The sequence below is a fragment of the Alteromonas sp. 4NH20-0056 genome (genome assembly GCF_057539655.1).
This window is the reverse complement of the sequence record NZ_BAAJLS010000002.1, coordinates 288,358-403,700: the sequence shown is the minus strand read 5'-3', so window position 1 is coordinate 403,700 and position 115,343 is coordinate 288,358. Positions and strand designations below refer to the sequence as shown.

Genomic DNA, 115,343 nt, shown 5'->3' with positions numbered 1-115,343 from the left:
GGTAATGCCTTGCGTGACGCCGCACTTCAAGGCATTGGATTGGTGCAGTTACCCGAGTTTTATGTTCAGAAAAATATAGCCAGTGGAGAATTACTTGAAGTGCTGAGTGAATCAAGAGACGAGCGAGAAGGCGTGTGGGCGCTGTTTCCTGCAAGTAAAAATATGGCATTGCCTGTACGTTCTTTGGTTGATTATCTTGCATCGCAATTAGCTGAGCGTGACTAAAAGTGGTTTTTTAGGGTAAGAAAACAAATAAACTGGTTTGTTGCCGCACTATATGTTCAGCGTGATGACCAGCCTAAACTACATTATTTTAATTCGTACTGGCAGTGTATCCGCGATATCACCACTAGTTCCTTGTTTTTGCGTCTGTTATTACCATAGTGTCTCTATTTATGCAATGTGAAAGCCTCCATGTTGCAATTTATGCAACACAGTGTGGTGAAAACTGCGGTTGACAGATAGACGTCTATACGGCAAATTGAACGCATGAAAAAGATTTTACTGATTGGCACCACCGGCATGATGATTACCACCTTAAATAGGGCGGTCGCTGGCTAGTGCAAATAGCAAAAGACAACGAAAGCCCGCTCATAACGAAAGCGGGCTTTTTTTTACTTACGTTTTTGCGAGCAAAACGACGACAAAAACGTTGATGTAACCTTAAGGAGCAGCACATGAAAGTCTTAAAGTTTGGGGGCTCATCACTTGCCGACGCACCGCGTTATTTGCGCGTAACCGACATTAGCACGGCCACCCACCAAACCGACGGCGCTGCGGTCGTTCTCTCAGCGCCCAAAGGGGTAACCAATGCGTTATCGTTGCTCTGTGAACAAGCCGCTGCGGGTGAAGATTTTGCGCCGTTATTCGACAAATTAACCACCACGGTGACGGGGATAGCGAACGCGCTCAACGAAGCGCTTGATAACTTTCAACATGCTCACGTTATCGATTTTATTGAGTCTCATTTATCGTTACTGAATAAGCATTTAGATGGCATCAAGCTACTTGGTGTGGCACCAGATAACATTGCTGCCGGCATTTTAAGTATCGGTGAATATATTTCTGTGACGTTATTCAGCGCAATCTTGTCGTCTAAAGGGATAAAAAACAGAGTTATCGACCCTGTTGACTATATTCTTGCCGACGGTGAATGCTTAGACAGCATTGCAGATGTTGCCCTTTCTAAAGCGCGATTTACCGACGTTCCTTGCGATGGAAGCGAGCTGCTTATCATGCCGGGTTTTGTTGCTGCAAACGAAGCGGGAGAGAAGGTTACGTTAGGGCGGAACGGTTCTGATTATTCTGCTGCCATCCTTGCAGCCTGTATTAGCGCCGACTGTTGCGAAATTTGGACTGACGTGGATGGTGTTTACAATGCCGATCCTAACCAGGTTGAGGGTGCGGTTTTACTCGATAAACTCACCTATCAAGAGGCGATGGAGCTGTCGTATTTTGGGGCGAAAGTGTTACACCCTAAAACAATAGGCCCGATTGCTCAGCACCATATTCCGTGCTTGATCAGAAATACGCTAAACCCTGCCGCGCCTGGTACGCTCATTAGCAATGAAAAGAGCGAAAAATGGACATCGGTTAAAGGTATCTCCCAGCTTGATAATGTGACGATGTTTAACGTTGCAGGGCCAGGCCTAAAAGGCATGGTAGGCATGGCAAGTCGTGTATTTGAAGTCATGTCTAATGCGAATATTTCGATAAGCCTTATTACACAATCTTCTTCAGAGTATTCCATCAGTTTCTGTATTCAGAACAAAGATGCAAGCCGCGCGCTGAACCTACTTGAAGATGCGTTTGCTCTTGAGTTACAAAATCAATTACTAGATCCCATTGAGGTTAGGCATGAGTTAGCCATAGTGACGTTAGTAGGTGACGGCATGCGTCACACTAAAGGGTTGGCAGCGCGCTTCTTCAATTCCTTAGCCCAGGCTCGTGTTAATAATGTAGCCATTGCACAGGGGTCATCTGAACGCTCCATATCAACGGTGATTGAGAGCAAGCGCGCGAAAAAAGCGGTTAAGGTCATTCACCAGAATTTTTTCTCAAATCGTCACACCATTGATGTTTTTCTGGTTGGGTGTGGCAATGTAGGCACAGAATTACTCAACCAGATAGCAAAACAGCAACCTACACTGCTTCAACGCAACATACAGCTAAGAGTGTACGGTATAGCAAACAGTAAAAAACTGTTGTTGAACAGTCAGGGTATCGATTTAACACAAGAATGGAAGCCGGCCCTAGATGCAGCGGGCGAAGGGTTAACCACCGAGCGACTTCAGCAGTTTGTTAACGACAATAGTCTTGTTAACCCCGTTATTGTCGATTGCACAAGCCACGAAGCAATCGCCAACCAATATGTAGAAATGATGGAAGGCGGCTTTCATGTTGTTACGCCAAACAAAAAAGCCAATACCAGTTCGATGGCCTACTACCACAAACTACGTAAAACGGCGCTATCGACGAATCGCCAGTATCTTTATGAAACCACAGTGGGTGCAGGACTTCCGGTAATCGATAACCTACAGAAACTATTTAGTGCAGGCGATGTATTACATCGGTTTGAAGGCATCTTGTCTGGCAGCTTATCTTACGTTTTTGGTAAGTTAGAAGAAGGTATGACGTTGTCGGTGGCCACCAAAACAGCAAAAGATAACGGGTTTACTGAACCTGACCCTCGCGATGATTTGAGTGGAATGGATGTTGCCAGAAAGCTGCTTATTATGGCTCGAGAAGCGGATTTAGCCTTGGAGTTATCTGACATCGAGATTGAATCAGTACTGCCTGAGGGTTTCGCTGAGGGATGTTCAGTTGATGAATTTATGACAAAGTTGCCGGAGCTTGACGAGGCGTTCTCCAAACGTGTTGATGCCGCAAGAGCTGATGGCAATGTTTTACGCTATATCGGCAGTATTGAGGGCGATAAGTGCAAAGTCACGATTCAAGCGGTACCGGCAAGCAATCCACTATCTCAAGTGAAAGACGGCGAAAATGCGTTGGCAATTAACAGTGATTACTACAATCCTATCCCTTACGTTATCCGTGGGTATGGTGCAGGTGGCACGGTTACCGCAGCGGGCGTATTTGCTGACATTCTTCGTACCATGCCGTGGAAACAAATGGCGCATTAATGAAAGGTGAAGCAATGAAAACACTACGTGCTTATGCACCTGCCTCGATTGGTAATGTGAGTTTAGGATTTGATGTCTTAGGTGCATCACTTGAACCTGTCGATGGCACTCGCCTAGGTGATGAAGTTGATATTACAGGTGCAGAGCAGTTCTCTCTCACTACGGTGGGCAAATTCGCGCATAAACTTCCCGGTGATGCAGACAGTAATATCGTAACTAAATGCTATCACTATTTTTGTAGTGAAATGGAGCGTGTTGGAAAAACAACAACACCTGTTGCCCTTACGTTACATAAAAACTTACCAATAGGTAGTGGGCTAGGTTCCAGTGCTAGCTCGATAGTGGCAGCATTTGTAGCGTTAAATGCATACTTCGATTCCCCCTTCGATGAAGATACCTTGTTGACCATGATGGGGGAGCTTGAAGGGCAAATAAGCGGAAGTATCCATTATGATAACGTTGCGCCGTGCTATCTTGGAGGCATGACGCTGATGACGGGGGCGACCTCACCGGTCACGCTTTCATTACCGCTTAATAATGAATGGTATTACGCCATTTGTTACTCAGGCATTAGTGTATCAACCGCAGCGGCCAGAGATATTCTACCGAAAAACGTTGATATGGCGACGGCGCTCACGTTTGGGCGTCAGCTTGGTGTTTTTGTTCATGCATTGCATGTAGGTAACTTTGCGCTTGCCGCATCGGTAATGAAAGACGTTATTGCAGAGCCCTATAGAAAATCACTGCTTCCAGGGTTCGACGAGGCACGCGCATTTAGCGAGAAAGAGGGAGCACTGGCGTTTGGTATTTCCGGCTCTGGTCCCACGGTTTTCGCAGTATGTAACTCAAAAGCACAAGCAACACGCGTTGCGGCTTATCTTAACGAACACTATATTCAAAACGAAGATGGTTTCAGCCATGTGTGCCAGATACCAACTGCCGGCACAACCGTAACGCAACATGACTAGCGTAAAGTCTTAAACGTTGCTTGGCATATTGAAAAAAGGTAATAACAAGTGGAATTGGTAAATTTAAAAGATTCAACAGATACAGCAAGCTTTGCCGAAGCGGTTAAGCGTGGTTTAGGTAAACACCAAGGTTTATATTTTCCAGAAAACATTCCCACATTGGAAAATATCGATGCGTTACTCGAAAAACCGTTTGTAGAGCGCAGTATTGATGTGCTTGGTGCGCTTATTGGTGACGAACTTGATGCCGGCGAGTTAGAAAGTATTGTAAAAACTGCATTCGCATTTGGTGCTCCGGTAAAGCCCATTACTGATAATGTTTATACCTTAGAACTCTTCCATGGCCCTACGCTTGCTTTCAAAGATTTCGGCGGTCGTTTTATGGCGCAGACGTTGTCACGTATAAGCGAAGGCAAACCCATCACGATTTTAACGGCGACATCGGGTGATACCGGTGCCGCGGTAGCCCATGCATTTTATGGTATAGAAAATATTAACGTGGTGATTTTGTTTCCTAAAGGCAAGATCAGCCCTTTGCAAGAAAAGCTTTTCACTACGCTTGGCGGTAATATTCATACTGTTGCAATTGATAGTGACTTTGATGCGTGCCAATCACTCGTTAAGGCCGCGTTTGACGACGTAGATGTAAGAGAAGGGCTTCACCTAAACTCAGCGAACTCGATAAACATCAGCCGTTTGCTGGCACAGGTTTGTTATTACTTTGAAGCATTCAGTCAGCTACCTAAAGATAAGCGAGATCAGCTTGTGGTGTCTGTGCCAAGTGGTAACTTTGGTAATCTTACTGCCGGTATGATTGCTAAGTCGATGGGCCTGCCCATTAAGCGCTTTATTGCGGCCACTAACCTAAACGATACCGTTCCACGGTTTTTGAAAACGGGGGAGTGGGCACCTAAGTCAACCATTGCCACCATCTCCAACGCGATGGATGTAAGCCAGCCGAACAACTGGCCGAGAATTGAAGCATTAATTGAGCAGGGTTATATCGACAAAGGCTGCTTAAAAGGCGAGATGGTTGACGAAGAATATACGCAGTTAGCCATGCGTCAACTTGCGCAATTAGGCTATACCAGCGAGCCTCATGCGGCATTAGCATACCGTGCGGTAAGTCATGACTTAGAAGAGGGTGAAATAGGCTTGTTCCTTGGCACCGCTCACCCCGCTAAATTCCGCGAAACGGTAGAAAATGTATTGGGTAACCCTATAAGCTTGCCGAAACCGCTTGCTGATGTTGCCGGCGAGGATAGCCTAGCGGTTGATCTCCCTGCTTCTTATGCGTCACTTAAAGCACATATGATGAACTTGCTTAAGTAATGATTACTTGGGATGACGTTATTGCTGAGGAAAAGCGCAAACCGTATTTTACTGCGCTTACTGAGAAAGTAAGCGAGGCTCGGCGCGCTGGTGTAACGGTATTTCCGCCACAGTCAGATACATTCAATGCACTGGCAATGACGGCGCTGCATGACGTGAACGTCGTTATATTGGGGCAAGACCCTTACCATGGTGATAATCAGGCTCACGGGCTGTGTTTTTCAGTTCGCCCTGGGGTTAAGACGCCGCCGTCGTTAGTGAATATTTATAAAACATTGGCTGATGATATTGAAGGCTTTACCGTACCTAGTCATGGCACGCTTAACGCTTGGGCACAACAAGGCGTACTGTTGTTGAATACTGTGTTAACAGTAGAAAAAGGTATGCCGAATAGCCATGCAAAATGGGGCTGGGAAACGTTTACTGACGCCATAATAGACGCGGTAAACACACACTGTGAACACGTAGTGTTTCTCTTGTGGGGCAGCCACGCGCAAAAAAAAGGTAAGCACGTGAATCGCGAAAAACATCTTGTTTTACACGCGCCACATCCTTCACCGCTTTCAGCTTATCGCGGTTTTTTCGAGTGCAAACATTTTAGCAAAGCAAACCATTACCTATCAATAAACGGAAAAACGCCCATTAATTGGCAGGTATAGTTAGGTTGCTCGCCTAAAACGTAAAAAGCCGCCAAGTTATTTAACTTGGCGGCTTTTTTTATCGTTCTAGCGTTTCTAGCTCGTATTCGAACCCACAATCTAATTCAGCGAGTTCTTTTTCTAATCTATTGCGATCCTGCAAGGCTTCGATTTCTCTCCACTTTCGTTTTTTGCTTTTTGTTTTCGCTGGGCTTGCTTCAATATCTAGCATGGCAAATAGGTCTGATTTGTCCATTTGGATCTCCTTCTTCTTACCACTACAACAGTACAGAGCTTTTTATTTCCTTCTGTACGTTTTTTATCACAGCCATCACAAGAATAAAATACTTTCGTTTACTTTTTATTAACAAAATGTGACGTTGTCGTTACAGCTGGGTATTGTGAAGGGGTCAGCGAGACAAATAAAAACGGCCGAAACTATATCGGCCGTTCAAATGTGGTTGCATATTTCAGGTTATTGCACGTGTTGTACAAACCTAAAGTAAGCAACCGGTGTCAGATTGCACCATATGGACAGTATTAAAGCTGGCTACTTTCCTTATTTTGGTGCATTCGCTGCTCTGAAACGGGCAATTAACTGTTGAGTAGACGTATCAAAACTATCGTCTTTCGCCTCACCATTAATGCCAGAAAGCACTTGATTTCCAAGTGCTTTCCCTAATTCTACGCCCCATTGGTCGAATGAATTAAGGTTCCAGATTACACCCTGAACGAATACCTTATGCTCATACATTGCAACCAACGCGCCAAGAGTTTTCGGCGTAAGACTTTCGAACAAAAATGTATTGCTAGGGTTATTACCTGGCATGGTTTTATGCGCGGCCAAACGTTTACGCTCATCTTCTGGTAGCTCGCTATCTGCTAAATCTGCATAACATTCTTCAAATGTCTTACCTTGCATAAGCGCTTGAGTTTGTCCAAAGCAATTACTCGCAAGCATGGCATGATGGGTGTCATCTTGATTTGGAACGCTAAGCGGCAACATAAAGTCAGCAGGAATAACCCCTGAACCTTGGTGGATTAATTGGTGAAAGCTATGTTGACCGTTAGTCCCTTCACTTCCCCAAATAATGGGGCCAGTAGGGTAGTCGACAGCTTCACCCGATTGCGTCACTTCTTTGCCGTTGCTTTCCATATCTAACTGCTGCACGTAAGCGGGTAGCCCACGTAAATAGTGGTAGTAAGGTAATAAAACGTGTGACTGGGCGTCAAAGAAGTTGCGATACCACACGCCTAGCAGGGCCAGTAGCACTGGCATGTTTTCTTCAAGTGGGGCAGTGGTAAAGTGGGTGTCCATATTAAACGCCCCTTCCAGCAACCCTTTAAAGCTTTCAAAGCCTAACGCGAGCGAAATGGGTAAACCAATTGCAGACCAGAGCGAATAACGCCCGCCTACCCAGTCCCACATTGGGAATATATTGTCTTCGCTGATGCCAAACTCGGTAGCGGCTTTCACGTTTGACGACACGGCAACGAAGTGTTTTGCAATATCGCTCTGCGTTGCGCCAGATTTCAAAAACCATGCTTTCGCCGTTAGCGTATTTTGCAGGGTCTCTTGCGTCGAGAATGACTTCGAAGACATAACAACGAGCGTTTCTTCAAAGTCGACGGTTGAGAGCACATCATGAATATGGCACCCATCAACGTTAGCAACAAAATGTACTTTAACGGCATCAACGGTATGCGGCTTTAAGGCCTCAGTCATGATTTTAGGGCCCAAGAATGAGCCACCAATACCAATAGCGACAATGTGTTTAATTGGTTTGCCGGTGTAGCCTTTGTGTTCGCCGCTATGCACGGCATGCGTGAATGTTTCAATTTTAGCTAGGGTGTCGTGCACTTCTGGCATAACGTTTTGGCCATCAACCAGGACGGGTCTGTCTGAAAAATTTCTCAGTGCAGTATGAAGAACGGCGCGCCCTTCAGTACTGTTTATCTGTTCACCAGAAAACATGGCATCACGGACAGACTCTAGGTTGCAGGCTTTGGCCAAATCGAACAGGGCAGTAAGTGCTTCGTCATTTACTCGGTTTTTTGAATAGTCGAGGTATAAACCGCACGCTTCTAGTTGCATTTTTTCAGCGCGTTGCGGATCGCTATTGAACCAGTCTCGCATATGCGTTTGTTTTATCGAACTTGCTAATGTTGATAGCGTGTCCCACTGAGGTAATGAAGTAAGGTTACTCATAAAAATAATTCCTTAAGCACCTAGTTTTTCGCGAAGCATAACTTCTAGTTTATCTTGGTCAGCGGCAAAGTTACGGATACCCTCTGATAACTTTTCAGTCGCCATTGCATCTTGGTTCATGTCCCAGCGGAATTCTGCTTCACTTAGACGTTCGCCCGGCGTTTGTGTCGCACCGGTATCTTTTAATTTAACGCTTAGCTCACCTGGTTCATTGGCGAGTTCTTCTAAAAGTCCTGGGCTTATAGTTAGACGATCACAACCTGCAAGCGCCTGGATTTCACCTATATTTCTAAAGCTCGCGCCCATTACAACGGTTTTGTAGCCATGCGCTTTATAGTAATTGTAGATTTTCGTTACTGACACTACACCTGGATCTTCATCGGCCGCGTACTCAGTTGTGCCTGTTGCTTTTTTGTACCAGTCTAATATACGACCTACAAAAGGAGAAATAAGATATACACCCGCCTCGGCGCAAGCACGAGCTTGTGCAAAACTGAACAGCAACGTCAAATTACATTGAATACCTTGCTTTTCGAGCTCTTCAGCAGCTTGAATGCCTTCCCATGTAGACGCAATTTTTATAAGAATTCGAGACTTATCAATACCAGCATCTTTGTACAGCTGTACAAGGCGTTCTGCTTTTTCCATAGTCGCTTGTTTGTCAAAAGAAAGACGTGCATCAACTTCTGTTGAAATTCGCCCAGGAATGGTGCCTGAGATTTCTTTGCCGATGGCTACCGCCAGTTTATCGGCGGCATCGACCAATTGCTGCTCGCTATCGTTTGATTGCAATTTTGCCCACGCAACGGCATCGTCTATTAAACTTGCATATTGTGGCAAACTTGCTGCTTTTAGTAACAATGACGGGTTCGTCGTTGCATCTACTGGCTGGTATTTTTTTATCGCGTCAATATCACCGGTATCGGCAACAACAGTAGTGATGTCACGTAAAGAAGCTAGCTGATTGCTCATAATTCTCTCTAATTCTAGTTTAACTAATAGGGACACCTTGCTACGACAGCAAAGTGAATAATATGATACGCGTGTGCGTTTGTAGGGCCACAACACTTGTATGAAATAAGCGTTTGTTTGTTATGTTGTAGTTATACCAAACCCGTGTGAAAATTTATAGCGCATAACGCGTAAATAGCTGCTAATCGGATTTGTCTGTTAAGGTGATTTGGCTCTTTCTTATTCCATAACCGTAGATAGTACTTCTGAAGTGGTATACTACTGCCATAGAAAATGTAAGGAGTTCAGATGTTAGTCGTCGTTTCCCCCGCTAAAAACTTAGATTTCGAAACTGGTGTACCAGTAGATAAAAACACTCAGCCACTGTTACTTAATGACACTGAGCGACTAATGGAGGTGTGCCGAACGTTATCGCCATCAGACTTGTCTTCATTGATGAAAATAAGTGATAAATTAGCCACATTAAATGCGAATCGGTTTGCCGAATTTTCCACGCCTTTCACGACAGATAATGCACGACAGGCGATGTACGCATTCAATGGTGATGTGTATACGGGCTTAGATGCATACACGTTAAATGACGACGCTGTAGCATATGCGCAAACACATCTGCGCATTCTTTCAGGGTTATACGGCTTGCTCCGGCCGCTTGATTTAATGCAGCCCTATCGCCTTGAAATGGGAACAAAGTTAAGTAACCCAGACGGCAAAGATTTGTACGCGTTTTGGGACACAAAAATTACCGAGACTTTGAATGAAGCAATGGCTGCACAAGGTGACAATATACTGGTTAATTTAGCGTCTAATGAATACTTCAAAGCCGTGAAAAAGAACACGCTAGATGGCATGATCATTACGCCCACCTTTAAAGACTGCAAGAATGGGCAATATAAGATTATTAGTTTCTTCGCCAAAAAAGCGAGGGGCTTGATGGCCCGTTACATCATTGAAAACGAAGTGGCCGATGTCGCGGGTTTAAAAGCGTTTGATACCGATGGTTATCAATACAGCGAAGAGCAGAGCTCGGCCACAGAGCTTGTATTCTTGCGTAATCAAGAAAGTTAATAGGTAGCCGCGAGCGTGATTGTCATGTCACGCTCGCTGCCTCACAACGCTTCTATCTTTCTACTGCGGTATCCCTCGCACTGTGCACTTTCTGAAACACTTCGTAACAGGGTGAAATAGATTTCATCTAGCACTTTACCCCTAATACGCTTACAGTAATCCGCTTATAAACGCGAAGGCGTTACCTCACTATCATCACATGAAGCATGAACACGTTAATGTTGAGGAAAACGTATTGTCTTTTATTTATAGAGGAGTGCGGGATGTATACATTATACGGTTACCCTAAGACCCGATCGGTTCGGGTTGCGTGGGCATTGGAAGAACTCGGATTACCTTACGACTATGAAATTGTAGATTTAAGAGCTGGCGAGCATTTAAGCGATACATTTAAAGCGTTAACGCCATCAGCAAAGATACCCGTACTGGTCACGCCTGATGGCGCCTTGTCTGAATCCGCCGCAATCGTAACCTTTCTCGCAGAAAAGCATGGGATGCATGAATTCATTCCCGCACCAGCAAGTTTTACGCGCGCAAAATATGAGCAAGTGATGGTCTTTCTTGTGAGTGAACTTGAGCAGCCGCTGTGGAGCATGGCCAAACACACCTTTGCGCTTCCTGAAGCACAGCGTATCCCTCAAATGTTAAACACCGCTCAGTGGGAGTTTGCGAAAGCGTTGAAAGCCTTTTCACTGATGCTCGCTGATAGCGAATTTGTATGCGGCAATACCTTTACTATGGCTGATGTAATTGCAGGACACGTTTTGTCATGGGCGCGAGGCAGTAAACAAGATTTAGCGTATGACAACGTGAAAGCCTATGCTGAGCGCATACTTTCACGTCCAGCTTACGAGAAAGCATGGCGCCGAGAGACGGCATCGTTGGCAAGTAAGTCCTCAGATTAACTATTAAAATAACGACAGCAGGGTATACCTGATGATTAAGGATAAACAATGAAAAAATTAAAAACGTTGTTAGTAAGTACGGCGGTTGCCGTAGCGCTAGGTAGTGCTCCAGCCGCAGTCATGGCACACGGAGACGCTAAATCAGAAAGCGTGTCTAAAGAGGTTATGCAAAATGAACATGAACGCTTATTTGCTATTTTTGCTGCCTCAGACGAACGAGACCTAGCCCTAAACCCTATCATGGGGTTATTTCGTGGTGATATGAGAAATGCCGACAGGTTAGGTGATTTTCTTACCGACGCGCACGCGGTTGCCTCTAAAACTAACACACTCCTAAACCTGTCAGAGCTGAAGCAAATAGATAGAAGCAAGCTAAGCGACACAGATAAACTCGCTTACGATGTCTTCAAGTACAATGAAGAGCGCTCGCTAGCGATGTCTACCGACGAAATTGCAGCGCTTACTGAGGTTCGCCCTGTTAACCACTTTAGTGGTTTCCACACGTTCTATCCAACGTTTGCTAGCGGTAAAGGTGCAGCACCTTTTAAAACGGTAGAAGACTATGACAATAACCTATCACGCCATAATGATTATATTGCTATTTCTGACCGTGCTATTGAGAAGTTCCGTGAGGGTATGGAAAGTGGCGTATTAGAAACTAAACTGACAATCGACCGCGTTATCAAGCAGTTTGATACTCAACTTGAAATCCCTATCAAGAAGTCGCAATACTGGGGGCCTGTTACGCAATTCCCAGACAGATTTAGTGACGAAGAAAAAGCACGGCTAACGGCAGATTACGAATCGGCTACTCAGGCTATCTATGATGCCAACACGCGTATGCGTGATTTTCTTAAGAACGAATACTTACCTGTCGCCCGTGAAACCGTTGGTTTGAGCCAGATGAAAGGTGGTGAAAAGCTGTATCAACTCATGGTGGAAGGGTCTACAACCTTACCCATGACGCCGGATGAGCTGCATACGCTGGGCTTAAAAGAAGTAAAACGCATTAAAAATGATATGCTCGCTATCATGGAAGAGGTTAACTTTGAGGGTTCGTTAAACGAATTCTTTGACTATGTGCGAACCGACCCTCAGTTCAAGCCTGAAAGCCGTGAAGCGCTTACCGAGAGCTATTATAAAATAGGCCGTGAAGTAGATGAAAAGATTGGTGAGTACTTTTCATTGCTTCCTAAATCTGAACTCGAGATTAAGCCTTACGACCCCGCTATCGAACAGTTTAGCGCAGGTGGTTCATATCAGCCCGGTACGCCAGACGGTTCACGCCCAGGAACGTTCTATTTCAATGCTTACGACTTACCGAGTCGTTTGACCACCGGAAACGTTACGCTTTACCTTCATGAAGGGGCGCCGGGTCACCATTTCCAAGTGAGCCTTGCACAAGAAAATGAAGCATTACCATCCTTTATGCGTTTTAGCTTCTTACCCGCTTTTGGAGAGGGATGGGCGCTATACTCAGAGACCCTTGGCTATGAGATGGGCTTTTTTGCTAACCCATGGAATCGCTACGGTACGTTGCAAGATGAACAATTACGTGCGATGCGTTTAGTGGTAGATACAGGCATTCATTCTAAAGGGTGGAGCCGAGAAAAAGCGATTGATTTTATGCTTGATAACTCAGGTATGACCCGTACCGAAGTCGTCGCTGAAGTTGAGCGTTATATCGCTATTCCTTCACAGGCATTATCTTACAAAGTAGGGGCACTGAAAATTCAAGAATTACGCGCTCGTGCAGAAAAAGCGTTAGGTGAGAACTTCGATATTCGAGCGTTTCACGCACAGGTATTAAATACGGGGGGGATTCCTCTCGCTATTTTAGAGCAAAAAATTGACCGCTGGATTGAAAGCCAAAAAGGTTAACGCACAGCATGTATAAAGCATTAGGGTAATAATGCTTGTATCACTGTAAACAAGGCCAAAGAGCACATCTGTTCTTTGGTCTTTTCTGTTCTATGCGGAAACCTGCGATGCTGGCTGAGTGGTAACCAAAGATTGTTCAAGCCACGTAACCAATTCTACTTCGGATTTCTCTATTCTTATTGGCATGTGAAGGGAAATAGGGCGATACGGCGTACCGGCTCGCACAAAGATACTGTTCTCTTGAATGGCCACTGCCACACACCCAGCATTTTGAAATTGTACGTAGCCATTCATCATTTCATCAATAGCATTATGTACAACTCCGGCTGAGTTATCGGGTTTTTGGTAAAGTGCCCATCGGTCTAGGTCTCTCGCCAACACTAAAATGTCATTTATAAGGGCTTTTACACCGGCAAGGTTGAAGCCGTCCGAATAGCGGCAAATAATAAGATCTTGCTGTTTCTCTAATGAATAAGTGCCATGCACAGGTTCAGTATTCATCTCAAATTTCCTATTCAAAAAATGGCAAATGACAGATAAATATTGGGTCAAATATATGCTTCTACGTCTTTAGTATAATTGTAGAGTGATTTTGAAAATATGAGAAATACTAATTGAATTTGTGAGGCTGAGCGAGTTGGATGGCGCAAAGGTAAGCAACGATAAAGCATTATTTTTTCAAACAATACTTTATCGTGGAGGCACATTATTACGTTTAGTTAAGAATAACTTAGGCTTTCAGCGTACCGTGTTATATCGCTGCCGCTAACTCTGCACCTTGGCGTATTGCGCGCTTGGCATCTAATTCAGCCGCGACGTCGGCGCCACCAATTATATGGACTGTCATCCCGGCCTGTTCTAAAGGCGCTTGAAGTGGTTTGAAAGGCTCTTGCCCCGCACACACGATAATATTGTCCACGGCTAGGCATTGAGGTTTATCATTGATAACAACGTGTAGCCCTTCATCGTCAACTTTTTGGTAGGTTACGCCATTAATCATTTGTACGTTATGGTGTTTCAATGACTGTCGGTGTATCCACCCCGTTGTTTTGCCTAGCCCTTTTCCAACTTTTGAGGTTTTACGTTGTAACAAGAATACTTTTCTTTCGGTGGGCTCTATCGCTTTTTCTGTTAGTGCTCCAGCCTGCGCGTAGGTTTTATCAATTCCCCAATGCGCTAACCATTTGTCTTTATCCGTGGCTAAACTCTCGTGTTCTACGAGGTACTCTGCTACGTCAAAGCCGATACCTCCGGCACCGATAACAGCTACGGACTTACCAACACTTTTGTGATCGCGAAGAACGTCTAAGTAACTCATCACTTTTTCGTGATCATGCCCTTCAATGGTCAATGCGCGTGGGTTGATGCCTGTTGCCAATACTACTTCATCAAAGTGTTGAGATTTAAGCGTTTCTACTGTGACTTCTTGACCTAAATGCTGGGTGACACCCACGCGATCAAGCTGATTTTTAAAGAAGCGCAACGTTTCATAAAACTCTTCTTTTCCTGGTACTTGTTTTGCGTAGTTAAACTGCCCGCCAATTTCTGTCGCTTTGTCGAAAAGGTGAATGTCGTGACCTCTGCTTGCGGCGTACATAGAAAACGCCAGTCCGGCAGGGCCTGCGCCCACTACGGCTAGCTTTTTCTTCTGCGTTGCTTCAGTAAAGGTGAGTTCAGTTTCATAACACGCTTGAGGGTTCACCAAACAACTTGCTCGTTTTTGCTCAAATGCGTGGTCTAAACAGGCCTGATTACATGCAATACAGGTATTGATGTACTTTGACTCGTTGCGTTTCGCCTTTTCAACGAAATGTGAATCAGCCAAGAATGGTCGCGCCATAGACACCATATCAGCGTGCCCTTCGGCCAACACAGACTCAGCAACTTCAGGGGTATTGATTCTATTCGTTGTAATTAGCGGTAACGACACCTCTTTTTTCATTCGCTGAGTAATCCAGGTAAACGCGGCTCTTGGCACTGACGTCGATATGGTTGGTACCCTTGCTTCGTGCCAGCCAATCCCTGTATTTATAAGCGTGGCACCGGCTTTTTCGATTTCTTTGGCAAGGTATACCACTTCATCCCATTTTGCTCCGCCCTCGACTAAATCGAGCATAGATAGTCGATAAATAATAATAAAATTATCCCCCGCCTTCTCGCGGATACCTTTCACCACTTCAATAGCGAGACGCGCTCTGTTCTCAAGACTGCCGCCCCATTCGTCATCCCGATGGTTTGTACGTTCACAGAAAAACTGGTTAATTAAATAGCCTTCAGAGCCCATTACCTCTACACCGTCGTATCCCGCTTTTTGCGCAAGACTGGCGCATTTTACGTAATCCTTAATGGTACTCCTAACGGACGAAGATGAAAGCGCTCGAGGCTTAAATGGTGTAATGGGTGACTTAACCGCAGATGCAGACACTGCCAAGGGGTGATAACCATAACGACCAGAATGCAGAATCTGCATACATATTTTGCCGCCTTCTTCATGAACAGCATCGGTAATAACGCGATGTTTCTTAGCATGCCGATTGCTGGTCATTCTGCCTGCAAACGGTGCTACCCAGCCTGAAATGTTGGGGCTAATGCCTCCGGTAACAATAAGGCCTACGCCCCCTTTTGCCCGCTCTGCATAAAACGCAGCGAGTTTATCAAAGCCGCCTTTTTCTTCTTCAAGACCTAGGTGCATTGAGCCCATTAACGTTCGATTTCGTAACGTCGTAAAGCCTAAATCTAACGGTTCAAGTAGGTGAGGGTAGGGTGTTGTCATTGTTATTCTCGATTTTTAATAATTTATCAATTATTTACTAAGAAAGCCGTGCGGTAAAGTATGCCTTTTTTTGCAATAAAAAAGGCGAGTAATTTACTCGCCTTTTGGTTACTCACATTTACTGCACTACTACTCTACGTACATCTTTTGCTTAAACGTGAGTTTTTGTGTGTCATTGCCTTTTTGAACATCAATGGCGAATTGAAACGTTTCTTGATCTCTAAACGGCACGACGGCTAGATAATAAATAGCATCACCATCTTCAACTTTTTTAAACGTGAGGGTTTTGGTATTGCCGAGTAAGTTTCGAGCCGACCCTGAAACCGATACGCGCTGAGCTTTCTTACTTTTGGCATCCAACACCGATATATTGACTAATGCATTGTATTTGCTGCGCACTATGCCATAACGTGAGGCTACCTCTGGGGTGAGGAACGGGGTATTAACTACCATGTAATGCACGTCCCACTCGCCCAGGGTTTTCTTTTGTTCTGCGTTCGCACCCGTACTCATCACCATAATTAGCATGCTGAGCAATATGTAAACTGAAATGAAAACCTTTCTCATCATCGAACTCTTCAAGTTACCTTAATCTACACTCAATACAGACGAAACGCGTCTTGGATCAAAATCTGTAAGAACTGTAGTGCTATGATTGCGACCAAAACTGAAAGGTCTAACCCGCCGAGTGGTGGAAGTACTCGACGAATGGGGGCTAGGAACGGTTCGGTAAGTTGGTGCAGAACGTAATCAATAGGGCTTCTACCTTGCGATACCCAACTTAGTATGGCGCGCAAAAGAAGTACCCAAAACATAAGTGAAAGTGTTTCTTTCACTACACTAATTACTGCCACAATAATCACGCCAATCGGGTTTAACGCGCCGCCCAAAAGCAGTGCAAGTGAGACAATTTTCAAGCCAGCCACGACCACTGCAAGCACAAATGTGGCGGTATCAAACCGTCCAATCGAAGGAATTACTCTGCGTAGTGGGCCCACAATAGGGTGTGTTGCTTTCACTACAAACTGGCTTAGCGGGTTATAAAAATCAGCTTGCACCGCTTGCAGCCATAACCTGAGAATAACTACCATAAGGTAGAGGTTGAAAAGCGTTTCAACGAGAAAAACCGTCGCGTTCATTTTTAGGGTCCTAAATACGTTAGAGTTGCTTAGCCATTTCTTCTGCACGCGATACCGCAGCGCGCATAGATTTGCTAACAATGTCTTTTAAACCTTCGTTAATAAAGGTATTTACTGCCTCTGCAGTGGTTCCGCCTTTAGAAGTAACTTGCGCCCGAAGCTCACTTAATTCAAGGTCTGGATTGTTACATACCATTTCAGCCGCACCTAACATCGCTTGCTGAACCATTAAGCGTGACTGGGCCTTATCGAACCCCATTGCCATGGCTTCTTCTTGCATGTTTTGTAGAAAAAGAAAGAAATATGCTGGGCTACTGCCTGCGGCGGCAATAACACCGTTGATGCCGTCTTCTTCGCTAACCCATACCGTTTCGCCAACGCTATTCATTACATCGTCGACGTAGGTGCGATCTTCCTCTGAAACGGTTTCATCGGCATACATGCCAGACATTCCCTTGCCAAGAAGGCTGGGTGTATTTGGCATAATACGAACCACAGGGTAGTCGCCACCAAGCATTTCTTGCAGGCGAGCAACGGGCAGCCCAGCTGCAATACTCAAAAACAGCTTTCCAGATAAATCGTTATTTTTCTGTAAGTCTGCGCACATGTCGCCCATAATTTGAGGCTTAACAGCAAGCACTATAGCATCCGCGAACTGACATGCTTCATCATTGGATTGTGTTATTTGAATACCAAATTCGTCTTGTAACCCTTTTAATTTAGGCATAGACGGGTTACTGGCGAGAAGACATGATTTGTCGTAACCCGACTGAATCAGACCACTAATAATACTGCGGCTCATATTACCCGCCCCAATGAATGCCAATTTCTTTTGTTGCATAGATATCCTTTAACAATGTTTACTTGAATGTCTCAATACAAAAATCAGTATGTGAGCATGGTTTAGCATAACGCGTAAGTGCCTTACGCGCGCTTTCCAAAAATGGCTGTGCCTATTCTGACCATGGTCGAGCCGCATTGTATCGCTTGTCCCATGTCACTACTCATTCCTACTGATAGGGTATCAAAATTGCTCAATGATGTATGGTATTGGTCGAATAATTCTTTAAGCACCGTTAGCGTAGCTTCTTGTTCTTTAACCGAGGGGTTCGCTTTTGGAATAGCCATAATTCCCCGTAATGTAAGGTTAGGCAGGTCGCCTATAAAAGCAACCAGAGGTGCAAGTTCTGTAGGCGAAACGCCAGACTTGCTGTCCTCGTCGTCAATATTAACCTGAATGCACACGTTTAATGGAGGGAGGCCTTCCGGGCGCTGATCGTTTAATCTACGGGCAATTTTTTCTCTGTCGACGGTTTGTACCCAGTCAAAATGTTCTGCAACCGCTTTTGTTTTATTTGATTGAATTGGGCCAATCATATGCCACTCAATATCCCGCAGGTCAGAAAGTTCTTTAACCTTTTCAACACCTTCTTGTATATAGTTTTCGCCAAAACATCGTTGTCCCGCTTCATACGCTGCCATAATATCGGATACGGGTTTTGTTTTACTTACCGCTAGCAATTTTACCGAATTTGGTGGACGATGGGCATCGGCAGTAGCGTGGGCAACGTGCTCTCGTGCACATTTCAGTCTTTCTGCTATTGTTTGCATTATTCACCTTATTTTGGAGAAGTGGTTGTGGATATTACCGAACTTTTGGCTTTCAGTGTTAAGAATAACGCCTCTGACTTACACCTTTCAGCAGGCCTTCCGCCCATTATCCGTGTCGACGGAGAAATGCGAAAGCTTAACGTTCCGGCCCTCGATCATAAGCAAGTACATGCCCTCGTTTATGAAATCATGAACGACATGCAACGAAAAGAATACGAAGAAAACCTAGAAACCGATTTTTCATTTGAGGTAAGTGGTTTATCTCGTTTTCGTGTTAACGCTTTTGTGCAAAATCGCGGAGCTGCAGCGGTTTTACGTACCATACCCAGTAAAGTATTAACGCTCGATGATTTGGGCGCGCCAGAAATATTCAAAGAAATTATAAACCAACCGACAGGCATTGTATTGGTTACCGGTGCAACAGGTTCAGGGAAAAGTACCACGCTGGCGGCTATGGTTGACCATATTAATACTAACAAGCGAGAGCACATTCTTACTATTGAAGACCCGATAGAATTTGTGCATGAAAACAAACTTAGCTTAATTAACCAACGGGAAGTGCACAGAGATACGCATTCATTTAATAACGCACTTCGTTCTGCATTACGTGAAGACCCCGACGTTATCCTAGTTGGTGAATTGCGTGACTTAGAAACTATTCGATTGGCTATTTCAGCGGCGGAAACCGGGCATTTAGTATTTGGAACACTGCATACTAACTCGGCACCAAAAACCATAGACCGTATTATTGACGTATTTCCAGCGGAAGAAAAATCGATGGTGCGATCAATGCTGTCAGAATCCCTCCGCGCAGTAATTTCACAAACGCTTCTTAAAAAAGTGGGAGGCGGTCGTGTGGCAGCACATGAAATAATGGTGGGTATACCTGCCATTCGTAATCTTATTCGGGAAGATAAGGTGCCGCAGATGTACTCGGTTATTCAGACCGGTCAAGCGCACGGAATGCAAACCATGGATCAGTGCTTACAACGATTAGTCGCCATGGGCGCCATTACGCAACAAGATGCCGCAGCAAAATCAGTAGATAAGAAAGCAATGGGCTCATTTTAGGAAACATTATGCTAAATGAATACCTAGAAAAAATGGTGGAAAATGGCGCGTCTGATTTGTTTATAACGGCGGGCTTTCCGGTCAGTGCCAAAATAAACGGCAAGCTTACGCCCCTTTCTAACACGGTTTCTCACGAAGAAGACGCGCTCAACCTTGTCCACGAGGCGATGAGCGACAAACAAAAAGATGAGTTTCATCATTCCAAAGAATGTAATTTTGCGATTGTTCGTGAAGGTATCGGCCGATTTCGGTGCTCGGCATTTTGGCAACGCGACCAAGCGGGAATGGTGGTACGTCGTATTGTTACCGACATTCCTAAAGCGGAAGATTTAGGCTTACCAGCAGTATTGAAAGATATCATTATGGCCAAGCGTGGTTTGGTGTTATTTGTTGGTGGAACAGGCACCGGTAAGTCAACCTCGCTCGCAGCCTTAATAGGGCATAGAAATGAAAACTCATACGGACATATTCTAACAATTGAAGACCCAATTGAATTTGTTCATGAACATAAAAATTGTGTTGTTACGCAGCGAGAAGTAGGGATTGATACGCAGTCGTTCGACGACGCCCTCAAGAGTTCGCTTCGTCAAGCGCCCGACGTTATTCTTATTGGCGAAATACGTTCTATGGAAACCATGGAATATGCCATGTCGTTTGCAGACACGGGACACCTATGTGTAGCAACCCTTCATGCCAATAATGCCAACCAAGCCATTGAACGAATAATGCACTTAGCGCCCAAAGATCAACACGATAAATTGCGCTTCGATTTAAGCCTGAATATTCGCGCGATTGTTGCACAACAGCTTGTTCCTACGCCTGACGGGAAAGGGCGAGTTGCTGCTATCGAAATTCTCCTTAATTCACCGTTAGTCACTGACCTCATTCAGCGAAATGAAATTGGAAGTTTGAAAGAGGCAATGAAAAAAGGCAAAGAAATGGGCATGCAAAGCTTTGATATGGCCCTTTATGACCTGTATCGCGCGGGGCGTATTGAAATGGACCAAGCACTGCATCATGCTGATTCGCCAAACGATTTACGTTTAATGATAAAACTAGACTCGAGCGATGGCTCAAGTTTAGGCTCGCTTTCGAATGTATCGATAGACATGGATGAATAGGCGATAGTGGCTATGATTTTATTGCAGCGCGTAGAGGCAGTGCGTGATTAAACTGTTTTCAACCGATGACCCTTTCTTATTTCAACGCGTTAAAAGCGAGCTTGATGCTCATAGCATTCCTTATATGGTTAAAAACGAGTTTGTAGGTGGGGCATTGGGTGAAGTGCCATGGCAAGAAGCGCAGCCAGAATTGTGGTTAGTAGATGATGAGTGGGCTGCGCGCGCTATGCAGATAGTTAATGCGTTAGAGGCGACAGACACACAGGCACAAAACCGAGATTGGTATTGCACGTCGTGCAACGAAGAAAACGGCAGTGCTTTTGATTCATGTTGGCATTGTGGTGAGCCACATTGCCAACCTGTGTAGCACGAGAGAGTAGGAGGTTATAGGTAACGTGATTCAATCCAACTGGCGAAAATAACGCACGCTGATACGCTGTCTACCTTGTCTTTCGTTAGCTTTTTATATCCACCTAGTTCAAAAAGCATGGCCTTCGCGTCGGTTGTCGTTAGGCGCTCATCACATACTTCCACGGCGACTTTGAATCGACCATGTAAACGGTTGGCAAACTTTTTGGCGCGTTGCGTCATTTCCTGCTCTGTACCGTCCATATTAAGTGGAAGCCCCACTACTACGACGTCAGGTTGCCATTCTTCATACAGCGTTTCGAGTTTACCCCAGTCAGGAATACCATCTCTGGCCTTTAATGCCGCAAGCGGTGACGCCGTGCCGGTCACTTCCTGACCCACAGCTACACCAATGCTTTTTGTGCCAAAATCAAACGCGAGTACCGTACGCTGTCCTTCATCACGCATGGCCAGCTCCGGGTGCAAGCTGCCACACATCCACGCCCAGTTTGTTCACTGCGGTCTGCCACTTTTTATGGATGGGCGTGTTAAAGAGTATTTCTTCATCGGCTTCAACCGTTAGCCACGCATTATCTTGCATTTCTTGTTCGAGCTGACCGGCGGTCCAACCGGCATAGCCAAGCGTGATAATCGCGTGCTCAGGGCCTTCGTCGTTACCTATAGCAGTGAGGATATCCTTAGATGTTGTTACCATTATTCCAGGCGCTAGCGTTAAACTTGAACTCCACCCATCTTGAGATGTATGAAGGACAAATCCGCGCTCTTGGCTTACCGGCCCTCCGGCCAAAATAATGTCGCCTGCTTTGTCGGCATCGACCTCTAATGCTTTATCCGTTTGCTCCAACAGTTGCTTTAGGTTCATAGTAGAGGGTTGGTTAATCACTAAACCCATTGCACCGTCATCGTTGTGTTCGCATATATACGTCAGTGAACGAGAAAAGTAAGGGTCATCCAACGATGGCATGGCAATCAGAAAATGATTTTGTAAACTCTTTAAATTCGTCATAGTGTCCTAACGTTTATCCGCCAATCAATGGGATTTATGTGTAGATAAGCGCTTTTCGATAGCATCAAAAAGTAGCCCCATTATATTGACATCGAAGTGTGATTCTATTTCTCTCACACAAGTAGGGCTTGTGATATTGATCTCGGTAATTTTAGTACCAATGACATCAAGGCCCACAAAAAGAATATTGTTATCTTTGAGCATAGGAGAGATAGCCTCGGCTAATGCTCTATCGGTTTCTGAAATAGGTTGTGGGCGCCCTGTACCGCCGGCCGCCAAGTTACCTCGGGTTTCCCCTTTAGTCGGCAAACGTGCAAGGCAATAGGGCACGACCTCCCCATCTACGATAAGAACACGCTTGTCACCGTCTTTAATTTCAGGAAGATACTCTTGAACCATCATATAACGCGTACCCAGCTGTGTAAGCGTTTCAATAATGACACCGAGGTTATTGCCGTCTGGCTTAACACGAAAAATTGAGGCACCGCCCATACCGTCTAAAGGCTTACAGATAATATCTTGGTGCTTGGCGTGAAACGCTCTAATTAATGCCTGATTATTAGCCACCAACGTGCTTGGGATATGCTCAGGAAAGTATGAGGTGAAAAGCTTTTCATTGAAGTCACGTAATGCTTGTGGATTGTTTACCACCAATGCACCCTCGTCTTGTGCCAGTGATAGCATTTGAGTAGCGTATAAGAATTCGCTGTCAAAGGGAGGGTCTTTTCGCATCAGTAATACATCGATATCCCCTAATGCGACGGTCTGCTCGCTTTCAACAGAATAAAAGTTTTCCGCTTGATCGCGCACACTTAACGTTTTTGCCAACCCCATAGGTTTACCGTTCTCAAGGTATAAGTCGGCTAATGTAAAATACAATATCGTCGCACCACGACGCTGTGCTTCAAGCATCATCGCAAAACTTGTATCTTTATGCGGCTTTATGTCGGCAATGGGGTCCATAATAACGCCAAGTGTATATTGCATAGATATTCTCACTTAATAAGAGTGCCGAAACGCGCTCAAGGAGCGTGGCTAAAATGTAGCGACGCCGTTGGTAATATTGAATAGTGTTGGGGCATCCCGACATTCTTCAAGTTTTAAAAGTCGTTTTTAGCGGTAACGACTAGAAGTCACCATGCTGCGCTTGCAAAATAGTGATACTGGCAATGGCGGCCGTCTCTGTTCTCAGTATACGAGGCCCTAGACTGACGGAGGTGTAGCCACTTTCATTAGCCTGATGAATTTCGGTGTCAGAAAGCCCACCCTCTGGGCCAATCAACAATCTAAACCCTTGGGAGTTGTAGGGTTGTTTGACTAAGGGGTACTCTGCACCTGGTGCAAGCACGAGCCTACTGCTGTTTGTCGACTCTGATAACCATTGATTAAGCGACACTGGCATATTAAGTGTTGGAAGTATGCTTCTGCCTGTCTGCTCGCACGCTCCAATAATAATTTTTTGCCACTGCAACTGCTTTTTTTCCCATCGAGCCGCGTCTAGTTTTACTGCACAACGTTCTGTTATCACCGGTGTAATTTCGGTCACGCCGAGTTCAACGCTCTTTTGTAGTACGGTATCCATTCTATCGCCTTTTGAAACACCTTGGCCTAGATGCAAAGCAAGAGGTGACTCTTTGGAAATGGACAGACATGCATCTGCTTCCACTACGACTTTTTTTCGTTGTATGCTGATTATCTGGGCACTGTATTCGTTCCCGTCACCGTTAAAGAGAACGATAGGGTGATTAGCCTTAAGACGCAAGACGGTAGCAATGTGATGGCCTGCATCATCGGTAAGCAAAAACTCTTCGTCAAGGGTAATAGAGTGAGGATAGTAAACTCGAGGTATACGCATGTAATGTGTCTAGCAAAAACAGTAATGAAGCTATGATAAGGTGCTAGCTGTACCTGACGCAATGCTGTATTGCTAAGAATATCAGGTTTCTTAAAAAAGCGGACGATAATCCGCTTTTTTGACAAGTGCGATGTTAGGCGGGTGTTCCGTCTTCGGCCGCGCTAATTGGGCTTTGCTGATAATTGTAGTTGTGCTTGTTTATGCTGTAGGGCGATGTATGTATTTGTGCTCGGCGAGCAAACTTGGTGTGTCTACCCTTATCTTTCTTGAGGGAATAAATAAAGAGAACGAAAACAACGGCGAACAGCAATGATAATAGCAACATGTGTTAATCCTTTTTAAACAAAACTTGCTAGTGGGGTAAAGACTGCATCAGACTCTTTGCAGATAAGCGCGGCGATCCATCACCTTTGTTAAGCTCGTAAAGAGTCATCACTAGTAGTTTACCGCTAGCACGAGTAAATTGCATTAACTATTCGTGTGAGATAGGCAATTCACTGGGTCTAAAACATTTGCGATAGGGTTGCACGTAGTTGTGACGACATCATGAGAAATTTATTACTGTTTTATGTCATTGACTTCTCGTAAACGCAAGAAGTTTAAGAAGCCGAGGGTTGTGCGTTCAGGCGAGTACTTAGACTTATGAATAATTTTTTGTCTGTACGTTCGTTAATCGTTGCCACTGCAACAGAAACACTGATAATGTAAAACGCTACTACCCCCACACGTTTACTTAAAAAAAGGATCTTATTATGGAAGAAAACTTAACGCTGATGTCTGCAAGCGACATCGAGCGATACATTAACGACTATGCAATTCCTTGGGGAATCAACATCGCGATGGCTATCGCGATTTATGTGATTGGTCGATTAATTGTCGGTTTGTTGTTATCGGTATTCCGCCGCGTAATGGCAAAGTCGAAATATGATGCGATGTTAGTCGACTTCCTTGAGGCAATTATCAGCGCGCTGTTAATGCTGTTTGTCATAGTTGCGTCACTTGACCAACTTGGTGTTGACACTACGTCGCTAGTGGCGATTTTAGGTGCGGCTGGTTTGGCAATTGGTTTGTCATTACAAGATTCATTAAAGAATTTTGCCGCTGGTGTTATGTTGCTAGTGTTCAAACCATTTAAGTCAGGTGATTTTGTTGAAGCTGCTGGTACATCAGGTACTGTTCAGAAAATTGGTATATTCACCAGTACGATGACGACACCAGATAACAAAGAAATTATCGTGCCTAACGGTGCTATCTACGCTGGAAATATCACTAATTATTCTGCGAAAGAAACGCGTCGTGTAGATATGGTTGTCGGTATTGGCTATGACGCTGACCTGAAAAAAGCAAAAACAATCTTGCGCGAAATGCTTGAAGCCGATGAGCGTGTTTTGGCAGAGCCGGCGCCTACTGTTGCGGTAGCCGAGCTTGCAGACAGCAGCGTGAATTTTGTTGTGCGCCCTTGGGTTAAAGCATCAGATTTTTGGGGCGTTAAGTTTGATTTCACAGAAGCGGTGAAACTTCGCTTCGATGAAGAGGGTATTTCTATTCCGTTCCCACAAATGGATGTGCACCTTCACAAAGAAGAAAGCGAGTAATTACCGTCTACTTATATTGAAAAGTAAAAACGCCACATTATGTGGCGTTTTTTATTCAAGGTTACTTACAAGTCGGGCGGTTACCTGTCGCCTGATAGTCTGCGTAAGCGGGCTGCATGTTTGCCTTCAAGTCTTCAATACGGGTCTGCGGTGCAGGGTGCGTAGAAAGAAATTCCATTTGACGCTGTCCACCGCTTGCGGCATCCATGTTCTGCCATAAATTAACAGATTGACGAGGGTCGAACCCAGATTTAGCCATCAACTGTAAACCAATTAAATCAGCTTCTGATTCATGTGTGCGACTAAAGGGGAGCTGAACGCCTACTTGAACCCCTAGCCCTATCGCTGCCATTATCGGCGCAGACTGCGGTACTTCATTCGCTGCGAGCACTTGCCCTACGGCTTGAGTGCCAACATTAATAAGTGTTGACTGAGACATACGTTCATTACCGTGCTCGGCAATCACGTGGCCAACTTCGTGACCAATAACTGCTGCTAATTGGTGCTGATTTTCTGCTACTTTTAGCAGTCCAGTGTATACGCCAATTTTTCCGCCAGGTAACGCGAACGCATTTACTTGTTCATCATCAAATACAACCACTTCCCATGTGCCGCTAAACACGCTGTCAGGCACCTGAGCGGTGATTGCGTTGGCTACACACTCTACATAACTATTTTGTACAGCCTTGTTTGAAATCTTTAGCTCTTCTTTCATGCCAGCAAACGCTTGCCCGCCCATTTCTGAAAGTTGTGCCTCTGAATAAAGTAGTACTTGGTTTCTTCCTGTAGGCGACGTGGCACAGGCAGTAAGTGATAGCGCGACGGCTGCCGTAATCGCTCCCTTGATGTATTTTTTCATATCCTATCCTTTACGTAAGCCCGTATTAACGACAAACGCTTTTTTTGAAAACATTGTAGTGAGTATTATTAACAGATTGGCCAATAAATGAAAACAAACATTACCGCGCAGGCTTCGGTACTGCTTGCATTGGAAACACATCGTTAATGTTGGCATAACGGCAAAATACTAAGACGTTAATAGAAAAAACCGACATTACGCCGGTTTTTTAAAGAGCCTCAAGGGCTAACTCGCTAAATCGCGAAGCCCACTATAAGGTGTCCAAATCATATGCTCCCTGTTTTGACAGCGCTTCATTGACAGGTTTCACGCGTTCTTGAAAGAGGCTTTCTAGCTGCACTTTATATTGTTGCCACCTTGTCTCTAGGTCTTCTAGCCGCTTTAACGCACCCGCTTGTGCCGGTGCGCCAGTTCTATCAAAGTTATCCATAAGAAAACGCACTTGCCTGTCGAGCATGTTGGGCCAATTTATGTCATCTTCAAACGTTTGATGTTTAGGCTGAATGACCAACGATTCCCAATCGTCAATAGCACTGATGATACGGTCAATAGACGCTGATACTTCACTGGCTAACACGACATTTGATTCAGATACACCTTTCAACGTGTCTCGGACGTTTCTGGCTTTTTGCAAGTGTTCGAACAGCTCGTTAAGCAAGGCTTCACTGGCCTTAATGCTTTGTTCAACAATGTGCAGCTGTGCAGCATCAGTTTCTTCTCTTGGGTCTGGCAATACGGTAAATGCTCTGGTTTGTGACGTGCCACCTATCGAAATGGTGGCTTTGTACTCTCCTGGCATTACTCTGGCACCATTCCATCCACCAAACAGTTTTACGTTATCGATACACTGTAGGGGTGAACGACGTAAATCCCACACAAACTCATTGTATCCCGCCTTTGTTGATGGATGTTTGAACGTCAACGGGTTTCGCACATCTTCATTGCCTTTAGCACACTTTTCGAAGGCATCGCCCGTTGACGATAACGTGCGTACCAGTGTGTCATTAGCATCGAAGATATCGATACGTAGCACTTCACTGTCTTCAAGCTGATCTTTTAAGTAATAACGGAACGTCGCGCCACGGGCAGGATTTTTCGCTTCTGGCTGTCCGCTCATATTGCCACCTGACAGTAAACGTATGCCATCGACAGGACGGTACTGAAATAGCGCTTCATTGTGTAATGACGCACTGACTTCTCGCAAAGGCGTAATGTCATCCAATATCCAAAAACCACGTCCTTGGGTGGCTATGACTAAATCATCCCCTTTAACCTGCATGTCAGTGATGGCGACAGGAGGTAAATTAAGTGATAGGGCTTGCCAATTTTTCCCGTCATCAAAACTAATGAATATACCGCTTTCAGTGCCGGCGAAAAGTATGCCCTCATGGGTTTTATCTTCGCGTATTACTCTTACAAAGGCGTCGTCCGGTAGCCCTTTATCTATTCGAGCCCAGCGTTTTCCATAATTATCGGTTTTATAAATATACGGGCGGTAATCATTAAGTTTATAGCCCGTAACCGCCACGTAGGCTCTACCTTCTGCATGGACACTTAGTTCAATAGCATTTACTTGTGCTTCTGTTTTGTGAGGGGTGATGTCTTTCCAACTCCCGCCTTCATTTTGGGTTAAATGCAATTGACCGTCATCAGCACCTACCCATAATTCGCCCGCGTTTACTGGTGACTCTGCAATATAAAAAACGGTATTGTAGTATTCGGCACCGGCTTGCTCGTTGGTGATTGGGCCACCGTTCAAGCCTTGCTTTTCGGACTCGTTGCGCGTCAAATCTGGGCTAATTTCCTGCCAGTTAACACCTCTATCAGTGGTTTTTAATATCATTTGTGTACCGTAATACACGGTTTTCGGGTCGTGCTGAGACACCAGTACAGGCGCGTTCCAGTTGGTGCGATATTTCTGATCGCGTGCATTACGTCCAAACACATATTCGGGGTAGGGCATGATAGGGCGAACGAGGCCGGTATTCTTGTTGAACTCAGTTAACGTGCCATTGATTGTCGTGGCGTAAATCAGCGTCGGGTTATTTGCATCAAAGGCAATATGTGCACTTTCACCTCCGCCCACTGCGAATTGTTCTGCGATACCAATACCGCCATCCCATGTTGAAGACGGTGTTGCCATGGTGGTGTTGTCTTGCTGTCCGCCGTAAACGTTGTAGGGTTCTAAGTTATCGGTTATTACACGATAAAATTGTGCGGTGGGTTGGTTGTAAATACTTGACCATGATTTGCCCCCATCGAACGTAACCGTCGCGCCACCGTCGTTGGCATTAATCATATTTAAGCTATTGTCAGGGTTAATCCACATGTCGTGGGTGTCACCATGTGGCAAAGACTTTATATCGAATGTTTTGCCGCCGTCGATTGACTTATGTAATTGCACATTCATCACATAAAGCGTGTTTTCGTCGTTCGGGTCGACTTTTATGTGGTTGTAATACCATGCTCTAGCTTTAAGAATGTTGTCGTCATTCATTAGCTGCCATGACGCGCCTGCATCGTCACTGCGATACACGCCACCTTTGTCAGACTCAACAATTGCGTATACGCGCTTTGGGTTAGTAGCTGAGATATCTATGCCAACCTTCCCAATCAGTGTTGGTAGACCTTTTTCAAGCTTTTCCCACGTCTCACCACTGTCGGTTGACTTGTAAATACCGCCACCGTCACCGCCAGATTTTACAAACCATGGGGTTCTTCCATGGTGCCACATGCCCGCATAAAGCACCCTAGGATTGGTAGGGTCAATAACTAAGTCTGCAGCGCCGGTGTCGGGATTGACTTTGAGTACGTGTTTCCAATTCTTGCCGCCATCGACGGTTTTGAAAACACCACGCTCTTCATTGGGGGCCCAAATATTACCTTGCACTGCAACCCATGCAATATCAGGGTTTGTCGGATGAATGCGAATTTTTGGAATTTGCCCTCGGTTATCTAAACCTACTAGCTCCCATGTTTCCCCGGCATCAGTAGATTTATATACCCCTTTACCATGGCTGGTCGTAACGCCTCGAATAGGCCCTTCACCGGTGCCAACATAAATAACATTCTTATCAGAAGGGGCTACAGCAATGGCACCAATACTGCCAACGGAAAAGTCTTTGTCGGATAGTGGCTGCCATGACAAACCCGCGTTTTGCGTTTTCCATACACCACCGCCTGCGGCCCCCATGTAGTAAAGATTAGGATTATCATTAACTCCGGTAACCGCAACCGAGCGACCACCGCGAAAAGGGCCGATGCTGCGATATTCCATGTTTTCAAACAGCGTAGGGTTAACGGTATCTTTTAGTGCAAATGCTGGAAAGGAGAGACTAACCATTGCGCTAATTGACATTATTAAACCCGTTAAGGTGTGCCGTAACTTCATTGTTGAGAGCCTCACTATGGTAAATCGGTTGGAAAATTCGATATTTGTGCAAGGTATAGTGCAACGTAATACGCTATGCGGTAAAGACTTAAATGTTTAATTGCTGAGCAAATAGTGACATGGTGCTCTGTTGACTAAAACGAATCTGCTGCTTTTCATGCTGTTCTAATACGGCTTAATTTATGCTCTTCCCATCCTTACAACATTGGTTATGGGCTTTATACCCATAAGCCCTTTGCAAATTAATATTTGTGTCATACACTGGCTCTAATTTATACAAAGAAGTAGAAATACGTTGTTGCGTCTGGCGTCGCTAATTTAAGTGGTATTAACATGGCATTTTATGGTTTCACTGTTATGCACCTCTTTACACAGCCAAGCCGTGCAGGTAAACGTGTAGTTGAAAAATGATAACGACAAAAAGGAAATCGAATGGCCACGCACAGTAAATTCAAGTATGGCATTTTAGCACTCTTCGTTTCAGCAGCCCTTTCTGGCTGTGGATTAGACGGAGATGATGGTGCACAAGGTGAAACTGGTGCTCAGGGACCTCAAGGCGAAACAGGTGCGCCTGGCGAGAATGGCGCAGACGGTTCGGATGCTTCGCTAGGTGTTACGCTTAGCGTAGTGGCTCGCGCATTTTTAGGTAATCAGACTGCCGCTGAAATCGTTCAGTATCACAGTGATACGCAAACTATTTATGCGACAAATACCACAACGAATACTATCGCGGTTATCCCGACAGCCTCATCAATTCCCACAACGGAAATGGCTGACTCAATAAACACGACTAACTTAACACTGTCTACGGTTTCGTTGCCTGCTGACATCAATGGTACCGCACTGGGTAGTGTGACCAGTATCGCAATAAGCGGTGACTTGATGGCAGTTGCGGTGCCAGCCGCCGTTAAAACTGATAATGGCTTCGTGCTGTTTTACAGTGGTCTTGATAGTTCAGCCCCAAGCTTCCTAGATTCTGTGGAAGTGGGTGCATTGCCAGATATGGTCACGTTTACGCCTGACGGTGGTAAAGCGTTAGTGGCAAACGAAGGTGAGCCTTCAGATGACTATACCATTGACCCTGTAGGTTCGGTTTCCGTTATTAATATTCTTGCCAGTGGCGAACCTGAAGAGTCTGCGACAACAGTAGGTTTTGGTGGCTTAACGGCAACAATGGCAGACCTAATGGCAGAAGGAATGATGTTCCCTAACCCAAGCGGTCGTACTATCAAAGGTACTGCTATTGCAACCACGCTGGCGCAAGATTTAGAGCCAGAATATATTACTGCAACCAACGATGTGGCATATATTTCACTTCAAGAAAATAATGGCTTAGCCGTGTTAGATCTTGAAGAACTAACCATCGATGTTATCGGGTTAGGTACGAAAAACTGGTCAGGTTTGAATATCGATATTCAAGAAGATAGTAGCGTAAGCTTCGGTCAATACGACGGGCTTTATGGCGTATATCAGCCTGATACGCTTGCAAACTTCACGTGGAAAGACGCAACGTTTCTTATTTCAGCAAACGAAGGTGATGCACGTGAATATTTCTTCGACGCTGCTGATGAGGCAACATGCCTAAGTGATGGCGGTCTATCGTTTGACGCCGACGACGGTTGTCTTGCGTACACTGATGAAGTAAAAGTTTCAGATTTAACCGCAGAAGCAAATTCTGAGCTTGCCATGTTGCAAGCAAACGGTGAAGCTGATGACCTTCGCGTTACCTCAGCAATGGGCGACAGCGATGGCAACGGCGAATATGATGCTGCCTACACTTACGGTGCGCGCTCTTTCACTATTTGGGATCAAAACGGTATCATCGTATATGACTCGGGAGATGACTTAGAGCGAATTACGGCATCAGTTCATGGCGCACAGTTTAATAACGGCGACGATGAAAATGCAGGCGACTCTCGCTCTGAAAATAAAGGTCCAGAGCCAGAAGCACTTACCGTAGGCACGATTGGCGATAGAACGTTTGCGTTTATTGGCACAGAGCGTATGGGGGGTATTTTTGTGTATGATGTTACCAACCCTTACGACGTGAAATTCGTCGACTACGTGATAAACCGTAACCTTACTGAAGGGCTAACTGCCAATGATATCATTGGTGACTTAGCACCAGAGAGTCTGGTATTCGTTAGCGCAGAAGACAGCCCTAGCGGTGTGCCACTTCTTGTTGTTGGTAACGAAGTGAGCGGTACAGTAACCGTGTGGCAAGTTCAACCAAACTAATCACGAGTACATTGTTGCAAGAAGCGGCGTTTATACGCCGCTTTTTTTATGCCTATTTCACGGATAAAGATGTCGTACCACATTGAATTCAACGCGTCAGTGATTACATATGCTAGCGATTGAGTTAAGCTACCTGTAAGAGTTGGCGATATAATCCTTACTTAAGTATCGTGCCTTTACCTTTAGTAGAGCACCCCTCACATTTTGTTGCTTTGCCTGGCAGAAAAATGTGTGAACCATGTAAGTTGATTCTCGCCTACAGCACCGCTGTTATGCTTGAGAGTGGTCTTAAGCGCATCGCTGCTGCCGTTATGCATTAATAAAAAGAGTAAAAATATGTCTCAGCAGATCGTTATTAGTGGAGTGGGTGTTTGGCATCCGCAGGAAAGTATTAGTAACCACGAATTGGTTGATAGCTACAATGCATATGTTGATGCATTCAACGACGCTAATAAAGATAAAATTGAGTCCGGTGAGGTGGTTGCCAAACCGTATTCTAGTGCCGAATTTATTGAAAAAGCGTCAGGTATTAAAAGCCGTTACATCTACAAAAAAGAGGGCGCGCTTGATATTACGCGTATGAAGCCAAAAATTACGCCGCGTAGTGATGATGAGTTGTCGCATCAAGCTGAAATCGCTGTTGAGGCCGCCAAGCTTGCTATGCAGAAAGCGAATAAAACCGCGAGTGACATAGATGCGGTGATCGTGTCATGCGCCTATACACAGCGTGCTTACCCAGCCATCGCGATTGAGGTGCAAGAGGCACTCAATATTGAAGGGTTTGGTTTTGATATGTTAGTGGCATGTTCAGCAGCCACTTTCGGTATGCATCGCGCTTATGAGATGCTTGCCGCAGGCAATGCATCGTGTGTTTTGGTGATAAACCCTGAATTAGTGTCTCCGCAAATTAACTATACCGACCGTGACAGCCATTTTATTTTTGGCGATGTGGCAACGGCGAGCATTTTAGAGCATGCCGATACGGCAACGGGCGATCATGTTTATGACATATTAAGCACGAAAGCGGTGACCAAGTATTCAAGCAATATTCGCTCTAATTTTGGTTATATGACGCGTGCAGAAGACGTAGACCCATATGGTCCAGATAAGTTGTTTCATCAAGCTGGGCGCAAAGTATTTAAAGAAGTGTGCCCTATGGCGGCGGCTCACATTGAAGCACATCTGCAACGACACGAGTTAGTGCCTGAAAGTGTGTCGCGCTGGTGGTTGCACCAAGCGAACATCAATATGAACACACTTATTTGCAAGCGTCTGTTAGGGCGAGAAGCCAATCAAAAAGAGGCGCCTATTGTACTCGATGAGTATGCAAATACTGCGTCTGCAGGCTCGGTGATTGCATTTGGCCTGTACCATGAAGACTTAGTGGCCGGTGACGTGGGCGTATTGTGTTCTTTTGGTGCGGGGTATTCAATAGGCTCTTTGATTGTCAAAAAACGCTAATGTCGTGACAAAATATCAATAAAAATAACAATAAGAGATAGAAAAGGATGGTTTCAGATATCGGTTATGGCCTCAACGGCCTAGCTCACCTTGCATTGCTCTTACTCTTGCTGACAGTTCGCAAACCAGGGGTTGCTAAACACCTCTTAGTGCTAGCGACGGTAACGACAGTTGGCTGGTCAGCAAGCATGATGAGCACCTTTTTTGGGATCATCGATTTACAATGGCTTCTCAATGCCGATTTGGTTAAGCAGTTTGTTTGGCTGCTTTTCCTATCGAGTTGCATACAACAGAATTTCACGAACTTTTCTGAGGTTATAAAAAGGCCTGCCACCCTGTTCATCTTGTTGCCAGCGGTGTTGGGCTTTGCTGCGCCTAATCTAGTGTATGTAGATCCAACATGGTCATTCCTGCTCCTCATTCTGCTTTCACTTGAAGTATTAGTGTTGTTAGAGGTGGTGTATCGACAAGCCGGCTCTGAGCAATGGGCCTTTAAGCCTCTCATCATCTATTTGGGCGCAACGAACCTGTTTGAGTTTGTCACCTATGCGAACGCGACGATGGTGAACCAAGTCGAAGTGGGGTATATCGCAGCCCGTGGTTATATTTACTTTCTGTTGATTCCGTTCTTGGTGATCGCAATACGCCGTATTCGCCATTGGGGTATCGATATCTTTATCTCAAGAGATATCGTGCTTCACAGCTCTTTATTACTGGTTGCAGGCGCATACCTATTTATCATGGCTGTGATTGGTTATGCCATTAATTATTTAGGGGGGAACTGGGGCGCCACGGTGCAGATTATTTTAGTGGTAATGTCATTCGCACTGTTAGCCACCGTTTTTCTTTCTAATGCATTTAGAACAAAGTGTAAGGTATTTATTACCAAGCACTTTTTTGCAAATCAATTTGATTACAGGATTGAATGGGTAAAGCTAACAAAGCTATTAACCCGAAGTATTAATACGACAAACAGTGTTTACGAAAGCGCCCTGACCGGCGTGTTAAACGCGGTGCAATACGATACGGGCAAACTTTATAAGGTCAATAACGGTGAGTTTGAGCTGATGGCCGAAGTGGCACCGCTAGAACGAATCGATAATGAGACTGACTTGCTCAATACGCTAGCCGCGTATAGTGGTACGAATAGTTGGGTAATAGACACTGATGAATATGAAGTGAAGCCCTTCAATTACGAAGGGCTACAGCTTGATAGGCGCCAGCTAAAAGCATGGGGATACCAATTGTTTATCCCATTTTTTAAAGACGACGCATTATGGGGCTTTGTACTACTTGCCGCAGGTGATAAGGAAAAAGTCAGTCTGAATTGGGAGGTAAGGGACTACTTAAATGCGGTGACCGAGCAAGTGGGCACGTTTATGCTGCATCATGAGGCATCACAAGTCGTTGCCGAGAATGCACAGTTCGCGGCCTTTAACCGAATGTCTGCGTTTGTGTTGCATGACTTAAAAAACGTGATGGCACAGGTCGACCTTATCCTCGCGAACGCCGAACAGCACAAACATAACCCTGAATTTATTGACGATACGTTTGAAACGCTGACCTACACCAAGGCGCGTATGGACAAAATGCTCAAGCAACTGACCGAAAAAAACGTGTCTGAACAAAGCAAGCAGTCTAATATTCTTTTATCTGACATCGTTAATGATGTCGTGCATTCACGCTGCGCAGCACTTAAGCCCGCACCCACTGTGGCCGTTAACGATGAGTCGCCATTAGTTATTGATAAAGACAAGGTGGCTAACGTGTTGTACCACCTAATTAGTAATGCCCAGCAGGCCACCTTAGACACCGGAAGTGTTGAAGTTGTAATAACGGTAGACAGACATACTCAGCACCTGGTTTTGTTTATTGAGGATACCGGCGAAGGCATGAGTGCAGACTTTATAGAGAATCGCCTATTCAAACCTTTCGATACGACAAAAGGTAATGCAGGAATGGGGATTGGTGCGTATGATGCTAAGTCGTACATGGAATCAATAGGCGGAAAACTGAAGGTACAAAGTGTGCCTAATGAAGGCAGCTGCTTTACCTTATATTTTCCCTTATCATAATAATAAAAATGCATACTTCACTGGAGTTTGCTCCTAGATGGACGTTGTAAAAACAGGATAATAGTGATGACCGATACCATACTGGTAGTAGATGATGATTTAGGTATCCAAAAACAGCTTAAATGGAGCCTTACCGACTTTAACGTGGTATTTGCAGACGATTATACTTCGGCTATTGCTCAGCTACGTCGCTTCGAACCCAAGGTCGTTACGTTAGATTTAGGGCTTCCCCCTGACCCGGCGAATGCCTCTGAGGGTTTGCGGATCCTTCACGACATTATTGCACTTGCACCACGGACTAAAGTCATCGTAGTCACCGGCAATAATGACAAAGAAAACGCTTTGAAAGCCATTGATTTTGGTGCATACGATTTTTACCAAAAGCCTATCGATTCCGATACTATCAAGCTACTGGTCAACCGTGCCTTTAATCTTGCCCAACTTGAACATGAGAACAGTATTCTTGCTCGCACCAGAACGGGAATGAGCCGTATCGTTGGGAACAGCGAAGCTATCCAAGTTGTGGTTAAAAAAGCGGAGAAAATCGCCAGCACGGATATCAGCACCTTACTGCTAGGAGAGAGTGGTACAGGTAAAGAAGTGTTTGCACGCAGTATCCACGAGCATAGTCCTCGTAAAGATAAGCCTTTTGTTGCGATCAACTGTGCGTCAATTCCAGAAAATTTACTCGAAAGTGAGCTTTTTGGTTATGAAAAAGGCGCGTTTACCGGGGCGAATAAAACCACACTAGGTAAAATAGAAACGGCACAAGGTGGAACGCTTTTTCTCGATGAAATTGGCGATATGCCCATTGGTCTGCAGGCAAAGATGCTACGCTTTTTACAAGAGCGAGTTATTGAGCGTGTCGGTGGAAGGACTGAAATTCCTGTCGATATTCGTGTGATTTGTGCCACGCACCGTGATTTAACATTAATGGTTGCTGAAGAACGGTTTCGTGAAGATCTCTTCTACCGCGTAGGGGAAATACCTATTCTTATCCCACCGCTGCGTGACAGAGACCAAGATATTATTTTGTTGGCGCGAACTTTTTTAAATATCTACCGTGAAGAATTTAACGCAAAGGCAAAGAGTTTTTCTGAGTCAACCATAAACGCAATGCTTGCTCACAAGTGGCCGGGCAATATCCGCGAAATGCAAAATAAGTTGAAGTCTGCGGTAATCATGGCAGAGGGAACGGTCATACAGCCAGATGACATGGGGCTTATGCCTGTGGCGGGTGAATCAGACCCTGAAACGCTAAACTTGCGAGAAGTACGGGAAATCGCTGAGAGCAAAGCAATACGTAAAGCGTTTCAACATGCTGATAGAAACATGTCTAAAACCGCTGAGCTCCTAGGAGTAACACGGCCTACGCTTTACTCGCTAATTGACAAATATCACTTAGAAGATTTAAAAAATAGCGATTAAGCCTTCATTATTACAGTGTAGTGTGGCACGACAAATGGTCATTTTTTGCGTTGTGGCCGTAATAGAATGCATTCAGCATAACATACGCGGTTTGCGTTTCTATGAATAGTGGTGCTGCACAGTCATTGCAAAAATATTGCGTGTGATTTTCATTAATAGTGATTCTTCCGAGCATAGACGGCGCGCAGTCTATTGATAGCGCGTCTTTAGTCATAACGTGCGGTAATGGTTGGTTTTCACCGTAAAGTAACGCCCCGGTGTCGTGAATCATGTCATTGTCGCTGTCTATTTCGATGTGAATCGCTCCACATTGGCAAATATGCTTATACATTCTGTTATCCCTCATCGTCATTCGGCCACGTAATGGCTGCGATATTGTTAAAAGAGGTGGCTAGCGTTACGTCAGGAAAGCCAAACTTTTTCCCAAGCGGCGTGCTTTTTTCATCGTGCTTTTTATCGCTGGTTTCAATTAGACCTACCCAGCCGTTACGGCCAGAGAGTTTTGCTGCATACAAACAATAATCGACGACCGAAAACGTGGCTTCCCAACGTTGCTCGAAATATCTTTCATTTGAAGGCGGAAGAAGGGAAAAGCCAATGCTGCACGAGACGGTCAGCAAGGTGTCGTTGCCAATATCAAAAGGGGTTTGTGACACAATTTGACGACAACGCTCTGCTATTTCGGGCAGTTCATATCGTGAAGATCCTCTACAGACCACTAAAAACTCTTCTCCGCCCCAGCGGATAATGAGGTCAGTATGACGAAACACCTGCTGAAGCCGCTGTGCAAATGCTTTTAAAACAGTATCGCCGGCGGCATGTCCGAAGTTGTCATTAATCTTTTTAAAATGGTCGATGTCGATGAGCAAGCACAATAAATCGCTGTTTTGTGCAAACGCCTCTTTTTCATTCTGACTTCGCTTTATCTCTGCAGGTAGCTGAGACTCTAAATAGTGGCGGTTGTATAGGCCGGTTAGGACGTCCCTTAAACTGAATTCTTCTAGGGTTTTATAGGCTTGCTCCAGCTCGCTATTTTTAACTTCCAATGTGGCAGTTTGTTCGCGTACTTCTCGGCGCAGCGCCACCGTCTGTTGACGTTGCTTGTATCGACTCCAGATTAGAAAAAGGGTCAGTAGGCCGGCAAGTAATGTACTCCAAAAAAGTGTGGTACGAAGATTTTTTTGCTCTGCCATGGCCAGTGCGAGGTCGGACGATTTTTCTAGTTTTTGAAGTTCACTTGCCTGGCGAGTTAAGGCTATTTCAGCTTGTAGGACATTAATCGCTTCTTGGTTACGTGAATCGCGCAGTAGTTCGTTTAGCTGCTGAATAACCGATTGAATATCGAGTGCCATCTTAAATTTGCCGAGTGACACATACGCATTTAGCTGCAGGTTTAAAAATGCAATTTGCTCAGCGACATTGTGCCGCTCTCGTGCACTGATAGTGCCTGCTCTCGCGTAAACCAGCGCCTCGTCAAAGCGCTGCGCATTTATCAATGAACGGGTTAATGAGAGTCGCGTATTGTTACGTAAACCAGCTTGTGCGGTAGCGTCAGCATAATCCAACACGTCTAAAAGTCGATTTAGCCCTTCTTCGACGCGCTCGTTAAGGGTTAGCGCTTCTCCTAGCCATGCTTGCGTTTCCAATGCGTCGGCTGAATACAAGACGGAGCCATTGAGTGCATGCGCATTTATAAGCAGTTCTAATGCTTTTTCATTGTTTGCACTATTAAGTTCAATTATCGCAAGTTGCGTGAGAAGCCCGCTTTTAATTTGGTCGTCTTCCTTACCATTAAGTAACAGTAGTGCGTCATTAAACAGAGTTAGAGCGTTGGAGCTTTGCCTTCGCTGGACAAATACTTTACCAATATGCAGCAGTGATTCAGCGGTTTTTGCGTCGTTGTTTTGGTCTTTGAAATCTTGCAGTGCAGTATTGAAAGCGTGTAATGCCTGTTCTAGTTTGTTGTTGTCGCTATGAAGTTTTCCCAGCTCTAGGTGCAAGGAAGCTTCTAACGTACTTTCATCGAGAATATGTGCAATAGACAGTGCACGCTGGAGATGCTGAAGCGCTTCTGGAAACTGGGAAAGGTGACGGTTGCTAATGGCGAGGCGATATAGCGTTTCTGCTGCTGCCGACAAGTTTCCACTCTCGCTAAATAATGGTGATGCGAGGCTAAACGCATCTTTTGCGAGGGAGAAGCGTGACGCGCGCATCAGTACATTGCCAAGCGCGACCATTTCATTTGGGTCGATGTGAGCGCTAAGGTGTGCGTATTCGATAATCCGTAACGCCTCATTTTCAGCACGCTCAAATGCCTCGGTAGCGATAAGATGTTCAACCGATGCGACAGTGGCGAGATGACTATCATCATGACTTGCGTAAACGGCGTGATGCGCAGCCACCCCCCATAATACGGTGAGGAAAAAGAAGCGGAACATATTGCGTAGAGATATCAAGACAGCATTTCCTTCGTCGTCTATTAACTGCTCATTAAATGCAGTAGCGTGTTTATACTGCGAGCAACCCACACTTTCTTGCGCTGCAGTATACGCTCTATTGTGATCGTGGAGGGTATTGAATAATAGACTAAAGTATATAGCTGGTGGTGCGACGGGATTAATCCGCGCACCTTCTTTCATTACGCCGTTTAGGTCGTTGTGTTTGCGTTTTCTTTTATCCATTGTCGGATAAGTGCTGAGCGCGATTGTCCCGTTGCATTTGACAGTGCAGTAAGTGCCTCAACACACTCGTGGCTTAGCGTAAACGTAGCACGTTTCATGGTTTGTTTTTGTGTTTGCCGTGACGGTGTACTCGGCGTACTTGGTTTAATATGTTGTTGGGATGCTTTTACCCGCGTCGCCCCCGCTGCATAATTGATAGCGTCGTTTATAAATGCATCAACGGTTTTCTTACTTGGTTTAGTTAACGGCTTCGACTTTTTGAGGCTGAGTAAACTCATGAGCGTCCTCCTGTTTTGCCGCCAACAATTCTTCGAATATTACTCTGATCTCTCTTGCTGCTTTGCCTTCAGGTTCGCTTTCAATAACCGATTGTCCTGATTCTTCAGAGTCATCATACATATTGCGGCTAAACGTTACGGCATTAAGAACGGGTATACCAAATGAACGGCACACTTCTTTTGCCTCTAAAATTCGACTGGCAAGGCTGGGGAGAGAAGGGCATTGAGTAATAACAAAGGCCGCGTTCATTTTAGGGTTTACCATTTTGCACGTAGATAAAATGTCTTCCATGTGAGGAACCGTTTTTAAATCGCGACGTTTTGGACGTAAAGGAATAAGAATATGGTCAGCTACCGCCATTGATGAACGCAGCGCAAGGTTATCTTGCCCACCGCAATCGATAACCACGTAATCGTAGTATTGCTTTAGGCTTAGTAGCTCGTTACGAATCTTACCGTATAGCTGCACGCAATTTATTTCTGGTAGCCTTGGGTTAGCCTTCCTTTCTTGGATCCAATCTGATGTGGTTCGCTGAGGATCGCAGTCGACCATCAGTACTGATGCCCCTTTTTCAGTGCGTAAATAAACGGCAATATTTTGCGCTAGGCAGCTTTTACCGCTACCCCCTTTTTCACCACCAACAAGAATAATCATGGCGTCAACTCCCACACAGTACAACGAATAAAGAAAAGGATTAAACTAACCACTGTCTCTGTGAAGACAGTGCTTATAGAAACGAAGCATAGTGCGAGCGCACATGTTATTCGGCATAGTTATCGATATTTACGAATGGTCAATAATACGTATCGAAGCTTTATTCCTGTACCTCTGTCAATTGGCGGTGAACTTCACTATGCTAGTAGTCAAGTGTATTTTCATGTTTAAAACTTATTATTGGAGTTACGATGTCAGACAGTCGATTTGTTAATAAAGAAGGTCAAAAAGTACCTTGCGTGTCTTTTCCGGTAAGGGAAGGTGAAGCGTGGGTTACAAAAACATGTAATGAAATTTTTGATGGGCGAACGGTGGTAGTGTTTTCACTTCCAGGTGCGTTTACGCCTACGTGCTCCTCAACCCACTTACCGCGATATAATGCACTTGCGAAAAAGTTTAAACAGCATGGTGTGGACGAAATCGTGTGTGTATCAGTAAACGATACCTTTGTAATGAACGCATGGGCCGCTGACCAAGAAGCAGAAAACATCACGGTTATTCCAGATGGTAACGGCGAATTTACCGATGGAATGGGCATGTTAGTTGATAAGGCCGACTTAGGCTTCGGAAAGCGAAGCTGGCGTTATTCTATGCTGGTGAAAGACGGCGTAGTGGATAAGATGTTTATTGAGCCAGACGTACCAGGCGATCCATTTGAGGTCTCTGACGCAGATACCATGCTTGGTTATATTGCACCTGACGCACAAACCCAAGCTCCGGTTTCGGTTATTTCAAAACCGGGATGCCCTTATTGCGCGAAAGCAAAAGCCTTGTTAACTGAGAAAGGCTATGATTTCGAGGAAATAGTATTAGGCAAAGATGCGTCTCTTACTAGTCTAACGGCTATTAGTGGGCGCGAAACCGTTCCTCAAGTATTTATCGGCGGTAAACACATTGGTGGGTCGGACGATTTAGAAGCGTACTTCGGCTAAACCGTTTTCTTGTAAAAAGAATACGTTAAAAAAAAGGTCATGCTATCATGGCCTTTTTTACTATTTGCGGTTTACCTTTCCACAATTGGATAATAGGTGTTATGGAGAAATCAGTGCAACGACCTTCTTTTTTACGAACTGTCACGTTTCTGTTAGGTGTTATTGCGTCATGTCACGTCGCGGCGATGCCGTCTAACTCGGCATTACAAGAGTTTGCCAGTTTATATAAGAAGGAATGGGGAAGCACAGAGCGCTGCAAAGAAACCTCTCTCAACCGTTTTTCGGTATGCAGTAATGTGCTTAGAAATGAAGGCAATGCGCCTTTTGCACTATATCAAGATAGTGACGCTAAGGGCACAGTGGTGTTGGTTCATGGCCTCAGCGACTCGCCGTTCTTCATGCGAGAACTAGCAAAAATATTATTTGATGAAGGGTATACGGTGCTTGTCCCCTTATTGCCGGGGCACGGGCTACGTGATACTGAAGACGATATGTCTGATTGGGATTTAGCAGAACGTTGGCAGCATCATGTCAGCGACGTGATAGCAATCGCACAAAAGATGGAAGATACGCTATTGGTTGGTGGTTTCTCTACTGGTGGTGCATTGACGGTATCGCACTACCTTAGCGCCGACAGTGGTATAGACGGAATTATGCTGTTCTCTGGTGCACTTGCATTGTCAGACAATGCAGAAAGTATGTCTAGAATCTGGGGCATTAAAGTGCTGGCAAAAATAATCGACGGTAGCTACGTGACACATGGCCCCAACCCGTTTAAGTACCCAAATGTTGCAGGGTTCGCAGGGCTTGAGTTGATGGATGTTATCAACCAAGTAAGAGACGCTTTTGATGAAGGGAAGACCATAACAGTTCCGGTTTTTTCGGCTCATTCTCAAGCCGATGCGACGACACCTATTTCTGGGGTAGAGACGCTTATGTCGCATAGCAGCGGCCCGAATACCTTTTTTGTTATTGATGAATCTTATAGGCTTTGCCATGCTGATTTAGTGGTGAATACCCGTTTACTGCGCGAGATGAAATTTAATGAAAAAATGGTCAATGAACGAGAAGAGTGTGCAGTGCCAAAAGCAAATCCATTGTTTGATAATATGGCGCTAATGCTTAAAAGTTACCTTAATCAATTTTGATAACTTTACTATTATACCGACCATGATTATCATTTGGTGATGACATTGATAACACAGCCCTTTCAACAGAAAACCAACGTAGCCGCAATGCTGCTTGTTTTTCTTATGAGCATGCTTTCTCAAAGCGTGTCGTGGGCTGGCATTGATACTCACTTGGCGAAGCACAGCGCGTATAACGATAGTATTGAAAAAATACACGTTGATAAGCATGGTAACGCGCACTCGAAAAACGAAAGTCATCTACCATGTACGAGTCAGCAAGCGTCTGTGCAGGAGGATGAACGCCATGACTCACATGCTATGAGCATGTCAGAAGCCTCAAGTGTAGACGCCACGGATTGCTGTGGTGATGCATGTCAGTGCCCTGTTAATATGTGTGCAAGTTTTGCTTCTGTTGCTATCCTTGCCAATGCATTGCCTATAGCCATCACCCAATTCAATACTTATCGTGTTGAATCTCGCGTCGACGCGCCTTCGTTAATCAGCCCTCCTCAATTTAAGCCCCCCAAAACACTTATCGCAGGATAGATCCGTCTTTTGAATAGCAGCGGCTATTCGGTTTTGGCAGTCATGCCGTAACGATTCTGTGGTAATTGGTATGTTTTACTTATTGAGAAATGTAATCCCGAGTGTTCCTCGGTCCGTGCTGCGCTTTGGCATGTTATCGCTTATTTGGATACCCTCCCAAGTTTGTAGTGATCCGTTAACGCTACAAGAGGCGCAATCGCTAGCGGTACAACATGACCCGTTATTAACGGGTAGTGAGTGGCGAGAAAAAGCCTTTTTAGCGGAGAAAATAGCGGCAGGTGCATGGGAAAACCCCGTGATGTCGACATCTCTTCAAAACCTTCCTGTAGATGGCTTTTCACTTAGCCAAGAGCCTATGACCCAGTTTAAGGTAGGCATTAAACAACGGCTTCCTCGCGGTGACACAAATGCAATTAAAGGCGCTGTTTTCGATTTAAAAGCGCATCAACAAATACTGTTAAGAGAAGGACGTCGTTGGCAGCTAATACATGAAGTTTCTCAACTTTGGCTAAATTGGTACCACGCTGAGAAACAAAAACAAGTATACAGCGCACAACTCGAGCTACTGAAACCGCTGCTAGAGGTAACCGAGTCGCGTTACAGGCAGGGGATCAGTCAGTCGCAACAACAAGATGTCTTAAACGTTCGTATGGCAATGCTTCGTTTACAAGACAATCTTATCCAGGCTAACCTTGATAGCCGCACAGCAATCGCTGAAATGTCGGCATATTGGAACTTACCGATGCCAAGTGCACCGACATTGCCCGATACGTTTTCTTTCCCGCAACTTCCACAGCTGCTTAAGCTGATGGAGCGTGCTGAACCTTTTGCGCTAATGGCTTATCACCCTAGTGCCCACCAACTTACACTTAACGAAAAGATTGCAAGGAAGGCCCTTGAATTAGCCAACGAAACACGTAAACCACAATGGGCGGTAGAAGCTAGCTATGGACATCGGCAAGATGCGCAAAATGGTGCAAGCCGGGCTGACTTTTTCTCGATAGGGGTTCAAGTCGACCTTCCTTACTTTACCGCGACAAAACGAAACGCAGAGACTGATGCGGCATCAGCTCGCATGCATGCAGCTGCTACTGATTTTCGTTTGCGTGTTAGAGAATTAGCGGCGCGTGCAGTATCACTAAAACAAAGGCTAACGGTGTTACAGAAAAGAAAGGATTTGTATGAGTCTGGCCTTTTGCAGCAATCAGAAGACTTAGTAGACGTAAGCCTTGCAAGCTATACCAGCGACGCTGGCAGTTTTAATGACGTAATTGACGCAAGTATTAATCGTATGAACATTGAGCTTGCATCGCTCAGTATAGAAACAGAAAGAATGCGGGTTATCAGTGAGCTTTCCGCACTTTATTTTCCAGCCGTTGCTCTCGCCAAAAAGCTCAACGTTGAGAACGATAACACCCTAGTCAGTGTTGAAGGCCAAGATGTTGGAGTAGTCACTCATGAAAACTAAGTTACTCGTAATATTCAGCGCTGTGCTCGGCGCGCTGCTGATGTATGTAGGGATGGTAAACCATAAAGATGCTGTTGAGGATGATCAGCCTACGCTGCTCTATTGGGTTGCACCGATGGATGATAGCTACCGGCGAGATGGGCCAGGAAAGTCGCCCATGGGAATGGATTTGGTGCCTGTTTATGACACGGCAAGTTCGACGGATATGCAATCAGCGGGGCGGGTTTTGATCCCCGCAAACGTTCAGCAAAATATGGGCGTAAAAACACAAGTGCTGTCTGTAGGGACGTTGGCCCCGCAAGTAAATGGGTATGGCACGGTTTCTCTTGATGAGTCTACGATTGTCCATGTACACCCTCGTATTGAAGGCTGGATTGAAACGCTATTTGTTGAAGCCGAAGGCGATAAGGTTGAGAAAGGACAGCCACTTTATACGTTATATTCACCACAATTAGTTAGTGCCCAAGAAGAGTATGTGCTTTCACTTAAGCGAGGCGACGTGCGTTTAGCCAAAAGTGCCCGCGAACGATTAGAAGCACTTAAATTATCCGACAATATAATAGACACGCTCACTCGCACACGAGAGGTATCTCAAACGGTCACGTTTTATGCACCGCAGAGCGGTTTTTTGGAAACGTTAAATGTCAGAGAAGGCTTTTTTATCAAGCCGGGCAATACGCTTATGAGTATTGGTACGTTGGGTACGGTATGGGTTGATGTTCATGTGTTAGCCCGCGATATGTCTCGTATTCAACTAGGCGACAGTGTTTTGATAGCGTCTGATGATATACCGCAAATGGTGTGGAAAGGGCGCGTTGATTATATTTATCCCATGCTTGATGCAAAGCAACGTACTTCACCGTTACGGGTAGTTCTTGATAATAAAGAGAGGCTGTTGCGCCCAAATATGTACGTTATGACGACAATCAATATAACAAACAACAAACCTGTACTTCGTGTTCCTCGTCAGTCTGTTATTCAAGTGTCTGGTCAAAGCCGTGTGGTATTAAGCCTAGGGGGAGGGGAATTTAAGTCAGTAAACATTACGACAGGGGAGAATGATGATCGCTATGTAGCGGCAATCGATGGTGTCATGCCTGGTGATACGATTGTAACCTCATCTCATTTTCTCATTGATTCTGAGTCTGCGAAATCTTCCGATTTTATGCGTATGTCTGAGCCTGATAATCAGGCCACGGTAGAGGGAGTCATTACCGATAAGCCTATAAATGATGGAAATGGCATGGCAAGAACATTGACGATCGCAAGAGCGGCAATTCCTAAGTGGGGAAGGGACGCTGATGAGATGACGTTCGATGTGTCTCCCCACATTGATGTCGACGCATTTGACGTCGGTGACGCGATTACCTTTACGTTCGTTGCTGGTGATTTTCTTGTCATTGACATTAAACCTGCCTCTACAACCGATGGAAAACACAACAAGGCGATGCGCCATGAGAACATGAATCACGAGGGCATGAATCATGATTAGCGCTGTCATAAAATGGTCGATAGGCAACAGAATACTGGTGTTACTGGCGACTCTGGTCATCGTCATTGCGGGGTATATTTCTGTTATCAGTACACCTGTTGACGCTATTCCTGACTTATCCGATGTTCAAGTGATTGTTAAGACGACATACGCTGGTCAATCGCCGCAGGTGGTAGAAGATCAGGTTACTTATCCTCTGACAACGGCATTAATGGCGGTACCGGGTGCGAAAACAGTAAGAGGGTTCTCGTTTTTTGGTGACTCGTATATTTATATCATTTTCGATGAGGATACTGATTTATATTGGGCCAGAAGCCGTGTGCTTGAGTATTTGAGTCAGAGCAGTGACCGACTTCCTGATGGTATTCGTCCAGAACTAGGACCCGATGCGACAGGAGTAGGCTGGGTATATATGTACGCGCTGGTTGACGAAAGCGGCGCACTCGATAGCGGTGAGTTAAGAGCATTACAAGACTGGTTCTTATCTTTTGAACTTCGAACGGTGCCCGGTGTTTCTGAGGTAGCCAGTGTTGGAGGTATGGTTAAGCAATTTCTTATTGAAGTTAATCCACAGAAATTGCGGGCCTATAATATACCGCTCTCATTAATTGAAAAGGCAGTTAAGCAAGGTAACCAAGAGACAGGCGCATCGGTAATTGAAATGGCCGAGGCTGAATACATGGTAACCGTATCGGGCTACCTTTCCGATGAGACTTCTATTGCTAACTTGCCACTGGGACTATCTGTAGATGGCGTTCCTCTCAGCATAAAGGATGTTGCTAAAGTCTACGAGGCGCCGCTTATGCGCCGAGGCGTCGCTGAACTAAATGGCGAAGGCGAGGCAGTCGGCGGCATTATTGTCATGCGAGCTAACGAAAATGCTAAAGCGGTAATAGATAGCGTTAAAGCGAGAATAACGCAGTTGCAGCCTAGCCTTCCGGAGGGAGTAAAGATTGTACCCGTTTACGATCGTTCAACATTAATCACCCGTGCTACCGATAATCTGTTTGATAAATTGGTTGAAGAGCTGTTTGTTGTTGGGGCGGTGTGTCTGGTATTCCTTTTTCATGTCCGCTCTTCACTTGTTGCGATAATAAGCCTTCCCGTTGGTATTCTTTTGGCTTTCATTGCTATGAAGATACAAGGAATTAATGCCAATATTATGTCGCTAGGCGGTATTGCCATTGCTATTGGCGCCATGGTCGACGGGGCTATTGTGGTTGTTGAAAACGTGCATAAGCACATTGAGCAAGAACAGAGAAAGGGAAATGTTATTACTCAGTCTATTCGCTGGGAGCTGGTCGTTAAGGCAAGCATAGAAGTAGGGCCAGCTTTATTTTTCTCATTATTGATTATTACCGTTTCCTTTATTCCAGTGTTCGCATTAGAAGCGCAAGAGGGAAGATTATTCTCTCCCTTGGCGTATACCAAAACGTACGCCATGGCAGGCGCAGCAGTACTTGCCATTACCCTAGTCCCTGTCTTGGCGGGGTATTTAGTAAAAGGGCGTATACGCAAAGAGAAAGAGAACCCTATTAACCGCTGGCTTAATAGCGCCTATATACCGTTATTAACGCGCGCATTGAAACACCCATGGAAAGTGATGATCGTAACCGTGGCTATCATGCTTTCGACCCTGTGGCCGCTTTCAAAGTTGGGGAGTGAATTTATGCCCTCACTCGATGAAGGCGACTTAATGTATATGCCCACCACCTACCCCGGTATTGCCATCGGTAAAGCCCGGGAGTTGCTCCAACAGACGAACAAACTGATTCTCACCGTGCCTGAAGTTGAATCGGTGTTTGGTAAAGTGGGGCGGGCTGACACTGCTACAGACCCAGCCCCGTTGACGATGATAGAGACATTTATTCAACTCAAACCTAAATCGCAATGGCGGGAAGGGTTAACCCTTGCCGCTTTGAAAGAAGAGTTAAATGAGAGGGTTAACTTTCCTGGTGTGACTAACGCGTGGGTAATGCCAATCAAAACCCGTATCGATATGTTGGCAACGGGCATTAAAACACCGGTTGGGATAAAAATTGCGGGCGCCGACCTTGATGACATTGAGCGAATAGGGCAGCAAATAGAGCAGCTCTTGCCCAATGTAGAGGGGACGGCGTCTGTTTTTTCTGAGCGAGTGGTGAGCGGTCGATATATCGATATCCATTTAGACAAAGAAAAAGCGGCAAGGTACAACCTGAACGTGAGTGATATTCAACAAATGATATCAAGCGCAGTGGGTGGGCGCGTCATTACGCAAACTATTGAAGGACGAGTGCGCAGCCCCGTAACCTTACGTTATCCGCAATCCTACAGAGACTCACCTGAGTCGCTAGCGGCATTGCCGTTTGTGACAAAGCAAGGGATGCAGTTATCACTTGGCGATATCGCGACAATTGAGGTGAATGTTGGCCCGACAGGTATCAAAAGTGAAAATGGCCGCTTAAATGGTTGGGTATTTGTTGATATTGATGGCGCCGATCTCGGCGGTTATGTCGATAGTGCTAAAGCGTATCTAGCAGACAACTTGTCATTGCCTGTTGGGTACTCACTAACATGGGCTGGACAGTTTGAATACCTAGCACGTGCAAAAGCCAAGCTAAACCTCGTTATTCCGTTCACCATAGCTATTATCTGTCTATTTTTGTTTTTTGCATTTGGTCGTGTGCGTGACGTACTGCTTATAATGCTCTCGTTGCCACTCGCTGTTGTCGGCAGTATTTGGTTAGTTTATCTGTTGTCATTTAATCTCTCAGTTGCCGTTGGTGTGGGGCTTATCGCGCTAGCAGGTGTGGCGGTGGAAGTCGGCGTCATTATGTTGGTGTACTTACATCAGTCAGTAAACGAAGTGAAAAGTACCCGCTCCGGTGAATCTGGGTTAACACGTGATGAACTTAATCGTGCCATTGTTGATGGGGCAATACACCGGCTTAGACCGATAATGATGACGTCGCTGTCTATTATACTTGGCTTGATGCCAGTGTTATTCTCATCTGGAACGGGCGCTGAAATCATGAGGCGTATTGCGGCACCCATGGTAGGCGGAATGGCAAGTGCGTTGTTGCTAACGCTCTTCGTGTTGCCTGTGTTGTACTCGTTGGTCGTTCGTCATCAGTTATCCTCGAATAACTAATTTATAAAGGGAGACGAAGGCCTCCCTTTTTCACCACACTATTATTAATGTTCGCGAGCGTAATCTTCCGCTGTTTGCCATACACGAAGCACGTTACCGCTTAATATTTTTTCAATATCTGCTTTGCTATAGTCCCTGTCCATTAACCCTTGAACAAGGTTTGGGAAGCTTGCGACGTCTTTAAGCCCAATGGGCAACGAGTCACCTACGCCATCATAATCTGACCCAATACCGACGTGCTCAATCCCAATTAATTTTACAACATGGTCGATATGGTCCAGCACTTCATCGAGGGTTGAGTAAGGGTAAGGTACCTTTTTACGATAGCTGTCTTCAAAGTTCTCTAGGTTAGGGCTATCTTCGCCTTCAGCTTCAATTAATGCCTTTCTGGCCTGTGTTAACCCGGTGCGCCATTGACCTGCTTCTTTTGTCACAAAGCTAGAGCCAAAATTGATCATAATGACGCCGCCATTTTTGCCAAGCGCCTTTATCATATCGTCATTCATATTACGTTCGAAACCTGGAGTAAACCGGCGTAATGACGAGTGAGAAGCAATAACTGGTACCTGAGTGAGTTCAATAACTTGATAGAACGCATCGTCAGATACATGGGAAATATCTAGCATAATGCCAATGTTGTTCATCTCTGTGACGAGCGTTTTACCAAAGGGGCTCAATCCCTTCCATTGCCTACGCAAATCGTAAGATGAATCTGAAATATGATTTGATTGGCTGTGGGCCAACGTAATATAACGGATACCACGTTCGTAGAACGCCTTAAGATTGTCTATATCCCCTTGAATCGGCGAGCCATTTTCCATACCCATCGGTAAAGAAATAATGCCTTTAGCAAACTGCGATTTCACATCTGACACACTCTTTGCGATGGCAAACTTATCAGGTGCGCGGGCGACAATAGCTTCTACTGAATCTATCAATAGGTGCGCAAGCTGTGTCGACTCAGGTGAGTTATCTAGGCTAGCGGGGACATAGATAGACATAAATGGCGCGTTTAACCCGCCTTCTATTGCGCGAGGGTAATCGAAGTCACCATCGTCCGTGGCTTTTGTGACATCGACCCATTTATCTTTGACGCGATACGGTACATCAATATGTCCATCGACGATGATGGTGTCTTTGGCAATGGCCTTTGCTTTCTCTGAAGCAGTATAGACGGGTGCTTCAGCAATAACAGATGCTGAAGAGAATAAGGCGGCAAGGGCAATCGCTGTCAACGTAAGAGGTGGCGTCCTCTTCATAATAATCTTCCTTTTTTTAATTTAGTGGGCCGTGAAAAAACGCATTTATACGCAGCTAATGCAGGGTAAAAAATCGTGTTGAATAAAAAAGCGTACTATTTCTCATTCATCATTGATGCGACATTTACTATTACATAGTGTGGGTAATAACGCACGCAGAACGGCAGTTTGCTCAGTATGTGGAACTATCCTCATAGCCCTCTTTTGAAGACTCAGTGGCTACATTCTTTACATTTTTTTCATTGCTTGTGAGGGCAGAGAAGCCAGATCTGGCGAGATTGTATGTTTTTAGAGCATTTGACCTTGTTTACTTTAAGTTTACATTGCAATAAAAATTTAAACCTTGCTATTGTGTCGGTGCGTGACTTCCAAGCGTGAATACGGGATACTCCCTCAAGGCTCGCCGATAGTAGATTAAGACAATTCATGTCGTGCGCGCGAGCAACACATTTTTCGTGATACCCCTGCCTCTCAAATTTTAAAAGGGGTCACACCAGACAAGTATGAGAAATAAATATGGCTATGAATTTTGTACCGCTAGATAAAGAAAAACATAAAGACGTAAAAGTCGCGGTAAGTGCTAAGTTTGAATTTGCAAAGAATACTCACCTTGCAGCAGCAACAATACGCGAGTTCGCGCAACTTGCCGCTACTATGCCGCTAGTATTCATCGAAGACCCTAAGTCAAAGCGCCACCACGTGGTTGCAATGCTTGGTATGGAGCAAAACCAGAACTTGTTCCTAACCGGTGAAACGTGGAAAGGGCCTAATGTACCGATGAACATTCTTCGTTACCCTTTTGACGTTCGCCCTGATGGCGATAAGCTAGGCGTATATATTGATGAAAACAGCGACCTTATCAATGATGAAGGCAAAACGCTTTTCACTGATGAAGGCGAAGCGACAGAATTCTTACAGAACCGTCAACAGTTCTTGGCAGATTTAGCGAACAGCGAAATGATGACGCAACGCTTTGTACAGCAAGTCGTTGAATTAGACCTTCTTGATCCAATTCAAATTCGTCTTACTTACCAAGATGGTGCACAGCGCAACGTTACTGGCATGATGAGCATTAACGAGAAGAAACTTCTTGAGCTATCTGACGAGAAAGTATTAGAGCTTCACAAAGCAGGTTTCTTAGGCGCTATGTACGCTGTGATGATGTCTGTTGGCCAGCTTAACCGTTTGGTTGAGCTATCAAACGATACAGAAAATCCTATCCGCAATATGCAATTATCTGTTGCACCAGCGGACGCTGCCACTGAATAAGTGTTAAGCGAAATAAACTGTGGAAAACCCCGTCTCGAGCGGGGTTTTTTATTATATGGCTAAGCGCCATTCTGCCGTTTCCTTGTAAGCGCATTCCCTTATATTTTTTTGTATCAGTATAATTAAATCCCTACTATTTTTACGCCTTTTTTCTATGCCTTATCAGCGACTTCCTTTTTTACCTGTATGTATAAACAGTTAAAGCCCAATAAATACGGGGGCTTCAGAGTACTTTTTCACTTGACAGTGGGGATCATTGGTACCTAAACTGTCAATCAGTGGGTAAATGTGGCGAATTGTGGATCAAGTCATCATCACTTTGCAGATTAGTACTCAAATAATAAGAAAACCAAGAGCACAAAATAAAAGAAGGCTAGGGGAATGTTCCGCGGCGCTAACGCAATCAATCTGGATACAAAAGGCAGACTGGCTATACCTACGAAGTATCGCCAATCGCTGCTGGATGATTGTAATGGACAGCTAGTCTGCACAGTCGATACACAACAAAGTTGTTTGCTACTTTACCCACTTCCCGAATGGGAAGAAATTGAGCTTAAGTTAATTAAGCTTTCAAGTATGGTACCTGCTGAACGCCGTATGCAGCGTTTGCTATTGGGCCATGCATCTGAAGGGGAAATGGATAAGAGTGGTCGCATTCTTATTCCAACACCACTTCGTCATCACGCTACACTCTCAAAAGAAGTCATGTTAGTGGGTCAACTCAATAAGTTTGAAATTTGGGATGCTGAGGTCTGGGCGTCACAAATTGAAATGGATATCGACACCGAACGCAAGGGTGAATTTGAATTGACTGAACGCTTACAGGATTTTTCGCTATGACGGATAACGCTACCTTTACACACATCTCTGTACTCCTAGAAGAGTGTATAGACGCACTTGCGATAAAACCTGATGGTATTTATATCGATGCAACATTCGGTCGTGGCGGCCATTCTGCGCGCATTTTAGAGGCGTTGGGAACTAGCGGCAAACTCATTGCGTTTGATAGAGATCCCCAAGCCATTAAAGCCGCGGAACGATTTGCCGCTGACGAGCGCTTTCAAATTATTCACTCGCCGTTTGGTGATATGGCTGAAGAAATCGAAAAACGTGGGCTTACCGGTAAAATTGATGGCGTGTTAATGGATTTGGGCGTGTCTTCACCCCAGCTCGATGACGCGGAACGTGGTTTTAGTTTTTTGCGTGACGGACCACTTGATATGCGTATGGATACCTCGAAAGGACAAAGTGCAGCCGATTGGCTTGCAAGTGCAGAAGAACAAGATATCACTCAAGTTATTAAAGAATTTGGTGAGGAAAAGTTTGGAAAGCGCATAGCCCATGCCATTGTTAATACGCGCGAAACAACACCCATAACGCGTACTGCCCAGTTAGCTGACATTATTGATAAAGCGGTACCGGTCAAAGATAAGTTTAAACATCCTGCAACACGTGCATTCCAAGGAATACGCATTTACATAAATGCAGAACTTGAACAGTTACGCGTTGGGCTTAAAGCGGCAACACAGGTACTAGCAAAAGAAGGGCGTCTTGCGGTTATCTCGTTCCATTCATTAGAAGACCGGTTAGTAAAACGTTTTATCAAAGAACAAAGTAAAGGAAAGGTCGTCCCGCACAACCTTCCGGTAACGCAGGCTGAAATCGATGCCGACAAAGTCTTAAAAGCATTAAGTCGGGCCATTAAACCTACTCAACAGGAGATCGCGAACAATGTTCGCTCCCGCAGTTCCGTATTGAGGGTTGCCGAAAAACTATGACGCAACAGACATCGAATGTAGCAGGGACCAACTTTAAGTTACTGCTTATTATTGTTTCAGATTTGACCCGCAACAAGTTGCGGGTTTTGTTGTATTTGATGGTTATTGTTACTGCCATGTCTGTCACCTTAAGTAGCCACCATAATCGCCAACAAGTTATTGCGCTTGAAGACCTCATGCAAGAAAAAGACGCGCTTGACGTGGAATGGCGAAACCTTGTTCTAGAGCAACGTGCGCTGACTGAACACAACCGTATTGAAAGCCTTGTTGAAAAACAATTGGGTATGTATCGACCCACTGCAGACGACGAAGTCGTGGTGAGGCTGAAATGACGAACACCACACCTAAGCGTAAAAGCAGCAAATCGGGCGCTAAACAGAATGTAACGCCAAGTTTAGTGCATTGGCGATTTGTCGTTGTGCTGCTTGTCGTGATTAGCGTGTTTGCTGCGTTGGCAGCACGTGCTGCTTTTATTCAGGTTATTGAGCCTGATGAGCTCATTCAGCAAGGTGACAGCAGAACCCTGCGTACTCGCAATATGCCCACTTATCGCGGGCTTATTACCGACCGAAATGGCGTTGAATTAGCCGTAAGTGTGCCGGTTAGGGCTATTTATGCCGACCCTAAAGTGATTCATGACAACAAAGGCTTTGAGCGGGTGCGCCGCTGGGAAGCGCTTGCAGATGTCTTAGGCCAAGATGTAGCGTCATTGCAAGAAAAGGTGTCTAACCCTAAACGCCGTTTTGTGTATCTTCAGCGCCAAGTGTCACCGGCTATGGCTGAATACGTAGATAAGTTAGATATCCCTGGTATTTACTTACGCAGAGAAAGTCGCCGCTATTACCCTACCGGTGAAGTTGCTGCACAACTTATTGGTGTAACCAATGTTGATGATGCAGGGGTGGATGGTTTAGAGCGTATGTACGATGATTGGCTAACGGGTACACCGGGTTCGCGCAAAATTCGCCGTGACGCCAAAGGTCGTCAAGTTGAGATCCTCGAAACCACATCGGGTGAGGATGCAGGCAATTTACAGTTAACTATCGACCAACGCATTCAGGCATTAGCATACAAAGAAATTAAAGAAGCCATGATTTATTATCAGGCAAGCTCGGTGTCGGCCATGGTAATCGACGTCAAAACCGGCGATGTATTGGCGATGGTGAACGCGCCTTCTTTTAACCCTAACGATCGTAGTGACATTTCGCCGCATAGAATGCGTAACCGCGTTATTACCGATGCATTTGAACCAGGCTCTTCGCTTAAGCCACTGGCGGTGCTGACGGCTCTTGAATTCGGTGATGTTAAGCCGCAAGACACCGTGAATACTTACCCAGGTTGGATGCGGTTAGGCGGAAGCTTGGTCAAAGACAGTCGAAACTATGGCGAGTTATCATTAGAAGAAATCATTCAGCATTCTAGCAATATGGGTACCTCCAAGCTTGCGCTCTCTGTTCCCAAGCAGTTCTTACTCGATACCTATTACAACATGGGGCTGATGAGTGATACCGGACTCAATATGGCTGGTGAAAGCAGCGGAATTTTTCACGAGCGAAGCCGTTGGTCTGAGTTTGAACTTGCGACGTTGTCGTTTGGTTATGGTATATCGGTTACCACTGCCCAGCTGGCAAGGCTTTACACCACGTTGGCAAATGGCGGCGTTAAGCAACCGCTAAATATCATAAAGTCACCTGAGCAAGCATCATGGCAAGGGCAATCTGAACGCGTTATTAGTGAGTCGAACGCAAAAGCGATTGTTGAAATGATGGAAAGTGTGACGCAGCGTGGCGGTACAGCAAGAAAAGCTGCTATCCCTGGGTATCGTGTTGCTGGCAAGACGGGAACGTCAAGAAAAGCCGTGGCCGGGGGCTATGGCGAAGAATATGTAAACATTTTTGCGGGTATTGCACCGGTTTCAGACCCTCGCCTTGTAACGGTTGTTCTTATCAATGAACCGGGTGGTGATTTGTATCATTCCGGTGATACTGCAGCTCCTGTGTTTTCATCAATAATGGGCGGGGCATTGCACTTACTGAATATTGCGCCAGATGATAAACAAGTAACCTCTGGTACCTGGTTGAAAGGAGGCGAAAGTGGTAGTTAGTGCATTTATTCAAAGCGCAAAAGTATTGCTTGCCAAGTTCGGGGTGGATGCCCCTGATATTCGTATAGAAGGTCTTACGCTAGATAGTCGTGAGGTTAATACCCGTTTAGCATTTGTCGCGGTAAAAGGGCACGAGCTCGATGGCCGAGAATTTATCCCTCAAGCAATCAGCCTTGGTGCGCGAGTCATACTGGCGCAAACTGAAGACAGCACGGCTCACGGCGCGATGGAAATGCGCGACCATTCGGTCATTATCAGTCTGTACGATTTGCCGAGTATGTTGTCTGGGTTGGCTGCGGCGTTCTACGATTATCCTGCGCAAAAAATGACAACGGTTGCCGTAACGGGAACAAACGGAAAAACGTCTACAGTTCAACTGGTTACTCAGTTAAAGGACGCTCTGGGGTATCGTAGTGCCAGTGTTGGTACACTGGGAAGTAGCGTTTATGAAGGTGAAAATACGCAGTGGAATGTTACTGCTGCAGCGAACACCACACCTGATGCAATTAGTCTCCAATACTTATTGGCAGACTTTGTGCAAAGCGAAGTGCGTCATTGTGCGTTTGAGGCGAGCTCTCACGCATTGGTGCAAGGGCGTCTAGGACAGGTGAAAACTGACATTGCTGTGTTTACAAACCTTACCCGCGATCACCTTGATTATCATGGCACCATGGAAGAGTACGCAAAAGCGAAGCGCCTTTTGCTTAATCAGCCTGGTTTACGCGCGATAGTGTTGAATGCAGACGACAGCGAAAGTAAGCAATGGGATCGCTACGCGCCATCTGATATTGGGCGAGTATGGGTAGGCACTGAAGAAGCTATACAGAATGAGTATTCACATAATACATCAGCACATCGCCATTGTTTTGCCACATCTATTTCATACCATGATGCAGGCTGCACATTCACATTGAACAGTTCATGGGGAACGGGCCCTGTTACGGTGCCGTTGTTCGGTCAGTTCAATGTTAGCAATGTGCTGTGTGCTATCGCCACCTTATTGGCAGAGAATGAACGTTTTGATGATGTAATGAATGTGGTTAATGCTATTACACCGGTACCTGGCCGCATGGAAGTATTTCCTATTCACGGTGCGGCTAATCTTGTGGTCGATTACGCCCATACGCCAGATGCTCTCGAGAAAGTACTTGATAGTGCTAGGGCGCATGCAGCTGGCAAAGTGTGGTGTGTATTTGGTTGCGGCGGTGACCGAGATAAAGGTAAACGCCCATTAATGGGAAGCGCAGCGCAGCGCGGCGCTGATTGGGCTGTGATTACTACAGACAATAGCCGAAGCGAAGCGCCAGGCGCCATTGCCAATGATATTGTTGCTGGGTTTAACGATACGAAAAACGTATTGATAGAACCGGATAGAGAAGCGGCTATACGGCTGTGTCTCGACAAGGCAGACGCAAATGACATTATCATCGTGGCCGGGAAAGGCCATGAGGACTATCAAATCATAGGTTCACAGAAAACTAATTATAATGAACGTGACGTTGTAGCGCGTCTACAACAGGAGTACAGCAAATGATAGAAACGACACTATCATGGGTCGCAAGCCAAATAAACGGTGTGCTTCATGGGCAGGACTGCAGCATAAATGCAGTCAGCACCGACACCAGAACAATTGAACAAGGCGCCATCTATCTTGCGCTTAAAGGGCCTAATTTCAACGGGCATCAATTTGTAGCTGCGGCTGAAGATGCAGGTGCTAAGGCAATTATTGCAAGCGAAGACGTCAATACGACGCTACCTGTTATTCAGGTTGAAGACACCAAGTTGGCGTTGGGTTTATTAGGGGCAGCAGTAAAGAAAGAGGTTGCCCCACGCACTATCGCTATTACCGGAAGCAGCGGTAAAACAACGGTAAAAGAGATGTGCGCCGCTATTTTGTCTCGTCGCGGTAATGTGTTGGCCACCAATGGCAATTTCAACAATGACATCGGCGTACCGTTAACGTTGCTTCGTCTTGAAAAGCAACATGACTATGCAGTGATGGAGCTAGGCGCTAACCATTTAGGTGAAATCGCCTATACCACTGATCTTGTTAAGCCTGACGTAGCGACCATTGTGAATGCCGCGGCCTCGCACCTAGAAGGGTTTGGTAGCCTATTGGGCGTCGCGAGAGCGAAAAGCGAAATATTCAAAGGGCTTCATGAAAACGGTGTTGCCATCGTTAATGCTGATAGCCAATTTGCCGACTTTTGGTTTGGTAAGCTCAAACGCAACCGTACGTTATCTTTTTCACCTGAGTCGAAAAGCCAAAGTGATTTTACTGCAAGTGATATCACGATTGGGTTAGATGGTTGTGCAGCCTTTCAACTTCACTGCCCAGAGGGCGAAGTGGCTATTCAGCTAACTATTCCTGGTATCCATAATGTAGGAAATGCGCTAGTGGCTGCAGCGCTTACATTACAAGTGGGTGCAAGTTTAGAAAATGTTCGTGATGGTTTGCTTACGATGAAGCAAGTCAGTGGCCGCTTAAATGTAAAAGTGTTAACTGAACAAGTGCGCTTGCTCGATGATACTTACAACGCGAATGTGGCTTCGGTAAATGCTGCTATTGATACGCTCAGTACGTTTTCTGGTATCAATGTGCTGGTATTAGGTGATATGAAAGAGCTTGGCGAAAAGGCCCGCTTTTATCACGAGCAAGTCGGTAATTATGCCAAGAGTAAAGGGATTCATTACCTTTACACCATGGGCGTGTTAAGCCAATCAGCTAGTGACGTATTTGGCACAGACGGCGGCCATTTTAGTGATGTCGACAGTGTAGTGCGTGCCATGGAAAACGACTTATTGTCTCGACAGCAAGATATTTCAATTTTAGTTAAAGGTTCGCGTAGTTCCAAAATGGAGCGCGTGGTAGAGGCAATTGAGGCCTCTGCGCTGGGAAAGCTTGATAGCCGTCGGGAGCGAATAGCATGTTAATGTGGCTGGCCGATTGGCTTACACAATATGATACTGGGTTTAATGTTTTTTCTTATTTAACCCTGCGGGCGATACTGAGCACATTGACTGCGTTGCTGATAGCCATTGTTATCGGGCCTAAAATGATCCGTTATTTACAGCGTATGCAGATTGGTCAAACCGTACGAGATGATGGCCCGCAAAGCCATTTATCGAAGTCGGGAACGCCGACAATGGGCGGGCTGTTAATTTTAGCCGCCATCGTCGTGAGTGGTTTGCTGTGGGCTGATCTGACTAACCGTTACGTGTTGGTCACGCTTACCGTTGTAGTGGCATACGGGATTATTGGGTTTGTTGACGATTACCGTAAGGTAATTAGAAAAGACGCAAAGGGGCTTATCGCACGCTGGAAGTATTTTTGGCAGTCTGTAATTGCATTAGGCGTTGCGTTTTACTTGTATAGCAGCGCCACATTAAGTGCTGAAACCTCACTTTTGGTTCCTTTTTTCAAAGAAGTCTTTCCTCAACTAGGCGTCTTCTTTGTGATCATTACGTACTTTACCATTGTAGGTACCAGCAATGCGGTTAACTTAACGGATGGGCTCGACGGTTTGGCCATTGTACCGACCATCCTCGTGGCCGGAGCATTTGCCATATTTGCGTATGTTACGGGTAACGCTAATTTTGCTGCATACCTAAATATTCCGCATATCCCGCTAACCAGTGAGTTAGTTATTGTATGCACGGCAATGGTGGGGGCAGGGCTTGGCTTTTTATGGTTTAACACCTATCCGGCGCAAGTATTTATGGGCGATGTGGGTTCACTTGCATTAGGCGGTACGCTGGGCGTTTTAGCCGTGCTTGTTCGACAAGAAATCGTACTTATCATTATGGGTGGGGTGTTTGTAATTGAAACACTTTCTGTCATTTTGCAGGTCGGTAGCTACAAACTACGCGGCCAGCGCATCTTCAGAATGGCGCCCATCCATCATCACTATGAATTAAAAGGCTGGCCAGAACCTCGCGTTATCGTAAGGTTTTGGATTATTTCTATCATTTTAGTCCTCGTCGGGCTTGCAACGCTGAAACTGAGATAATGAGTTATAACATTCGCACGCATTCGTATGTCGTAGGTGGCCTTGGCGTCACGGGGCAGGCATGCGTGCGTTTTTTACTTGATAACGGCGCATCGGTTAAGGCCTTCGATACGAGGGGGCTTAACCCTGCACAGCGCAGTGCAATGGCACTGCCTGTTGATATTGCGTCAAGCCCGCTTTCTACCCATTATTTTGATGGTGTTGATACCTTGATATTAAGTCCAGGCTTATCGCCAGACATTCCAGAAGCACAATTAGCTCGCCGTGCTGGTGTTGAGGTTATTGGCGACGTGGAATTGTTTGCACGAATTAACGATAAGCCCTGCGTTGGCATTACCGGGTCAAACGGTAAAACTACCGTTACCTTGTTGCTTACCCATATTTTGAATGCGTGTGGCGTTAAGGCTATCGAAGCCGGCAATGTGGGCCGTCCCGTTCTTGAAACACTCAACGCCAATGCTGATGTTGTAGTGTTAGAACTGTCGAGCTTCCAGTTAGAGACCACCTCGAGCCTTCATCTTCAAGGTGCGACTATCTTGAACCTGTCAGATGATCACTTAGACAGGCACGGTTCAATGGCCAATTATGCGAAAGCAAAACAACGTATTTTTATGCATTGCGATACGTCGGTTGTGTGGCGAGATGGCAATGTTGCGCCCACCAAAACGTTAGCCAGTAGCATAGAGTATGGGTTGACCGAGGCAGATAATGGTTTTGGTCTCACAGGCAGCCAAATAACGTTTAACGCAGATGCAGTTCTCAATACGCATGACATCACATTGGTAGGGACGCACAACATTTTAAATGTAATGGCGGCATTAGGCTTATGTCACGTACTAGGTGTAGATGTAAAGCAAGCAGCGTCAGCAGTAAGCACATTTGTTTCTGCGCCACATCGCTGTATAGAAATCGCGACGTGCAACGGCGTACGTTATATTGATGACTCTAAAGCGACCAATGTTGGTGCCACCATCGCAGCCATTGAGGGGCTGGCTCCAGTTGTAGCGGGCAGCATTATTCTTATTGCTGGTGGTGATGCAAAAGGGGCTGATTTAAGCGCCCTCGCACCGCAATTAGTTCAGCATGTGTCTGCGGTGATTGCGCTAGGAAAAGACCGAGACGCATTTGTACCGCTGCACCCTGCTACGCAACTTGTCTGTACAATGCATGAAGCAGTCAACGCAGCCAGTCGCATAGCGAAAGAGGGCGATGTTGTACTTCTTTCTCCAGCCTGCGCAAGTATTGATATGTTCTCAAACTACATACAGCGGGCTGACGTCTTCGCAAGTGCCGTGATGGAGGTCATTGCAGCATGACTACCGCCACAACTAAATTAAGTGAATTATTTGCTGCACGTTTTGACGGCGCTCAAAAGCAAACGCCTTACGACGTTGGCCTGATTGTTGTTGCTATTGCACTGATGAGTATTGGTATCATTATCGTCACGTCTGCGTCGATGCCGGTTGCTGACCGTCTTCATGACAACCCGTTTTATTTCGCCATCAGACACGGCATCTATATTGTTTGTGCACTTATTGCAGCCATGGTGGTGTTAGAACTGCCTATGCAATTTTGGCGTATGGCTAATCCCTATCTATTACTGGCTGCAATTGGTTTGCTTGTCACTGTGTTACTTATTGGGCGTACGGTCAACGGAAGTACCCGCTGGCTGGCCATTGGGCCTATTACGATTCAGGCTGCCGAGCCTGCCAAGCTTTTTTTCTTTGCCTATTTAGCGGGCTATTTAGTGCGCCGTTATGAAGAGGTGACTGAAAACTTAAAAGGGTTTATCAAACCACTTGGTGTGTTTTTTGTGTTGGCCATGTTGTTGCTGCTTCAACCTGACTTGGGAACGGTGGTTGTCATGTTTGCCACTACAATAGGGTTGTTGTTTTTAGCTGGCGCCAAACTTTGGCAATTCTTTGCATTGGTGTTCGCCGGTTTAATGGCTGTTGTGGCCCTTATTGTTTTCGAGGAATACCGTTTGAAGCGCGTTACCTCATTCCTTGACCCGTGGGCAGATCCATTCGGAGCCGGTTATCAGTTAACCCAATCGCTTATGGCCTATGGAAGAGGGAACTGGTTTGGTCAGGGCTTGGGCAATAGTCTACAAAAATTAGAATTTCTCCCTGAAGCTCACACCGACTTTGTCATGGCAATATTGGCTGAAGAACTTGGCTTTATTGGTGTATTGAGTGTGCTCGGTCTTATTTTGTGGATGGTTATTCGGGCGCTGCGGATTGGCAATAAAGCGCTTGAAAAAGGCAGGGCCTTTGATGGTTACTTGGCCTATAGCATTGGTATTTGGTTTAGCTTTCAAACTGCTGTCAATATTGGTGCCAGTGCGGGTATTTTACCTACCAAAGGGCTTACGCTTCCTCTGGTCAGTTATGGCGGTTCCTCGCTGATCATTATGAGCATCGCCGTAGCGATTTTGCTTCGTATTGATTTTGAACTTCGCGTTGATGGAGTTCAGGCGTTAGGGCGTAAAGATAAGCCGAAAAGCAAACGCCCAGCCATGCCCACAGAACACGTGGATGTCACCGAAAATACCCCAGCCCCTAAGATTGCCAAAGGTGATACTAAGGAAGACGAGGGCAAGGCGGGTATAAAAGCCATTCTCGCTCGCGTAGCGCAGGAGGCTGACAATGAGTAGAACCTGCCTCATTATGGCTGGTGGAACGGGCGGCCATGTTTTCCCTGGTCTTGCGGTTGCCCAAGCGTTGAAAAACGAAGGGTGGGCAATTCACTGGTTAGGTACGGCTGAACGTATGGAAGCGGATGTGGTACCTGCACATGATATCCCCATTCATTTTATACCCGTTAAAGGGATAAGAGGAAAGGGCTTCTCAGCGAAGCTGGCCGGGGTTGTCGCATTGGCCAAAAGCATGTTCTCTGCGCGTCGAATTATTAAACGTATCAACCCAGATATTGTGATTGGATTTGGTGGTTATGCCAGTGGGCCTGGCGGTGTGGCGGCGCGAACTCTGGGAATCCCTTTGATTGTGCATGAACAAAATGCAGCCGCAGGCATGACCAATAGACTGCTAGGGAAGATCGCTCAGCGTATTTTACTTGGTTTCGAAGACGCGAAAACCCAGTTTAGCCGCAATGTAGACAATGTTTACACGGTAGGAAACCCAGTTCGAGAAGCAATTTCGAGTATAAATAGCCCTACATCTAAACGTGGTACGTCTTTACACATGCTTGTTGTAGGCGGAAGTCTAGGTGCGAAGGTGTTAAATGACACCGTCCCATTGCTTTGTAGCGAATTTGACGGCCTATCGATTAAGCATCAATGTGGTAAGGGCAATAGCAAAGACGTAAAAGCCGCATACGCTGATGCGCGAGGCGATGTTGAGGTTAGCGACTTTATTGATGATATGGCGGCCGCTTATGCATGGGCAGACTTTGTTGTCTGTCGCGCTGGCGCATTGACGGTTGCAGAAGTCGCCGCCGCCGGACGTGCGGCGATATTTGTGCCCTTGCCTCACGCTGTTGATGACCACCAGACAAAAAATGCATTGTCATTAGTAAAACACGATGCAGCAATATTGATTGCGCAATCGTCATTAAAAGAGAATTTAGGGCAAGCAGTCAGGCATTGGCTAACCTCGCCAGAAGACTGCTTCAAGATGGGAACGTTGGCACAAAAATATGCCGCTCTCAATGCCACAGAACAAGTAGTACGTCACTGTAAATCAGTGCTAGGAGAAGGGGAGTAATGGTGTTTAAAACCCCATTTGAAAGCCCGCAAATGCGACGGGTAAGTAATATATTTTTTATTGGTATCGGTGGCGCCGGTATGGGCGGTATTGCCGAAGTACTGCTGAACGAAGGCTATCGTATTTCAGGCTCTGACATTCAAGCTGGTGCAATGACTAAGCGTTTAAGTGACTTGGGCGTGAACGTGAAAATAGGGCATAAATCAGAGAACGTCGATGGAATGGACGTCGTGGTAGTGTCCAGCGCTATCAATGAAGCTAACCCCGAAATTATTACCGCAAGAGAGCGCCGAATTCCTATCATTCGGCGAGCAGAAATGCTTGCTGAGCTTATGCGATTTAGGCATGGAATTGCGGTTGCCGGTACGCATGGTAAGACAACCACGACAAGTTTAATTTCTACTATTTTTGCAGAGGCGCAATACGACCCTACGTTTGTTATCGGTGGCTTACTTAATAGTGCGGGTACCAACGCGCGATTGGGCAAAAGTCGCTATCTTATCGCTGAAGCAGATGAAAGCGATGCCTCCTTTCTTCACTTACAGCCCATGGTTTCGGTTGTGACAAATATTGAAGCAGACCATATGACCACCTATGGCGGTGACTTTTCGAAAGTAAAAGACACGTTTGTTGAGTTTTTAACAAACCTGCCTTTTTATGGGCAAGCGATAGTTTGTGGTGATGATGCCAATATTCAAGAAATTCGCCCTCGTATTGGGCGAAATATTGTCACATACGGTTTTGAAGCGCATAACGATGTTCGCGCTGAAAATGTGCGTTTGTCTTACGGGAAGGCGCATTTTACAGCACTTCGTCCTAACAACGCCCCACTAAATATTACACTTAACCTTACCGGTAATCACAACGTGTTAAATGCACTTGCGGCTATCGCGGTAGCAACCGATGAAGGTATTGATGATGAGGCCATTGTCAATGCATTGGCTAACTTTGGCGGAATAGGTCGTCGATTTGAGCTGCTGGGTAACTTTACCACTGAAAAAGGCGATGTGTGTTTAGTCGATGACTATGGTCACCACCCAACCGAGGTGCGCGCGACAATAAGCGCTGCAAGAGCCAACTGGCCAGACAAACGTCTCGTCATGGTTTATCAGCCACATCGGTATTCTCGTACGCGGGATCTTTACGAAGATTTCGTAGAGGTGTTATCCAGTGTAGATACGCTGCTATTACTCGATGTCTATGCTGCAAGTGAACAGCCCATCGAAGGTGCTGATAGTAAATCGCTGTGTCGTTCAATACGACAGCGTGGTGCCATTGAACCCATATACGTTGGTGCAAGCGAGGCGTTGCCTAAGATTTTAGCCAATGTCTTGCAAGACGGCGATGTTGTGATGACGCAAGGGGCAGGTAATATCGGTGCCCTTGCAAAGCAACTAGCAGCAACCGAACTAGACCCCTCTCGTTTACAGCAGGAGGGAGATGCATGATGCACGTAAAACACCATGGCCCTCAAGAGTACGGGAAGGTGGCTGTGTTACTTGGCGGCGATTCTGCAGAACGAGAGGTATCGCTCAACTCAGGTACAGCGGTGCTCAATGCACTGCTTAGGCAAGGTGTAGATGCCATTGCGTTTGATCCCGCGGAGCAACCTCTTACCGAATTGATTGCTTTGAAAGTAGACCGAGTCATTATCATGCTGCACGGCCGTGGTGGCGAAGATGGGTCGATGCAAGGCGCATTACAACTGTTAAAAATTCCGTATACAGGGAGCGAAGTTTTAGGTTCTGCGCTAGCAATGGATAAAATTCATACTAAGCAAATATGGCAAAGTTTAGGTCTGCCTACTGCAAAATATGAAATTGCTGACAAAAGGCACTTTGAAGCTGGTAAGTGCAGCGCTATAATGGAAAAATTGGGTAACGAGGTCATGGTAAAACCGGCCAGAGAAGGGTCGAGCATCGGCATGGCGCGAGTGACAAGCGCGAGTGAACTGAATACTGCCATTCAGGACGCGTTTAATTACGATAACCAAGTTTTGTTAGAGCAGTATATTGATGGTCCAGAATATACTGTTTCCGTGTTACAAGGGCAGGCGCTACCGTCAATTCGAATGTCTACGCCACATACGTTCTACGATTACGCAGCAAAGTACCAAGATAATACGACGGAATATTATTGCCCTAGTGGTTTGTGCGAAGAGCAGGAGTCACAGCTGGCTACTCTCGCATCAAGAGCCTTTGACGCGATTTCGGGCAGTGGGTGGGGGCGCATAGATGTTATGCAGGACAGTAAACGACAGTTTTATTTGCTAGAGGCTAATACGGTTCCTGGTATGACTGAAAAAAGTTTGGTACCAAAAGCGGCCAAAGTCGCCGGTTTGTCATTTGATGAATTAGTGTTAGCCATATTGTCTACCAGCATGAAAAGCGAGCGTGATTAATAGTATGACGCACTCGGTAGAAACAGCGTCGACAAAGAGCAAACGTGCATTATGGGGCGGTATCGCTTTCTTAATCGTTGTGCTTGCGTCGCTTGTCTTTGCTGGGATAAAAGCAAGCCATTACATGCAGGATGAACAGCAAGTCCCGGTTCAAGTCATTGATTTTTCGGGTGACTATCGCTACATCAATGTGGGCAAGTTAGAGCGATTAATCAGGCAAGCTCAGCCAGGCAGTTTTTTTGCATTGGATGTTAACGAAGTGTTTGAGCTTGTTGAAGCGCAGCCTTGGGTATATCGCGCATCGGTAAGAAAGAAGTGGCCGAATACGTTAAAGATTTATCTGGTTGAACAACAACCCGTTGCACGTTGGAATGAAGATTTATTGTTAAATCCTTATGGCGATACCTTTGATGACGAAGGTCAAAACGTATCATTACCAAACTTGTTTGGGCCTGGTGGAAGTGAAAAAACTGCGTTGGAAGGTTACAACGCCATGCATGCGTTGATATCGACCACTGAGATGACAATTGATGAGTTGTCGCTAAGTGAACGATTTGCGTGGCAGGTGCAGCTGACCAATGGGATTAAGTTAAATTTAGGGCGCCAAGAATTTATTGATAGATTGCAACGGTTTATTGATATATACCCGTTGTTGGCGCAACAAGAAAGGTCAGTGAAATATATTGACCTTCGCTATGACACAGGCGTTGCCGTAGGTTGGAAAGACAGCGACGGCAACCCGAAGAATAAAGAGAGTTAAGGAAACCATGTCAAAACCAGCCGAACGCAATTTAATTGTTGGCTTAGATATCGGCACCAGCCAAGTAAAGGCTGTTGTGGGCGAATTATTAGATGATGATCAGATCAGCATTGTTGGCGTGGGCACGCATGCTGCGAAAGGCATGGATAAAGGTGGCGTTAACGATCTGAATTTAGTGGTTAAATCGGTACAACGTGCGGTAAACGAGATGGAGTTAATGGCAGATTGCCGTGTTTCTTCAGTTTTCATGTCTATCTCAGGACGTCATGTGAAGTGCCAAAACGAAAATGGTATGGTGCCCATTAATAACCAAGAAGTGACGCAGGAAGACGTTGATAATGTGATACATGCTGCCCGCAGCGTGCCTATTGCAGCAGAACGAAGACTGCTCCACGTATTGCCACAAGAATTCACCATCGACGTACAAGAGGGGATTAAAAACCCGATTGGAATGTCTGGAGTGCGTATGGAAGCAGACGCGCACATCATCACTTGTGCAGATGATATGGCAAAAAATTTGGTCAAGTGTGTTGAGCGTTGTGAACTAAATGCCGATCAACTTATCTTCTCAGCATTGGCGTCTAGTTATGCCGTGTTGACCGATGATGAAAAAGAATTGGGTGTTTGCGTCGTAGATATCGGCGGCGGCACTATGGATATGGTAATCTACACCGATGGCGCAATTAGACATACTGCGGTTATTCCTGTTGCTGGGAATCAAATAACCAGTGATATTGCTAAAATATTTCGCACGCCAATCAGCAATGCTGAAGAAATTAAGGTCAACTATGCCTGCGCACTGAAAGATATGGTGAGCATGGAAGACAGTATTGAAGTACCCAGTGTGGGGGGGCGACCTGCTCGTATTATGTCGCGCCACACGCTTGCAGAGGTGATTGAACCTCGCTATCAAGAGCTTTTTGAACTGGTTCATGATGAGATTCGTGCCAGTGGTTTGGAAGAGCAAATTGCCGCGGGCCTAGTGCTTACTGGCGGTACGGCCAAAATGGAAGGCGCGGTTGAATTTGCAGAGGAAATCTTTCAAATGCCCGTAAGAGTGGGGAACCCCATTAACGTAAAAGGGTTATCTGAATACGTTGATGATGCTGGGTTTGCTACTGTCGTTGGGCTTTTGCAATACGGTAAAGTGCAATCTGATAATAAGAAGTCCAGTACGCCGAAAAACGGTGAGAGTTTATTTCATCGTGTGCAAAGCTGGTTTAAAGGTGAATTTTAAATTTTAGGGGCGCTGTCGCGACGGCATAACGATGAGCAGGAAGCGACATCGTAGCGTATGACATAGCGACGTGTTGAAGACGTACAACCGGAGAGTAAGTATGTTCGAATTAATGGATAGTCACGGCGAAGAAGCCGTAATAAAAGTCATCGGCGTTGGCGGTGGCGGTGGTAATGCTATTGAGCACATGGTGTCTCACAGTATTGAAGGCGTAGAGTTTATTGCGGTCAACACCGACGCACAGGTACTGCGTAGTTCAAGTGCTGATGTTACCCTTCAAATTGGCTCAAGTGTAACTAAAGGGTTAGGTGCAGGCGCAGATCCAAATATTGGTCGTGAAGCTGCACAGGAAGACCGCGAAACCATCCGTCAGGCACTTGAGGGTGCTGATATGGTGTTTATTACTGCCGGTATGGGCGGTGGTACAGGGACAGGCGCGGCGCCTGAAGTTGCCAAAATTGCACGTGAGATGGGTATTCTTACTGTCGCTGTTGTGACTAAGCCTTTCCCGTTTGAAGGGAAGAAACGCACGTCGTTTGCAGAGCAAGGTACAGTTGAATTGGCAAACAATGTTGATTCACTCATTACTATCCCTAATGAAAAATTACTAAAAGTAATGGGTCCAGGTACGCCATTGTTGCAAGCATTTAGCGCGGCAAATGATGTACTTCGCGGAGCAGTCCAAGGTATTGCCGAACTGATTACACGTCCAGGTCTTATCAACGTGGATTTTGCTGACGTACGAACCGTAATGTCAGAAATGGGTAAAGCAATGATGGGCAGCGGCGCAGCAAGTGGTCCAGACCGCGCTGAAGAAGCATCAGAAGCAGCTATCGCAAGTCCATTGCTTGAAGATATTGATTTGTCAGGTGCTCGTGGAATTCTAGTGAATATCACAGCAGGTCCTGATTTTGCCATTGACGAGTTTGAAACCGTTGGTAACGCAGTGAAAGCGTTTGCGTCTGAGAACGCCACCGTTGTTGTCGGTACGGTTATCGATATGGAAATGACTGATGAGCTTCGCGTTACTGTCGTTGCTACTGGTATCGGTGCAGAGCGCAAGCCCGATATTTCACTGGTTAGCACAGAAGGTTCACGTTTGACGACGCCAGCGAAAGAGTATGGTAGCAGCGTTGCTTCTGAATCACGTGCTTCGGTAGGTGGAACAGAAGGCAATCAAGCACTTAAAGCTGAGGACGATGCTCAGCCCGGAAATGACTTAGAATATTTAGATATTCCAGCGTTTCTGCGCAAACAAGCTGACTAACCATTCAGTCTAGAAATAGATTGAATTTTTAAGGTTTATTGTTGTCTGTAAGTAACGGTAAATTATTAAAAAGAATAGAATACGCAGTGAAAATTGTGTGTTTTTAGATCAGTTTTGCGTTCGAAATTGCGTGTTTTTTGACAAGTAAGTGATAACTCACTATAATACGCGACCGCTTTTTTGATAGGTAAAAGCATAAGCATATGATTAGACAACGTACTATTAAGCAGCCGGTACAAGAAACCGGAATTGGGCTTCATAAAGGGGAAAAGGTCACAATGACTCTCCGGCCTGCGCCTGCAAACACGGGTATCGTGTTTAGGCGTGTTGACCTTGAACCTCATGTTGATATTCCATCGCGCGCAAACGCGGTGGGTAATACCATGCTGTGTACGTGTTTAAATAATGAAGATGGCGTGACCATTCAAACGGTTGAACATCTTGCTTCAGCGCTAGCGGGTTTGGGGATCGATAACATTATTGTCGAAGTGGACAGTAATGAGCTTCCTATCATGGACGGAAGTGCAAGCCCTTTCGTATTCCTATTGCAATCCGCTGGCATTGAAGAACTTAATGCACCAAAGCAATTTATTCGCATCAAGAAACCTGTTCGCGTAGAAGAAGACGATAAGTGGGCCGAATTGGTTCCTTATAACGGTTTCAGAGTAGATTTTCAGATTGACTTCGATCATCCAGTGATTAGTCAAACGCGCCAGCATATGACGATGGATTTTGATTCGTGCTCGTACGTTAACGAAGTTAGTCGTGCGCGTACGTTTGGTTTCATGCGCGACTTAGAATACATGAACGCGAATAATCTTGCTTTAGGCGGTAGCATGGAAAATGCTGTTGCGCTCGATGAGTTTCGCGTACTTAACCCTGAAGGGTTACGTTATGACGATGAGTTCTTAAAGCATAAAATCCTAGACGCAATCGGTGATTTGTACCTAGGTGGGCATAGTCTTATCGGTGAGCTGCGAGCCTACAAAACAGGCCACGGTTTAAATAACAAATTATTAAATGCGTTGTTAGCGCAAAAAGAGTGTTGGGAATTCGTGACTTACGAGTCTCAAGAAGCCGCGCCAATTCGTTATGCTATGCCAGCGCTGGCTTAAAAATTAAAAACCGCCTACTTGGCGGTTTTTTTACAGGTAGCATTTAGTGCTATAAATGATAAAGTAAGCATCAGTAACCTTAATTCATCGCAGATAAACTTCGTTATTACCCCATTATAGGCTAACGATACTCGACCGTTGTGCAGCTTGCGCTGGGTCGGCCATGCGAATGAACAAATTTCTTAGTTGTGGTATGAAATTAACAATAACATTAACAGGCAAGAATAGACGCTATAAACACAGTATAAGCGTGCGCACATTGGTGAGCGCGACTGTGTTATCGTCTATTTTTATGCTGGTTTCAAGTCGTTCGACTGAATCAGTGTCTGAAGATGTGTCACGTGTGCGTCTCGCGCAATCTGAAATTAACGAGACGCAAACCGATGTAAAAGCCCTAAAACATCAAACCACAATTAAATTAAATGCATTGCTTTCCCATATTGCAAGCTTGTCTGCTAAGGCAACACTGCTTGATGAAAAGGGTAAGCAAATAGCGTCTGAACTTGGTATGACTGCGACTGACCTGGACGCATTCGTACCTGTTTCGATTCCGGACAACGTCCACGATGACCCCATACTTAAAGAGATTGCGCAACTTGAAGCGTCTCTTGATATTAAGTCTCAACAACTTTCTATGCTTGAAAGTTTAGTGCGGGGTCACCATATCCACGAACAGAGCCAATTATCTGGTCGTCCGATAGAGTCAGGATGGTTGTCGTCTTATTATGGTATGCGGGCCGATCCGTTTACTGGTGAACCTGCCATGCACAAAGGCTTGGATTTCGCTGGTAAAGCAGGAGAGAACGTTGTCGCTACTGCTGCGGGTATTATTACTTGGGCTGGCGAGCGTTATGGTTATGGCCAGCTGATTGAAATTGAGCATGGAGATGGTTTTGTGACCCGATATGGGCACAATGATAATCTTCTTGTATCCATCGGTGACGTTGTTACGAAAGGACAAGCGGTTGCCAAAATGGGCAACACTGGTCGCTCGACCGGTGCTCATGTTCACTACGAAGTAATAAGAAACGGTAAGCAAATCGATCCTCTACCTTACGTTTATAAAAAATAGCGTTGGTAGCAGCCAGGTAAGTAAACGTGTGTTTACGCAACTAATATCGCTTGGTACGCCTTAAAAAGGCGCGCCTTTTACGTTTTAATATAGCTGTGGCTATCAGCACAGCGCCTCGACAAGTAGTGGAATATACAAGCTAATGTTTTCAAGCATCCTTAGAAAAGTATTCGGTAGCCGAAATGACCGTCTATTAAAAAAATTACAAAAAAATGTAGATGCCATCAATGCACTGGAAGCAGAGTACGAAAAGCTTTCTGATGAGGCGCTAAAAGCTAAAACTGAAGAATTTAAAGCGCGGATTGAAAAAGGGGAAACCCTCGATGATCTGCTTACTGAGGCTTTTGCCACAGTAAGAGAGGCCAGTAAGCGTGTATACGGCATGCGTCATTTTGATGTGCAAATGCTCGGTGGCCAAGTTTTACACCAAGGCAAAATTTCTGAAATGCGCACGGGTGAAGGTAAAACGTTAACTGCCACACTTCCTACGTACCTAAATGCATTGTCGGGTAAGGGCGTGCATGTGGTAACGGTTAACGATTACCTTGCTCGTCGTGACGCCGAGTGGAGTAATCAGCTTTTCTCTTTTCTCGGTATGCGCGTTGGATGTAACGTTCCTGGGTTGTCTTCAGAGCAAAAGCGTGATGCTTATCAGGCTGACGTTACGTATGGCACGAATAACGAATTCGGTTTTGATTATCTACGCGATAACATGGCATTCAGCCCTCAAGATCGCGTTCAACGCGAGCTTAATTACGCGGTTGTGGATGAAGTTGACTCGATTCTTATCGATGAGGCGCGTACACCGCTTATCATCTCTGGGCAAGCTGAAGACAGCTCTGAACTCTACCGCCGCATTAATACCATTATTCCTAAACTTATCCAGCAAGAAAAAGAAGATGAAGAAGGGCAAGAGGGAGATGGTGACTACACTATCGACCTTAAAGCTAAGCAAATTCATCTTACCGAGCGCGGGCAACTTCATGTAGAAGAAATTCTGCAAGAAGCCGGCGTGCTACCTGAGGGTGAGTCGCTATTCGCCGCAGGCAATATCTCGCTCTTGCACCACATTAATGCCGCGTTGCGCGCACATAAATTGTTTGCTCGAGATGTTGATTATATTGTTAAAGAAGATCAGATTGTTATTGTTGATGAACATACTGGTCGTACAATGGAAGGGCGTCGTTGGTCTGAAGGCTTACATCAAGCCGTAGAAGCAAAAGAAGGGGTTCGTATTCAAAACGAAAACCAAACACTTGCCTCTATCACGTTCCAGAATTACTTCCGCTTGTTTAATAAGCTTGCGGGCATGACGGGTACTGCAGATACAGAAGCGTTTGAATTCCAACACATATACGGTCTAGAAACTGTTGTTATTCCTACTAATAGACCGATGCAACGTAAAGATCACGCCGACCTTATCTACTTAACGGCGGAAGAGAAATACGAAGCCATTGTCGACGATATAAAAGCGTGCGTTAAGCGCGGCCAACCGACACTTGTGGGTACGGTATCTATCGAAAACTCTGAGCTTATTTCTCGTATTCTTAAGAAAGAGAAAATCCCTCATAAAGTACTTAATGCGAAATTCCATGAGCATGAAGCCGACATCGTAGCCCAAGCGGGTAAAGCCGGCGCCGTAACTATTGCTACCAACATGGCAGGACGCGGCACGGATATCGTGCTGGGAGGAAACTGGCAGGCTGAACTTGAAAAAATTGAGAATCCTACACAGGCTCAAATCGATAAAGTTAAAGCGCAGTGGAAGGAGAGTCATGACAACGTATTAGCATCAGGCGGCTTGCATATTATTGGTACTGAACGTCACGAATCACGTCGTATTGATAATCAGCTGCGTGGCCGCTCTGGCCGTCAAGGCGACCCGGGTTCAAGCCGTTTCTATCTATCATTAGATGACGCGCTAATGCGCATATTTGCCTCAGAAAAAATGGGCAATATGATGAAACGTTTGGGTATGGAGCGAGGCGAGGCAATTGAACATCCGTGGGTATCACGGGCTATCGAGAACGCTCAGCGTAAGGTAGAAGGGCGTAACTTCGATATTCGTAAACAATTGCTAGAATATGATGACGTTGCAAACGATCAACGTAAAGTAATTTACGAACAGCGTAATGAACTGCTTGATGAGGGTGATATTAGCGAAACCATTGCTGCAATACGTGAAGATGTTGTAAGCAGTGTTGTCGACGAATATATCCCACCTCAATCGCTGGAAGAAATGTGGGACGTGAATGGCCTAGAAGAGCGCTTAAAAGCAGACTTTGCTGTCGCGCTTCCTTTAAAAACTTGGCTTGAAAACGATGATAAGCTTTATGAAGAGAAGCTTAGAGAACGCATTCTTAATGAAATTATTGCGGCCTACAAAGCGAAAGAATCTGTGGTGGGTGAGCAGGTTATCCGTCAGTTCGAGAAAGCAGTAATGCTTCAGAACTTAGACAGCCACTGGAAAGAACATTTGGCTGCGATGGATCACTTACGACAAGGTATTCACCTTCGTGGGTATGCCCAGAAAAACCCTAAGCAAGAATACAAGCGTGAGTCATTCGCGTTGTTTTCACAAATGCTTGAGGCCTTGAAGGTTGAAGTTATTACTATTCTTGCTCGTGTGAAAGTACAGGCTGAAGAGGATGTTGAAAAAGTAGAAGAGCAACGTCGCCAAGCCGATGACGTACCAAAGAACTTTAAGCATGAAGAAACGACCGCAACACCAGAAGCGGCTAGCGATAAGGTACGTTCGGAAGTACGCAATGGCCCGAAGGTAGGTCGTAATGACCCATGCCCGTGTGGTTCTGGTAAGAAATACAAGCAGTGCCACGGTAAGCTTAGCTAATGAAGGTGGTTCACGTAGCGGTGGGTGTTGTCTGCCGTGATGAACGTATCTTTGTCACTCTTCGCCCCGATGATGTTCATCAGGGCGGTTTGTGGGAATTCCCCGGCGGAAAGGTCGAGGCGAATGAAACTGTTCAAGAAGCACTGTCGAGAGAGTTGTTTGAAGAAATAGGGATAGAGGTTCGCGAGAGCACCCCGCTTACGGTTATTACCCATGACTACGGCGATAAGGTGGTAAAACTCGATGTTCACAACGTGACATCGTTTTCCGGCGAGCCGCATGGTAAAGAAGGGCAAGCCCACGAGTGGGTGGAAAAGACCGCTCTAGACCCCGATAGGTTTCCAGTAGCAAATGTCGCGATTATTGACGCGCTACTTGCTTAACATAAGCTACAACGATTAGAACAAAAAACGCGCATAGGCGCGTTTTTTTATTGCGGTACTGCTGAATTTACTACCCTTTACAGGGTAATAAGCGTTGATGTGGCAAAGGCCACGTGAAGTTTATTGTAGGCCGCTTCGTTGATGAAATGCGGGTACGTGGTTTCATCAGCCTGCCATACGATATCTTTCCCATCGAAGGTTCTAAACATAGGTGCACCTGTAACCAGCGGAACAAAATCGCTATCTTGCAGTGCATGATGAATCATGGCGGTACGGTTGCCGTCTTCATCGAGTGGAAAAGAGATATTTTCACCAAGTCTAAACGCTTCGCAAGGTGGCAGGTCACCACATTCTTCGTTATTAAATGCGATACAAAAGTCGAGAAGCACTTCAGCCATTTTTTGCGTCGATAAAAATACGTCTTCTCGTAACACACCTTGGGGCTGTGCGCCCACTTCTATCATTACACCATATTTACCCGTGGTACATAAATAGCCATGCTCCAAATACGCTTTCTCATCTTCAACCAAGATATTTGATTCAGGCATGTGTTGCTTAACGTACCGTGCCATTTGCACATAAAAATCACTGGTATCAAGAATGATTAATGTGGCGCCCATATGACTTGTGGTGTTATGAATATCGATGACTAAATCAGTTGCTGAAGCGCCTTTTGGACCAAGCTGTTGGTTGATGGTTTTAGCGAGTTCATTTTCCTGCGATGACGTCGCCTCTTCAAGAGCAGCGTGGGTAAACTGGCGGTTAAGATCTTCTTCCAAAAAACGGGTGTTAGCTGCAATAGCGGCGGGGTTGGCCGTATAAAGCGTAATATCTAAGAGGTCAAAGCGTGATGGTGTGCCTTGGTTTTCCCAATTTTGGATAAGCTGGATACCGCTCATCTCGTTGCCGTGTGTACCACCAACAAGCGCAATACTTTTAATCATTTTTCTTTCCTTAATGCTTAAAAAAGTCATCAGATTGTTGGCTTAACATGGCCTCTATATCTTCTATATCAATGTCGTTTTGGCTATCACGCTTACTATTTTCCGTTGCAATTTTTCGCTCTTCGGTTGCCCATTCACCTAAATCAATAAGTTGGCATTTTTTGCTACAAAAAGGGCGATACTCACTGTCGCTAGACCATGTTACAGGCGCAGCACACGTTGGGCAGTTTACAACCATAGAAACACTCCGATAAGGGTTAATGGGGCTAGTTTAACAAGCGGCTAGTGCAAATTGAATATCAGAATCAATAGCTGCACTTTGACCTTCAGGTGGCGTGAATTGCATGAAGCGAAGTGCATAGCGATATTTGTTACCGCTGAGTGTTGGGTAATAACCTTGGTCGGTGCGACAGCGAACTCTGATCAGTTCGTTTTTATCTTCTGCGACACCTTGGTAAAAGCCATTATCTGCCGTTACCGTACTAAATTGCCCGCGCTCTCTAATAAACGAGACACTGACCGCAATGGCATCATCAAGCATCGACAGCGAATCAAGCCATTGAGCAATATCCCGTTGTTTTAACTCTGTTGGCTGTTGTAACCAGAAATGAAGGTTGGGTAAGTCAAAGCTACACGCACCGCCAGGAATAGCAAAGCGTTGTCTTATACTACCTAAAAATTTATCTTCTTTTAACGCGCTACCAAAACGTCGTTCGTTCTTTATTTTCGTTTTAAGCGACAGTACGGTTTTAAGCGCTTGCTCAAGTGCGGTACTGTCTATTTTAGGGTGACGAGACCAGTAGACGAGATTTTTTTCATGAGCTTCTAGGTCTTTCCCCATATCAGAACGCAAATCTAAGCGCTCGATGAGGTCAAGAAGCTCGAAAAGTTGTTCAAAAAAAACCAGTTGAATGTGGGGGCTGTCAATTTTAGCCGTTGCCTTTAATTGACCTATGAGCTGTTCTACACGCAAATAATTACGTACTTTTTCCTTTAACGGGAACTCGAAAACAGCGTCGCTCATGGTTATCCTTTAAACACAGTTACTTAGCCGTTAAGCCTAATGCATGTAACGGTTTAAGCCAAGCCGACTTTTAAACAAACGCGTATTTTTATGTATTCTGTGCGAAAAATCGGAGTTTAACGTGTCCGGAGCGCACTTTTTGAAAGATATTGTGCGTGTAACGCGTGTACTTGGGGTAACAAGCTTTCCAGTGTGCCACTGTTATCAATAACGTCATCTGCAGCGCTAAGCCTATCGTCTCGTGATGCTTGCGCCGCCATAATATTTTTTATGGTTTGTGTCGTACTGCCATCGCGCAGGGTCGCTCGCGTTATTTGCAACGCTTCGGGGCAATCAACAACAAGCACGCGGTCACACATTACCGTTAGTTTATTCTCAACCAATAACGGGACAGCCAAAATACAATAATCACTTTGAGATTGCTCAATTAGCTGATGCATTCGCTCACGAATAAGTGGATGTAATAGGGCGTTTAGCCATGCTTGTTCTTCTTTGTTGTAGAACACGCGCTCTCTTAGTACTGGACGGTTTAGAGAGCCGTTCTCGAGTAACATGGATGGACCAAAATGCTTTTCAATTTCTAAGAGCCCAATGCTGCCTTTAGCCACTACTTCTCTGGCAATTTCGTCGGCGTCGATGATATCAATACCAAGCTCAGCGAAGCGATTGCTGACTGCTGATTTACCGCTACCTATTCCACCGGTTAACCCTACGACATACTTATTTTTCATTATGAAAGAACCCAGTTTAAATAGGTGGTTGTAATGGCGTCTTTGTAAAGTAACGTAAGCCAACCGGCTACCGCGAGATAGGGGCCAAATGGAATAGCCAGTGATTTCCCTTTATTTTGTATTACCATGATAGCAATGCCTGCGATTGCCCCCACAAATGAAGAAAGTAATATAATAATAGGTAACCCCTGCCACCCAGTGAATGCCCCAAGTGCTGCTAACAGTTTAAAGTCGCCGTAACCCATTCCTTCCTTACCGGTGGTTAATTTGAACAACCAATACACCGACCATAAACTTAAATAACCAAACGCCGCGCCCAAAATGGCATCGGTTGTATCAACAAAAACGTGCTGAGTGCTAAGGAGTAGCCCAACCCAGAGTAACGGTAAGGTTAGTTGGTCGGGTAATAGCATTTTATCAAGGTCGATAAAAAGTAACGCAATAAGTACGTAAGTAAAGGCAATAGCCCACAGCGCCTGTGTGGAGGGGCCGAAATAATAGGCTGCAGCAGTACACGAAATTGCGGTAAAAAGCTCAACCAGCGGATAGCGCATCGAAATAGATGTTTTACATGAGGCACATTTGCCTTTTAAGAATATGTAGCTAAGTACCGGTATGTTTTCCCAGGCTCTTATTTTGTGGTTGCAGTGTGGGCATGTACTGTCTGGTTTCGACAGATTGAAAGGGGAAACGGGAGTGGTAGGTTCGTTGTTAAAATACGTGTCATATTCTTCTTTCCAGCTGTTTTCCATCATTATTGGAAGGCGATAAATAACAACGTTTAAAAAACTTCCCACCATTAAGCTTACAAGGAAAACCATGATAAAAAAGAACGTAGGGTATTGCTGGCTTAAAAAAATAACCGATTCCATTAAGGCAAACTCTTTATTATGTCGTGTGGGTTATGATGAAAAAAACTTGCTAGTAGCGGCATGTTTGCCGCCAAAAACGAAAGGAATACTACACCACATCACCCATCTGGAATATAGGCAAGTACATCGCAACAATTAAGCCACCAATGACAACACCGAGTACAGCCATGATCATGGGTTCAAGTAAGCTGGTTAAGCCATCAACCATGTCATCAACCTCTGCCTCATAGATGGTGGCAATTTTACTTAGCATTTCATCAACCGCACCGGATTCTTCACCAATGGCAATCATCTGCGTAACCATATCAGGGAACACATTGGTTGCCCTCATCGCCGTATGCATGGGCATACCGCCGGCAACTTCTTTTCGCATAAATAAAATAGCATCACGAAAAACCGCATTACCTGACGCGCCTGCCGCTGATTCTAATGCACCAATTAAAGGAACACCGGCGGCAAAAGTGGTGGCAAGTGTCCTTGTGAAGCGGGCAATACTCGCTTTTTTAAGTATTTCGCCAATCACAGGTATTTTGAGAACATTTTTATCAACATTATCCCTAAGCTTTTGGCTCTTTTTGTGGGCGCGCATAAACATTGCGCCTGCGCCGCCCATCCCAATCGCAATAAAAATACCGTAATCTTGCACAAATCGAGAAATGGCTAAAACAAACTGTGTAAACGCTGGCAATTCTGCACCAAAGCTACTAAAAATTTCCTCAAATTGAGGAACCACGAAAATAAGTAGAATTGTAGTTACAATAAAGGCGACAACCACAACCGCGATAGGGTAAAACATCGCTTTTTTAATTTTCGACTTTAGCGCCTCGGCTTTTTCTTTATAGGTAGCGATTCGGTCGTAAATAAGCTCCAGTGCACCAGATTGTTCACCGGTATACACCAAGTCACAATATAAGTCGTCAAAGTAGTCTGGGTGTTTTCTTAACGCGCCGGAGAGGGGATTACCGCTTTTTACTTCATCGGTTATTTGCGTTAATAGCTTTCGCATAGACGCTTTAGCATGGCCTTGCGCTATCATCTCTAACGACTGTATTAACGTAACACCTGCAGCAAGCATGGTCGCGATTTGGCGAGATACAACAGAAATGTCGGCGGCAACGATTTTTTGACCACCACGGCCAAATAGGGGTTTGCTAAGTTTTTTAACTTTGTTCGCTGAAATACCTTGTCGGCGAAGTAAGTTTTTAGCCTCTGACAGCGATGTTGCTGAAATTTCGCCTTTACGAGACTGCCCTTGCCGGTCTTTGCCTTGCCAGGTAAACATCGTTGCTGCTTTTGCCATTACTTTTACTCAGCTATTAATATGGTTCGCTAGGAATGTAGACAAAAAAGCCCAGTATTCACCGGGCTTTTATTATTGAAAATTATGACTTAATTAGCATAGTGTTGCTGGGTCGCAAGCAGCAGCCCAGATAATGCGATTATTGTCGATGTTAGGCGTCAATGTGTATGAACCAGTACCTGAAAGGCCTAAATCACCGTGCTGAGTCGCTGTAATTACACCATTCGCTGTGCTTACGCCAACAACGTCAACTGTAGCTGCAGCTGCTGACGCAGTAATGTCAGCTGGAATGCCGTTAGTACCGCCGTCACATGCAGTAATGTCATTGGTAGATGCATAGCAAATTTCTACAGAGGTTTTCGCAGCAGCTGTCGCGTTAGTCACTTCAGTGAACTTCGCTTTTTGCGTGTAGTTCTGATAGGCAGGTAATGCGATAGCAGCAAGAATACCGATGATTGCTACAACAATCATTAGTTCGATTAGGGTGAAACCGTTTTGGTTTTTAGTGTTCATGTTTTTCATGGTCTTTCTCCGGGACGTGTATAACACGTAAAGTTAAAATATCTTCAAATTGACGTTTATACCTGAGACGTCCTTTTAAACGACCCCGGTACTTGATGCTCAGTATAGAATTTTATTTGTCTGTGACAAGTATAAGAAACTATACCGATGTCTTCGTTTTACAGTATGACATGTATCAACAGCGCTTTGCATACGTGGCTAGTTAAACTTTCGTATAATAATCCGTAAGTTACCTTAGTTATAGCCTATTATACATGCGGCGTCCACTGCACCGTCGACCAATACCTTTCGCCTGTCGAGAGGTAATGCGCAAACATTTCCTCTTACTTAAACCGCCTCGCGCGAGAGCGCTACTTTGTACCAAGCGCTATACGCAATGACAGGTCTATTGCATTTACATGTTTTGTCAGCGCGCCTGATGAAATGTAATCTACTCCCAAGGTAGCTAACGATGAGAGTCTCTCGTCAGTAATATTTCCTGACACTTCAAGTTTAGCTTGCCCTTGTGTTAGTGCAACTGCATGTTGGATCTGTTCATTAGTGAAGTTGTCTAACATAATAATGTCAGCGCCAGCTGATAACGCGTCCTCTAACTCTTGATGATTTTCAACTTCCACTTCGACTAACTTACCGGGCATCATCGTTTTTGCGCGCTGAACCGCTTGTTCAATACCACCACAAGAAAAAATATGGTTCTCTTTTATCAGAAAGGCGTCAAATAGCCCAATGCGATGGTTCTTACCACCGCCGCAGGCTACGGCATACTTTTGAGCAAGTCGTAAACCGGGTAGCGTTTTTCTTGTATCGAGAATCTTGGTGTTGCTTCCCTCAAGAAGTGCTGCATAGCGGGATGTTGTCGTTGCGGTACCTGATAAGGTTTGAAAAAAGTTTAATGCTGTTCTTTCAGCGGTCAATATTGCGCGTGCCGAACCTGACAAGCTAACCAGTATGGTGTTGGCATCAACCTTATCACCTTCGCTAACGTGCCAGTCTAATGAAACAGTGTCGTCAATAAGTGCAAAGGCTTCATTTACCCACGATACCCCACACACCACGCACGGTTCGCGGGTAATAATGGTCGCATTCGCTGTCACACTTTTATCAATAAGGTTTGCAGTAATATCATTGCTGGCATTAAGTTCGCCGCCAAGGTCTTCTATCAATGCTTGCTTTACTTGTTCACGAATTGCGTGAATGTCAGGAGATGTCATGTTATTTGCACTAGTCAGCTAAAGGGTACGCAATATTAACCAATCTCCGCGCTGAGTAAACTCTAATTGGCGAAGAACGCTCATTCCAAGCAAAATATGGTCATCTTGCATACCAGGGTTTAAATTTGCTTCAACGTCGCGCACTACAATATCGCCAATGCGTAGGGTATTAATACGAGACTCTGCAATGCGCACTGTACCGTTGGCCGTTCGCGCTAAGCCTTGTCTTCCTGCTTCTAGTTGTAATCTTTTCGCCAGGTGAGCGGGTACGGCAACATCTGTCGCGCCAGTATCAACCAGAAAGGTCACTTCTTCACCGTTAATAAACCCTGTAGTGACATAGTGACCTGCTCTATTTTGTTTCAGCCGCACTTCTGTTTGCGAACCCACACGCTGAGACTCCGGTGTCGAGTTTGGATTAACCTGTTTTTCTAACAAATCTGAAAAGACAAAGACGAGTAACCCGAAACCACAAACCCACGCGAGTATGACCATCCACTTTCCGGCAGTACTGTCGCCGTGCTCGCTATTCATATCGCTCATTTAATACCCTTGTTTACCTGTATGCGCTGTTCACTACTACTACTTAGTTAACTTTTGGTTCCGTAGTGGCGGTTTAGTTTGACAGAAATCGTTGTTTTTGTTGTTCTTCCTGTTCTTTACAATGCCATTTCGTGCCAGTGTAGTTAACAGTAATACAGTAAAAGATGAATTAACATGACGTTATACGAAAACGCTACTCAAGTAGATTGCCCACATTACGATGAACGGCCAGCGGGAGCGGAAGTAAGCTTACTGGTTATCCATAATATTTCTTTACCTCCCTCGCAGTTTGGTACGAGCGGTATTCGGCAATTATTCACCGGAACGCTTAACCCGAGTGAACACCCATTTTATAAGGATATTGCAGGGCTGCGAGTCTCCGCGCATTGTGTGATTTATCGTACGGGCAAGGTAGAACAGTTTGTGCCTTTTAATGCACGTGCATGGCATGCGGGTGTCTCCACGTTTCAAGGCGTCTCCCGTTGTAATGACTTTTCAATTGGTATTGAATTAGAGGGAACCGATACGCTCCCTTATACCGACGAGCAATATCAAACACTTAGTGAAGTTTCCAATTTCATCCGTTCTCACTATCCTCGGATCACTTTAGGGCGTATTGTGGGGCATAATGATATTGCTCCGGGAAGAAAAACGGATCCTGGATGCGCGTTTGATTGGGCACGGTTTAGAACCAGTTTATCGTCGTCCTCTTAAGCTACCTCAATAAAAATAAGGGTTTAGCATGATTTTAATGAGTTTGTTGCTGGTATTGAGCGTAGAACGCCTGGTTAATAAACAACCTAATTGGCATATTGAAAAGTATGCCGAGCAATATCGAGAATGGATAGCGGGTAAAGGTTGGCTTACCAACAGTTCATCAGCGTTCACTTTATACTTGAGTTTGTTGCTACCAGCGTTACTTCTAGGTGCAATTGAGCATTGGTTGCTAGGTACCTTCCTCACGTTTATTGAGCAAAGTTTTATATTATTTGTTTGTATAGGTTGTCCTGCATTGCGCGCGACGTATAAGTGCTTCTTAAACGCAGCACACCGCGGTGATGTGCAAGCATGCAGTATGTATACAGACCAGTTAGGTCACTGCACAAGTGAAGTACCGCATTCACACAATGCCCAAGAAGAAGGTCGAAGTTTTGGTCAACATTTAACGTGGCTAAACTACCAACATTATGCTGCTGTCATGCTGTTTTTTATTGCCTTTGGCGCGCCAGGAGCGTTGTTCTATTCCCTTAGCCGAAGCACGACAGAAGTGTTGTGTAATCGGCAACATCCTTTGCGAGACGCGGCATTAAATCTTATGTTTGCGCTTGATTATATTCCGGTAAGGATCACCGCATTCGGAATGTTAATGATGGGGCACTTTTCGCGCGCACTGTCTGAATGGCTTAGTCACGTCTTTTCGCTCAATGTATCAGCGTATATATTGCTTACACATGTATCTTCAAAGGCTGAAATGTTAACGCCAGAAGAACAGGAAGCACAGCAAAACAATGCTGCTATTGAGCCCCAAGTTCTGGTTAAGCTTGCTAAGCGAAATGTTATCTTTTTATTAGTTATTACCTCAGCGTTAACGGTTGTTGGCTCATTGGCTTAGTGTACTGCTAATAAAAACGCATTAATTGTGTCTAGTCTGTTGCCCTTCTCGTTACCAACTGTTGGCTGATTGTAGAAAAATGACATATAAATCAGCCATCTTCTACGTTAAATCTTCTCCATTCTTCCTCATCAGACCAGTTCGGCATTAGTTACTTTTTCTATTATTTTCAATGATAAAGGAAGGCATCGAGCAATACGCCAAGGCTTTGCTATGCTTGAGAGTGTTTACCTAAGAATAGAACTGCCTTAAACTGTATAGGTAAAATGGTATTACCAATATTGATTTATTGTTCATTTATTTTACACTAGCGCCTCGACATAAGTAGAAAATAGGGTAGCCGCATGCGTCAGCAGCGAAAGAAACTTGCAGATGTAATAACTGAGCAACTTGAATCGATGATTCTTGACGGCTCTTTATTGGCAGGCCAAAAACTCCCTCCCGAAAGAGAGCTGGCGTTGCAGTTCGATGTGTCTCGACCTTCACTACGAGAGGCAATCGGTAATTTGCAAGCGCGTGGTTTAGTGGACCGAAAGCAGGGAGGCGGTACGTTTGTTAATCGCAATTTAAACTCAGCAATGACCGACCCACTGATGGCGTTAGTCAGTAAACGTCCAGAAACACAGTTTGATCTTTTGGAGTTCAGACACGCGCTTGAAGGTATGGCTGCATACTATGCTGCACTTCGAGGGCAACCCGAAGACTACGATGCGTTAAAAACCGCATTGAACGAATTGCCAACCCCTGAAGCGGGCGAAAGCAAGCGGCAGCAAGCAGAAGCTCTCGGGCAGTTTTACATTATTATGGCGCGAGCCTCTCATAACATGGTGCTATTGCACGTAATGAGTACGATGCAAAGTATGTTAGTTGAGAATATCGAACGAAATTTAGACATGCTGGCTATGCACACCGATACCGGTAACGACATAGCGAGACAGCGTCGAGAAATTGTTGAAGCAATTGCTGCGCGAGACCCCGAGGCCGCGCGCCAGGCGTGTAATACGCACCTTGCATTCATCGAAAAAACGTTATTAACCATTAACCAGCGTGATAGTCGCGTTCAGCGCGCGTTACGACGGTTAGAAATTTAATTTCTCATGACATGTGAGAATAGAAGTTCGCAGTGATCTGGTCGTTTTGCCAGAATCTCTGCATTAGCAGGTGAGCCATATCGGATCACTGTGAGTACAACGTTGTTTAGTTTGTCTTCTCTTCGGTGCTTTATGTATAAAGCGGAAACCTTAGGGAAGATTGTCTATATAAGAAAAAATAGGATGGCACCATGACTGATATGTTGCACCAAGATGTCGACCCTCAAGAAACGAAAGAGTGGATTGATGCGCTTGAGTCTGTATTAGAAGAAGAAGGCGTAGAACGCGCGCATTACTTGCTCGAGAAGCTGATTGATAAAGCTCGACGTAGCGGCGCACATTTACCATACGACGCGACTACCGCTTACATCAACACCATTCCCTCGGCCCAAGAGCCGAAAATGCCTGGTGATTTAACGATTGAAGCGCGTATTCGTGCTGCCATTCGTTGGAATGCATTGATGATTGTACTGCGTGCATCTAAGAAAGACCTTGAACTTGGTGGTCATATTGGTAGTTTCGCATCATCTGCGATGCTTTATGATGTCGGTTTTAATCACTTCTTCAAAGCACCGAATGAAAACCAAGGTGGCGACTTCATTTTCGCTCAGGGCCATATCTCTCCTGGTATATACGCGCGTTCATACATGGAAGGAAACCTAACTGAAGACCAGTTAAATAATTTCCGTCAAGAATGTGCGGGTGACGGTCTATCGTCTTACCCACATCCACACTTAATGAAAGACTACTGGCAGTTTCCTACGGTATCGATGGGCTTGGGCCCACTTCAAGCTATCTATACTGCTCGTTTCCTTAAGTACCTAACGAACCGCGGTATCAAAGACTGTTCAGGTCAGCGCGTTTACTGCTACATGGGTGACGGTGAGTGTGATGAACCAGAAAGTTTGGGTGCAATCGGTCTTGCGTCTCGCGAAGGCCTCGATAACCTTACGTTTGTCATCAACTGTAATTTACAGCGTCTTGATGGTCCGGTACGTGGTAACGGCAAAATTATTCAAGAGCTTGAAGGCACATTCCGCGGCGCGGGTTGGGAAGTCGTAAAAGTTATCTGGGGTAGCTACTGGGACGAGCTTCTAGCGCGCGATAAATCAGGCAAGCTTATTCAGCTAATGGGTGAAACGGTCGACGGTGAATACCAGAACTGTAAAGCCAAAGGCGGTAAGTACACCCGTGAAAACTTCTTCAACAAATATCCTGAAACAGCGGCACTTGTCGCTAATATGTCAGACGATGATATTTGGCGCTTGAATCGCGGTGGTCACGATCCAGTAAAAGTATTCGCTGCTTACCAAAAAGCCATTGATACAAAAGGCCGCCCAACGGTAATTCTTGCTAAAACAGTTAAAGGTTTTGGTTTAGGTGCATCAGGGGAAGCGCAAAACGTCGCGCACAACGTGAAGAAAATGGATGTGGAATCAATCAAGCTATTCCGCGACCGTTTTAATATTCCAGTAGCAGACGAGAAAATTGCAGATCTTCCTTACTTCAAGTTTGAAGAAGACAGTGAAGAGATGAAGTATCTTCGCGCGCGCCGTGAAGCGTTAGGTGGTTATCTACCGTCGCGTAGAGAACAAGCTGAAGAGCAGTTAGAAGTACCAGAACTGTCGGCATTTGATGCTATTTTGAAAGGGTCTGGCGACCGCCAGGTGTCATCAACGATGACATTTGTACGAGTTCTTAATGCATTGTTAAAAGACAAGAAGATTGGCAAGCGAATAGTACCAATCATTCCTGATGAAGCCCGTACTTTTGGTATGGAAGGATTATTCCGTCAGGTGGGTATTTACGCTAACGAAGGTCAGAAATATGTTCCGCAGGACGCTGACCAAGTGGCGTACTATCGCGAAGATAAAAAAGGCCAGGTACTGCAAGAAGGCATTAACGAGCTAGGTGCAATGGCATCATGGGTCGCGGCGGGTACGTCGTATTCAACGTGTAACGCCACTACGATCCCGTTCTACATATACTACTCAATGTTTGGATTCCAACGCGTTGGCGACCTTGCATGGGCAGCAGGTGATAGCCAAGCACGTGGTTTCCTATTAGGTGCAACAGCGGGTAGAACGACCCTTAACGGCGAAGGTCTACAGCATCAAGATGGTCACTCACATGTTCAGGCGAACCTAATTCCAAACTGTATTACTTACGACCCAACGTATGGTTACGAAGTAGCGGTTATCGTTCAAGACGGTCTTCGTCGTATGTACGGTAACAACGAAAACGTTTTCTATTACCTAACGTTGATGAACGAGAACTATCAGCACCCTGCAATGCCAGAAAGTGATGATATTGCTGAGCAAATCATTAAAGGCATCTACAAGCTAGAACGCGTCGAGAGCGAAAAAGCTAAGCTTAATGTTCAGCTTATGGGCTCGGGTACCATATTGAATGAAGTGCGCAAAGCAGCACAAATTCTTTGTGACGATTACAACGTGTCTTCTGACGTTTATTCGGTAACCTCGTTCAACGAATTAGCCCGTGAAGGGCAAGACGTAGCGCGTTGGAACATGCTTAACCCAGAAGCTGAGCAAAAGGTACCTTACATTGGTCAAGTGATTACGAAAGATGCAGGCCCTGCGATTTCTGCGACTGACTACGTTAAGAATTACTCAGACCAAGTACGTGCGTTCATCGATACTGAATATCGCTGCCTAGGTACAGACGGTTTCGGTCGAAGCGATAGCCGCGAAAACTTGCGTACTCATTTTGAAGTTAATGCGTCATATATTGTGGTTGCATCACTTTACGAATTGGCTCAGCGCGGTGACGTTGAGAAGAAAGTGGTAGCAGAAGCTATTAAGCGTTTTGATATTAACGCTGAAAAACTTAACCCACTATACGCATAAGCCAGATAAGGTATTTTACATATGTCAGATATTCAAAAGATTATCGTACCCGATGTAGGTGGTGACGAAGTTGAAGTTATCGAGCTATGTGTTGCCGTAGGCGACAACATTGAGGCAGATGAAGGCGTTGTTACTGTTGAAAGTGACAAGGCGTCAATGGACATCCCAGCACCATTTGAAGGTGAGATTGTAAGCTTGTCTGTATCAGTAGGCGATAAAATCAAAGAAGGCGATGTGATTGGGGAAATGAAGGCTGCTGGCAGTGATAACGCATCAGAAGAAACGGCTTCTGATGATGCGCAAGATGCGCCTAAGCAAGAAGCTCCTAAAGAAGAAAAACAATCAGACGCAGCACCTACCGCCGCTGGCGGCAGTGAAGTCATTGAAGTCGCAGTGCCGGATATTGGTGCAGATGGCGAGGTTGACGTTATTGACGTTCTGGTTTCGGTGGGGGATACCATCGAAAAAGAAGATGGCCTGATCACGCTTGAAACCGACAAAGCCACCATGGATGTGCCTTCAACACATGCAGGTACCGTGAAGGAAGTATTCATTAGTACTGGCGATAAAGTCAAAGAGGGTACCGTTGTTATTAAGCTTGAAATTGCTGGTGAAGGCGGTTCAAGTGAAAGCAATTCAGCACCCGCTCAACAAGAAGCGCCTGCAAAAGAGGAAAGTGCACCTCAAGCAAGTGCCTCTTCTAGCAGCGAAACGATTGAAGTGGCTGTACCAGATATTGGTGAAGACGGTGAAGTTGACGTTATCGACGTGCTTGTATCAGCTGGCGATACCGTTGAAAAAGAAGACGGCTTAATTACGCTAGAAACTGATAAAGCCACCATGGATGTACCTTCAACTCATGCGGGTACTATCAAAGAAGTCTTTATTAAAACCGGTGATAAAGTTAAGCAAGGTACGCTAGTGGTTAAACTAGAAACCAGTAGCGGACAAGCACCGGCGCAGACTTCTGAAAAACCGGCAGAAAAACCAGCTGAAGCGCCAAAGAACGAAACACCAAAGCAAGAGGCATCTGAGAGTCGTTCTCCTGTGCCAGAAGCACCAGAAGTCAAAAGCACTGGAAAAGCACACGCTTCACCGTCTGTTAGACGCGTTGCGCGTGAGTTCGGTGTAGACCTTACATTGGTGAGCGGCTCAGGCCCTAAAAACCGTATCTTGAAAGAAGACGTTCAAGCCTATGTGAAAGCAGAGTTGGCTAAGCCACGAACTGCAGGGGCATCGGGCAGTGCGCCGGTAGGTGACAATGTACTTCAAATTGTGCCGGTTAAACCTATTGACCACAGCAAGTTTGGTGAAATTGAAGAGCAAAAGCTGTCGCGTATCCAAAAGATTTCCGGACCGTTCTTACACCGTAACTGGGCGACAATTCCTCACGTTACGCAGTTTGATGAAGCCGATATCACTGACGTTGAAGATTTCCGTAAAGAGCAAAACGCTTACCACGCGAAAATTAAGTCTGGTCTTAAGATCACGCCACTTGTGTTCGTAATGAAAGCGGTAGCAAAAGCCCTTGAGAAATACGAAGTGTTCAACTCGTCACTGTCAGACGACGGCGAGAGCTTGATCATTAAGAAGTACATCAACATTGGTATTGCGGTAGAAACACCGGGTGGCCTTGTTGTACCTGTTATTCGTGACGTGAATAAGAAAGGTATTGAAGAACTGTCTCGCGAGCTTATTGAAACGTCTAAGAAAGCCCGCGACGGAAAACTTAAAGCTGCAGACATGCAAGGCGGTACGTTTACCATCTCTAGTCTAGGCGGTATTGGCGGTACGGCATTTACGCCTATTGTAAATGCACCAGAAGTCGCCATATTAGGTGTGTCAAAGTCTGAGATGAAGCCGAAGTGGAACGGCAGTGAGTTTGAACCTCGTTTGATGGTGCCGCTGAGCCTATCTTACGATCACCGTGTAATTGACGGTGCAGTGGGGGCTAGATTCTCTACTGAGGTTGCTGCAAACTTGACTGACTTACGCAGAATCATACTTTAAGTAAAAGGTCGAAAAAGTTTACAATATCAGTGACATTTTCGACGATTTTATAAGCCCATTTGGTGGCATTTAGGTTATGCTATTACACAAAAGCAATAGCATGACCCTAAAAGAACAGGATTGAGGTTCACAATGAGCGAAATTAAAACGCAATTGGTGGTACTGGGCGGCGGCCCTGGCGGTTATTCAGCAGCATTTCGTGCAGCTGATTTAGGTATTGAAACAGTTATCGTAGACTCTCGCGACTCTCTTGGTGGTGTTTGTCTTAACGTTGGTTGTATTCCATCAAAAGCCCTTCTTCATGTAGCGAAAGTGATGAAAGAAGCGAAGCACCTTGCAAGTCACGGTGTCACGTTTGGCGAGCCTACCATCGATTTAGACAAGATCCGCGATTACAAAGACGGCGTTGTTAAGCAATTAACTAACGGTCTTGGCGGTATGTCTAAAATGCGTAAAACCAAGCATGTACAAGGCTTTGGTAAGTTCACAGGCGCAAATACATTAGAAGTGAAAAATGGTGACGATGTTACTACTATCACGTTTGAAAATGCCATTATTGCTGCTGGCTCTGAGCCAGTAAGTCTGCCGTTCATCCCTGAAGATGACCGTGTAATCGACTCAACTGGCGCGCTGGAAATGAAAGATATTCCAGAGAAAATGCTAGTACTAGGCGGTGGTATCATCGGTCTAGAGATGGGGACGGTTTACGAAGCACTTGGCTCAAAAATCGACGTAGTTGAATTTTTAGATCAGCTTATTCCAGCTGCTGATAAAGATATCATGAAAGTATTCATGAAAGACTACAAAGAAAAATTCAATATTATGCTAGAGACCAAGGTAACAGCGGTTGAAGCAAAAGATGATGGCTTGTACGTAACCTTCGAAGGCAAGAACGCGCCATCTGACCAAGTACGCTACGACAAAGTCCTTGTTGCTGTTGGTCGTAAGCCAAACGGTAAGCTAGTGGGCGCAGAAGCTGCTGGTGTTAACGTTGATGAGCGTGGCTTTATCAGTGTTGATAAGCAAATGCGCACCAACGTTGACCATATTTTTGCGATTGGCGACCTTGTTGGTCAGCCTATGCTTGCGCACAAAGCGGTTCACGAAGGGCATGTTGCAGCTGAAGTTATTTCAGGTAAGAAACATTACTTCGACCCACGTGGTATTCCTTCAGTAGCTTATACTGAGCCAGAAGTTGCTTGGGTTGGTGTTACTGAAAAAGAAGCGAAAGAGCAGGGCCTAAGCTACGAAACTGCGGTATTCCCATGGGCTGCCTCAGGCCGCGCAATTGCATCTGATGCAACTAACGGTATGACGAAGATGATCTTCGACAAAGAAAGCGGCCGCGTTATCGGTGGTGCCATGATAGGCACTAACGCTGGTGAAATGCTTGGTGAAATCGGTTTAGCACTAGAAATGGGTGCAGACGCCGAAGACGTTGCATTAACTATCCATGCTCACCCAACGCTAAATGAGTCTATTGGCCTAGCGTCTGAAATCTTTGAAGGTAGTATTACTGATTTGCCTAACCCTAAGGCAAAGAAAAAGAAGTAAATTTTTCTTAGGTTGTTTAGCAAAAACCCGCTTCTTTAGCGGGTTTTTTTATTTTACTTCTTTTTTTATATCGATAAACTCGTTATTGGGATAACGCAAATATACCTTTATGGTCGATTATGACTGAAGCAGAAAACAACATTGCAAAAGTAAAATCTAAACATGGTGAATATGTCATCGAACTACTCGGGAATATTATTCGCGTAGATGGAAAAGGCATCGTCACGAAGCAGATACTTGAGCAATATCATGACGACGTACGCAAGGTTACTCTCTCACTTAACGGTAAGCCTTGGTGTTTTATGGGGTTCGTTCAGGGAACCGGTATTCTTACTCCAGAAGCGGAAAATGCGTTGGTGGCGTCTATCAAGTTGCGTAAGCGCTATGGCATGACAGCGTGCGCATTGGTAACGAAAGACGCGGATATCCCCATGTTGGTAAAAAGCCAATTTGAACGGGTTTATACTCATGCGCAAATAAACTATGCATTTTGTATTGATGAGAGTGAAGCCTTAGCTTACTTAAAAACGCAGGGTGGCTTCACCTCTTTGTCTTAAGCCGTCGCCTTTTCTTCAGCTGCAAGCCCACTGAAGTTGTCGTTACTGTCCGTTTGCGACAAATGCGCTGGAGTAAAAGAGCTGCAGTCCATATTGCGTTGGTCTAAAAAGCGCTTTACGGTTTCTGCACAATACGCTTTTCGGCAACACTGAGAAAGCAGCATTTCATGGCGTTGTACACGCTCACGTATAAATTTCACCACTAACCCTCTAAGCCATTGTAATCCGGCATCCTGATCTTGACGCTTATGCCACATTACTGACAAAGGTGAGCTGACAATTTCAATTGGCGTTTCAAACACCGCTAGCTCACCTGAAAATATCTCTTGTTCCATGACCAGTGAGGGTGCTACGCATATTAAGTTACTTTCCTTGAGCAGTGGCGTTGCGTTGTAAAATTGATTCACTGACATCGCAACACGGCGTTTAAGGCCCATATTTGCCAATACTTGATCGGTGGGACCTGTGACATCACCTGTTACCGACACCAGTAAGTGATCTGCCGCAATAAAGTCTTCTAGCGTAAGCTGTGATTTCGCCAGCGGGTGGTCTGGACGCATCACAACAACCCAACTTGGGTCTAGAACGTGCTCTGCGCGGATCACTGAGCCTGGCTCTTGGTATTTCGAGAATGTCAGTTCAGCCTCGGCGTCTTTGAGTATTTTATCGGTTTCCATGTCGTAATTGGGGATCGCATGAATGTTAATACCGGGCGCTTCATTTTCTATGACTTTCCTAAGGGGCCCCCAGACCATTGAAACAATGCTATCAGTGGCGGCAATTCTGAACGTTCGTTTTGCAGTAGCTGGATTAAAATCGCTTGGGTTAACCGCCACTTCAAGCTCACCAAGCGGGCCTTGAATTTGGCTCCATAAATTTTTTGCGAAGGAAGTGGGCTGTATCCCTCTGCCATCTTTTACAAACAGTTCATCGTTCCATGCTGTGCGCATTCTCGATAAAGCATTTGAGACAGCGGGCTGCGTCATTGACAACCTGTCTGCCGCTCGAGTGATTGCCCCTTCGGTCATAATGGCATCAAAAATCATCAATAAATTTAAATCATGTGGACGCATTTTACTCTCCCGCGTTGGTTTTTTGCTCACCATGGATCTTAAGAGTAAATATATAACATGATGTGATGTGTTGCATATGAAAATATAATTATTTTTATTCTTTAGACTTTAGCATAATGCGCGGCATTGAACCTTTAGTTGAAAATTTTAAGAGAATCATTGCAATGAAAACATTACCACGCCTATTCGCAATAGTGTGTATTACTGCGCTTATGGTTGCATGCACAGACGAGCAGGATACGGGTCAAACGATGCAAGCGAACAATGCGGTGCCGGTCGATGTCGCTACCGTTGTGTCGCAACGTCTGACTGAGTGGGATAATTTTACTGGGCGCTTAGAATCGGTACAAACCGTTGCGTTACGCCCCAGAGTGTCTGGCTATATCGACTTCGTTGCCTTTGAGGAAGGTGAGTATGTCCAACAGGGGCAAACATTATTCCTCATTGATAATCGCACTTTCAAAGCTGAAGTAGCCCGTTTAACGGCGCAACTAGAAGAAGCGAAAAGTCGCTTGGCCTTGGCTGACCATAACTATGAACGAGCAGCGAAGCTGCGAAAAACACAAGCCGTATCAGAAGAGGTATTAGATGCGCGTCTGTCAGAAAAGAATCAAGCGCTAGCCAGCCTAAATCAAACTCAAGCGTTACTCGATATAGCCCGTCTTAATCGTGGCTTTGCCCGCGTCGAAGCGCCAATTTCTGGCCGAATCTCTCGTGCCAATATTACGCAAGGCAATTTCGTTACCGCAGGGCAGAGCGAACTGACGCGCATTGTCTCAACTGAACGTTTATACGCTTATTTTGATATTGATGAACAAACCTACCTGAACTATTTAACAGGCGATAAAAATACGTCTAGCGCAGTGAGTGACCAACCTGTTGCAATGCGCCTAGCGAATGAAACTGAGCATAGTCATTGGGGCAAAATTGACTTCATCGACAATCAGGTGAATAGCAGTACCGGTACTCTGCGTGTCAGGGCGGTGTTTGATAATAAAGACGGTCGTCTTATTCCTGGTTTATTTGCCCACCTTAAGTTGGCAGGTGACACGAATAATGAAGGTATTCTTATTAAAGAGAAAGCCATTGGCACAGATCTAAACAACAAATATGTGTTAGTGGTGAATGCTGAAAATAACGTTGAGTATCGAGCGGTAACCCTTGGAGACAAGGTGGGCAATATGCGTATTATTACGTCGGGCTTAACGGCACGTGATAAAGTGGTGGTTGACGGCTTGCAACGTGTACGCCCCGGTGCGGTGGTAATGCCTAATAATGTAGCGATGGCGGATAACGAGGCGCTTGCAAACCTAACTGCATGGCAGTCTCGTGTAGATAATGAGACACAGTCAACTCATGATATGTCGCAATACGAAGATGTACTGTCTGGTGGCGCATTTTCAACTACGGCCGCGACAGTAGGTCTGAAGTAACATGAACATATCGCAGTTTTTTATTAGCCGCCCCATCTTCGCGGGCGTATTGTCTTTACTTATTTTTATTGGTGGGGCCATTGCAGTATGGCAACTCCCCATCACAGAATACCCCGAAGTGGTGCCGCCTACCGTGGTAGTCACCGCGAACTATCCTGGTGCAAACCCAGAAGTTATCGCTGAAACTGTCGCGACACCGTTAGAGCAAGAGATTAACGGTGTTGAGAATATGCTTTATATGTCATCACAAGCAACAAGTGATGGCCGTATGACATTAACGATTACATTTGCAATCGGTACTGATCCCGATGCCGCCACTACGCTTGTGCAAAATAGAGTCAATCGTGCGACGCCGCGCTTGCCACAAGAAGTGCAGCGTTTAGGTGTGGTTACTGAAAAGTCATCACCTGACCTTACCATGGTGGTGCATTTAACATCGCCAGATAACCGCTACGACATGCTTTATTTGTCAAACTATGCCGATCAATTCGTTAAAGATGAGCTGGCGCGTATTGATGGCGTGGGACAAGTGCGCTTATTCGGCGCCGGTGAATTCAGCATGCGCGTATGGCTAGACCCCAACAAACTTGCTGCACTGCAAATGAATCCCGGTGATGTTGTCGCCGCCATCGCAGATCAAAATCAACAAGCCGCTGCCGGAAGTCTGGGGGCACAACCTACTGGAAGCAGTGAGTTTCAGCTATTAATAAACGTTCGCGGAAGGCTCAAAGACGAAACCGAATTTGAAAATATAATCGTGAAATCGGGGAGTAACGGTGAAATTACTCGCTTAAAAGATGTTGCGCGGATCGAACTAGGGGCCAATAACTACGCTTTGCGTTCGTTACTCAACAATAACCCCGCGGCGGCTATTCCTATATTTCAAGCACCAGGTTCAAACGCTATTCAAATTTCTGACGACGTGCGAGCGAGAATGGCAGCGCTGTCTAGCATGTTTCCTGATGGCTTAGAGTATGACATTGTCTACGACCCTACGGTATTCGTGCGCGGTTCAATTGAAGCGGTAGTCGATACATTATTTGAAGCGGTGCTATTGGTTGTATTGGTCGTGGTCCTGTTTTTACAAACATGGCGCGCTTCTATTATTCCCTTGGTTGCAGTACCTATTTCTTTAGTAGGCACGTTTGCGTTTATGCAGCTGATGGGGTTCTCACTAAACGCGTTGTCGTTGTTTGGTTTAGTGTTAGCAATAGGCATTGTGGTAGATGACGCTATTGTTGTTGTTGAAAACGTTGAACGTAATATAGCACAAGGGAAATCACCGTTTGATGCAACGGTGCAAGCAATGAAAGAGGTGACCGGCCCAATCATTGCAACAACCTTGGTGTTGGCTGCGGTGTTTATTCCAACCGCTTTCATGAGCGGCCTTACGGGTCAGTTTTACAAGCAGTTTGCACTTACTATCACTATATCAACTGTAATATCAGCTATAAATTCATTAACGCTTAGTCCGGCCTTGTCGGCACTGCTTTTAAAACCGCACGGCCAAGCTAACGATTGGCTTACACGTGTAATGAATAAAGCATTCGGTCGCTTTGTGTTTGCGCCCTTTAATCGTTTATTTGAAAGCGGCGCCAAAAAGTACACCCGTGGCGTTAATGGGCTGATTCGTAAAAGTGGTATTGTCTTAGTGCTTTACGCTGGTTTAATAGCCCTTACTTTTAACCAGTTTGCTTCTACGCCAACTGGTTATGTTCCTAGTCAAGACAAACAATACTTGGTTGCGTTTGCACAGCTTCCTAATGCGGCAAGCCTTGATAGAACCGAAGCGATTATCCGTGAAATGTCACGCATTGCTATGGAACATCCCGGCGTGTCTGATGCAGTCGCGTTTCCAGGTTTAAATATTAATGGTTTTACGAACAGCCCCAGTTCGGGCATTCTTTTTACGCCTTTGAAGCCTTTTGACCAGCGTCAATCACCGGAGTTATCGGCAGGTGCAATAGCGGCAACACTTAATCAGCAGTTTGGGTCGATTAAAGGTGCATATGTGGCAATTTTTCCACCTCCGCCAGTGATGGGGCTTGGTACAATTGGTGGGTTTCGCTTACAAGTTGAAGACAAAGGCAACCTCGGTTTTGAGTCCCTTGAAAAGGTAACGCAAGAGGTTATCGCCAAAGCATGGGCGCACCCTGCGCTAACTGGGTCATTTACCAGTTTTACCGTTGCCGTTCCACAGCTTGATGTAGAGGTAGATAGGGAAAAGGCTGTGAGTCAAGGTGTGAACATCGACAGTTTATTTACAACGATGCAAGCTTATCTGGGCTCTCTGTATGTGAATGACTTCAACCTGTTTGGCCGTACTTATCAAGTCAACGTGCAAGCCGACGCAGAATATCGTCAAGAAATTGGGGATATAACGCAGTTCAAAATTCGAAACTCACAAGGCGACATGATTCCTCTAGGGTCATTCTTAAATGTCTCGCACAGCGCCGGCCCAGACCGAGTCATGCATTACAATGGCTACGTGACCGCGGAAATTAACGGTGCGCCTGCGCCAGGATTCTCTTCAGACCAAGCAAAAGCAGCGATTGAAGAGATTTTAGCGGACACCTTGCCCTTAGGCATGAGTTACGAATGGACCGAACTGACCTATCAACAAATACTTGCAGGTAATGCATCTGCGTTTGTATTTCCATTGGTGGTACTACTTGTCTTCTTGGTTTTAGCTGCGCAATACGAAAGCCTGCGCCTCCCACTTTCGATAATTCTTATTGTGCCTATGACCTTATTAAGTGCGCTTATTGGTGTACAAATTTATGGCGGCGACAACAATATATTTACTCAAATCGGATTAATCGTGCTGGTTGGCCTGGCGACTAAGAACGCTATTCTTATTGTGGAGTTCGCCAAAGAGTTGCAAGACGGTGGAATGGATGCACTTTCGGCCATTAAAGAGGCAAGCCGTTTACGCTTGCGTCCTATTCTTATGACTTCTATCGCATTCATCATGGGCGTGCTTCCTATGGTCCTCTCAACAGGCGCAGGTGCAGAAATGCGACAAGCCATGGGGGTGGCGGTATTTTCAGGCATGATAGGCGTGACCGTCTTTGGTCTTATATTAACGCCGGTGTTTTATTACTTACTGAAGCGAAACGGATAGTACTAACGTTAAATGCAATGTCTACCCAAGCGTTGTCTCTGCTTAACGAGACACTTTGGCCGCTCTTTTTGAGCGGCCTTTTTTTTGCCACGTTTCGTCACAAAAGAACACCATGTTGCACTGTCTTTGACGTAGTTGAAAAATACTATTGCTACAGTATGTAAACGGTTTAAAAAAAACTGTTGTGTAACGTAAATGACTACAATGAAGGAAGAGAACATGAAAATAGCCGCGGCAACAGTGCTTGCAATTGGTATGGTGTTGGCACTTTTTATATTAGGTAAGCAGTTGTCTGGCGCGCTTGATGATATGCAGACGTGGGACAGAGTAGTAACCGTAAAAGGCTTGTCTGAAAAAGAGGTGTTGGCAGACCACGTGATATGGCCCATTCAATTTGTAGAAGCAAGTAACGATCTAAAGGCGCTTTACACTAATGTGAAAGCAAACAGTGATAAGGTTTCTGCGTTTTTGCTAACGCAGGGGCTTGATGCACAAGAAATAACCACAGGAAACCCTGAAGTCATCGATAAACTCGCCCAGCAATACGGTAATAATAGCAATGCACCGTTTCGCTTCAACGCCATCCAAACCATTACCGTTTACTCTAAAAACGTAGAGAAAGTCAGAACCGCTATGCAGCAACTGGCCACACTGCTCAATGATGGTGTGGTGCTGTCACAAGCGCGTTATGAAGCGCAACCAGAATATGTCTTCTCTGGCCTGAACGATGTTAAACCCGTTATGATTGAAGAGGCGACATTGAATGCCAGAGAAGTCGCGTTAAAATTTGCGAAAGATTCACAGAGCACATTAGGAAAGATAAAACGAGCGAATCAAGGGCGCTTTTCTATTTCGAGTAGAGATGCACATCACCCCCATATAAAGAAAATAAGGGTTGTTTCTACAATTGATTACACGCTGATTGATTAAACGGGTATTTTCGTAACGCCTAAATGGTGTGATGTTTTCGATTTCAATGGGGGGCGCTAATGTGTGCTATAGTTCGCAAACACAATGATTTACTTGTTGATACTATTTAATGCTAATGTCTAGTTTTCGACGTTGGTAAATTACGATTTAATACTCGCTTAAAGCGTGGTGGCGCTGGCTAAACGATATGGCAGACAACAAACCTGACGCAACGCAACTGGAGTTCTTTGAAATTCCGAGCCCATGTATCGGCGTTTGCCAATCAGGCCCCCGCGGGTTTTGTAAAGGGTGTTATCGAAGTCGTGACGAACGCCTCTATTGGCTTCGTGTAGATGATGCAACACGCAGAAAAATTATGACGGCTTGTTATCGTCGCAAACAAGTGGCAAAACGACGCGCCTCAAGCAAAGCTGCTGTAGACATGCCCACAACTAAGATAAATCAAATTGGTTTATTTGATAGCCCTGAAGATACTGATGAACAATAACCTGCAGCCGATAACAATCTGCTAGCGGAACAAAACTGGAAGCTTTGCATGTCAAAAGACAACTATGTGGCCTACGCTGCTAAGTCATTCACACTACCGGATATCTGTGTAAGATTACGAGCTGTGTTGGACGATCCTCGCTCGGATGCTTCAGAAATTGGCAAACTCATCAGTTTAGATCCGTCTCTTACTGCTAAAGTGTTGAAACTTGCAAACAGTTCTTTATTTCGTTTCCCTTCCCAGATTACATCAATTACTAAAGCGATCAGTGTTGTTGGTGGCGAAGCACTCTACAACCTAGTTGTTGCAGAAACTGCCAATACTGCTTTTAGTCATTTTGATTCGGCATTGATCAACATCGATAAACACTGGTATGCGTCGGTCTATACTGGAATGGTGGCTAAATATCTCGCGAAAACGCTTAACATTCGCGGAAGCGAGCGATTTTTTGTCATGGGTATTTTACAAAACTTGAGTGAGCTGGTGGTGGCCAAAGTCTCCCCTGAACGCTATACCGAGTATCGTAATGCCGACTATGCTGGCTTGCCGTATGATCAACAGAACGCGTTTTTTGGTTTCACATTTTCACAGTGTAGCGGCACTATACTCGATCGTTGGAACATTCCCTTAGCACTGCATTACCCTATTACCTATTTATCTGATGTGAAGAAGCAAACTGGAAAATCAGATATTGCAATTCTCGCTATGGCGATGCGTATTGCTATTGCGCAAGAAGATGAAAAACATGAAAATGAAATTGAACTTTTTCCTTCTGAATTAGCCAATACACTGAATATAGATTTTGATACAATTAACAACGCGGTTGAATATGCAAATAGAGAGACTTCAAAAGTGTCGATGCTTATTCGATAGAAGAAGGGGGGCATAAGCTCGACTTGTTCAGTGACAACAGCCGCGTTTACTCCCATGGAAGGGCATAATAATAGGCTTTTGTTAGCCACGATAAATGCTACTGCTACCTTCAACTATGATTAAATTTATCTCTTTGCTTTCGCTCATAAGCTGCCTAATGACTCACGTTGCCTTTGCAAAAGAGCGCGACCTTATTCAAACGCTTTACCACGCCGATTACGTTCCTGACGCCGATGATGATATTCCACGCTTCTCAATGGACGGCGAATTAGGCGTTCTTGTTAATACCGGTAATACCTCAGCATCAAGCATAAAAACAGCAATAAACGCCGATCACGAGACAGAAAATTGGAGTAGCGTGTACCTTGCCGAGTTACTTTATAAAGAGAGTGATACCGGTGCGGGTAAGCGAGACGTTACCGCGCAACGGTTTTATACCAGCGCTCAGTTTGATTATAAATTAAGGTTACCTGGCCGACGGCTGTTCATGTATGGCGACTATGAGGATGATAGATTCAACGGCTACGAGCACCGGGCTTCGCTTGCAGCAGGCTGGTCGCAACGGCTGTGGCGCAGCGAAGATAGCGAATTTCGTTACAGTATCGGACCGGGTTACAGTTTTGTTGAAGTTGAAGAGGATATTAATAATGCGGTGAATGATGGCATGATTGTTCGTGCATCTGCTGAGTATAAATATCGATGGCCATCGGGTGCTAAATTGCGTCAATTCTTAAGTACTGAAGCGGGCGTCGACAATACAAAGTCTCGCTCTGAAACCTCGTTGTCAGCAAATATATTTGGCAGTTTAGCCATGAAACTTTCTTTTATCCTCAATCATAACTCAGATACGGCAGATAATGTTGACCCGCTGAGCACGGAAACGACAGTTGCATTGGTATATCAATTCTTTTAATTGCTACGTCCTTTTGTAAATAAAGTGAGTTTTGGTGTTTTTTTAACCGCACTGTGTTGACTGATATAATGATAGCTGTACACTGCGTGCCTTACGTAAATACCGTTCAGCGCTGCATACTTAACGTGCGTCCTGCTCGGTAATGGATGACACTATTTTTTATCAGGATTGCTTCATGACTAAACATCTCCTCGCGTCGCTTATCGCGCTTTCATTTTCAACGTCGGTTTTCGCACAAGATGATGTTAAACCGTTTACTATGGAAGGTGAGCTTGGTTTTATCTCGACTACGGGTAATACAGAAACGACATCAATAACCGCAGGTATCAATGCGCACCAAGAACTTGAAATGTGGAGCAACGACTACATTATCGAAGGCCTTTATAAGCGTGAAACGGTTGAAGGTGCAGATGGAGAAGATGTTGAGTTTACGTCAGCACAGAAGTTTTTCGCGTCTGCTCAGGGGAATTATAAACTAGATAACCCAGATTACCGTCTGTTCCTTTTCTCATCTTATGAAGATGACCGTTTGAGCAACTTTGACTACCAAGCGACTGTTGCAGCGGGTTGGAACCAAAAAGTACTTCAAAACAAACGCCATACACTAGAGTATTCAATTGGTCCGGGTTATACGTTTGTTGAAACACAGGAAGGGGTTGAGCAGAACAGCGCAATCGTACGTGCATCAGGTGCGTATTCGTGGAAAATTTCTGATACGGCGAAGTTCACTCAAACCGTTAGTACGGAAGTGGGTTCAGAGAATACAAAATCTCGTGCTGAGAGTGCGTTAACGGCAACCATCAGTGGTAACCTTTCTATGCGTATTTCCTTCAAGATGGACCATAACTCGAATGTATCGAGTGACATTGAGAAGCTAGATACTGAAACATCAGTAAGCTTGGTGTATAACTTCTTCTAAGCTACGATTAAGTAATAAAAAAACGCTGCATTTGCAGCGTTTTTTTTGGCCATTTATCTACAAAAAATTAATGAAGGATACGGGTCTTTATTGTGCCTTCAATTTGTTGTAATTCTGCAAGCGCTTCATAGCCTCGATCTTCTTTTACATCTACGACTACATAGCCTATCTCGGCGTTGGTTTGAAGGTATTGCGCTTCAATGTTAATTCCTTTCTCAGCAAACGCTTTGTTTATTTGTGTAAGGATACCTGGCTTGTTTTTGTGAATATGCAACAAGCGTGAACGGCCAGTATTCTCAGGTAGCGATACATCAGGGAAGTTAACAGCTGACAACGTAGAGCCATTATCTGAGTACTTGGCAAGCTTACCTGCTACCTCAATACCAATGTTCTCTTGCGCTTCTTGCGTGCTACCACCTACATGTGGAGTCAAAATGACGTTATCGAACTTGCGAAGTGGCGAATGAAACTCTTCAGTATTCGACTTTGGCTCGACAGGGAATACATCGATTGCTGCACCGTTTAAGTGGCCTGATTCTAATGCTGCTGCGAGTGCGTCAATATCGACTACCGTACCGCGAGAGGCATTAATAAGAATACTGCCAGGCTTCATTTGAGATAACTCTTTTTGGCCTATCATGTCTTGGGTTTGTGGCGTTTCTGGTACGTGAAGCGACACCACATCCGACGTGTTCAGAAGCTTTTCAAGTGATTTCACTTGCGCTGAATTACCTAGTACAAGCTTATCTTCGATATCGAAGAATTGAACGCGCATGCCCAAGTGCTCGGCCAAAATACTTAGCTGTGTACCAATGTGACCATAACCAATAATACCCAGTGTTTTTCCACGGGCTTCATAAGAGCTAACAGCGGTTTTTTCCCATTCGCCGCGATGTGCTTTGGCATTTTTACTAGGTACCTGACGTAGTAACAGAATGATTTGCCCTAACACGAGCTCAGCGACTGAACGAGTATTTGAAAACGGCGCGTTGAATACAGGAATGCCTCGGCGCTGTGTGGCAGCCAAGTCAACCTGGTTGGTACCAATACAAAAGCAGCCGATAGCAACTAACTTTTTCGCAGCATCAACTACATTTTCTGTTATTTGAGTACGAGAACGGATGCCGACAAAATGTGCATCTTTGATCTTTTCAATGAGTTCGTCTTCAGGCAATGAGGTTTTCAAAAACTCAATATTGGTATAACCGTTGTTTTTCAGTGTTTCTAATGCACTTTGGTGCACACCTTCTAACAACAAAATCCGGATTTTATCCTTCTCAAGTGAAACTTTACTCATGGATTTGCTATCTCTCGCTGTGTTGTGCCCGAGCTTCGAAGGCTGCTAAAAGGCACAGGCTATAACATGGTTAGTTGGGACATCTAGACGTCCAAATGAAAATTAACAGAAAACGACCAAACTTAAAAGTAATAATTTACTCGAATGTATCTACACCCGTATCGGTGGCAGAAAGAACAATGTCTGCACCGCGAAGAGCGAAAATACCGTTGGTAACAACGCCGGGTATGTTATTAATTTTTTGTTCAAGCTCTCTAGGATTAATAATTTCAAGGTTGTGAACGTCTAGAATGACATTGCCATTGTCTGTGATTACGCCTTGACGATATTCAGGGTCGCCACCAAGTTTAACTAGTTCTCTTGCCACAAAAGAGCGGGCCATGGGGATCACTTCAACAGGTAACGGAAATTTGCCAAGTACTGGCACGCGCTTGCTCTCATCAACAATACAAACGAAGGTCTTTGCTGCTCCGGCGACTATTTTTTCGCGGGTGAGTGCTGCGCCGCCCCCTTTAATCATGTGCTTGTATTCGGTAACTTCGTCTGCGCCATCAATATAGACAGAGAGGTTGCTAACTTCATTAAGCTCAAAGACCTCTATACCTAACGCCTTCAGACGCTGTGTAGAGGCTTCAGAGCTAGACACAGCGCCTTCAATTTTGTTCTTTATATCACCAAGGGCATCTATAAAAAAATTGACGGTAGACCCGGTTCCTACGCCTACAATGCTGTCTTGTTCTACATACTTTATTGCAGCGCGGGCAACTGCTTTCTTTTTGTCGTTTTGATCCATGATGAGGCTCCATTGATGATGCAGGTGGCGAATTTTCGCAATGTTGAGCGAAGTGTATCAGATATCTACAAAATAGCGCATCACGGCGGGTAATATTAACAATAGGTGACGTACTTGCGACAAGGGTGCTTTATAGAGGCGTATTTTAATTCTCTACTGCATGAGGGCAGGCGTTGCCGTACTGGTATTAAACAGAAAAGTGATGAAGACGCGTTGGCGTGACGATGGCATTGAGAGGAATGTCCCATGATGCATAAGGAAGGCATTCAACAAGCTGTAAATCATGAGCGACGCCTATTAGCAGGGGCTTTTTAACCGCATGGCGGGTATACGCCAACGTCCTATCGTAATAACCGCCTCCCATGCCTAGTCGATTACCATCGTTATCAAAACCCACAAGTGGCATAAGAATAACGTCTAGTTCGTGCGTAGGCATAATGTGTTGACAGGCTAACTCGGGCTCTAAAATCCCATACTTGTTTTGTATTAAAGGGGTATGTGAAGCGTATTCTAGAAACAGCAAATGCCCCTTACAAACCGGGTGTAAAACAGGAAGTGAAAACGAAAATATCTGCTGAGTACTACCAACAAACAATGATAAATCGACTTCACCATCGTTGGCTAGATACGTTCCCATTTTCAAATGACTGTCGTTTGAAAAATACCGAGACAGCTGGAAGGATACGCCTTCAGCGGCCTGCTTTTGTTGTGAAGCTGATAACTGTCGCCGCGCTGCTCTTAGTTGGGTTCTTAGTGTTTTTCTATGGTGTTGAGCTGGCATTACACTGCTAAGTACTTATTTAATACAAACACCAGTTCTGCACTGTCGACCGGTTTTGTAAGAACATCGATTAGCCCTTGCGAAAGCAGCATTGAGCGCTCGGTAATAACGTCTGCGGTTAACGCCACAACCGGAAGATCTTTCGATATTTCGTTAATTTGTTGTGCGGCTTGCATCCCATTAATGCCAGGAAGGTTTAAATCCATTAATACTAAATCGACTGGGTTCGTTCTAACATACTCCACGCCCTCTTCTCCGGAGCCCACGATAGATATCGCAAATCCAAGTTTTTCAAACACAGTTTTAATTACCACTTGGTTAATATGATGATCTTCAACAACCAAAATTTGCGCCTCTTTATTAACCCGCAGTTGATTAATAAACGAGGGGGTTTGGGCTTCTGCATAATCTTGTGCGCTTATTACGTCAGTGGGAATACTCACACTTACTTGCGTACCTACATTCAGTTTGCTCTTGAGCTTCAAGGTACCATCGAGTAATTCAACAAGGCGTTTTGTAATATTCAGCCCTAAGCCAGTCCCGTCGAATTGATGCGCATTATCCATCCTCTCAAATGCCGTAAATAATTTCTTTTGATCCTCTTCGCTTATCCCGATGCCTTCATCTTTAACGGTAAAGGTAAGCTTTCCGTTTTTAAATTTCGCGGTGGCGTTTACGCTTTTCTCTGCATGCGTATATTTTATAGCATTTGATAGTAAGTTTAGGACTATTTGACCAAACTTTGTATCGTCAAAGCTTAGGCTTTCCGGCATTGAATTGGAAACTGAAGAGTGAAACATAACATTGCCGTCTTCAGCGCGAATGCGGGTTAATGAGAAAAGGTGAGTGAAGAAATCTTGCGTGCTAACTGGGCGTGGCATGACACGCATTTTACCTGCTTCAATTTGCTTTAAATCGAGCACTGAATTAACAATTTCAAGTAAACGGCCACCGCTTTCACTTATAAGCGCTAAGGGCTCCGTAAAGGTATCAGGCAAGGATAAGGCTGCAGCGTCACTTTCAAGTATATGGCTAAATGTATTAATCGCATTTAACGGCGTTCTAATTTCGTGACTGATATAAGACAGGAAGTCGGATTTAAATTGGCTAGTTCGCTCTAACTCTCTGTTTTTGCGTTTTAGTTCTAAATGCGCTACTACGGATTGGCTCAACGTCTGTAGTGCAGAGCGTTGACCGTCGGTCAGTGTTTTAGCCTCGTCACTTATTGCGCATAGAGTGCCTATTGCGTGGCCAGAAGGCGTTACTAAAGGGGCGCCGGCATAAAAGCGAATATCGGGTGCACCCGTTACCAATGGATTATCGTGAAAGCGAGGATCTTTTGTTGCGTCATTTACCTCAAACACCTCTCGTTGCAATATAGCGTGAGAGCAGAAGGCAATATTTCGGGACGTCTCTTGGGCCTCTAATCCCACTCTCGATTTAAACCACTGGCGGTTAGGATCTACTAAACTAATTAATGCAATAGGGGAGTCGCATATTTGCGAGGCGAGTTTGGTGATATCGTCAAAGAGTTGCTCAGCTTCTGTGTCGAGCACATCGTAACTCAGTAGTTCTGTTAAGCGTTTGTCTTCATCATCCGGGATAGGTGCTGATATCATAAGATCACTTTTAAACCACGTTTATGTTGAGCAAAGAACATCAAGTATGCAGCATAACACTAGATTATACTGCATACTTTAGCGTGGTAGCTTCACTAAACTAAAGCGCGTAGGTATCTATAAAGAATTGCTCTAGTTTAGCGTGATCTACCTTAGTTGCCACTTTAATGGTATTTGCGTTGTTCCACAATGGGCTAGGGGTTGTTCCTGCTGGAGCAACAACCGTTTGCCCTCTATCTAACTCGCCAGTGCCCACGCGAACGTGACCTTCGGTTAATTCAAACAAGTCAGGTTGGCGTAGATGTGCTATGGGAAATGCATCATGGAAAAAACAAACACGGTCTTCACGGTTTTGAGAATAAAAGTCCATGTAGAACTGAGCACTTTCCTGAACGAAGCTACCTAGTTTAGGGTTTTTCTCCGCAAGTACATCTACAAATGTCGGCGCGAAAGGCACATCGTTAGTGACGTCCAACCCGAACATGGTAAGTTCCCAATCTGCGCCAAGCACAATTTCTGCCGCGTGGGCATCGTTCCAAATATTTGCTTCAGCTACTGGAGTAACGTTTCCAGGAACAAATGCAGCTCCACCCATAATGCTAACGCCTTTCACTAACTTAGGTAGTTCAGGTTCAAGACGAAGAGCTAAGGCTAGATTTCCAAGTGGTCCAATTGCCACAAGCGTAATTTCGCCTGGGTATTTACGTACCATATCAACAATAAACTGTGCTGAACTACGAGGGTCAAGCTGACCTTTTGGTGCTTCAGGCTTAATATGACCGAACCCGTAATCGCCATGTACAAAGTGCGCGTAAGTCGACTCTGGGCCTACCCATGGCATTCCAACACCTTTGGTTACAGGTATATCTTTTCCGGCAATCTCACATAATGTCAATGCATTTTGCGCTGCCATGTCAACGGGAACGTTACCGAACACTGTTGTCAAACCAAGCAACTCAATATCGGGTGATTGAAATGCAAAAAATATCGCCATTGCATCATCGATGCCCGGATCTGTATCTAAAATTATTTTATGTGCCATTGATTTATCTCTATCTTGTCTGTTACTTAGCTTCGTTTTGCTAGAAAACGATCAACTTCTTTTTTTGATGGGATGCTTTGTGCTGCACCTTCTCGCGTTACGGCAATAGCAGATGCCGCACAGCCTCGTTTTAATGCTTGTTTTGCATCAGTGTGGTTGCTGTAAGCAGATAAGAAATAACCAATGAACGTATCGCCTGCTGCTGTTGTATCAACCGCGTCAACGGTAAAGGCATCGACAGTAATAGTCTCATCGCCTTTTAGCATCATTACGCCAGCTTTCCCTAGTGTAATGATAACCTCACAGTGCGCCCAGTCTTGTTTAAATACTGAGATAATATCGTCAAGCGACTCTTTTTCAGTCAGGGCGGCCGCTTCGGTCTCGTTAACAATTAGTAAATCGATGCACTCATGAGGTAATGCTTTTACTGACTCACTCATTGGCGCCGGGTTGAAGGCAACCTTTAAATGCTTTTCTTTTGCTTGTCGAAGCGCGTCTTCAATACTGCTGGTCTCATTTTGCGTGAGAACCCAATCTGACGGCTTAGTGTCAGACAGTGCTGCATTAACGGTTTTTGCGGTCAAGGTTTGGTTTGCACCACCAAAAAGCACAATGGCGTTTTCACCACTTGGCGTAACCTGAATAATCGCGTGACCTGAAGGGGTTTCTGAACAATGCACACCACGACAGTCTACGCCTTTTTTGATAAGCGCTTGCTTGAACGAAGCATCATTTTCGTGAATGCTTCCTACATGGCGTACATCAGCACCCGCTTGCGCGAGCGCGATAGATTGATTTGCACCCTTACCACCAAGCAATTGCTGATAATGTGTTGAAGCAATGGTTTCACCAGGTTGTACAAAATGTTCTACCTGATAAACGTGGTCGATATTTATGGAGCCAAAATTTATTATTGCCATTTCTTCTTCCGTCGAAAGAGGGCGTCTCCCGGAATGCCGCTATCCATTGATCGCCCGTGAACCGAAAAGTTCAGGGCGGAAGCATCACAATTGCCGTAGGCTTCTCGATACGAGCCGAGCTTGCACAATAGCGACCGTTTCAACTTCCTTGGTTTAAAGCATCGGCCAGGGACATTAATAGATTGGCAAACATCCCAGGAGACATTGTTGTTGTGAAACGCAACAGGGTATAACAAACGAGTAATTCCGTGAAGAGGATCACCGTTACGCCTGTAAATATTTGCGTTATTGAATATGGTCACAGAGTAACGCTGTCGTTATTCTTGACCAATTGGTCAGCAATTATACACGCATATGAACGAAGCTCAATGTTTATGCTGTTGCGAAGGTGTGTTACGCACAAGGTTTTCTTTTGATGCGCTTCAGACCGAATACATTCCTTGTTCACCTTTAAGATCATAGAGCAATTATGTACGGGTTACCACCGAAAACGACGGGTTGTCATCTGTTCGCACAGCAAGTAATCAAAATGGTAGTTGTGGGTTTTAGTCAAGGTCTTTGCTAGAATTAGACCCATCATGGACATAGCATATTGATAATCAAAACGTTGTTGATGGCATGCCCAACACTAATTAACAAGAGTACCTATTCGTGGAAAAACAGCTCGATTACGATCACGTAACCAATAAACTTTCTCAGCAAGACATTATTGTCGACGGCGCCGAGGTGCATGGTATCTTGTGTGGCATGCTGTGTGGTGGCATGTCGCTTACTGACCAAAAATGGTTGGCTATATTGAACGATACTATTCATCAAGGTGAAGGCTTCAATGACGCCACCTCATTTTTGCTTACCAGTTTATTTAATCAGACATGTCAGCAATTACTCGAACCTGAGTTTGCTTTACAACTACTGTTACCTGACGACCAAGCGCCAATCAACGACCGCGGTGCGGCGTTAATTAGCTGGGTACAAGGTTTTATGCTTGGCTTCGGCTTGCATCAGCAAGAGTTGGGTAAGTGCTCTGATGATGTTAAAGAGGCATTAGAAGATTTTAATGACATCGCCAGAATGGAAGAACCGATGGATACTGATGAAGAGTCTGAAAAAGCGCTTTTCGAGGTAATGGAGTACGTCAAAATATCTGCCATTTTATGTTTTAGCGAGCTTGGGCAATCACTGCTAGAAGACCAACCAGACACCCCTTCAGTACATTAATTAAAGGGCAGAACCATGATTAGCGCGCAGGAATTTATTGCAAGACAGGACAGGTTACTCGCGCAATGCTTGCCTAATAGTGTATGCATTGTGCCTGCTGCATCGATGGTAACGCGAAGCAGAGACACCGAGTATGTTTTTCGCCAGCAAAGCGACTTTTGGTATTTGACCGGATTTAATGAGCCTGACGCATGGCTTATTCTGTCAAATAACCCTCGTTATGGCGCACGTTATAGTGCAATGGTTGTGCAGCCACTAGATAAAGCGGCCGAAATTTGGCACGGCAGGCGCTTAGGGGCTGAAGCAGCGTTGGCACGCTTTAGTTTAGATGAAGCTTTCGAATTACAAGAACTTGAAGAAGCATTATTAGAAAGCCTGCATGAACAGGACAACCTGTATTTCGCCTTTGGCGAAAACGCACAGGCTGACGACCTTATTAACAATGCGCTTAGCGCATTACGAGCCGCGCCAAAAGCGTCTCTGGCTCCTCACGCCACGTACGACATTCGTAATATATTGCACGAAATGCGGGTATTTAAATCGGCCAGTGAAGTCGCGATGATGAAAGCAGCAGCAGATATTTCCGCTGACGCGCACCGCCGCGCGATGACGTTTGCACGCCCGGGTTGTTTTGAGTATCAAATAGAAGCAGAGCTGCATCATAGTTTTGCTATGGCGGGCGCGCGATCACCGGCTTACAGCACCATTGTTGGAAGTGGTGAAAACGCGTGTATCTTGCATTACACAGAAAATGCATCTCAAGTTAAAGATGGCGACTTGATATTGATAGATGCAGGGGCTGAGTATCAAGGGTATGCAGCAGATATTACGCGCACCTTTCCTGCCAATGGTACGTTTTCTGACGCGCAGAAAGACATTTATGCATTGGTCTTAAAGGCACAAACCAGTGTACTTGATATGTTAGGCCCAGACGTTACGCTATCCAGTGCAATGCAGCACAGCGTTGAAATTCTAACAGAAGGCCTTGTCGCGCTTGGTATCTTAAGCGGTTCGGTAGCGAAAAATCTTGAAGACGAAACGTGGCGCGACTATTACATGCATGGTCTTGGGCACTTTCTGGGCTTAGATGTGCATGATGTCGGGAATTATAAAATTAAGGGTGAGGATCGCCCACTAAAGCCTGGAATGGTAATAACCGTTGAACCAGGGCTTTATATTGGTACTGATAGTGCTGCGCCCGATAAATACAAAGGTATTGGCGTTCGTATTGAAGATGACGTGGTGATAACTGCGACAGGTGTTGATGTACTAACGGCCGGTGTGCCAAAAGAAATCGACGACATTGAAGCGCTAATGAAGGGTGCATAACGGGTGAAAACGGTAGACGTGGCCATAGTTGGCGGTGGTATTGTAGGGTGCGTGCTTGCCAAAGGGTTGTCTGAGCAAGCTGGGCTTAACGTAACGTTAATAGACGCAAGCGACCCACACGCAAACGAGACAATTAATCCATTGCAAGACAAGCGAGTGATTGCATTGGCCAAGCGTACCGTAGATGAACTTACTGCGTTAGGTGTGCCGTTAAAAGAGCTGGCAAAACAGCATCCAGGCACCATTGAACACATAGAGGTGAGTGACAAAGGTCATGCAGGGTTAACCGACTTACATTGCAATGACTATGGGCTCTCATCGTTTGGGCAAGTCGTGTCGTTAGGCGCGCTTACGACGTTGGTGGTGAAAAGTCAGCAACACTATACACACCTGTCGGGTGTAACAGTGAGAAAGGTTACACGACACAAACAGCATGCTTCTCTGTCGCTAAGTAATGACGATGTCATTGACGCCAAGCTGCTGGTTGTTGCCGATGGTGGCCATTCTCCTATTACAGAGTGGGTGGGTATATCTAGGCAAACAAAGTCATATAATCAAACAGCACTCATCTTTAACGTACACACGCAGCAACGCCATACAAACCGCGCTTATGAACGTTTCACCTCGCAAGGGCCTTTAGCGTTCTTACCCTTTGATAATGAAATAGAAGGCGTGACGTCGAAAGGAAATGGCTTTTCGGTGGTATGGACATTGGCGCACGATGAAGCACAACGAATTGCTCAGCAACCGGCTAAAGCGTGTATTCCATTGCTGCAAGAAACCTTTGGCTATCGGGCAGGACGAATAACCCATATCAGTGATATGGCCAGTTATCCGTTGCAGTTGCGTACGTGTGACACGGTTACCTCGCATAGAGTTGTCGTGGTTGGCAATGCAGCTCAAGCGCTTCACCCGATTGCAGGGCAAGGGTTTAACTTGGGAATGCGCGATATCGCATCGCTTGTTGAGGTACTTAAGGGCGAGAGCGATCCTGGCGCATTTAGTTGTACCCAGCGTTATGAAAACGTGAGAAAACATGACCGCGTTGCAACCATAGGGCTTACCGACAGGTTAGTGCATACGTTCTCAAATCAGCACTTTCCGTTAGTGGTGGGGAGAAATCTGTCGTTGTTGGCGTTAAACGCTTTTTCACAGGCTAAACAAGCTTTTGTGCGACAAGCGACTGGGTTTGCTAAACACCAGACAAGTGGTCACTGAGTTAACGCAAAGAATCGAGATATTGCAGCGCTGCTGTTTTTAGAAAAGGATAGTTATGCAACACGTTGATGTAGCCATAATAGGCGGTGGTATTGTCGGCCTTACACTTGCAAGTGCATTGCAGAACACTGAATGCAGCATTGCGATAGTCAATAAGGGGGCGATTTCAATGCCTGCCGGTGATAAGCCAACTGCCAGAGTCAGTGCTATCAACCAAGCTAACATCAGCGCCTTGAAAGGCTTTGGCGTGTGGGATTGCGTGCAACAAGATAGAGCGAATGCTTATCATGCTATGCACGTATGGGACAAAGATAGCTTTGGTGATATTCATTTCAACAGTGACGATGTAGCAGCTGATTCGCTAGGCGTTATTATTGAAAATCAAGCGTTAGTGAACGGGCTATCAACGCAAGTGCAGGGCCAGTCAAACGTGTCGTTTTACGAACACGGTGTCGACCGCATTCTTAGTGGCCCTAACCAAACAATGGTGATGTTTGACAACGGTGATGCGTTGTCGTGTCGCTTATTAGTTGGCGCAGACGGCGCAAATTCGATAGTAAGAAAGCACGCGGGCTTCCCGATTACGTTCAAAGATTACGAACATACGGCTATTGTTGCGAATATTCGTACGGTGCGTGCGCACGATAATGTCGCACGACAAGCGTTTACCCCGACAGGGCCGTTAGCATTACTTCCCATGGTCGACCCTAACGTATGTTCTATTGTGTGGTCGCAAGCACCTGAAGCCGCAAACGCACTGCTTTCACTCAGCGATGATGATTTTTGTAATGCGCTCGCGGTTGCCAGCGATATGGTGTTAGGCAAAGTGACATTAGAGACAACGCGCGTGTCTTTTCCTCTTACGATGCGCTATGCGCGACAATGGGCAAAAGACGGCATTGTGTTGGTAGGAGACGCCGCACATACCATTCACCCGCTCGCAGGGCAGGGGGCTAATTTGGGGATGCAGGACGCACGAGCGTTGGCACATCACCTTAACGCCTTAATCAGCGAGCAAAAAGATATCGGCACGCATAAAAATCTTCGTGCCTACGAGCGAGAAAGAAAAGCTGAAGCGGTTAAAATGATAGCTGCAATGGATGGTTTTAAACTTTTATTTGACGGGAACGACCCGTTGAAGAAAATCGTCCGTGGTATAGGGTTAACGGTAACCGATAAGTTGGCACCGGTTAAACACGCCTTTATTACCCATGCGATGGGGTTATAGCATCAGCATTTGAAATACAGCGGTTAGTCGGCAGTGTTATGCCTTCTACATTGTACATTGCGTATACGAAAAAAAAGTGTACCGTTCTAAGGCCTGTTTTAAACAGGCCTTTTTTATTGGCGTTCGAAAAGGGGGATAAGTGATCTGGATTTTATTTACCGTTGGTGCCGTGTGTTTTCAAACGCTGCGAAATGCCATGCAAAGCCAGTTGAGCGGCAGCGTTGATGTGTTGGGTGTCACGTTATCTCGTTTTCTACTTGCCCCACCTATTGCTTGTGTTTATTTACTGCTGGTTAGCCATATTGAACGCGTAGATTTACACGTAGTATCAAGCAGCGTTACGTTTAATTTTATCGCGGTAATAACGGCTGCAGCGCTACTTCAAATAGCCGCCACCTCATTAATGGTCACGTTATTCAAACAAAAAAACTTTGCAATTGGTGCTGGGCTTGCAAAAAGTGAAGCGTTGGTTGCAGGCGTACTCGGCACGTTATTCTTTTCTAGTTATCTAAGCCCCCTTGGGTGGTTGGGCATTATAGTCGGCGGCATGGCGGTCATCATCTTAAGCGTTGGGAAGAATGCCGATATGAAACGAGTGAGTGCTGGTACCCTACTATTGGGGGTGGCGTGTGGTGTTTGCTTTGCATCTACCTCATTACTTGTGCGTGAAGCCACGCTCATGCTTAACATTAGTACGCTTGTCGCCGCCGCTTGGACGTTAATATGGGTGCTAGGGCTTCAGTCATTTGGGCTGGTGATGTATTTAGCCATTAAGAAGCCCACAGTACTCAGGCAATTATTACTTCACTGGAAAAGAGTTGTTTTAATCAGCGTATTAAGTTGTGTAGGCTCTATTTGTATCTTTACTGCGGTGGCGTTAGAGCAGGTGGCCTATGTAAAAACGCTCGCACAGTTAGAAGTGTTGCTTACGCTACTGGTGTCGCACTATTTGCTAAACGACAAAGTAACGAAACGCGAGATAGTTGGCTCACTTATGATAGGAATAGCGGCTATTATGGTGATGTGGGTGTAACCCTTATCAAGCAATTCATTTAACGCGCACAAAAATATAACGACACGGTTTGCGCTTTCACACAACAGGAAAAGAGCATGAATAAACGAGACTTTTTGAAGTTTACAGGGGCGGGTTTAGCGTTGTCGCCGCTATCAGCGCTTGCACAAGCGCCCGATGCAATTCCACCTCAAAATACCCTTACCGACATAACCGGCAATGTTGCGCCCATTACTCGAGAAGAACGACAACAACGTATTCAGCGCGCGCAGCAGTTAATGAAAGCGAACAATATTGATGCCCTATTGATTGAACCGGGGGCGGCCATGGATTATTTTTCCGGTATTCAGTGGTGGCGCAGTGAACGGCTTACTGCACTTATTATTCCGCAAAACGGTGATATTGCGGTAGTCACGCCATTTTTTGAAAAACCGAGTGTGCTTGAGTCGCTTAAAGTGGGTGATGATGTTCGCGTATGGCAAGAGCATGAAAGCCCGTTTGATGTGGTCGCTGAAATCTTAAAGTCTCGGGGCATCACTCGGGGAAATATTGGGTTTGAAAGCAGCGTTCGTTACTTTGTGGTAACCGGTGTGGCTAATGCGCTACCGAGCTTGAATATTGTGGCCGCTGAGCCGATTACGCGTGGCTGCAGAATGTATAAGACCGCAGCCGAACTAACGCTAATGCATAAAGCGAATGAAGTGACGCTTCGCGCATACGACCATGTGTTTTCGCAATTAGCGCTGGGCATGAGTCAGGCCGAAGTGAAAAGCATAATGAACACCGCGCAACAGCAATTGGGTGGCAGTAGTACATGGTGTTTAGCTCTGTTTAATGATGCCAGTGCTTATCCGCACGGTACTAATGCGAAACAAGTGATACGTGAAGGCTCAGTGGTATTGCTGGATAGTGGCTGCAGTGTGCACGGATACCAAAGTGATATAAGTAGAACTTTGGTATTTGGAAAAGCGTCACAACAGGTTGTCGACGTGTGGAACACTGTTAGAGAAGGGCAGAATGTGGCATTCAACGCGGCAACAATCGGCGCACCTGCGGGGAATGTTGACGATGCGGTTCGCAAATATTATGTCACAAAGGGCTACGATAAAGATTACGCCTTGCCCGGGTTAAGTCACAGAACTGGCCACGGCATCGGTATGGAAGGGCATGAAAGCGTAAATTTTGTGCGTGGTGAACAAACCGCGCTTAAAAAAGGCATGTGCTTTTCAAACGAACCTGGGCTCTATATACCAGGGAAATTTGGTGTGCGCTTAGAAGACTGTTTATATATGACAAATGCAGGGCCGCGTTATTTCACCGAGCCCCCAGAGAGCTTGACTCAACCCTTAGGCAAACTGATTCCACTTAACGCATAGGGTATACGCATAAAACGGTGCGGTAAATATATTACACCACACCGTTTAGCGTATATTGCATTTGTATTTATTCGGAAGAATGTAGATTGAACTCGCGATTTTTATGGTGAGTTTGTTTTACCACAAGCGGTTTCTTATTTAGGCGGTCTCTGCGCGCAATTTCTTCCTTAAAAAAGAACGTTAAAACCGCTCCAACAGTAACCGTTAAC

Annotated in this window: 99 protein-coding genes and 1 other RNA gene (1 of these 100 running past the window's edge); 62 read left to right on the top strand and 38 right to left on the bottom strand. The window is 45.3% G+C overall.

Translation table 11 applies throughout. The features are described 5' to 3' along the window. From AC27EZ_RS05310 to ung, 5 genes are all read left to right on the top strand, one after another. Positions 1-225 carry the 3' end of a LysR family transcriptional regulator gene (locus AC27EZ_RS05310; RefSeq protein WP_487134326.1) on the top strand. Its footprint begins 651 nt before the window's first position, so only the last 225 of its 876 coding nucleotides appear in the window; the start codon falls outside the window, past its left edge; its stop codon occupies positions 223-225. Between the two features lie 452 nt (positions 226-677). Then, positions 678-3,143, top strand: coding sequence for a bifunctional aspartate kinase/homoserine dehydrogenase I (thrA, locus tag AC27EZ_RS05305; protein ID WP_487134325.1), 2,466 nt, complete (start codon positions 678-680; stop codon positions 3,141-3,143). Positions 3,144-3,157: 14 nt separating this feature from the next. Further along, positions 3,158-4,111, top strand: a complete 954-nt coding sequence (gene thrB, locus AC27EZ_RS05300; RefSeq protein WP_487134324.1) for a homoserine kinase — start codon at positions 3,158-3,160, stop codon at positions 4,109-4,111. A gap of 48 nt (positions 4,112-4,159) precedes the next feature. After that, positions 4,160-5,443, top strand: a complete 1,284-nt coding sequence (gene thrC, locus AC27EZ_RS05295) for a threonine synthase (RefSeq protein WP_487134323.1) — start codon at positions 4,160-4,162, stop codon at positions 5,441-5,443. Continuing rightward, complete coding sequence (ung, locus tag AC27EZ_RS05290; RefSeq protein ID WP_487134322.1) at positions 5,443-6,102, top strand: uracil-DNA glycosylase; 660 nt, start codon at positions 5,443-5,445, stop codon at positions 6,100-6,102. Before thrC ends, ung begins: the two co-directional genes overlap by 1 nt. Positions 6,103-6,160: 58 nt before the next feature. On the opposite strand, the gene AC27EZ_RS05285 is transcribed toward ung, so the two are convergent. The 3 genes from AC27EZ_RS05285 to tal form a co-directional block, all read right to left on the bottom strand. After that, entirely contained in the window at positions 6,161-6,337 is a 177-nt protein-coding gene (locus tag AC27EZ_RS05285) for a DUF3545 family protein (protein ID WP_487134321.1), read from the bottom strand. 303 nt (positions 6,338-6,640) lie between these two features. After that, entirely contained in the window at positions 6,641-8,290 is a 1,650-nt protein-coding gene (gene pgi / locus AC27EZ_RS05280; RefSeq protein ID WP_487134320.1) for a glucose-6-phosphate isomerase, read from the bottom strand. Positions 8,291-8,302: 12 nt separating this feature from the next. Continuing rightward, entirely contained in the window at positions 8,303-9,262 is a 960-nt protein-coding gene (gene tal, locus AC27EZ_RS05275) for a transaldolase (protein ID WP_487134319.1), read from the bottom strand. Positions 9,263-9,550: 288 nt separating this feature from the next. On the opposite strand from tal, the gene yaaA reads away from it, so the two are divergent. From yaaA to AC27EZ_RS05260, 3 genes are all read left to right on the top strand, one after another. Beyond that, positions 9,551-10,327: a peroxide stress protein YaaA gene (gene yaaA / locus AC27EZ_RS05270; protein WP_487134318.1), complete on the top strand. Its 777-nt coding sequence runs from the start codon at positions 9,551-9,553 to the stop codon at positions 10,325-10,327. 263 nt (positions 10,328-10,590) lie between these two features. Further along, positions 10,591-11,232, top strand: a complete 642-nt coding sequence (locus tag AC27EZ_RS05265) for a glutathione S-transferase family protein (RefSeq protein WP_487134317.1) — start codon at positions 10,591-10,593, stop codon at positions 11,230-11,232. 48 nt (positions 11,233-11,280) lie between these two features. Then, positions 11,281-13,113: a DUF885 domain-containing protein gene (locus AC27EZ_RS05260; protein ID WP_487134316.1), complete on the top strand. Its 1,833-nt coding sequence runs from the start codon at positions 11,281-11,283 to the stop codon at positions 13,111-13,113. A gap of 90 nt (positions 13,114-13,203) precedes the next feature. On the opposite strand, the gene AC27EZ_RS05255 is transcribed toward AC27EZ_RS05260, so the two are convergent. The 6 genes from AC27EZ_RS05255 to AC27EZ_RS05230 all read right to left on the bottom strand — a co-directional run bounded on the left by AC27EZ_RS05255 (position 13,204) and on the right by AC27EZ_RS05230 (position 18,636). Continuing rightward, positions 13,204-13,614 (bottom strand): hypothetical protein, encoded by a 411-nt coding sequence (locus AC27EZ_RS05255; protein WP_487134315.1) that lies wholly within the window; start codon positions 13,612-13,614, stop codon positions 13,204-13,206. A 250-nt stretch (positions 13,615-13,864) separates the two neighbouring features. Next, positions 13,865-15,886: an oxidoreductase gene (locus tag AC27EZ_RS05250; RefSeq protein ID WP_487134314.1), complete on the bottom strand. Its 2,022-nt coding sequence runs from the start codon at positions 15,884-15,886 to the stop codon at positions 13,865-13,867. 129 nt (positions 15,887-16,015) lie between these two features. After that, positions 16,016-16,414: a DUF4426 domain-containing protein gene (locus AC27EZ_RS05245; protein ID WP_487134488.1), complete on the bottom strand. Its 399-nt coding sequence runs from the start codon at positions 16,412-16,414 to the stop codon at positions 16,016-16,018. 71 nt (positions 16,415-16,485) lie between these two features. Further along, complete coding sequence (locus AC27EZ_RS05240) at positions 16,486-17,025, bottom strand: YggT family protein (protein WP_487134313.1); 540 nt, start codon at positions 17,023-17,025, stop codon at positions 16,486-16,488. Positions 17,026-17,044: 19 nt separating this feature from the next. Further along, positions 17,045-17,866, bottom strand: coding sequence for a pyrroline-5-carboxylate reductase (proC, locus tag AC27EZ_RS05235; protein ID WP_487134312.1), 822 nt, complete (start codon positions 17,864-17,866; stop codon positions 17,045-17,047). An 83-nt stretch (positions 17,867-17,949) separates the two neighbouring features. Next, a complete protein-coding gene (locus tag AC27EZ_RS05230) occupies positions 17,950-18,636 on the bottom strand; it encodes a YggS family pyridoxal phosphate-dependent enzyme (RefSeq protein ID WP_487134311.1) in 687 nt (228 codons plus the stop codon). 27 nt (positions 18,637-18,663) lie between these two features. Between AC27EZ_RS05230 and AC27EZ_RS05225 the strand changes: the two genes are divergently transcribed. From AC27EZ_RS05225 to AC27EZ_RS05215, 3 genes are read left to right on the top strand one after another with little or no spacing between them, the layout of a single operon-like run. Next, positions 18,664-19,707, top strand: coding sequence for a type IV pilus twitching motility protein PilT (locus AC27EZ_RS05225; RefSeq protein WP_487134310.1), 1,044 nt, complete (start codon positions 18,664-18,666; stop codon positions 19,705-19,707). A gap of 8 nt (positions 19,708-19,715) precedes the next feature. Then, complete coding sequence (locus AC27EZ_RS05220; protein WP_487134309.1) at positions 19,716-20,828, top strand: PilT/PilU family type 4a pilus ATPase; 1,113 nt, start codon at positions 19,716-19,718, stop codon at positions 20,826-20,828. A 43-nt stretch (positions 20,829-20,871) separates the two neighbouring features. Continuing rightward, a complete protein-coding gene (locus AC27EZ_RS05215) occupies positions 20,872-21,195 on the top strand; it encodes a putative signal transducing protein (RefSeq protein ID WP_487134308.1) in 324 nt (107 codons plus the stop codon). A gap of 17 nt (positions 21,196-21,212) precedes the next feature. On the opposite strand, the gene ruvX is transcribed toward AC27EZ_RS05215, so the two are convergent. From ruvX to AC27EZ_RS05190, 5 genes are all read right to left on the bottom strand, one after another. Beyond that, positions 21,213-21,644, bottom strand: coding sequence for a Holliday junction resolvase RuvX (gene ruvX, locus AC27EZ_RS05210; RefSeq protein ID WP_487134307.1), 432 nt, complete (start codon positions 21,642-21,644; stop codon positions 21,213-21,215). Continuing rightward, a complete protein-coding gene (locus tag AC27EZ_RS05205) occupies positions 21,637-22,203 on the bottom strand; it encodes a YqgE/AlgH family protein (RefSeq protein ID WP_487134306.1) in 567 nt (188 codons plus the stop codon). The genes ruvX and AC27EZ_RS05205 overlap by 8 nt, the downstream gene beginning before the upstream one ends. Before the next feature lie 24 nt (positions 22,204-22,227). Then, positions 22,228-23,190 carry a glutathione synthase gene (gene gshB / locus AC27EZ_RS05200; protein WP_487134305.1) on the bottom strand — a complete coding sequence of 321 codons (963 nt, stop codon included), beginning with the start codon at positions 23,188-23,190 and terminating at the stop codon, positions 22,228-22,230. A 139-nt stretch (positions 23,191-23,329) separates the two neighbouring features. Continuing rightward, positions 23,330-24,058, bottom strand: coding sequence for a 16S rRNA (uracil(1498)-N(3))-methyltransferase (locus tag AC27EZ_RS05195; protein ID WP_487134304.1), 729 nt, complete (start codon positions 24,056-24,058; stop codon positions 23,330-23,332). 133 nt (positions 24,059-24,191) lie between these two features. Then, a complete protein-coding gene (locus AC27EZ_RS05190; protein ID WP_487134303.1) occupies positions 24,192-24,383 on the bottom strand; it encodes a hypothetical protein in 192 nt (63 codons plus the stop codon). 427 nt (positions 24,384-24,810) lie between these two features. On the opposite strand from AC27EZ_RS05190, the gene AC27EZ_RS05185 reads away from it, so the two are divergent. Beyond that, on the top strand, positions 24,811-25,653 hold the full coding sequence (locus tag AC27EZ_RS05185) for a mechanosensitive ion channel family protein (protein WP_487134302.1): 843 nt from the start codon (positions 24,811-24,813) through the stop codon (positions 25,651-25,653). A 61-nt stretch (positions 25,654-25,714) separates the two neighbouring features. Here AC27EZ_RS05185 and AC27EZ_RS05180 read toward each other — a convergent pair whose 3' ends face one another. Then, a complete protein-coding gene (locus AC27EZ_RS05180) occupies positions 25,715-26,512 on the bottom strand; it encodes a M48 family metallopeptidase (RefSeq protein ID WP_487134301.1) in 798 nt (265 codons plus the stop codon). Positions 26,513-26,762: 250 nt separating this feature from the next. After that, complete coding sequence (locus AC27EZ_RS05175; RefSeq protein WP_487134300.1) at positions 26,763-29,870, bottom strand: WD40/YVTN/BNR-like repeat-containing protein; 3,108 nt, start codon at positions 29,868-29,870, stop codon at positions 26,763-26,765. 465 nt (positions 29,871-30,335) lie between these two features. Here AC27EZ_RS05175 and AC27EZ_RS05170 point away from each other — a divergent pair, with 465 nt between their 5' ends. From AC27EZ_RS05170 to prsR, 4 genes are all read left to right on the top strand, one after another. Next, positions 30,336-32,141, top strand: coding sequence for a choice-of-anchor I family protein (locus AC27EZ_RS05170; RefSeq protein ID WP_487134299.1), 1,806 nt, complete (start codon positions 30,336-30,338; stop codon positions 32,139-32,141). A 336-nt stretch (positions 32,142-32,477) separates the two neighbouring features. Beyond that, on the top strand, positions 32,478-33,602 hold the full coding sequence (locus AC27EZ_RS05165; RefSeq protein ID WP_487134298.1) for a beta-ketoacyl-ACP synthase III: 1,125 nt from the start codon (positions 32,478-32,480) through the stop codon (positions 33,600-33,602). 47 nt (positions 33,603-33,649) lie between these two features. After that, complete coding sequence (gene prsK / locus AC27EZ_RS05160) at positions 33,650-35,677, top strand: XrtA/PEP-CTERM system histidine kinase PrsK (RefSeq protein WP_487134297.1); 2,028 nt, start codon at positions 33,650-33,652, stop codon at positions 35,675-35,677. Between the two features lie 66 nt (positions 35,678-35,743). After that, positions 35,744-37,105, top strand: a complete 1,362-nt coding sequence (gene prsR / locus AC27EZ_RS05155) for a PEP-CTERM-box response regulator transcription factor (protein WP_487134296.1) — start codon at positions 35,744-35,746, stop codon at positions 37,103-37,105. A gap of 10 nt (positions 37,106-37,115) precedes the next feature. Here prsR and AC27EZ_RS05150 read toward each other — a convergent pair whose 3' ends face one another. Genes AC27EZ_RS05150 through AC27EZ_RS05135 form a run of 4 tightly spaced genes read right to left on the bottom strand, consistent with a single transcriptional unit; the run spans position 37,116 to position 40,719 of the window. Then, positions 37,116-37,436, bottom strand: coding sequence for a GFA family protein (locus AC27EZ_RS05150; protein ID WP_487134295.1), 321 nt, complete (start codon positions 37,434-37,436; stop codon positions 37,116-37,118). A gap of 4 nt (positions 37,437-37,440) precedes the next feature. Beyond that, entirely contained in the window at positions 37,441-39,786 is a 2,346-nt protein-coding gene (locus AC27EZ_RS05145) for a tetratricopeptide repeat-containing diguanylate cyclase (RefSeq protein WP_487134294.1), read from the bottom strand. After that, positions 39,753-40,064, bottom strand: coding sequence for a ribbon-helix-helix domain-containing protein (locus AC27EZ_RS05140; RefSeq protein WP_487134293.1), 312 nt, complete (start codon positions 40,062-40,064; stop codon positions 39,753-39,755). Before AC27EZ_RS05140 ends, AC27EZ_RS05145 begins: the two co-directional genes overlap by 34 nt. Beyond that, a complete protein-coding gene (locus tag AC27EZ_RS05135; protein WP_487134292.1) occupies positions 40,024-40,719 on the bottom strand; it encodes an AAA family ATPase in 696 nt (231 codons plus the stop codon). The genes AC27EZ_RS05140 and AC27EZ_RS05135 overlap by 41 nt, the downstream gene beginning before the upstream one ends. 251 nt (positions 40,720-40,970) lie before the next feature. On the opposite strand from AC27EZ_RS05135, the gene AC27EZ_RS05130 reads away from it, so the two are divergent. The 6 genes from AC27EZ_RS05130 to AC27EZ_RS05105 all read left to right on the top strand — a co-directional run bounded on the left by AC27EZ_RS05130 (position 40,971) and on the right by AC27EZ_RS05105 (position 49,480). After that, positions 40,971-41,711, top strand: coding sequence for a glutathione peroxidase (locus AC27EZ_RS05130; protein ID WP_487134291.1), 741 nt, complete (start codon positions 40,971-40,973; stop codon positions 41,709-41,711). Between the two features lie 113 nt (positions 41,712-41,824). Further along, positions 41,825-42,859: an alpha/beta hydrolase gene (locus AC27EZ_RS05125; RefSeq protein WP_487134290.1), complete on the top strand. Its 1,035-nt coding sequence runs from the start codon at positions 41,825-41,827 to the stop codon at positions 42,857-42,859. Between the two features lie 45 nt (positions 42,860-42,904). Next, positions 42,905-43,387: a hypothetical protein gene (locus AC27EZ_RS05120; RefSeq protein WP_487134289.1), complete on the top strand. Its 483-nt coding sequence runs from the start codon at positions 42,905-42,907 to the stop codon at positions 43,385-43,387. 70 nt (positions 43,388-43,457) lie between these two features. After that, positions 43,458-44,855 (top strand): TolC family protein, encoded by a 1,398-nt coding sequence (locus tag AC27EZ_RS05115; protein WP_487134288.1) that lies wholly within the window; start codon positions 43,458-43,460, stop codon positions 44,853-44,855. Then, positions 44,845-46,347: a copper-binding protein gene (locus AC27EZ_RS05110; RefSeq protein ID WP_487134287.1), complete on the top strand. Its 1,503-nt coding sequence runs from the start codon at positions 44,845-44,847 to the stop codon at positions 46,345-46,347. Before AC27EZ_RS05115 ends, AC27EZ_RS05110 begins: the two co-directional genes overlap by 11 nt. Further along, positions 46,340-49,480 (top strand): efflux RND transporter permease subunit, encoded by a 3,141-nt coding sequence (locus AC27EZ_RS05105; protein ID WP_487134286.1) that lies wholly within the window; start codon positions 46,340-46,342, stop codon positions 49,478-49,480. The genes AC27EZ_RS05110 and AC27EZ_RS05105 overlap by 8 nt, the downstream gene beginning before the upstream one ends. Positions 49,481-49,524: 44 nt before the next feature. Here AC27EZ_RS05105 and AC27EZ_RS05100 read toward each other — a convergent pair whose 3' ends face one another. Continuing rightward, on the bottom strand, positions 49,525-50,739 hold the full coding sequence (locus AC27EZ_RS05100) for a dipeptidase (protein ID WP_487134285.1): 1,215 nt from the start codon (positions 50,737-50,739) through the stop codon (positions 49,525-49,527). Positions 50,740-51,255: 516 nt separating this feature from the next. Between AC27EZ_RS05100 and AC27EZ_RS05095 the strand changes: the two genes are divergently transcribed. From AC27EZ_RS05095 to mutT, 20 genes are all read left to right on the top strand, one after another. Further along, positions 51,256-52,008 carry a SapC family protein gene (locus tag AC27EZ_RS05095; protein WP_487134284.1) on the top strand — a complete coding sequence of 251 codons (753 nt, stop codon included), beginning with the start codon at positions 51,256-51,258 and terminating at the stop codon, positions 52,006-52,008. A 381-nt stretch (positions 52,009-52,389) separates the two neighbouring features. Next, positions 52,390-52,848, top strand: a complete 459-nt coding sequence (gene mraZ, locus AC27EZ_RS05090; RefSeq protein WP_487134283.1) for a division/cell wall cluster transcriptional repressor MraZ — start codon at positions 52,390-52,392, stop codon at positions 52,846-52,848. Continuing rightward, on the top strand, positions 52,845-53,786 hold the full coding sequence (gene rsmH / locus AC27EZ_RS05085) for a 16S rRNA (cytosine(1402)-N(4))-methyltransferase RsmH (RefSeq protein ID WP_487134282.1): 942 nt from the start codon (positions 52,845-52,847) through the stop codon (positions 53,784-53,786). Before mraZ ends, rsmH begins: the two co-directional genes overlap by 4 nt. Further along, positions 53,783-54,118, top strand: coding sequence for a cell division protein FtsL (gene ftsL / locus AC27EZ_RS05080; RefSeq protein WP_487134281.1), 336 nt, complete (start codon positions 53,783-53,785; stop codon positions 54,116-54,118). The genes rsmH and ftsL overlap by 4 nt, the downstream gene beginning before the upstream one ends. Continuing rightward, positions 54,115-55,890, top strand: a complete 1,776-nt coding sequence (locus AC27EZ_RS05075) for a peptidoglycan D,D-transpeptidase FtsI family protein (protein WP_487134280.1) — start codon at positions 54,115-54,117, stop codon at positions 55,888-55,890. The genes ftsL and AC27EZ_RS05075 overlap by 4 nt, the downstream gene beginning before the upstream one ends. Beyond that, on the top strand, positions 55,880-57,424 hold the full coding sequence (locus AC27EZ_RS05070; protein WP_487134279.1) for a UDP-N-acetylmuramoyl-L-alanyl-D-glutamate--2,6-diaminopimelate ligase: 1,545 nt from the start codon (positions 55,880-55,882) through the stop codon (positions 57,422-57,424). Before AC27EZ_RS05075 ends, AC27EZ_RS05070 begins: the two co-directional genes overlap by 11 nt. Further along, positions 57,421-58,824, top strand: coding sequence for a UDP-N-acetylmuramoyl-tripeptide--D-alanyl-D-alanine ligase (locus tag AC27EZ_RS05065; protein WP_487134278.1), 1,404 nt, complete (start codon positions 57,421-57,423; stop codon positions 58,822-58,824). The genes AC27EZ_RS05070 and AC27EZ_RS05065 overlap by 4 nt, the downstream gene beginning before the upstream one ends. Beyond that, positions 58,818-59,900: a phospho-N-acetylmuramoyl-pentapeptide-transferase gene (gene mraY, locus AC27EZ_RS05060; RefSeq protein WP_487134277.1), complete on the top strand. Its 1,083-nt coding sequence runs from the start codon at positions 58,818-58,820 to the stop codon at positions 59,898-59,900. The genes AC27EZ_RS05065 and mraY overlap by 7 nt, the downstream gene beginning before the upstream one ends. Further along, positions 59,900-61,216 (top strand): UDP-N-acetylmuramoyl-L-alanine--D-glutamate ligase, encoded by a 1,317-nt coding sequence (gene murD / locus AC27EZ_RS05055; protein ID WP_487134276.1) that lies wholly within the window; start codon positions 59,900-59,902, stop codon positions 61,214-61,216. The genes mraY and murD overlap by 1 nt, the downstream gene beginning before the upstream one ends. Continuing rightward, positions 61,213-62,556: a cell division protein FtsW gene (gene ftsW, locus AC27EZ_RS05050; RefSeq protein ID WP_487134275.1), complete on the top strand. Its 1,344-nt coding sequence runs from the start codon at positions 61,213-61,215 to the stop codon at positions 62,554-62,556. Before murD ends, ftsW begins: the two co-directional genes overlap by 4 nt. Then, a complete protein-coding gene (gene murG / locus AC27EZ_RS05045; RefSeq protein ID WP_487134274.1) occupies positions 62,549-63,625 on the top strand; it encodes an undecaprenyldiphospho-muramoylpentapeptide beta-N-acetylglucosaminyltransferase in 1,077 nt (358 codons plus the stop codon). Before ftsW ends, murG begins: the two co-directional genes overlap by 8 nt. Further along, positions 63,625-65,073, top strand: a complete 1,449-nt coding sequence (murC, locus tag AC27EZ_RS05040) for a UDP-N-acetylmuramate--L-alanine ligase (RefSeq protein ID WP_487134273.1) — start codon at positions 63,625-63,627, stop codon at positions 65,071-65,073. The genes murG and murC overlap by 1 nt, the downstream gene beginning before the upstream one ends. Further along, positions 65,070-66,026 (top strand): D-alanine--D-alanine ligase, encoded by a 957-nt coding sequence (locus AC27EZ_RS05035; RefSeq protein WP_487134272.1) that lies wholly within the window; start codon positions 65,070-65,072, stop codon positions 66,024-66,026. The genes murC and AC27EZ_RS05035 overlap by 4 nt, the downstream gene beginning before the upstream one ends. Before the next feature lie 4 nt (positions 66,027-66,030). Next, positions 66,031-66,786: a cell division protein FtsQ/DivIB gene (locus AC27EZ_RS05030; protein WP_487134271.1), complete on the top strand. Its 756-nt coding sequence runs from the start codon at positions 66,031-66,033 to the stop codon at positions 66,784-66,786. 7 nt (positions 66,787-66,793) lie between these two features. Next, positions 66,794-68,023, top strand: a complete 1,230-nt coding sequence (gene ftsA / locus AC27EZ_RS05025; RefSeq protein WP_487134270.1) for a cell division protein FtsA — start codon at positions 66,794-66,796, stop codon at positions 68,021-68,023. Between the two features lie 100 nt (positions 68,024-68,123). Further along, complete coding sequence (ftsZ, locus tag AC27EZ_RS05020; RefSeq protein WP_487134269.1) at positions 68,124-69,290, top strand: cell division protein FtsZ; 1,167 nt, start codon at positions 68,124-68,126, stop codon at positions 69,288-69,290. Between the two features lie 203 nt (positions 69,291-69,493). Next, a complete protein-coding gene (gene lpxC / locus AC27EZ_RS05015) occupies positions 69,494-70,405 on the top strand; it encodes a UDP-3-O-acyl-N-acetylglucosamine deacetylase (RefSeq protein ID WP_487134268.1) in 912 nt (303 codons plus the stop codon). Between the two features lie 193 nt (positions 70,406-70,598). Next, positions 70,599-71,477, top strand: a complete 879-nt coding sequence (locus AC27EZ_RS05010; RefSeq protein ID WP_487134267.1) for a peptidoglycan DD-metalloendopeptidase family protein — start codon at positions 70,599-70,601, stop codon at positions 71,475-71,477. 142 nt (positions 71,478-71,619) lie between these two features. Then, on the top strand, positions 71,620-74,328 hold the full coding sequence (secA, locus tag AC27EZ_RS05005) for a preprotein translocase subunit SecA (RefSeq protein WP_487134266.1): 2,709 nt from the start codon (positions 71,620-71,622) through the stop codon (positions 74,326-74,328). Then, positions 74,328-74,711, top strand: coding sequence for an 8-oxo-dGTP diphosphatase MutT (gene mutT, locus AC27EZ_RS05000; protein WP_487134265.1), 384 nt, complete (start codon positions 74,328-74,330; stop codon positions 74,709-74,711). The genes secA and mutT overlap by 1 nt, the downstream gene beginning before the upstream one ends. Before the next feature lie 77 nt (positions 74,712-74,788). Here the strand turns inward: mutT and AC27EZ_RS04995 are convergent, their stop codons facing one another. The 9 genes from AC27EZ_RS04995 to AC27EZ_RS04955 form a co-directional block, all read right to left on the bottom strand. After that, positions 74,789-75,655, bottom strand: coding sequence for an aspartoacylase (locus AC27EZ_RS04995; protein ID WP_487134264.1), 867 nt, complete (start codon positions 75,653-75,655; stop codon positions 74,789-74,791). A gap of 10 nt (positions 75,656-75,665) precedes the next feature. Further along, complete coding sequence (gene yacG, locus AC27EZ_RS04990) at positions 75,666-75,893, bottom strand: DNA gyrase inhibitor YacG (RefSeq protein ID WP_487134263.1); 228 nt, start codon at positions 75,891-75,893, stop codon at positions 75,666-75,668. A 33-nt stretch (positions 75,894-75,926) separates the two neighbouring features. Then, positions 75,927-76,679 (bottom strand): cell division protein ZapD, encoded by a 753-nt coding sequence (zapD, locus tag AC27EZ_RS04985; protein WP_487134262.1) that lies wholly within the window; start codon positions 76,677-76,679, stop codon positions 75,927-75,929. A gap of 116 nt (positions 76,680-76,795) precedes the next feature. Beyond that, positions 76,796-77,410, bottom strand: a complete 615-nt coding sequence (coaE, locus tag AC27EZ_RS04980) for a dephospho-CoA kinase (protein ID WP_487134261.1) — start codon at positions 77,408-77,410, stop codon at positions 76,796-76,798. Next, positions 77,410-78,282: a prepilin peptidase gene (locus AC27EZ_RS04975; protein ID WP_487134260.1), complete on the bottom strand. Its 873-nt coding sequence runs from the start codon at positions 78,280-78,282 to the stop codon at positions 77,410-77,412. The genes coaE and AC27EZ_RS04975 overlap by 1 nt, the downstream gene beginning before the upstream one ends. Positions 78,283-78,370: 88 nt before the next feature. Next, entirely contained in the window at positions 78,371-79,582 is a 1,212-nt protein-coding gene (locus AC27EZ_RS04970) for a type II secretion system F family protein (RefSeq protein ID WP_421132196.1), read from the bottom strand. 93 nt (positions 79,583-79,675) lie between these two features. Then, positions 79,676-80,104, bottom strand: a complete 429-nt coding sequence (locus tag AC27EZ_RS04965) for a pilin (RefSeq protein ID WP_487134259.1) — start codon at positions 80,102-80,104, stop codon at positions 79,676-79,678. 350 nt (positions 80,105-80,454) lie between these two features. Then, entirely contained in the window at positions 80,455-81,315 is an 861-nt protein-coding gene (gene nadC, locus AC27EZ_RS04960; RefSeq protein ID WP_487134258.1) for a carboxylating nicotinate-nucleotide diphosphorylase, read from the bottom strand. Between the two features lie 18 nt (positions 81,316-81,333). After that, positions 81,334-81,858: a retropepsin-like aspartic protease family protein gene (locus AC27EZ_RS04955; RefSeq protein ID WP_487134257.1), complete on the bottom strand. Its 525-nt coding sequence runs from the start codon at positions 81,856-81,858 to the stop codon at positions 81,334-81,336. A 174-nt stretch (positions 81,859-82,032) separates the two neighbouring features. On the opposite strand from AC27EZ_RS04955, the gene ampD reads away from it, so the two are divergent. The 7 genes from ampD to AC27EZ_RS04920 all read left to right on the top strand — a co-directional run bounded on the left by ampD (position 82,033) and on the right by AC27EZ_RS04920 (position 91,549). Beyond that, positions 82,033-82,572 carry a 1,6-anhydro-N-acetylmuramyl-L-alanine amidase AmpD gene (gene ampD, locus AC27EZ_RS04950; RefSeq protein WP_487134256.1) on the top strand — a complete coding sequence of 180 codons (540 nt, stop codon included), beginning with the start codon at positions 82,033-82,035 and terminating at the stop codon, positions 82,570-82,572. A gap of 28 nt (positions 82,573-82,600) precedes the next feature. After that, positions 82,601-83,470, top strand: a complete 870-nt coding sequence (gene ampE, locus AC27EZ_RS04945; protein ID WP_487134255.1) for a beta-lactamase regulator AmpE — start codon at positions 82,601-82,603, stop codon at positions 83,468-83,470. Between the two features lie 344 nt (positions 83,471-83,814). After that, positions 83,815-84,561, top strand: coding sequence for a GntR family transcriptional regulator (locus tag AC27EZ_RS04940; protein ID WP_487134254.1), 747 nt, complete (start codon positions 83,815-83,817; stop codon positions 84,559-84,561). 191 nt (positions 84,562-84,752) lie between these two features. Next, positions 84,753-87,428 (top strand): pyruvate dehydrogenase (acetyl-transferring), homodimeric type, encoded by a 2,676-nt coding sequence (gene aceE / locus AC27EZ_RS04935; protein WP_487134253.1) that lies wholly within the window; start codon positions 84,753-84,755, stop codon positions 87,426-87,428. Between the two features lie 21 nt (positions 87,429-87,449). Continuing rightward, positions 87,450-89,438, top strand: a complete 1,989-nt coding sequence (gene aceF, locus AC27EZ_RS04930) for a pyruvate dehydrogenase complex dihydrolipoyllysine-residue acetyltransferase (RefSeq protein WP_487134252.1) — start codon at positions 87,450-87,452, stop codon at positions 89,436-89,438. A gap of 132 nt (positions 89,439-89,570) precedes the next feature. Then, complete coding sequence (gene lpdA, locus AC27EZ_RS04925) at positions 89,571-90,992, top strand: dihydrolipoyl dehydrogenase (RefSeq protein ID WP_487134251.1); 1,422 nt, start codon at positions 89,571-89,573, stop codon at positions 90,990-90,992. Positions 90,993-91,111: 119 nt separating this feature from the next. Then, positions 91,112-91,549 (top strand): hypothetical protein, encoded by a 438-nt coding sequence (locus tag AC27EZ_RS04920; protein WP_487134250.1) that lies wholly within the window; start codon positions 91,112-91,114, stop codon positions 91,547-91,549. Here the strand turns inward: AC27EZ_RS04920 and AC27EZ_RS04915 are convergent. Continuing rightward, positions 91,546-92,622 carry a LysR family transcriptional regulator gene (locus AC27EZ_RS04915; RefSeq protein ID WP_487134249.1) on the bottom strand — a complete coding sequence of 359 codons (1,077 nt, stop codon included), beginning with the start codon at positions 92,620-92,622 and terminating at the stop codon, positions 91,546-91,548. The two genes, AC27EZ_RS04920 and AC27EZ_RS04915, sit on opposite strands and share 4 nt — an antisense overlap. Before the next feature lie 164 nt (positions 92,623-92,786). On the opposite strand from AC27EZ_RS04915, the gene AC27EZ_RS04910 reads away from it, so the two are divergent. From AC27EZ_RS04910 to AC27EZ_RS04880, 7 genes are all read left to right on the top strand, one after another. Beyond that, on the top strand, positions 92,787-94,055 hold the full coding sequence (locus AC27EZ_RS04910; protein WP_487134248.1) for an efflux RND transporter periplasmic adaptor subunit: 1,269 nt from the start codon (positions 92,787-92,789) through the stop codon (positions 94,053-94,055). 1 nt (position 94,056) lies between these two features. Next, on the top strand, positions 94,057-97,179 hold the full coding sequence (locus AC27EZ_RS04905; RefSeq protein ID WP_487134247.1) for an efflux RND transporter permease subunit: 3,123 nt from the start codon (positions 94,057-94,059) through the stop codon (positions 97,177-97,179). A gap of 219 nt (positions 97,180-97,398) precedes the next feature. Then, the gene (locus tag AC27EZ_RS04900) at positions 97,399-98,109 is read left to right on the top strand and encodes an SIMPL domain-containing protein (RefSeq protein WP_487134246.1); all 711 of its coding nucleotides are present in this window, start codon (positions 97,399-97,401) and stop codon (positions 98,107-98,109) included. A gap of 187 nt (positions 98,110-98,296) precedes the next feature. Continuing rightward, complete coding sequence (locus tag AC27EZ_RS04895) at positions 98,297-98,596, top strand: DUF1289 domain-containing protein (RefSeq protein WP_487134245.1); 300 nt, start codon at positions 98,297-98,299, stop codon at positions 98,594-98,596. 48 nt (positions 98,597-98,644) lie between these two features. Beyond that, positions 98,645-99,469, top strand: a complete 825-nt coding sequence (locus AC27EZ_RS04890) for an HDOD domain-containing protein (RefSeq protein WP_487134244.1) — start codon at positions 98,645-98,647, stop codon at positions 99,467-99,469. A gap of 157 nt (positions 99,470-99,626) precedes the next feature. After that, positions 99,627-100,382 (top strand): DUF481 domain-containing protein, encoded by a 756-nt coding sequence (locus tag AC27EZ_RS04885; RefSeq protein ID WP_487134243.1) that lies wholly within the window; start codon positions 99,627-99,629, stop codon positions 100,380-100,382. A 175-nt stretch (positions 100,383-100,557) separates the two neighbouring features. After that, positions 100,558-101,301, top strand: coding sequence for a DUF481 domain-containing protein (locus AC27EZ_RS04880; RefSeq protein WP_487134242.1), 744 nt, complete (start codon positions 100,558-100,560; stop codon positions 101,299-101,301). Positions 101,302-101,368: 67 nt separating this feature from the next. On the opposite strand, the gene serA is transcribed toward AC27EZ_RS04880, so the two are convergent. From serA to ssrS, 7 genes are all read right to left on the bottom strand, one after another. Continuing rightward, the gene (gene serA / locus AC27EZ_RS04875) at positions 101,369-102,598 is read right to left on the bottom strand and encodes a phosphoglycerate dehydrogenase (protein ID WP_487134241.1); all 1,230 of its coding nucleotides are present in this window, start codon (positions 102,596-102,598) and stop codon (positions 101,369-101,371) included. 136 nt (positions 102,599-102,734) lie between these two features. After that, complete coding sequence (gene rpiA, locus AC27EZ_RS04870) at positions 102,735-103,391, bottom strand: ribose-5-phosphate isomerase RpiA (protein ID WP_487134240.1); 657 nt, start codon at positions 103,389-103,391, stop codon at positions 102,735-102,737. Between the two features lie 187 nt (positions 103,392-103,578). Then, the gene (locus AC27EZ_RS04865; RefSeq protein ID WP_487134239.1) at positions 103,579-104,172 is read right to left on the bottom strand and encodes a 5-formyltetrahydrofolate cyclo-ligase; all 594 of its coding nucleotides are present in this window, start codon (positions 104,170-104,172) and stop codon (positions 103,579-103,581) included. Further along, positions 104,172-105,791, bottom strand: a complete 1,620-nt coding sequence (locus AC27EZ_RS04860) for a GAF domain-containing hybrid sensor histidine kinase/response regulator (protein WP_487134238.1) — start codon at positions 105,789-105,791, stop codon at positions 104,172-104,174. Before AC27EZ_RS04860 ends, AC27EZ_RS04865 begins: the two co-directional genes overlap by 1 nt. A gap of 100 nt (positions 105,792-105,891) precedes the next feature. Further along, a complete protein-coding gene (locus tag AC27EZ_RS04855; protein ID WP_487134237.1) occupies positions 105,892-106,833 on the bottom strand; it encodes a nucleoside hydrolase in 942 nt (313 codons plus the stop codon). Positions 106,834-106,859: 26 nt separating this feature from the next. Next, the gene (locus AC27EZ_RS04850; RefSeq protein WP_487134236.1) at positions 106,860-107,753 is read right to left on the bottom strand and encodes a ribokinase; all 894 of its coding nucleotides are present in this window, start codon (positions 107,751-107,753) and stop codon (positions 106,860-106,862) included. Between the two features lie 21 nt (positions 107,754-107,774). Then, a non-coding RNA gene (gene ssrS / locus AC27EZ_RS04845) (6S RNA) lies at positions 107,775-107,957 on the bottom strand. Between the two features lie 447 nt (positions 107,958-108,404). On the opposite strand from ssrS, the gene AC27EZ_RS04840 reads away from it, so the two are divergent. From AC27EZ_RS04840 to AC27EZ_RS04815, 6 genes are all read left to right on the top strand, one after another. Next, positions 108,405-108,971, top strand: coding sequence for a UPF0149 family protein (locus AC27EZ_RS04840; RefSeq protein WP_487134235.1), 567 nt, complete (start codon positions 108,405-108,407; stop codon positions 108,969-108,971). 15 nt (positions 108,972-108,986) lie between these two features. Then, positions 108,987-110,300, top strand: a complete 1,314-nt coding sequence (gene pepP, locus AC27EZ_RS04835; RefSeq protein WP_487134234.1) for a Xaa-Pro aminopeptidase — start codon at positions 108,987-108,989, stop codon at positions 110,298-110,300. A gap of 3 nt (positions 110,301-110,303) precedes the next feature. Continuing rightward, positions 110,304-111,518 carry a 2-octaprenyl-6-methoxyphenyl hydroxylase gene (ubiH, locus tag AC27EZ_RS04830; protein WP_487134233.1) on the top strand — a complete coding sequence of 405 codons (1,215 nt, stop codon included), beginning with the start codon at positions 110,304-110,306 and terminating at the stop codon, positions 111,516-111,518. 55 nt (positions 111,519-111,573) lie between these two features. Next, positions 111,574-112,746 carry an FAD-dependent monooxygenase gene (locus tag AC27EZ_RS04825; RefSeq protein WP_487134232.1) on the top strand — a complete coding sequence of 391 codons (1,173 nt, stop codon included), beginning with the start codon at positions 111,574-111,576 and terminating at the stop codon, positions 112,744-112,746. Positions 112,747-112,885: 139 nt separating this feature from the next. Then, positions 112,886-113,779, top strand: a complete 894-nt coding sequence (locus AC27EZ_RS04820; protein WP_487134231.1) for an EamA family transporter — start codon at positions 112,886-112,888, stop codon at positions 113,777-113,779. A gap of 77 nt (positions 113,780-113,856) precedes the next feature. After that, complete coding sequence (locus tag AC27EZ_RS04815; protein WP_487134230.1) at positions 113,857-115,134, top strand: M24 family metallopeptidase; 1,278 nt, start codon at positions 113,857-113,859, stop codon at positions 115,132-115,134. Positions 115,135-115,343 lie beyond the last annotated feature (209 nt).

Bases quoted from the DNA above. Each gene is read 5' to 3' on its own strand.
- thrA (WP_487134325.1), top strand. From the start codon at position 678: ATGAAAGTCTTAAAGTTTGGGGGCTCATCACTTGCCGACGCACCGCGT.
- thrB (WP_487134324.1), top strand. From the start codon at position 3,158: ATGAAAACACTACGTGCTTATGCACCTGCCTCGATTGGTAATGTGAGT.
- ung (WP_487134322.1), top strand. From the start codon at position 5,443: ATGATTACTTGGGATGACGTTATTGCTGAGGAAAAGCGCAAACCGTAT.
- AC27EZ_RS05285 (WP_487134321.1), bottom strand. From the start codon at position 6,337: ATGGACAAATCAGACCTATTTGCCATGCTAGATATTGAAGCAAGCCCA.
- pgi (WP_487134320.1), bottom strand. From the start codon at position 8,290: ATGAGTAACCTTACTTCATTACCTCAGTGGGACACGCTATCAACATTA.
- tal (WP_487134319.1), bottom strand. From the start codon at position 9,262: ATGAGCAATCAGCTAGCTTCTTTACGTGACATCACTACTGTTGTTGCC.
- yaaA (WP_487134318.1), top strand. From the start codon at position 9,551: ATGTTAGTCGTCGTTTCCCCCGCTAAAAACTTAGATTTCGAAACTGGT.
- AC27EZ_RS05265 (WP_487134317.1), top strand. From the start codon at position 10,591: ATGTATACATTATACGGTTACCCTAAGACCCGATCGGTTCGGGTTGCG.
- AC27EZ_RS05260 (WP_487134316.1), top strand. From the start codon at position 11,281: ATGAAAAAATTAAAAACGTTGTTAGTAAGTACGGCGGTTGCCGTAGCG.
- AC27EZ_RS05255 (WP_487134315.1), bottom strand. From the start codon at position 13,614: ATGAATACTGAACCTGTGCATGGCACTTATTCATTAGAGAAACAGCAA.
- AC27EZ_RS05250 (WP_487134314.1), bottom strand. From the start codon at position 15,886: ATGACAACACCCTACCCTCACCTACTTGAACCGTTAGATTTAGGCTTT.
- AC27EZ_RS05245 (WP_487134488.1), bottom strand. From the start codon at position 16,414: ATGCTAATTATGGTGATGAGTACGGGTGCGAACGCAGAACAAAAGAAA.
- AC27EZ_RS05240 (WP_487134313.1), bottom strand. From the start codon at position 17,025: ATGAACGCGACGGTTTTTCTCGTTGAAACGCTTTTCAACCTCTACCTT.
- proC (WP_487134312.1), bottom strand. From the start codon at position 17,866: ATGCAACAAAAGAAATTGGCATTCATTGGGGCGGGTAATATGAGCCGC.
- AC27EZ_RS05230 (WP_487134311.1), bottom strand. From the start codon at position 18,636: ATGCAAACAATAGCAGAAAGACTGAAATGTGCACGAGAGCACGTTGCC.
- AC27EZ_RS05220 (WP_487134309.1), top strand. From the start codon at position 19,716: ATGCTAAATGAATACCTAGAAAAAATGGTGGAAAATGGCGCGTCTGAT.
- ruvX (WP_487134307.1), bottom strand. From the start codon at position 21,644: ATGCGTGATGAAGGACAGCGTACGGTACTCGCGTTTGATTTTGGCACA.
- AC27EZ_RS05205 (WP_487134306.1), bottom strand. From the start codon at position 22,203: ATGACGAATTTAAAGAGTTTACAAAATCATTTTCTGATTGCCATGCCA.
- gshB (WP_487134305.1), bottom strand. From the start codon at position 23,190: ATGCAATATACACTTGGCGTTATTATGGACCCCATTGCCGACATAAAG.
- AC27EZ_RS05195 (WP_487134304.1), bottom strand. From the start codon at position 24,058: ATGCGTATACCTCGAGTTTACTATCCTCACTCTATTACCCTTGACGAA.
- AC27EZ_RS05190 (WP_487134303.1), bottom strand. From the start codon at position 24,383: ATGTTGCTATTATCATTGCTGTTCGCCGTTGTTTTCGTTCTCTTTATT.
- AC27EZ_RS05185 (WP_487134302.1), top strand. From the start codon at position 24,811: ATGGAAGAAAACTTAACGCTGATGTCTGCAAGCGACATCGAGCGATAC.
- AC27EZ_RS05180 (WP_487134301.1), bottom strand. From the start codon at position 26,512: ATGAAAAAATACATCAAGGGAGCGATTACGGCAGCCGTCGCGCTATCA.
- AC27EZ_RS05175 (WP_487134300.1), bottom strand. From the start codon at position 29,870: ATGTCAATTAGCGCAATGGTTAGTCTCTCCTTTCCAGCATTTGCACTA.
- AC27EZ_RS05170 (WP_487134299.1), top strand. From the start codon at position 30,336: ATGGCCACGCACAGTAAATTCAAGTATGGCATTTTAGCACTCTTCGTT.
- AC27EZ_RS05165 (WP_487134298.1), top strand. From the start codon at position 32,478: ATGTCTCAGCAGATCGTTATTAGTGGAGTGGGTGTTTGGCATCCGCAG.
- prsK (WP_487134297.1), top strand. From the start codon at position 33,650: ATGGTTTCAGATATCGGTTATGGCCTCAACGGCCTAGCTCACCTTGCA.
- prsR (WP_487134296.1), top strand. From the start codon at position 35,744: ATGACCGATACCATACTGGTAGTAGATGATGATTTAGGTATCCAAAAA.
- AC27EZ_RS05150 (WP_487134295.1), bottom strand. From the start codon at position 37,436: ATGTATAAGCATATTTGCCAATGTGGAGCGATTCACATCGAAATAGAC.
- AC27EZ_RS05145 (WP_487134294.1), bottom strand. From the start codon at position 39,786: ATGGATAAAAGAAAACGCAAACACAACGACCTAAACGGCGTAATGAAA.
- AC27EZ_RS05140 (WP_487134293.1), bottom strand. From the start codon at position 40,064: ATGAGTTTACTCAGCCTCAAAAAGTCGAAGCCGTTAACTAAACCAAGT.
- AC27EZ_RS05135 (WP_487134292.1), bottom strand. From the start codon at position 40,719: ATGATTATTCTTGTTGGTGGTGAAAAAGGGGGTAGCGGTAAAAGCTGC.
- AC27EZ_RS05130 (WP_487134291.1), top strand. From the start codon at position 40,971: ATGTCAGACAGTCGATTTGTTAATAAAGAAGGTCAAAAAGTACCTTGC.
- AC27EZ_RS05115 (WP_487134288.1), top strand. From the start codon at position 43,458: ATGTTTTACTTATTGAGAAATGTAATCCCGAGTGTTCCTCGGTCCGTG.
- AC27EZ_RS05110 (WP_487134287.1), top strand. From the start codon at position 44,845: ATGAAAACTAAGTTACTCGTAATATTCAGCGCTGTGCTCGGCGCGCTG.
- AC27EZ_RS05105 (WP_487134286.1), top strand. From the start codon at position 46,340: ATGATTAGCGCTGTCATAAAATGGTCGATAGGCAACAGAATACTGGTG.
- AC27EZ_RS05100 (WP_487134285.1), bottom strand. From the start codon at position 50,739: ATGAAGAGGACGCCACCTCTTACGTTGACAGCGATTGCCCTTGCCGCC.
- AC27EZ_RS05095 (WP_487134284.1), top strand. From the start codon at position 51,256: ATGGCTATGAATTTTGTACCGCTAGATAAAGAAAAACATAAAGACGTA.
- mraZ (WP_487134283.1), top strand. From the start codon at position 52,390: ATGTTCCGCGGCGCTAACGCAATCAATCTGGATACAAAAGGCAGACTG.
- rsmH (WP_487134282.1), top strand. From the start codon at position 52,845: ATGACGGATAACGCTACCTTTACACACATCTCTGTACTCCTAGAAGAG.
- ftsL (WP_487134281.1), top strand. From the start codon at position 53,783: ATGACGCAACAGACATCGAATGTAGCAGGGACCAACTTTAAGTTACTG.
- AC27EZ_RS05075 (WP_487134280.1), top strand. From the start codon at position 54,115: ATGACGAACACCACACCTAAGCGTAAAAGCAGCAAATCGGGCGCTAAA.
- AC27EZ_RS05065 (WP_487134278.1), top strand. From the start codon at position 57,421: ATGATAGAAACGACACTATCATGGGTCGCAAGCCAAATAAACGGTGTG.
- mraY (WP_487134277.1), top strand. From the start codon at position 58,818: ATGTTAATGTGGCTGGCCGATTGGCTTACACAATATGATACTGGGTTT.
- murD (WP_487134276.1), top strand. From the start codon at position 59,900: ATGAGTTATAACATTCGCACGCATTCGTATGTCGTAGGTGGCCTTGGC.
- ftsW (WP_487134275.1), top strand. From the start codon at position 61,213: ATGACTACCGCCACAACTAAATTAAGTGAATTATTTGCTGCACGTTTT.
- murG (WP_487134274.1), top strand. From the start codon at position 62,549: ATGAGTAGAACCTGCCTCATTATGGCTGGTGGAACGGGCGGCCATGTT.
- murC (WP_487134273.1), top strand. From the start codon at position 63,625: ATGGTGTTTAAAACCCCATTTGAAAGCCCGCAAATGCGACGGGTAAGT.
- AC27EZ_RS05035 (WP_487134272.1), top strand. From the start codon at position 65,070: ATGATGCACGTAAAACACCATGGCCCTCAAGAGTACGGGAAGGTGGCT.
- AC27EZ_RS05030 (WP_487134271.1), top strand. From the start codon at position 66,031: ATGACGCACTCGGTAGAAACAGCGTCGACAAAGAGCAAACGTGCATTA.
- ftsA (WP_487134270.1), top strand. From the start codon at position 66,794: ATGTCAAAACCAGCCGAACGCAATTTAATTGTTGGCTTAGATATCGGC.
- ftsZ (WP_487134269.1), top strand. From the start codon at position 68,124: ATGTTCGAATTAATGGATAGTCACGGCGAAGAAGCCGTAATAAAAGTC.
- lpxC (WP_487134268.1), top strand. From the start codon at position 69,494: ATGATTAGACAACGTACTATTAAGCAGCCGGTACAAGAAACCGGAATT.
- AC27EZ_RS05010 (WP_487134267.1), top strand. From the start codon at position 70,599: ATGAAATTAACAATAACATTAACAGGCAAGAATAGACGCTATAAACAC.
- secA (WP_487134266.1), top strand. From the start codon at position 71,620: ATGTTTTCAAGCATCCTTAGAAAAGTATTCGGTAGCCGAAATGACCGT.
- mutT (WP_487134265.1), top strand. From the start codon at position 74,328: ATGAAGGTGGTTCACGTAGCGGTGGGTGTTGTCTGCCGTGATGAACGT.
- AC27EZ_RS04995 (WP_487134264.1), bottom strand. From the start codon at position 75,655: ATGATTAAAAGTATTGCGCTTGTTGGTGGTACACACGGCAACGAGATG.
- yacG (WP_487134263.1), bottom strand. From the start codon at position 75,893: ATGGTTGTAAACTGCCCAACGTGTGCTGCGCCTGTAACATGGTCTAGC.
- zapD (WP_487134262.1), bottom strand. From the start codon at position 76,679: ATGAGCGACGCTGTTTTCGAGTTCCCGTTAAAGGAAAAAGTACGTAAT.
- coaE (WP_487134261.1), bottom strand. From the start codon at position 77,410: ATGAAAAATAAGTATGTCGTAGGGTTAACCGGTGGAATAGGTAGCGGT.
- AC27EZ_RS04975 (WP_487134260.1), bottom strand. From the start codon at position 78,282: ATGGAATCGGTTATTTTTTTAAGCCAGCAATACCCTACGTTCTTTTTT.
- AC27EZ_RS04970 (WP_421132196.1), bottom strand. From the start codon at position 79,582: ATGGCAAAAGCAGCAACGATGTTTACCTGGCAAGGCAAAGACCGGCAA.
- AC27EZ_RS04965 (WP_487134259.1), bottom strand. From the start codon at position 80,104: ATGAAAAACATGAACACTAAAAACCAAAACGGTTTCACCCTAATCGAA.
- nadC (WP_487134258.1), bottom strand. From the start codon at position 81,315: ATGACATCTCCTGACATTCACGCAATTCGTGAACAAGTAAAGCAAGCA.
- AC27EZ_RS04955 (WP_487134257.1), bottom strand. From the start codon at position 81,858: ATGAGCGATATGAATAGCGAGCACGGCGACAGTACTGCCGGAAAGTGG.
- ampD (WP_487134256.1), top strand. From the start codon at position 82,033: ATGACGTTATACGAAAACGCTACTCAAGTAGATTGCCCACATTACGAT.
- ampE (WP_487134255.1), top strand. From the start codon at position 82,601: ATGATTTTAATGAGTTTGTTGCTGGTATTGAGCGTAGAACGCCTGGTT.
- AC27EZ_RS04940 (WP_487134254.1), top strand. From the start codon at position 83,815: ATGCGTCAGCAGCGAAAGAAACTTGCAGATGTAATAACTGAGCAACTT.
- aceE (WP_487134253.1), top strand. From the start codon at position 84,753: ATGACTGATATGTTGCACCAAGATGTCGACCCTCAAGAAACGAAAGAG.
- aceF (WP_487134252.1), top strand. From the start codon at position 87,450: ATGTCAGATATTCAAAAGATTATCGTACCCGATGTAGGTGGTGACGAA.
- lpdA (WP_487134251.1), top strand. From the start codon at position 89,571: ATGAGCGAAATTAAAACGCAATTGGTGGTACTGGGCGGCGGCCCTGGC.
- AC27EZ_RS04920 (WP_487134250.1), top strand. From the start codon at position 91,112: ATGACTGAAGCAGAAAACAACATTGCAAAAGTAAAATCTAAACATGGT.
- AC27EZ_RS04915 (WP_487134249.1), bottom strand. From the start codon at position 92,622: ATGCGTCCACATGATTTAAATTTATTGATGATTTTTGATGCCATTATG.
- AC27EZ_RS04910 (WP_487134248.1), top strand. From the start codon at position 92,787: ATGAAAACATTACCACGCCTATTCGCAATAGTGTGTATTACTGCGCTT.
- AC27EZ_RS04905 (WP_487134247.1), top strand. From the start codon at position 94,057: ATGAACATATCGCAGTTTTTTATTAGCCGCCCCATCTTCGCGGGCGTA.
- AC27EZ_RS04900 (WP_487134246.1), top strand. From the start codon at position 97,399: ATGAAAATAGCCGCGGCAACAGTGCTTGCAATTGGTATGGTGTTGGCA.
- AC27EZ_RS04895 (WP_487134245.1), top strand. From the start codon at position 98,297: ATGGCAGACAACAAACCTGACGCAACGCAACTGGAGTTCTTTGAAATT.
- AC27EZ_RS04890 (WP_487134244.1), top strand. From the start codon at position 98,645: ATGTCAAAAGACAACTATGTGGCCTACGCTGCTAAGTCATTCACACTA.
- AC27EZ_RS04885 (WP_487134243.1), top strand. From the start codon at position 99,627: ATGACTCACGTTGCCTTTGCAAAAGAGCGCGACCTTATTCAAACGCTT.
- AC27EZ_RS04880 (WP_487134242.1), top strand. From the start codon at position 100,558: ATGACTAAACATCTCCTCGCGTCGCTTATCGCGCTTTCATTTTCAACG.
- serA (WP_487134241.1), bottom strand. From the start codon at position 102,598: ATGAGTAAAGTTTCACTTGAGAAGGATAAAATCCGGATTTTGTTGTTA.
- rpiA (WP_487134240.1), bottom strand. From the start codon at position 103,391: ATGGATCAAAACGACAAAAAGAAAGCAGTTGCCCGCGCTGCAATAAAG.
- AC27EZ_RS04865 (WP_487134239.1), bottom strand. From the start codon at position 104,172: ATGCCAGCTCAACACCATAGAAAAACACTAAGAACCCAACTAAGAGCA.
- AC27EZ_RS04860 (WP_487134238.1), bottom strand. From the start codon at position 105,791: ATGATATCAGCACCTATCCCGGATGATGAAGACAAACGCTTAACAGAA.
- AC27EZ_RS04855 (WP_487134237.1), bottom strand. From the start codon at position 106,833: ATGGCACATAAAATAATTTTAGATACAGATCCGGGCATCGATGATGCA.
- AC27EZ_RS04850 (WP_487134236.1), bottom strand. From the start codon at position 107,753: ATGGCAATAATAAATTTTGGCTCCATAAATATCGACCACGTTTATCAG.
- pepP (WP_487134234.1), top strand. From the start codon at position 108,987: ATGATTAGCGCGCAGGAATTTATTGCAAGACAGGACAGGTTACTCGCG.
- AC27EZ_RS04825 (WP_487134232.1), top strand. From the start codon at position 111,574: ATGCAACACGTTGATGTAGCCATAATAGGCGGTGGTATTGTCGGCCTT.
- AC27EZ_RS04815 (WP_487134230.1), top strand. From the start codon at position 113,857: ATGAATAAACGAGACTTTTTGAAGTTTACAGGGGCGGGTTTAGCGTTG.